This is a genomic window from [Zimmermannella] bifida NBRC 103089 (assembly GCF_001570925.1).
Lineage (GTDB): Bacteria > Actinomycetota > Actinomycetes > Actinomycetales > Microbacteriaceae > Gulosibacter > Gulosibacter bifidus.
Genome location: NZ_BCSP01000002.1, coordinates 57,672 through 173,014, shown reverse-complemented (window position 1 = coordinate 173,014; position 115,343 = coordinate 57,672). Strand labels below are relative to the sequence as shown.

101 protein-coding genes and 1 pseudogene (2 of these 102 cut by a window edge) are annotated in these 115,343 nt (G+C 62.5%); 37 read left to right on the top strand and 65 right to left on the bottom strand.

Annotated elements, in window-relative coordinates; translation table 11 throughout:
- On the bottom strand, window positions 1-219 hold the 5' portion of the coding sequence (locus tag ZBI01S_RS02890) for an antibiotic biosynthesis monooxygenase family protein (protein ID WP_083524448.1). Its footprint begins 123 nt before the window's first position; the window shows 219 of its 342 coding nt (coding positions 1-219); the start codon lies at window positions 217-219; its stop codon lies beyond the left edge, outside the window.
- A 257-nt stretch (window positions 220-476) separates the two neighbouring features.
- On the opposite strand from ZBI01S_RS02890, the gene trhO reads away from it, so the two are divergent.
- A complete protein-coding gene (gene trhO / locus ZBI01S_RS02885) occupies window positions 477-1,382 on the top strand; it encodes an oxygen-dependent tRNA uridine(34) hydroxylase TrhO (protein WP_066056081.1) in 906 nt (301 codons plus the stop codon).
- A 17-nt stretch (window positions 1,383-1,399) separates the two neighbouring features.
- Window positions 1,400-1,747 carry a metallopeptidase family protein gene (locus ZBI01S_RS02880; RefSeq protein WP_066056079.1) on the top strand — a complete coding sequence of 116 codons (348 nt, stop codon included), beginning with the start codon at window positions 1,400-1,402 and terminating at the stop codon, window positions 1,745-1,747.
- On the opposite strand, the gene ZBI01S_RS02875 is transcribed toward ZBI01S_RS02880, so the two are convergent.
- Window positions 1,744-2,301 (bottom strand): nucleoside/nucleotide kinase family protein, encoded by a 558-nt coding sequence (locus ZBI01S_RS02875; protein WP_159421360.1) that lies wholly within the window; start codon window positions 2,299-2,301, stop codon window positions 1,744-1,746. The two genes, ZBI01S_RS02880 and ZBI01S_RS02875, sit on opposite strands and share 4 nt — an antisense overlap.
- Window positions 2,302-2,328: 27 nt before the next feature.
- Complete coding sequence (locus ZBI01S_RS02870; RefSeq protein WP_110477031.1) at window positions 2,329-2,592, bottom strand: hypothetical protein; 264 nt, start codon at window positions 2,590-2,592, stop codon at window positions 2,329-2,331.
- A gap of 172 nt (window positions 2,593-2,764) precedes the next feature.
- Between ZBI01S_RS02870 and glgX (ZBI01S_RS02865) the strand changes: the two genes are divergently transcribed.
- From glgX (ZBI01S_RS02865) to treZ, 3 genes are all read left to right on the top strand, one after another.
- Window positions 2,765-4,966, top strand: a complete 2,202-nt coding sequence (gene glgX, locus ZBI01S_RS02865) for a glycogen debranching protein GlgX (protein WP_066056406.1) — start codon at window positions 2,765-2,767, stop codon at window positions 4,964-4,966.
- Between the two features lie 9 nt (window positions 4,967-4,975).
- A complete protein-coding gene (gene treY, locus ZBI01S_RS02860) occupies window positions 4,976-7,300 on the top strand; it encodes a malto-oligosyltrehalose synthase (RefSeq protein ID WP_066056403.1) in 2,325 nt (774 codons plus the stop codon).
- A 77-nt stretch (window positions 7,301-7,377) separates the two neighbouring features.
- Complete coding sequence (gene treZ, locus ZBI01S_RS02855; protein ID WP_066056069.1) at window positions 7,378-9,189, top strand: malto-oligosyltrehalose trehalohydrolase; 1,812 nt, start codon at window positions 7,378-7,380, stop codon at window positions 9,187-9,189.
- 8 nt (window positions 9,190-9,197) lie between these two features.
- Here the strand turns inward: treZ and dinB are convergent, their stop codons facing one another.
- Window positions 9,198-10,493, bottom strand: coding sequence for a DNA polymerase IV (gene dinB, locus ZBI01S_RS02850; protein WP_083524447.1), 1,296 nt, complete (start codon window positions 10,491-10,493; stop codon window positions 9,198-9,200).
- Between the two features lie 62 nt (window positions 10,494-10,555).
- On the opposite strand from dinB, the gene ZBI01S_RS02845 reads away from it, so the two are divergent.
- The 5 genes and pseudogenes from ZBI01S_RS02845 (at window position 10,556) to ZBI01S_RS02830 (ending at window position 15,622) form a co-directional block, all read left to right on the top strand.
- On the top strand, window positions 10,556-12,256 hold the full coding sequence (locus ZBI01S_RS02845) for an AMP-binding protein (protein ID WP_066056401.1): 1,701 nt from the start codon (window positions 10,556-10,558) through the stop codon (window positions 12,254-12,256).
- Between the two features lie 38 nt (window positions 12,257-12,294).
- A pseudogene (locus ZBI01S_RS10190) lies at window positions 12,295-12,435 on the top strand (LacI family DNA-binding transcriptional regulator); the annotation flags it as partial.
- A gap of 180 nt (window positions 12,436-12,615) precedes the next feature.
- The gene (locus ZBI01S_RS02840; protein WP_245610517.1) at window positions 12,616-13,323 is read left to right on the top strand and encodes a substrate-binding domain-containing protein; all 708 of its coding nucleotides are present in this window, start codon (window positions 12,616-12,618) and stop codon (window positions 13,321-13,323) included.
- A 158-nt stretch (window positions 13,324-13,481) separates the two neighbouring features.
- Complete coding sequence (locus tag ZBI01S_RS02835; RefSeq protein WP_066056062.1) at window positions 13,482-14,522, top strand: agmatine deiminase family protein; 1,041 nt, start codon at window positions 13,482-13,484, stop codon at window positions 14,520-14,522.
- 215 nt (window positions 14,523-14,737) lie between these two features.
- Complete coding sequence (locus ZBI01S_RS02830) at window positions 14,738-15,622, top strand: acyl-CoA thioesterase (protein ID WP_245610524.1); 885 nt, start codon at window positions 14,738-14,740, stop codon at window positions 15,620-15,622.
- Window positions 15,623-15,828: 206 nt separating this feature from the next.
- Here ZBI01S_RS02830 and gatB read toward each other — a convergent pair whose 3' ends face one another.
- The 7 genes from gatB to ZBI01S_RS02795 form a co-directional block, all read right to left on the bottom strand.
- The gene (gene gatB, locus ZBI01S_RS02825; RefSeq protein WP_066056059.1) at window positions 15,829-17,343 is read right to left on the bottom strand and encodes an Asp-tRNA(Asn)/Glu-tRNA(Gln) amidotransferase subunit GatB; all 1,515 of its coding nucleotides are present in this window, start codon (window positions 17,341-17,343) and stop codon (window positions 15,829-15,831) included.
- Window positions 17,343-18,860, bottom strand: a complete 1,518-nt coding sequence (gatA, locus tag ZBI01S_RS02820; protein WP_066056055.1) for an Asp-tRNA(Asn)/Glu-tRNA(Gln) amidotransferase subunit GatA — start codon at window positions 18,858-18,860, stop codon at window positions 17,343-17,345. Before gatA ends, gatB begins: the two co-directional genes overlap by 1 nt.
- A 10-nt stretch (window positions 18,861-18,870) precedes the next feature.
- Window positions 18,871-19,170 (bottom strand): Asp-tRNA(Asn)/Glu-tRNA(Gln) amidotransferase subunit GatC, encoded by a 300-nt coding sequence (gene gatC, locus ZBI01S_RS02815; protein ID WP_066056050.1) that lies wholly within the window; start codon window positions 19,168-19,170, stop codon window positions 18,871-18,873.
- Window positions 19,171-19,259: 89 nt separating this feature from the next.
- Entirely contained in the window at window positions 19,260-21,527 is a 2,268-nt protein-coding gene (ligA, locus tag ZBI01S_RS02810) for an NAD-dependent DNA ligase LigA (protein WP_066056048.1), read from the bottom strand.
- A gap of 78 nt (window positions 21,528-21,605) precedes the next feature.
- On the bottom strand, window positions 21,606-22,082 hold the full coding sequence (locus ZBI01S_RS02805) for a hypothetical protein (RefSeq protein WP_066056046.1): 477 nt from the start codon (window positions 22,080-22,082) through the stop codon (window positions 21,606-21,608).
- Window positions 22,083-22,154: 72 nt separating this feature from the next.
- Complete coding sequence (gene mnmA / locus ZBI01S_RS02800) at window positions 22,155-23,315, bottom strand: tRNA 2-thiouridine(34) synthase MnmA (RefSeq protein ID WP_083524446.1); 1,161 nt, start codon at window positions 23,313-23,315, stop codon at window positions 22,155-22,157.
- A gap of 10 nt (window positions 23,316-23,325) precedes the next feature.
- The gene (locus ZBI01S_RS02795) at window positions 23,326-25,185 is read right to left on the bottom strand and encodes an ABC transporter ATP-binding protein (protein WP_066056041.1); all 1,860 of its coding nucleotides are present in this window, start codon (window positions 25,183-25,185) and stop codon (window positions 23,326-23,328) included.
- Between the two features lie 270 nt (window positions 25,186-25,455).
- Between ZBI01S_RS02795 and ZBI01S_RS02790 the strand changes: the two genes are divergently transcribed.
- Window positions 25,456-27,159: an amidase gene (locus ZBI01S_RS02790; RefSeq protein WP_066056038.1), complete on the top strand. Its 1,704-nt coding sequence runs from the start codon at window positions 25,456-25,458 to the stop codon at window positions 27,157-27,159.
- A 98-nt stretch (window positions 27,160-27,257) separates the two neighbouring features.
- On the opposite strand, the gene ZBI01S_RS02785 is transcribed toward ZBI01S_RS02790, so the two are convergent.
- Window positions 27,258-28,553, bottom strand: a complete 1,296-nt coding sequence (locus ZBI01S_RS02785) for a uracil-xanthine permease family protein (RefSeq protein WP_066056034.1) — start codon at window positions 28,551-28,553, stop codon at window positions 27,258-27,260.
- 120 nt (window positions 28,554-28,673) lie between these two features.
- Window positions 28,674-29,867, bottom strand: a complete 1,194-nt coding sequence (locus ZBI01S_RS02780) for a cysteine desulfurase family protein (protein WP_066056031.1) — start codon at window positions 29,865-29,867, stop codon at window positions 28,674-28,676.
- A 26-nt stretch (window positions 29,868-29,893) separates the two neighbouring features.
- Here ZBI01S_RS02780 and glgX (ZBI01S_RS02775) point away from each other — a divergent pair, with 26 nt between their 5' ends.
- The 6 genes from glgX (ZBI01S_RS02775) to glgB all read left to right on the top strand — a co-directional run bounded on the left by glgX (ZBI01S_RS02775) (window position 29,894) and on the right by glgB (window position 39,103).
- Window positions 29,894-31,969, top strand: a complete 2,076-nt coding sequence (gene glgX / locus ZBI01S_RS02775) for a glycogen debranching protein GlgX (protein ID WP_083524445.1) — start codon at window positions 29,894-29,896, stop codon at window positions 31,967-31,969.
- Window positions 31,970-32,174: 205 nt separating this feature from the next.
- Entirely contained in the window at window positions 32,175-32,561 is a 387-nt protein-coding gene (locus ZBI01S_RS02770; RefSeq protein ID WP_159421359.1) for a hypothetical protein, read from the top strand.
- Window positions 32,512-34,173 (top strand): hypothetical protein, encoded by a 1,662-nt coding sequence (locus tag ZBI01S_RS02765; protein WP_159421358.1) that lies wholly within the window; start codon window positions 32,512-32,514, stop codon window positions 34,171-34,173. Before ZBI01S_RS02770 ends, ZBI01S_RS02765 begins: the two co-directional genes overlap by 50 nt.
- Window positions 34,154-34,735, top strand: a complete 582-nt coding sequence (locus tag ZBI01S_RS09800; RefSeq protein ID WP_159421357.1) for a hypothetical protein — start codon at window positions 34,154-34,156, stop codon at window positions 34,733-34,735. The genes ZBI01S_RS02765 and ZBI01S_RS09800 overlap by 20 nt, the downstream gene beginning before the upstream one ends.
- Before the next feature lie 76 nt (window positions 34,736-34,811).
- A complete protein-coding gene (locus ZBI01S_RS02755) occupies window positions 34,812-36,869 on the top strand; it encodes an alpha-1,4-glucan--maltose-1-phosphate maltosyltransferase (RefSeq protein ID WP_281173216.1) in 2,058 nt (685 codons plus the stop codon).
- Window positions 36,870-36,928: 59 nt separating this feature from the next.
- Window positions 36,929-39,103: a 1,4-alpha-glucan branching protein GlgB gene (gene glgB / locus ZBI01S_RS02750; RefSeq protein ID WP_066056020.1), complete on the top strand. Its 2,175-nt coding sequence runs from the start codon at window positions 36,929-36,931 to the stop codon at window positions 39,101-39,103.
- A gap of 123 nt (window positions 39,104-39,226) precedes the next feature.
- Here the strand turns inward: glgB and ZBI01S_RS02745 are convergent, their stop codons facing one another.
- Together ZBI01S_RS02745 and ZBI01S_RS02740 are read right to left on the bottom strand one after the other, a co-directional pair.
- On the bottom strand, window positions 39,227-40,222 hold the full coding sequence (locus ZBI01S_RS02745) for a co-chaperone YbbN (RefSeq protein ID WP_066056017.1): 996 nt from the start codon (window positions 40,220-40,222) through the stop codon (window positions 39,227-39,229).
- Between the two features lie 3 nt (window positions 40,223-40,225).
- Window positions 40,226-42,703 (bottom strand): hypothetical protein, encoded by a 2,478-nt coding sequence (locus ZBI01S_RS02740; protein ID WP_066056014.1) that lies wholly within the window; start codon window positions 42,701-42,703, stop codon window positions 40,226-40,228.
- Window positions 42,704-42,982: 279 nt separating this feature from the next.
- Between ZBI01S_RS02740 and ZBI01S_RS02735 the strand changes: the two genes are divergently transcribed.
- Both ZBI01S_RS02735 and ZBI01S_RS02730 read left to right on the top strand, forming a co-directional pair.
- Window positions 42,983-44,506: a DivIVA domain-containing protein gene (locus ZBI01S_RS02735; RefSeq protein ID WP_066056006.1), complete on the top strand. Its 1,524-nt coding sequence runs from the start codon at window positions 42,983-42,985 to the stop codon at window positions 44,504-44,506.
- Window positions 44,507-44,515: 9 nt separating this feature from the next.
- Window positions 44,516-45,595: an AI-2E family transporter gene (locus tag ZBI01S_RS02730; RefSeq protein ID WP_245610516.1), complete on the top strand. Its 1,080-nt coding sequence runs from the start codon at window positions 44,516-44,518 to the stop codon at window positions 45,593-45,595.
- Between the two features lie 151 nt (window positions 45,596-45,746).
- On the opposite strand, the gene ZBI01S_RS02725 is transcribed toward ZBI01S_RS02730, so the two are convergent.
- The 8 genes from ZBI01S_RS02725 to rpsB all read right to left on the bottom strand — a co-directional run bounded on the left by ZBI01S_RS02725 (window position 45,747) and on the right by rpsB (window position 51,895).
- Complete coding sequence (locus ZBI01S_RS02725; protein ID WP_066056387.1) at window positions 45,747-46,034, bottom strand: Rv1322 family protein; 288 nt, start codon at window positions 46,032-46,034, stop codon at window positions 45,747-45,749.
- A gap of 70 nt (window positions 46,035-46,104) precedes the next feature.
- Window positions 46,105-46,812: an aggregation-promoting factor C-terminal-like domain-containing protein gene (locus tag ZBI01S_RS02720; RefSeq protein WP_066056003.1), complete on the bottom strand. Its 708-nt coding sequence runs from the start codon at window positions 46,810-46,812 to the stop codon at window positions 46,105-46,107.
- A gap of 215 nt (window positions 46,813-47,027) precedes the next feature.
- The gene (locus ZBI01S_RS02715; protein WP_083524466.1) at window positions 47,028-47,591 is read right to left on the bottom strand and encodes a DivIVA domain-containing protein; all 564 of its coding nucleotides are present in this window, start codon (window positions 47,589-47,591) and stop codon (window positions 47,028-47,030) included.
- Between the two features lie 15 nt (window positions 47,592-47,606).
- Complete coding sequence (locus tag ZBI01S_RS02710; RefSeq protein ID WP_159421356.1) at window positions 47,607-48,467, bottom strand: phosphatidate cytidylyltransferase; 861 nt, start codon at window positions 48,465-48,467, stop codon at window positions 47,607-47,609.
- Window positions 48,468-48,596: 129 nt separating this feature from the next.
- Window positions 48,597-49,151 carry a ribosome recycling factor gene (frr, locus tag ZBI01S_RS02705; RefSeq protein WP_066055996.1) on the bottom strand — a complete coding sequence of 185 codons (555 nt, stop codon included), beginning with the start codon at window positions 49,149-49,151 and terminating at the stop codon, window positions 48,597-48,599.
- 160 nt (window positions 49,152-49,311) lie between these two features.
- Window positions 49,312-50,043 (bottom strand): UMP kinase, encoded by a 732-nt coding sequence (gene pyrH / locus ZBI01S_RS02700; protein ID WP_066055993.1) that lies wholly within the window; start codon window positions 50,041-50,043, stop codon window positions 49,312-49,314.
- A gap of 110 nt (window positions 50,044-50,153) precedes the next feature.
- Window positions 50,154-51,008 (bottom strand): translation elongation factor Ts, encoded by an 855-nt coding sequence (gene tsf / locus ZBI01S_RS02695; protein WP_066055990.1) that lies wholly within the window; start codon window positions 51,006-51,008, stop codon window positions 50,154-50,156.
- Window positions 51,009-51,028: 20 nt separating this feature from the next.
- Entirely contained in the window at window positions 51,029-51,895 is an 867-nt protein-coding gene (rpsB, locus tag ZBI01S_RS02690) for a 30S ribosomal protein S2 (RefSeq protein WP_066055988.1), read from the bottom strand.
- Window positions 51,896-52,200: 305 nt separating this feature from the next.
- Between rpsB and ZBI01S_RS02685 the strand changes: the two genes are divergently transcribed.
- Together ZBI01S_RS02685 and ZBI01S_RS09795 are read left to right on the top strand one after the other, a co-directional pair.
- A complete protein-coding gene (locus tag ZBI01S_RS02685) occupies window positions 52,201-52,785 on the top strand; it encodes a M23 family metallopeptidase (protein ID WP_066055985.1) in 585 nt (194 codons plus the stop codon).
- 90 nt (window positions 52,786-52,875) lie between these two features.
- A complete protein-coding gene (locus ZBI01S_RS09795) occupies window positions 52,876-54,270 on the top strand; it encodes a hypothetical protein (RefSeq protein ID WP_066055983.1) in 1,395 nt (464 codons plus the stop codon).
- A 114-nt stretch (window positions 54,271-54,384) separates the two neighbouring features.
- Here ZBI01S_RS09795 and ZBI01S_RS02675 read toward each other — a convergent pair whose 3' ends face one another.
- The 10 genes from ZBI01S_RS02675 to ZBI01S_RS02630 form a co-directional block, all read right to left on the bottom strand.
- Window positions 54,385-55,302 (bottom strand): tyrosine recombinase XerC, encoded by a 918-nt coding sequence (locus ZBI01S_RS02675; protein WP_066055980.1) that lies wholly within the window; start codon window positions 55,300-55,302, stop codon window positions 54,385-54,387.
- A gap of 9 nt (window positions 55,303-55,311) precedes the next feature.
- Window positions 55,312-56,685 (bottom strand): DNA-processing protein DprA, encoded by a 1,374-nt coding sequence (gene dprA, locus ZBI01S_RS02670; RefSeq protein ID WP_066055978.1) that lies wholly within the window; start codon window positions 56,683-56,685, stop codon window positions 55,312-55,314.
- A gap of 113 nt (window positions 56,686-56,798) precedes the next feature.
- Window positions 56,799-58,370, bottom strand: coding sequence for a YifB family Mg chelatase-like AAA ATPase (locus tag ZBI01S_RS02665; protein ID WP_066055976.1), 1,572 nt, complete (start codon window positions 58,368-58,370; stop codon window positions 56,799-56,801).
- Window positions 58,371-58,372: 2 nt separating this feature from the next.
- Complete coding sequence (locus tag ZBI01S_RS02660) at window positions 58,373-58,732, bottom strand: YraN family protein (protein ID WP_066055974.1); 360 nt, start codon at window positions 58,730-58,732, stop codon at window positions 58,373-58,375.
- 159 nt (window positions 58,733-58,891) lie between these two features.
- On the bottom strand, window positions 58,892-59,215 hold the full coding sequence (locus ZBI01S_RS02655; protein WP_066055972.1) for a DUF2469 family protein: 324 nt from the start codon (window positions 59,213-59,215) through the stop codon (window positions 58,892-58,894).
- 94 nt (window positions 59,216-59,309) lie between these two features.
- A complete protein-coding gene (rnhB, locus tag ZBI01S_RS02650; protein WP_066055970.1) occupies window positions 59,310-59,981 on the bottom strand; it encodes a ribonuclease HII in 672 nt (223 codons plus the stop codon).
- On the bottom strand, window positions 59,978-60,817 hold the full coding sequence (lepB, locus tag ZBI01S_RS02645) for a signal peptidase I (protein WP_174519832.1): 840 nt from the start codon (window positions 60,815-60,817) through the stop codon (window positions 59,978-59,980). Before lepB ends, rnhB begins: the two co-directional genes overlap by 4 nt.
- A 118-nt stretch (window positions 60,818-60,935) precedes the next feature.
- The gene (gene rplS / locus ZBI01S_RS02640; RefSeq protein ID WP_066055966.1) at window positions 60,936-61,283 is read right to left on the bottom strand and encodes a 50S ribosomal protein L19; all 348 of its coding nucleotides are present in this window, start codon (window positions 61,281-61,283) and stop codon (window positions 60,936-60,938) included.
- Window positions 61,284-61,455: 172 nt separating this feature from the next.
- The gene (locus tag ZBI01S_RS02635) at window positions 61,456-62,073 is read right to left on the bottom strand and encodes a hypothetical protein (RefSeq protein ID WP_159421355.1); all 618 of its coding nucleotides are present in this window, start codon (window positions 62,071-62,073) and stop codon (window positions 61,456-61,458) included.
- On the bottom strand, window positions 62,070-63,161 hold the full coding sequence (locus ZBI01S_RS02630; protein WP_159421354.1) for a YbdK family carboxylate-amine ligase: 1,092 nt from the start codon (window positions 63,159-63,161) through the stop codon (window positions 62,070-62,072). Before ZBI01S_RS02630 ends, ZBI01S_RS02635 begins: the two co-directional genes overlap by 4 nt.
- 230 nt (window positions 63,162-63,391) lie before the next feature.
- Here ZBI01S_RS02630 and rpsP point away from each other — a divergent pair, with 230 nt between their 5' ends.
- The 4 genes from rpsP to trmD are packed head-to-tail and all read left to right on the top strand — an operon-like array spanning window position 63,392 to window position 65,522.
- Complete coding sequence (gene rpsP / locus ZBI01S_RS02625) at window positions 63,392-63,826, top strand: 30S ribosomal protein S16 (protein WP_066055957.1); 435 nt, start codon at window positions 63,392-63,394, stop codon at window positions 63,824-63,826.
- Between the two features lie 3 nt (window positions 63,827-63,829).
- Window positions 63,830-64,060: an RNA-binding protein gene (locus tag ZBI01S_RS02620; protein ID WP_066055954.1), complete on the top strand. Its 231-nt coding sequence runs from the start codon at window positions 63,830-63,832 to the stop codon at window positions 64,058-64,060.
- Window positions 64,061-64,077: 17 nt separating this feature from the next.
- The gene (gene rimM / locus ZBI01S_RS02615; RefSeq protein WP_083524464.1) at window positions 64,078-64,812 is read left to right on the top strand and encodes a ribosome maturation factor RimM; all 735 of its coding nucleotides are present in this window, start codon (window positions 64,078-64,080) and stop codon (window positions 64,810-64,812) included.
- 2 nt (window positions 64,813-64,814) lie between these two features.
- Window positions 64,815-65,522 carry a tRNA (guanosine(37)-N1)-methyltransferase TrmD gene (gene trmD, locus ZBI01S_RS02610; RefSeq protein WP_066055951.1) on the top strand — a complete coding sequence of 236 codons (708 nt, stop codon included), beginning with the start codon at window positions 64,815-64,817 and terminating at the stop codon, window positions 65,520-65,522.
- A 137-nt stretch (window positions 65,523-65,659) separates the two neighbouring features.
- On the opposite strand, the gene ffh is transcribed toward trmD, so the two are convergent.
- From ffh to ftsY, 3 genes are all read right to left on the bottom strand, one after another.
- Window positions 65,660-67,264: a signal recognition particle protein gene (gene ffh, locus ZBI01S_RS02605; protein ID WP_066055949.1), complete on the bottom strand. Its 1,605-nt coding sequence runs from the start codon at window positions 67,262-67,264 to the stop codon at window positions 65,660-65,662.
- 93 nt (window positions 67,265-67,357) lie between these two features.
- On the bottom strand, window positions 67,358-68,269 hold the full coding sequence (locus tag ZBI01S_RS02600) for a LysR family transcriptional regulator (protein WP_159421353.1): 912 nt from the start codon (window positions 68,267-68,269) through the stop codon (window positions 67,358-67,360).
- A gap of 83 nt (window positions 68,270-68,352) precedes the next feature.
- Entirely contained in the window at window positions 68,353-69,234 is an 882-nt protein-coding gene (ftsY, locus tag ZBI01S_RS02595) for a signal recognition particle-docking protein FtsY (protein WP_066055944.1), read from the bottom strand.
- A gap of 97 nt (window positions 69,235-69,331) precedes the next feature.
- Between ftsY and ZBI01S_RS02590 the strand changes: the two genes are divergently transcribed.
- Window positions 69,332-69,895: a histidine phosphatase family protein gene (locus tag ZBI01S_RS02590; protein ID WP_066055941.1), complete on the top strand. Its 564-nt coding sequence runs from the start codon at window positions 69,332-69,334 to the stop codon at window positions 69,893-69,895.
- Between the two features lie 177 nt (window positions 69,896-70,072).
- Window positions 70,073-71,101 (top strand): TerC/Alx family metal homeostasis membrane protein, encoded by a 1,029-nt coding sequence (locus tag ZBI01S_RS02585; RefSeq protein ID WP_066055938.1) that lies wholly within the window; start codon window positions 70,073-70,075, stop codon window positions 71,099-71,101.
- 122 nt (window positions 71,102-71,223) lie between these two features.
- On the opposite strand, the gene ZBI01S_RS02580 is transcribed toward ZBI01S_RS02585, so the two are convergent.
- The 3 genes from ZBI01S_RS02580 to ZBI01S_RS02570 form a co-directional block, all read right to left on the bottom strand.
- Window positions 71,224-73,761: a DEAD/DEAH box helicase gene (locus ZBI01S_RS02580; RefSeq protein WP_066055935.1), complete on the bottom strand. Its 2,538-nt coding sequence runs from the start codon at window positions 73,759-73,761 to the stop codon at window positions 71,224-71,226.
- Between the two features lie 81 nt (window positions 73,762-73,842).
- Window positions 73,843-74,340 (bottom strand): GyrI-like domain-containing protein, encoded by a 498-nt coding sequence (locus ZBI01S_RS02575; RefSeq protein WP_159421352.1) that lies wholly within the window; start codon window positions 74,338-74,340, stop codon window positions 73,843-73,845.
- Window positions 74,341-74,554: 214 nt separating this feature from the next.
- A complete protein-coding gene (locus ZBI01S_RS02570; protein ID WP_066055929.1) occupies window positions 74,555-76,063 on the bottom strand; it encodes a gamma-aminobutyraldehyde dehydrogenase in 1,509 nt (502 codons plus the stop codon).
- Between the two features lie 241 nt (window positions 76,064-76,304).
- On the opposite strand from ZBI01S_RS02570, the gene ZBI01S_RS02565 reads away from it, so the two are divergent.
- Entirely contained in the window at window positions 76,305-77,816 is a 1,512-nt protein-coding gene (locus tag ZBI01S_RS02565) for a CoA-acylating methylmalonate-semialdehyde dehydrogenase (RefSeq protein ID WP_066055926.1), read from the top strand.
- 110 nt (window positions 77,817-77,926) lie between these two features.
- Here the strand turns inward: ZBI01S_RS02565 and ZBI01S_RS02560 are convergent, their stop codons facing one another.
- Window positions 77,927-79,492 carry a PucR family transcriptional regulator gene (locus ZBI01S_RS02560; RefSeq protein ID WP_159421351.1) on the bottom strand — a complete coding sequence of 522 codons (1,566 nt, stop codon included), beginning with the start codon at window positions 79,490-79,492 and terminating at the stop codon, window positions 77,927-77,929.
- A 169-nt stretch (window positions 79,493-79,661) separates the two neighbouring features.
- On the opposite strand from ZBI01S_RS02560, the gene ZBI01S_RS02555 reads away from it, so the two are divergent.
- Window positions 79,662-80,972, top strand: coding sequence for an aspartate aminotransferase family protein (locus tag ZBI01S_RS02555; RefSeq protein WP_066055920.1), 1,311 nt, complete (start codon window positions 79,662-79,664; stop codon window positions 80,970-80,972).
- Between the two features lie 131 nt (window positions 80,973-81,103).
- On the opposite strand, the gene ZBI01S_RS02550 is transcribed toward ZBI01S_RS02555, so the two are convergent.
- Window positions 81,104-82,057 carry a carbon-nitrogen hydrolase family protein gene (locus ZBI01S_RS02550; protein ID WP_066056381.1) on the bottom strand — a complete coding sequence of 318 codons (954 nt, stop codon included), beginning with the start codon at window positions 82,055-82,057 and terminating at the stop codon, window positions 81,104-81,106.
- 46 nt (window positions 82,058-82,103) lie between these two features.
- A complete protein-coding gene (gene smc / locus ZBI01S_RS02545; protein WP_066055919.1) occupies window positions 82,104-85,787 on the bottom strand; it encodes a chromosome segregation protein SMC in 3,684 nt (1,227 codons plus the stop codon).
- Between the two features lie 47 nt (window positions 85,788-85,834).
- On the opposite strand from smc, the gene ZBI01S_RS02540 reads away from it, so the two are divergent.
- The 3 genes from ZBI01S_RS02540 to ZBI01S_RS02530 all read left to right on the top strand — a co-directional run bounded on the left by ZBI01S_RS02540 (window position 85,835) and on the right by ZBI01S_RS02530 (window position 88,194).
- Entirely contained in the window at window positions 85,835-86,581 is a 747-nt protein-coding gene (locus tag ZBI01S_RS02540) for an ABC transporter permease (RefSeq protein WP_159421350.1), read from the top strand.
- 49 nt (window positions 86,582-86,630) lie between these two features.
- Window positions 86,631-87,212 carry a hypothetical protein gene (locus ZBI01S_RS02535; protein ID WP_066055913.1) on the top strand — a complete coding sequence of 194 codons (582 nt, stop codon included), beginning with the start codon at window positions 86,631-86,633 and terminating at the stop codon, window positions 87,210-87,212.
- A 466-nt stretch (window positions 87,213-87,678) separates the two neighbouring features.
- Entirely contained in the window at window positions 87,679-88,194 is a 516-nt protein-coding gene (locus ZBI01S_RS02530) for a hypothetical protein (protein WP_066055910.1), read from the top strand.
- Window positions 88,195-88,235: 41 nt separating this feature from the next.
- On the opposite strand, the gene ZBI01S_RS09665 is transcribed toward ZBI01S_RS02530, so the two are convergent.
- The 12 genes from ZBI01S_RS09665 to ZBI01S_RS02475 all read right to left on the bottom strand — a co-directional run bounded on the left by ZBI01S_RS09665 (window position 88,236) and on the right by ZBI01S_RS02475 (window position 99,950).
- Window positions 88,236-88,328, bottom strand: a complete 93-nt coding sequence (locus tag ZBI01S_RS09665) for a zinc finger domain-containing protein (RefSeq protein WP_110477029.1) — start codon at window positions 88,326-88,328, stop codon at window positions 88,236-88,238.
- 110 nt (window positions 88,329-88,438) lie between these two features.
- Window positions 88,439-88,921: a GNAT family N-acetyltransferase gene (locus ZBI01S_RS02525; RefSeq protein WP_066055907.1), complete on the bottom strand. Its 483-nt coding sequence runs from the start codon at window positions 88,919-88,921 to the stop codon at window positions 88,439-88,441.
- 22 nt (window positions 88,922-88,943) lie between these two features.
- On the bottom strand, window positions 88,944-89,837 hold the full coding sequence (gene mutM, locus ZBI01S_RS02520; RefSeq protein ID WP_066055905.1) for a bifunctional DNA-formamidopyrimidine glycosylase/DNA-(apurinic or apyrimidinic site) lyase: 894 nt from the start codon (window positions 89,835-89,837) through the stop codon (window positions 88,944-88,946).
- Window positions 89,838-89,867: 30 nt separating this feature from the next.
- Window positions 89,868-90,611, bottom strand: a complete 744-nt coding sequence (gene rnc, locus ZBI01S_RS02515; RefSeq protein ID WP_083524442.1) for a ribonuclease III — start codon at window positions 90,609-90,611, stop codon at window positions 89,868-89,870.
- Window positions 90,612-90,624: 13 nt separating this feature from the next.
- The gene (gene rpmF, locus ZBI01S_RS02510; RefSeq protein ID WP_066055902.1) at window positions 90,625-90,828 is read right to left on the bottom strand and encodes a 50S ribosomal protein L32; all 204 of its coding nucleotides are present in this window, start codon (window positions 90,826-90,828) and stop codon (window positions 90,625-90,627) included.
- A gap of 185 nt (window positions 90,829-91,013) precedes the next feature.
- Complete coding sequence (locus ZBI01S_RS02505) at window positions 91,014-91,562, bottom strand: YceD family protein (protein WP_066055899.1); 549 nt, start codon at window positions 91,560-91,562, stop codon at window positions 91,014-91,016.
- A gap of 68 nt (window positions 91,563-91,630) precedes the next feature.
- Window positions 91,631-92,134: a pantetheine-phosphate adenylyltransferase gene (gene coaD / locus ZBI01S_RS02500; protein WP_066055896.1), complete on the bottom strand. Its 504-nt coding sequence runs from the start codon at window positions 92,132-92,134 to the stop codon at window positions 91,631-91,633.
- 3 nt (window positions 92,135-92,137) lie between these two features.
- Window positions 92,138-92,842 carry a copper resistance CopC family protein gene (locus tag ZBI01S_RS02495; protein ID WP_066055893.1) on the bottom strand — a complete coding sequence of 235 codons (705 nt, stop codon included), beginning with the start codon at window positions 92,840-92,842 and terminating at the stop codon, window positions 92,138-92,140.
- 156 nt (window positions 92,843-92,998) lie between these two features.
- Window positions 92,999-95,134, bottom strand: coding sequence for an ATP-dependent DNA helicase RecG (locus ZBI01S_RS02490; protein ID WP_066056375.1), 2,136 nt, complete (start codon window positions 95,132-95,134; stop codon window positions 92,999-93,001).
- A 56-nt stretch (window positions 95,135-95,190) separates the two neighbouring features.
- Window positions 95,191-97,704 (bottom strand): transglutaminase TgpA family protein, encoded by a 2,514-nt coding sequence (locus ZBI01S_RS02485; RefSeq protein ID WP_066055890.1) that lies wholly within the window; start codon window positions 97,702-97,704, stop codon window positions 95,191-95,193.
- Window positions 97,701-98,978, bottom strand: a complete 1,278-nt coding sequence (locus ZBI01S_RS02480) for a DUF58 domain-containing protein (protein WP_066055887.1) — start codon at window positions 98,976-98,978, stop codon at window positions 97,701-97,703. Before ZBI01S_RS02480 ends, ZBI01S_RS02485 begins: the two co-directional genes overlap by 4 nt.
- Window positions 98,979-99,950 (bottom strand): AAA family ATPase, encoded by a 972-nt coding sequence (locus ZBI01S_RS02475; protein WP_066056372.1) that lies wholly within the window; start codon window positions 99,948-99,950, stop codon window positions 98,979-98,981. It abuts the gene before it with no gap.
- A gap of 96 nt (window positions 99,951-100,046) precedes the next feature.
- Between ZBI01S_RS02475 and rsmD the strand changes: the two genes are divergently transcribed.
- A complete protein-coding gene (rsmD, locus tag ZBI01S_RS02470) occupies window positions 100,047-100,628 on the top strand; it encodes a 16S rRNA (guanine(966)-N(2))-methyltransferase RsmD (protein WP_066055885.1) in 582 nt (193 codons plus the stop codon).
- On the opposite strand, the gene ZBI01S_RS02465 is transcribed toward rsmD, so the two are convergent.
- Window positions 100,592-101,617 (bottom strand): thiamine-phosphate kinase, encoded by a 1,026-nt coding sequence (locus ZBI01S_RS02465; RefSeq protein WP_245610514.1) that lies wholly within the window; start codon window positions 101,615-101,617, stop codon window positions 100,592-100,594. The two genes, rsmD and ZBI01S_RS02465, sit on opposite strands and share 37 nt — an antisense overlap.
- Before the next feature lie 103 nt (window positions 101,618-101,720).
- Between ZBI01S_RS02465 and ZBI01S_RS02460 the strand changes: the two genes are divergently transcribed.
- The 4 genes from ZBI01S_RS02460 to ZBI01S_RS02445 all read left to right on the top strand — a co-directional run bounded on the left by ZBI01S_RS02460 (window position 101,721) and on the right by ZBI01S_RS02445 (window position 105,039).
- On the top strand, window positions 101,721-102,176 hold the full coding sequence (locus tag ZBI01S_RS02460; RefSeq protein WP_066056370.1) for a DUF3515 domain-containing protein: 456 nt from the start codon (window positions 101,721-101,723) through the stop codon (window positions 102,174-102,176).
- An 87-nt stretch (window positions 102,177-102,263) separates the two neighbouring features.
- Window positions 102,264-102,584 carry a hypothetical protein gene (locus ZBI01S_RS02455; protein ID WP_066055879.1) on the top strand — a complete coding sequence of 107 codons (321 nt, stop codon included), beginning with the start codon at window positions 102,264-102,266 and terminating at the stop codon, window positions 102,582-102,584.
- An 11-nt stretch (window positions 102,585-102,595) separates the two neighbouring features.
- The gene (locus ZBI01S_RS02450) at window positions 102,596-104,554 is read left to right on the top strand and encodes an alpha/beta hydrolase (RefSeq protein WP_066055876.1); all 1,959 of its coding nucleotides are present in this window, start codon (window positions 102,596-102,598) and stop codon (window positions 104,552-104,554) included.
- A gap of 8 nt (window positions 104,555-104,562) precedes the next feature.
- Window positions 104,563-105,039, top strand: coding sequence for a hypothetical protein (locus ZBI01S_RS02445; protein WP_066055873.1), 477 nt, complete (start codon window positions 104,563-104,565; stop codon window positions 105,037-105,039).
- A gap of 128 nt (window positions 105,040-105,167) precedes the next feature.
- Here ZBI01S_RS02445 and ZBI01S_RS02440 read toward each other — a convergent pair whose 3' ends face one another.
- The 10 genes from ZBI01S_RS02440 to leuC form a co-directional block, all read right to left on the bottom strand.
- The gene (locus ZBI01S_RS02440; RefSeq protein WP_066055870.1) at window positions 105,168-105,941 is read right to left on the bottom strand and encodes an amino acid ABC transporter ATP-binding protein; all 774 of its coding nucleotides are present in this window, start codon (window positions 105,939-105,941) and stop codon (window positions 105,168-105,170) included.
- A gap of 2 nt (window positions 105,942-105,943) precedes the next feature.
- The gene (locus ZBI01S_RS02435) at window positions 105,944-106,891 is read right to left on the bottom strand and encodes an amino acid ABC transporter permease (protein WP_066055867.1); all 948 of its coding nucleotides are present in this window, start codon (window positions 106,889-106,891) and stop codon (window positions 105,944-105,946) included.
- Window positions 106,892-106,924: 33 nt separating this feature from the next.
- Complete coding sequence (locus tag ZBI01S_RS02430) at window positions 106,925-107,884, bottom strand: ABC transporter substrate-binding protein (protein ID WP_066055864.1); 960 nt, start codon at window positions 107,882-107,884, stop codon at window positions 106,925-106,927.
- Complete coding sequence (locus tag ZBI01S_RS02425) at window positions 107,884-109,482, bottom strand: amidohydrolase (RefSeq protein ID WP_066055861.1); 1,599 nt, start codon at window positions 109,480-109,482, stop codon at window positions 107,884-107,886. Before ZBI01S_RS02425 ends, ZBI01S_RS02430 begins: the two co-directional genes overlap by 1 nt.
- A 269-nt stretch (window positions 109,483-109,751) precedes the next feature.
- Complete coding sequence (locus ZBI01S_RS02420) at window positions 109,752-110,858, bottom strand: D-alanine--D-alanine ligase family protein (protein WP_066055859.1); 1,107 nt, start codon at window positions 110,856-110,858, stop codon at window positions 109,752-109,754.
- Window positions 110,855-111,865 (bottom strand): NAD(P)H-dependent glycerol-3-phosphate dehydrogenase, encoded by a 1,011-nt coding sequence (locus tag ZBI01S_RS02415; protein WP_066055856.1) that lies wholly within the window; start codon window positions 111,863-111,865, stop codon window positions 110,855-110,857. The genes ZBI01S_RS02420 and ZBI01S_RS02415 overlap by 4 nt, the downstream gene beginning before the upstream one ends.
- Window positions 111,862-112,701: a lysophospholipid acyltransferase family protein gene (locus ZBI01S_RS02410; protein WP_066055852.1), complete on the bottom strand. Its 840-nt coding sequence runs from the start codon at window positions 112,699-112,701 to the stop codon at window positions 111,862-111,864. Before ZBI01S_RS02410 ends, ZBI01S_RS02415 begins: the two co-directional genes overlap by 4 nt.
- A gap of 3 nt (window positions 112,702-112,704) precedes the next feature.
- Complete coding sequence (gene murA, locus ZBI01S_RS02405) at window positions 112,705-114,075, bottom strand: UDP-N-acetylglucosamine 1-carboxyvinyltransferase (protein ID WP_066055849.1); 1,371 nt, start codon at window positions 114,073-114,075, stop codon at window positions 112,705-112,707.
- Window positions 114,075-114,728, bottom strand: a complete 654-nt coding sequence (gene leuD / locus ZBI01S_RS02400; protein ID WP_066055845.1) for a 3-isopropylmalate dehydratase small subunit — start codon at window positions 114,726-114,728, stop codon at window positions 114,075-114,077. The genes murA and leuD overlap by 1 nt, the downstream gene beginning before the upstream one ends.
- Window positions 114,728-115,343, bottom strand: the 3' end of a protein-coding gene (gene leuC / locus ZBI01S_RS02395; RefSeq protein WP_066055842.1) for a 3-isopropylmalate dehydratase large subunit. Its footprint extends 839 nt past the window's final position; only the last 616 of its 1,455 coding nucleotides appear in the window; its start codon lies off the right edge, out of view; the stop codon is at window positions 114,728-114,730. The genes leuD and leuC overlap by 1 nt, the downstream gene beginning before the upstream one ends.

Sequence of the window (115,343 nt, the reverse complement as noted above, 5' to 3'; positions counted from 1 at the left end):
ATCCATCACCATCAACTCGCGCAACGCATCCATACTCGACCAGTAGTACACCTCGGAATACAGCCCGGTTTCTTCGTTGTGCCAGGCCTCTCCACCCAAGAATCCCGGAATGGCACGAGCGCGCTCGGCAATCTCGCTGTCGATCCGGTGGAACTCATCAGTCAAGTTTTTCGTTTCAAAGATGAAGGTAGAGCTCACCTTCGGCATTTCTTGAGTCATAACACGTCCCCTTCGACGATCAAGTTCAAACATCACACCAGCGCCGAGACTCATTCGACTCGATGCCGTAACAAACACGGCCTAAAGCGTATCGCCGGCACCTATCGGCCAACCCGAAAGCACCTGACCAAAGCACTTGTCGCCCGCGATCCGTTTCAGCTGTTCGCGGCTACACACGTAACACAACCACACAAGCGCAGCGGATGCGGTCAAATCGACAGTCGTGCATACGTCACCGGCGGCGTAGAATCACCCCTATGGCCACTCCGAAGATCCTCCTGTATTACGTCTTCACCCCGCTGGCCGACCCCGAAGCCATCCGCCTCTGGCAGCGTCAGCTGTGTGAGCGCCTCGGCCTTCGCGGTCGCATTCTCGTGTCGCCTCACGGCATCAACGGCACGGTCGGCGGCGACGTTGTCGACTGCAAAAAGTACGTGCGCGCGCTCAAGGAATACGCGCCGTTCAAGAACGTCGACATGAAGTGGTCCGAAGGCACCGGCATCGGTGAGGACGGCTTCACCCTCGACTTCCCGCGCCTGAGCATCAAGGTTCGCGACGAGATCGTCGCCTTCGGTGCACCCGACGAGGTCAAGGTCGATGACAACGGCATCGTCGGCGGCGGCGTCCACCTCAAGCCCGAAGAAGTCCACCAGCTCGTCGAGGCCAAGCCCGACACCGTCTTCTTCGACGGCCGCAATGCCTGCGAGGCCGAGGTCGGTCGGTTCCGCGGCGCCATTGTGCCCGACACCGTCACCACGCACGACTTCATCCGCGAACTCGAATCGGGCAAGTACGACCACCTCAAGTCGAAGCCCATCATCACGTACTGCACCGGTGGCGTGCGCTGCGAGATCCTCTCGGCGCTCATGATCAACCGTGGTTTCGAAGAGGTCTACCAAATCGATGGCGGCATCGTTCGCTACGGCGAAACGTTCGGCGACGACGGCCTCTGGGAAGGCCAGCTCACCGTCTTCGACGGCCGCGAATCGATTCCCCTGGGCCACAACCCCAAGACCATCGGCGCCTGCGTCGAATGCGGGAGTGCTTCATCCCGACTGCAGAACTGCGATGACACGCTCTGCCAGCAGCGCCTTGTCGTTTGCGACTCGTGCACCGACCGCCACAGCAAGTGTGCGCGTCACCCGCTCGAGGCTGCCGCTTAGCACCAACAGTAATGCCCATGGAGATGCCCGCTGACGAGTTCGAACAGCTCGTCAGCGAAGAACTCGATGCCCTGCCCGAGGACATGCTCAACGGGCTCGACAATGTCGTGTTCTTCGTCGAAGACCGCCCCGAAGACGGCTCGCTCGACATGCTCGGCGTCTACGAAGGGTTCGATCTCACCGAACGCGGCAACTACGATTTCGCGCCGCTGCCCGACCGCATCATCCTGTTCCGCGAACCGCTACTGGCGATCTGCGAAACCGAAGCCGAGTTGCGCGACGAAGTGCACATCACCCTCGTTCACGAGATCGCCCACTTCTACGGCATCGACGACGACCGGCTTCACGAACTCGGCTGGGGCTAGCTCACCGACCCCGGCCATCCCTGCTCACGCAGCCAGCCACACAGCCCCGCGACGTCAATCGCTTCAGGCACCGCCGCATCCACCCGCAACATCGCGAGCTGTCGCGAGCACTCCCGGGCATAAAACTCGGCTTCTTGCGCCGCCCAGCCCGGCCACCAGCGGTCGTCTCCGTCGCGCGCGGTGGCACGCGGCTCCCGCAGATCGGCGGGTGCATCTAGCCAAACGGATGCGGTCAGGTACGGCACGCTCGCGCGCGAGATTGCTCCGCATCCCTCAATAATGAGCACCTCACTAGGCAGCACGACACCGCCGTTGCGAAACTCGTTCGCGTGCCAATCCCAGGCCTGCAGCCGGGCTTCGTTTCCCTGGGACAGTGTCTCGAGCGTATCGGCCGCGGCGCGGGCACCGGCATCAAGGCCGTCCCATCCCGGATAGAACAGGTCCATGTGCAGGATGCGCACCGTCATGACAGGTTCGAGTGTTTGCGCGATCCGCTCCGCCAGCCGGGATTTACCGGCACCGGAGCGGCCATCAATCGCCAGCGCCCGCGGCATTCGCGCACGCTGGCTGTCAGGGCCCACTTATCGCTTGAGCGCGCGGATCACGCGTGGCAGTGCGCGTCCGGTCGTGCGCATGAAGCACGTGGCCACCACGGTCAGCGGCACGCAAACGGCGAGCAGCGCGACGACGTTCGGGCGGAAACGGGTTCCCTGCTGATCGGTAACCATGTAGCCCATCGGCAGGACGACATCGCCAGCCTTGAACTCCACGGGACGGATGGCGCCATCGCCGTCGATGTGCTGACGGTTGTGCTGGTCGTTGTTGTGCTGGTCGTTGTTCTGCATGGCACCCAACGCTAGGCATCGCACTTGCACACCACCTGAATATGCGGCGCAAACGGTAGCCGTTTTCTTGCGGCATTCAGCACCGACAGCCACACCAAACCGTCGCGCGCGTTTTCATCGAACTCAGACGTTCAGCAACTAGGCCGCGTATGGTAACCGCGTGACTGACACGATTCAGAGCTGGCCCGGAACCCCCTACCCCCTCGGTGCAACCTATGACGGATCGGGAACGAACTTCGCGATCTTCTCCGAGGGTGCGGAACTCGTCGAACTGTGCTTGTTCGACGATGACGACGTCGAAACCCGCGTGCGCCTATTTGAGCAGGATGCATTTGTTTGGCACTGCTATCTGCCGAAGGTTGGTCCCGGCCAGCGGTATGGCTACCGCATCCACGGCCCGTATGACCCGGCGAACGGTCAGCGGTTCAATCCTTCGAAGCTACTGCTCGACCCGTACGCGAAGTCAATCGAGGGTGGCATCGAATGGGGCCAGTCGGTGTTCAGCTACAACTTTGGCGACCCGGACTCGCACAACACGGACGACTCGGCCGCGGCGATGCCCAAGGGCGTTGTCATCAACCCGTTCTTTGACTGGACCGGTGACCGCCACCCGCGCGTGCCGTACAACGACTCGATCATTTACGAGGCACACGTCAAGGGCCTGACGGCCACGCATCCGGATGTTCCCGAAGAGCTGCGTGGCACGTACGCGGGCGTCGCGCATCCTGCCGTCATTAGCCACCTCAAGAACCTCGGGGTCACCGCCATCGAGCTCATGCCGGTGCACGAATTCGTGCACGACTCGACGCTCGAAGAAAAGGGCCTGCGCAACTACTGGGGCTACAACACGCTGAATTTCTTCTCGCCGCACGGCGACTACTCGGCCGCCGGTGACGCCGGCCAGCAGGTGCAGGAATTCAAGGCGATGGTGAAGACCCTGCACGCCAACGACATCGAAGTCATTCTCGATGTGGTTTACAACCACACGGCCGAAGGTAATCACCTGGGCCCAACGCTGAGTTTCCGCGGCATCGACAACCAGGCGTACTACCGCCTCGAGGACGACCAGCGTTACTACACCGACTACACCGGTACCGGTAACTCGCTCAATATGCGCCACCCGCACTCGCTGCAGCTGATCATGGATTCGCTGCGTTACTGGGTGACCGAAATGCACGTCGACGGTTTCCGTTTCGACCTCGCATCCACCCTCGCGCGCGAACTACACGACGTCGACCGACTCTCGACGTTCTTCGACCTCGTACAACAGGACCCGATCGTCTCGCAGGCAAAGCTCATCGCCGAGCCCTGGGACGTTGGACCCGGCGGCTACCAGGTCGGCAACTTCCCACCGCTGTGGACCGAATGGAACGGTATCTACCGCGACACGGTGCGCGACTTCTGGCGCGGTGAGCCTTCGACGCTCGGTGAGTTCGCCACCCGCATCACCGGTTCGAGCGACCTGTACGAGCGCAGCGGCCGCCGCCCGGTCGCCTCCATCAATTTCGTGACCGCCCACGACGGCTTCACGCTGCGCGACCTCGTCAGCTACAACGAGAAACACAACGAAGCCAACGGTGAAGACTCGCGCGATGGTGAGAGCCACAACCGCTCGTGGAACTGCGGCGCCGAAGGCCCGACCGATGACGCACAGATCAACGCGCTGCGCGCACGCCAACAGCGCAACTTCATCGCCACCATGATGCTCTCGCAGGGTGTGCCGATGCTGCTGCACGGCGACGAACTCGGCCGCACCCAGCAGGGCAACAACAACACCTACGCGCAGGACAGCGACCTCAGCTGGATCGATTGGGAAAACGCCGACGAAAACCTGCTCGAGTTCACGCGCGCGCTCTCGCACCTGCGCCGCGAACACCCGACGTTCCGTCGCCGCCACTTCTTTAGCGGCAAGATCGCCAAACGCGGTGAGGGTGAGGGCCTGCCCGATGTGGTGTGGCTCTCGACCGACGGCAGCCAGATGGCCAGCGAAGACTGGAACGAAGCGTTTGTGCGCGCGATGGGGTACTTCCTCAATGGCGACGCCATCGCCGGGCGCGACAAGTGGGGCGAGCACATCGTCGACAAGAGCTTCCTGATCTACTTCAATGCTTCGACGAACGATGTTGAAGTCACGCTGCCTTCGCAAGAAATTCAGATGCATTGGGATGCGGTGGTCAATACCGCGGGCATGGATGCAGCACAGCAGTATGGTCCAGGCACCACGTTCATGATGCAGCCGCATTCGATGATCGTGCTGCGCGAGGCCGAACCGGTTCAGACCACCGATGAGGTGGTTGCGGTCGATACGACCGTTATCGCGCCGACGGTCAATGTGGTCGGCGGCACGCCCTCCGAGCAGACCGCAATGTCCTAGGGACCGATGATGCGCACTCCAACTAGCACCTACCGCCTGCAGCTCACGCCGTCGTTCACGTTCGACGACGCCACGGCAATCCTGCCGTACCTGGTGAAGCTGCGCGTCGATTGGGTCTATCTCTCCCCCATCCTGCAAGCGACCGAAGGTTCGGAACACGGTTACGACGTCGTTGACCCAACCCGAGTGGATGCGGCCCGTGGCGGTCGCGAGGGATTCGTTCGGTTCGCGAACGCCGCACACGAACTCGGACTCGGCGTGCTCGTCGATATCGTGCCCAACCACATGGGTGTCGGCGATCCCAAGCAGAACCCCTGGTGGTGGGATGTGCTCACCCACGGCAAGAACTCGCAATTCGCGCACTACTTCGACATTGATTGGGATGCGGGAGGCGGCAAAGTACTCTTGCCGGTCATCGGTGACGACGATATGCCGAAGGAACCCGGTGCCCCGATCCACGGCATGTGGGCGGACCGCGACGTCAACGTGTTGCGCTACTACGACCACGAGTTCCCGCTGGCCCCAGAATCGGCCGCGAACCCCGAAGCCGGAACCCGCGAGATCCACGATGCCCAGAACTACGAACTCGTGCACTGGCGCCAGGGCGACTGGAACCTCAACTACCGCCGCTTCTTTACCGTGACCGAACTTGCCGGTCTGCGCGTTGAACTCGACGATGTTTGGGAGCACGCCCACCGCGAAATCCTCAGCTGGGTCGACGAAGGCCTGGTTGACGGCCTGCGCATCGACCACCCGGACGGGCTACGCGACCCCGCCGGATACCTCAAGAAGCTCAGCGAACGCACCGGAATCTACATCTCGGTCGAGAAGATCCTCGAACCGGGTGAAGCCCTCCCCGACTGGCCCGTTGCCGGTACCACGGGTTACGACGCCCTCGGCGAGATTGAGCGCCTGCTGGTCAGCCCCGATGGCGAACTCGAACTCAGCAGCTTTGCGGCCGGTCTCTCGCACCGCGATGTTGACGACTGGCCCACGCTCATCCACGCGATGAAGCGCTTCGTCACCGACGGCCCGCTGCACGCCGAGATGCGTCGCATCACCCGCGAGCTCGCCGCCGCTGGTGTTGACGGCGATCGGGTAACGGATGCGGTGAGCGAGTTGGCGGCGTCGTTCGCGGTGTACCGCACGTACCTACCCGACGGCGCGAGCGAACTCGATGATGCGTTTCAGCGTGCCGCCGACTGGCGCCCTGACCTCATCGACGAGCTGGAACGCATCCGCCAAGTCTTGTCGGACCCGGCACAGCCTGCTGCCGCCCGATTCCAGCAGACCACCGGCATGGTCATGGCAAAGGCCGTCGAAGACCGTGCGTTCTACCGCTACTCGCGGCTGACCTCGCTCAACGAGGTCGGCGGTGACCCGTCGGTATTCGCGCTGAGTGCCGCTGAGTTCGCGAAGCTGCAAGCCGCCCGGCTCGCCCACTGGCCGCACGCCCAAACAGCGCTCACCACGCATGACACCAAGCGCAGCGAAGACGTGCGCGCCCGCATCGATGTGCTCGCCGAAGTGCCCGAGCTGTGGGATGACACCCTCAGCGGGCTGCTCGACATTGCCCCGATCCGCAACCGTGGCTTCGCTAACCTCCTTTGGCAAGCCGTCGTTGGCGCTTGGCCGGCCGACCGCGAGCGGCTTCACGACTACGCAACCAAGGCCGCCCGCGAAGCCGGCGACATCACCACCTGGACCGAGGTCGACGACGACTACGAAGCCGAACTCCACCAGGCGATCGACGCCGCCTTCGATAACCCGGCCGCGCGCTCACTGATCTCGAACCTGCTCAACCGCATCCGCATCCCCGGATGGAGCAACTCGCTCACGATGAAAGCGTTGCAGCTCATGGGCCCCGGCGCCCCGGACATCTACCAGGGCACCGAGCTGTGGATGCGCGCCCTGGTCGACCCCGACAACCGCCGCCCGGTCAACTACCGCATCCGTGAACTCGCCCTCGACGCCATCCTGCACGGCGAACGGCCCTGCGTGGACGACTCGGGCGCCCGCAAGCTGCTGCTCACCGTGATGGCGCTGGATGTGCGCCGTCACTTTGGCAACCGGCTCGACCGTTTCGCACTCATTCCGGCCCGAGGTGTGGCGGCCGCCAACGCCGTCGCGATTGACCGTGGCGAAGCCGTCGTCATCGGCACGCGTCTGCCGATCGCCCTGAGCAACCTTGGTGGCTGGCAGAACACCGAGATCGACCTGCCCGTCGGCACCTGGCAGTGCCGCATGACCGGATACGAATACACCGGTACGGTGCGACTCGAAACAGTGCTCGACGACTATGCCGCAACCATCCTGGTCCGCACCGGGCTCTAGCAGCCGCAACCGAGTGCATCCATGCCCGCTGCGGCACACACCCGCCAGCACGACCACCGCTACCGACAGGAGTCACCATGCGCGACACCCGTTTCGACATCTGGGCGCCCTATGCGAAATCGCTGCGTCTCATTGCCAACGGCGAAACCTACGCAATGCGCCACTCCGACGAGCACTGGTGGCGACCGGTCGGGTTGCCCGACCTTACGGGCGTCGAGGTCGACTACGGTTACCTGATCGACGACGACCCGCACCCCTACCCCGACCCGCGCTCGCGACGTCAACCGGCTGGGGTGCACGGGCTTTCGCGCACCTTTGATGCGGATGCATATGAGTGGCAGGACGACAATTGGCGCGGCCGGCAGCTGGCCGGTTCGGTGATCTACGAACTGCATATCGGCACGTTCACGCCGGACGGCACCCTCGATGCCGCCATCGACAAGCTCGACCACCTCGTCGACCTCGGTGTTGACTTCGTTGAACCGCTGCCGGTTAACGCCTTCAACGGCGACGTCGGCTGGGGCTACGACGGCGTCTACTGGTATGCCGTGCACGAGCCCTACGGCGGCCCGGCCGCCTACCAACGATTTGTCGATGCCTGCCACCAACGCGGACTCGGCGTCATCCAAGACGTGGTCTACAACCACCTCGGCCCTGCCGGTAACTACCTCGGCAAGTACGGCCCCTACAACGCTTCGCGCCACCAAACCGATTGGGGCGACGGCATCAACCTTGACGGGTTCGATTCCGACCAGGTACGCCGCTACGTCATCGACAACGCCCTGATGTGGTGCACCGATTTTCACGTTGACGGGCTGCGTCTCGACGCCGTCCACGCGCTCATCGATACCCGCGCAAAGCACATCCTCGAAGACCTTGCCGACGAGATCCACGCCCGCAGCGCGTTTCTCGGTCGGCCACTGACGCTCATCGCCGAATCCGATATGAACGCGCCGCGATTGTTCACCAGCCAATCGGTTGGCGGCTACGGGCTCGATGGCCAGTGGTCCGATGACTTCCACCACGCCGCACACGTCTCGCTCACCCGCGAATCCGACGGCTATTACGAAGACTTTGCCGAAACCGCCGGACACGGGCTCGAAGCGCTCGCGAAGGTACTCACTCACGGGTTCTTCCACGACGGCGAACTCTCGACGTTCCGCCGCCGCCATCACGGGCGCCCCCTGCCGCCGGGCATCAACGCCTGGCGTCTGGTGGTCTCAACACAAAACCACGACCAGATCGGTAACCGTGCCCGCGGCGACCGGCTCGCCGAAACATGCCCGGTCGAACAGCTCGCGGTCGGCGCCACGCTCATGATGTGTTCGCCATTCACGCCGATGCTGTTCATGGGCGAAGAGTGGGGCGCAACCACCCCGTTCCAGTTCTTTTCGTCGCATCCAGAACCCGAATTGGCCGAGGCCACATCGAACGGCCGCATCGACGAGTTCGCGCGCATGGGTTGGGACGTATCGCAGGTACCTGACCCGCAAGACATCGAAACATTCCGCCGATCGCGACTCGATTGGATGGAACTCGATGCTCCCGAACGCCAGCATCTACTCAGCTGCTACCGCGACCTCATCAAGCTGCGCCGCACGCATCCCGAACTCACGACACCCTGGCTGCGCGATGTCTCGGTGAAATTCGATGCGGATGCGGGTTGGCTCACGTTCTGGCGCGGCGACCTGCAGATCGTCTGCAACTTCTCGAACGCGACCGTGACCGTGCCGCTCGACGTTGATGTTGCCTGGACCACCTACCGCGAGTCGGCTCAGTGCCTATTCGCGACGCAGGATGCGGTGACAATCGTTGGTGATGCGGCAACGATGCCCCCACACAGCGCGGCCGTGTTCGGCCCGCTCGGCGAGGGAACGCTTACGGCCTAGGGCGGTTGCTACCGGTGGTCGCTGGCCTGCCCTGGACGCTCAGCATTCGGACGTTCAGTGAGCCCGGTGCGGCCATCACGTCGCTCACCGCGCCCGAGGAGCGACGCCGGACGCAACACGCCGCGCCCAAATTTCGCGACCGCCGCATCCATCGCCTGCTCCGCCGCATCCCACTCATCGGAATGTTGCTCGTCCCAGAGCGTCACCGACGTCGCTTCATTCGCGGGCACGAGGCCGTCGGCGCGCAGCCCAATCAGACGCACCGGACGACCCGGCGCATGAAGTTCGTCAAAGAGTTCGGCCGCAGCGCGGTACAGAATGAGCCCGGTGCTGGATGCGCGCGTCAGCCGCACCTGCCGGGTCACCGTTTCAAAGCTGCTCCAGCGTACTTTGACCGCGACGGTACCCGCGGCAAGCTCGGCCCGGCGTAACCGCGCGGCCACCGCATCCGCCTGTGCCCGAAGCTCAAGCAAGAGTTGCTCGTGGTCGCCGAGATCCGTGTCAAAGGTCTGCTCGTGCGAGATGGACTTCTCGCGCCGCACCGGCTCAACCACGCGCGCATCCCTCCCCCAGGCGAGCGCGTGTAGGTGTGCCGCCATTGATTTGCCAACCATGCGCTCGAGCGCCGGCAGCGGCGTATGCGCCAAATCAAACACCGTGTGGATGCCGCGACCGTGCAGTTTCGATTCGGTGGTCGCACCCACTCCCCAGATCGCGCCAACCGGCAGCGCGTGCAGGAATGGCACGGTGTCGTCGTGCGGAATCACCAGCAGGCCGTTCGGCTTCGCTTTTCCCGATGCCAGCTTGGCCACAAACTTCGTGCTCGCCGCCCCGATCGAACACGGCAGTCCTGTTTCGGCGAGCACGCGCTCACGGATACTCGTCGCGATCTGCGCGGGATTACCAAACAAGCGCATGGCACCGCGAATATCAAGGAACGCCTCGTCAATCGATAGCGGCTCGACCAGTGGCGTGTAATCGCGAAAGATCTGCATGATGCGAGCGGATGCATCCCGATATTTGTGCATGTGGCCCGCGATCACCGTGGCTCGCGGCGCGAGCTGCAGCGCGCGGCTCATGGGCATGGCGGCGTGCACCCCGAGGGCTCGCGCTTCATAGCTCGCTGAGGACACCACGCCGCGCCCGCCGGTGCCGCCAACGATCACCGGGGTGCCAACGAGTTCCGGGCGCTCCAGCAACTCAACACTCACGAAGAATGCGTCCATATCGGCATGCAGAATCACCGCAGAGCGATCACCATGTCCATCGTCGACGCGACGGCTCCCCAGCGATGTTCGACTCACGACCCGTAATTCTCCCGATAAATCTCGCCGTGATCGGCAAGGCCACGCTTACCATTGCACGTATGGATGTGAAGCAATTTAACGCCGAACGTGTGTGGACTCGAAACTATGCCCCCGGAGTACCCCGGGATATTGAGCCGGTCACATCGTCAATCTACGACCTCTTGCGCGACCGCGCAGAACAGTTTGGCGACAGCCCAGCGCTCGAGTTCTTCGGCCGCGAATGGACCTTCGCACAGATGCACGACGAAGTTCTGCGCGTCGCCAATGGCCTGCGTCGCCTTGGCGTCAAGCCCGAGGACCGCGTAGCTCTGGTCATGCCAAACTGCCCGCAGCACGTCATCGCGTATCACGCGGTACTGCGTCTCGGCGCCATCGTTGCCGAACACAATCCGCTCTACACGCGTTCTGAGCTGCTCACCCAGTTCCGCGATCACGGCGCCACAGTCAGCATTGTTTGGGACAAGGTCGCCCCGCTGGTGCAATCACTTGCCGGTGAGGTCGAAGTGTCCCGCGTCATTTCGGTAAACATCACCAAAGCGATGCCGCTCAAGACCCAGCTGCTGCTCAAGCTCCCGGTTGCCAAGGCTCGCGAGTCGCGCGAAAAGCTCACGGCGAAGGCGCCGGGCACGGTGCCGTTCGAAAAGGTGGCCGCGCAGCAACCGCTCCCCGACACGTTCCCGATGCCGACCGCATCCAGCATCGCCAGCCTCGCCTACACCTCGGGAACCACCGGTGTTCCCAAGGGGGCGATCTTGACGCACAAGAACCTGCTCTCGAACGCCTACCAGGGCAAGGCGTGGATGCCCGAGTTCAAGACCGGTGCCGAAACGATCTACGGCATGCTGCCGATCTTCCACTCGTTTGGGCTGCTGCTCGGCTTCAGCTACGGCCTCGTGGCCGCGGCGCGCGTCGTGCTCTTCCCAAGCTTCGACGGTGACCTCATTGTCGAAGCCTCCAAGCGACACCCGGCCACGTTCATGCCTGGTGTACCGCCCATGTTCGACAAGATGGCTCGCCTGGCCAAGCAGGGCCAGCTCGACATCAGCAATGTCCACTACGCCATGAGCGGCGCGATGACGCTCTCACAGGGTGTTGTGGACCGTTGGGAAGCCCACGCCGGTGGCGGTCTGAACGAAGGCTACGGTTTGACCGAGGCATCGCCATTTGCGGTGGTGAACCCGTTCGGCGACAACCGAAAGGTTGGCACGATCGGACTCCCCTGCCCATCCACGACGGTTAAAGTCGTCGACCAAAACCACCCCGAAACTGAAGTCGAACTCGGCGAGCCCGGTGAACTCCTGATTCACGGCCCGCAGGTATTCCAGGGGTACTGGCGAAATGATGAAGAAACGCAAAAGACGCTGCTTCCTGGCGGCTGGCTGCGCACCGGCGACATTGTCGTGCAGGATGAAGATGGTTTCCTCACCATTGTTGATCGCAAGAAAGAGCTCATTATTACCGGCGGGTATAACGTTTCACCTTCCGAAGTTGAGCGCGTGATTTCTGCCGTACCGGGAATTGCTGAAACTGCCGTAGTGGGAATTACTCGCGGCACGTCAAATGTCGAGTCCGTTACTGCGGTTGTCGTTCTCGACGACGGCGCCGTCTTCGATGAGGCTGCGGTTCGTGCACACGCGCACCAGCACCTGGCTGACTACAAGGTGCCCCGCTCCTACGTAGTTTGGGACGAACTACCAAAAAATTTGCTCGGGAAGGTACAGCGTAAGCAAATTCGTGACAAACTATCGTCAAAGAACTAGTTGGTCAGCGCTGACCTCGTTTTGCGACAGGACGAAATATGGCCAAGGGCAATCAACCGAAGCTCATTGATGTTGCGAACGCAGCAGGAGTTTCAACAGCGGCGGCATCGCTTGCATTGCGTGGACTACCAGGAGTATCGGAAGCAACTCGGCAACGGGTGCAGAAAGTTGCCGAAGAACTCCATTACGAACTGAATATCACCGCGCGCAATCTCCGGATTCGAGCCACCCGCACAATTGGGGTGTACGCGCCAGAGAACACTTCATCCATCGCCTATTACATGTCATTTATTGCGAGTTTGGCGCAGCATGCAGCTCGGGCTGGATATGCCACGCTAATCATCCCCGTGGAAGCGGATATGCGAATGGTCACAGCCCAGGTGGATGGCCTCGTGATTATCGATGCGACAATTGGCGATGCCAACTTGGATCACCTGCTCGCATGTTCAAAACCGCTCGTTTCGGTTGAAGAAGTACCGAGTGTCTTCAAGAATCAACCGGATGCGGTCATCGCATTTCGTCACGAAACCGCGATGACGAAACTGCTCAACCACCTCTATGAGCAGGGCGCTCGAAACTTCGCGGCGATTTGCCCACCGGCAGAAACCGCTTGGGGTAGCCAGCTACAGGCTGCGACAAATGCCTTTGAGGCTAGGCAAGACGTTAGTTTCCAGCGACTGCCGGTGCCATTTGCCGTATCACCCGAGGACGTGCTCGCGCACGAGAACAAGCTCCACGAAGACCTCGACGCCATTGTCTGCACCTCCGATGGTTCGCTGCTCGAGGTACTGGGCTTGCTCCGAGACCAGGGGCGCAAGATTGGCGAAGACATCCTTCTCGCCTCATACATTGACAACGCGACACACTCGATCGTTCGCCCCGCAATTACCGCACTCGACCATGACGTTGAAGAGTCAGCCGAAGCTGCACTGCAGCTGCTGCTCAAGATGTTCCAAGGTGAAGATGACGGTATCCGTCCAAGGAGCACACCTCAGGTGTACGAAGAGCGCGAACCCCGGCTCATCATTCGCGCGAGTACCGCAGGAAAACTCAAGCCTCGACACTAACGCCGTCTAAGCTGGCGCGTGGCCGACCGCGCGCCAGTGTTCAACGTGGCCCCACCGCCGCGTTCATCGATTAAGCTACCCCACACGATTGGGGTGCGACTTCCCCCAATTCAGTGTGGAATACCCGGAAGTCATCCAACCACGAGGAAGGAATACCCATGGCCCTGCAGATGCCTGCCGAATGGGATGCACATGACCGCACGTGGATGGCTTGGCCGTCCCAGGGATACACGCTCGGCGACACCGAAGCCGAGGCCGAAGAAGCCCGCACAACCTGGGCTGCCGTCGCCAACGCCACCGTGGACTTTGAGCCAGTGACGATGCTGGTCCCCCGCCACGAACGTGAACACGCCCGCCGCTACCTCTCCGGTCGTGTCGAGATCCTCGAAGCAGAACTCAACGACGCCTGGATGCGCGACATCGGCCCGACGTTTGTGTTCGACACCGATGACGCCGGCACGACTACGCTCGGTGCCGTCAACTGGGTGTTCAACGGCTGGGGTGCGCAAGACTGGGCAAGCTGGGACAAGGACCAGCTTGTTGGCGGCATCGTTGCCGAAGCTGCCGCCGCCAAGCGCATCGACTCTGCCCTCGTCAATGAGGGTGGCGGCATCCACGTCGATGGCGAAGGCAATGTGCTCGCGACCCTCACTGTGCAGCTCGACCCGGGCCGCAACCCCGAATGGACCCGCACACAGATTGAAGCCGAGTTCGAGTCGAAAATCGGCACGCCAAACACGTTCTGGTTGCCGCGCGGCCTCGCCCGCGACTCCGAACAGTTCGGTACTCGCGGCCACGTCGACATCGTGGCGTCGTTCACGCCGGCAGGTCAGGTGCTGATTCACGACCAGCGTGACCCATCGCATCCCGACCACGAGATCATGAAGCAAATCGAGCAGTCGCTGCGCGAACAGTTCGACCGTGCCGGCACACCTCGCGAATTCTTGCGTGTGCCGGCCCCGGCCACCCTTCGCGACCTCGAGGGTTTCGTCGACTACAGCTACATCAACCACCTGGTTGCCAACGATTCGGTTATCGCCTGCGTATTCGGCGACAAGAACGATGCCGAAGCGCTCGAAGTACTCGCCCACGCCTACCCCGGTCGTGAAATCGTGCCGGTGGATGCGCGCCCCATTTTCGCGCGCGGTGGCGGTATCCACTGCATCACGCAACAGCAGCCTTCGCTACCGAACGCGTAGCCGAACCCCGTGCATCCACCGCAATACACGACGGATGCCCCAACGCCCGAACGCGGCGCCCCACCCCATGTGCGGCGCCGCGTTCGGGCGTTTAGGCCGCACCGCTTCACCCGCGCCGCCGCTCGGTCAACGTCGTTGCCTAGACTGATCTGGTGACTGACTCCGCAAAACCTTCGAACACCTTTGCACCGGCAGACCTCGAACTGCCAACCGACCTGGGCGAGCTTGAGAAGCTGCCACCACTCGAATCGTTCTTGGCGGCGCTGAATCTCGAAGACACGGGGGCTCGCACCGCGGCCGATATTTTCACCGGAAAGAACCAGTGGATGCCGAACGGCCGCGTGTTCGGCGGCCAGGTAGCAGCGCAGTCGATTATGGCGGCGGCGCGCACGCTGCCGGATGAGCGCGAATTGCACTCGATGCGCGGCAATTTCTTGCGCCCCGGCGACATTCACACGCCGATTACGTTCTCGGTTGAGCGCAGCCATGACGGCAACTCGTTTTCGACGCGACTGGTGCAGGCGTACCAGCACGGCCAGCCGATCTGGTCGATGATCGCCAGCTTCCAGGTGCCTGCCGACGGTATGGAGCACCAGATTGATGGACCGCTCGATGTGCCCCAGCCCGAAGACCTGCCTAGCGCGGCCGCGCAGGTTGCTGTGGCCGGCTCGAAGCTCGCGAACTACTGGCTGCACCGCCGACCGTTTGAAATGCGCTTCGTCGACACCCCGGTCTATCTGCAGACACCGTCAAATCGCGCTCCAGCCGAGATGGTGTGGATGCGCGCCACCGGTCCCCTGCCGGACGACCCGATGGTGCACCGCGCGGCACTGGCCTACGCCAGCGACTACGTGATGCTCGACCCAATTCTGCGCCGCCACGGCCTGACCTGGACGACCCCGACGCTGCGCATGGCTTCGCTCGACCACGGTGTGTGGTGGCACCGCTTTGCGCGGGTGGATGAGTGGCTGCTGTGCAGCGTGCACTCCCCCAGTTCGCAGGGTGGTCGCGGTCTGACCACCGGCGAATTTTACACCCGCGATGGCAAGCTCGTTGCGACCGTGGCGCAAGAGGCCATGGTGCGCCAGAAGCTCAGCTAAGCGGAACGCACCGCCCCGTTGGGTTGCCCAGCCGGCAGAAATTGTTGCCCCACGGCGCCTCTATCGCATATATGTCGACGAACCTGCTCTCAGGCAACAATTCCTGCCGCAGCTCCGATGCCATCAACGGCAACACCGCAACGGGCGGGTAACTCAACCGAGTTACCCGCCCGTTGCGGTGTTCTGGCACTGGGGCCAGGTGCGCGCTAGTTTGCGGCTGCGCGCTCCAGAATGAGTTCGCGCACGCGCTTGGCGTCGGCCTGGCCGCCCATTGCCTTCATGACCGCACCGATCACGGCACCGGCAGCTTGCACCTTGCCGTCCTTGATCTTGGCTAAGACGTCTGGCTGTGCGGCAAGTGCCTCGTCGATCGCGGCGATCAGCGCACCATCATCGGACACCACGGCAAGGCCACGCTGTTCAACAACTTCGCGCGGGCTACCTTCACCGGCGAGCACGCCTTCAAGCACCTTGCGAGCGAGCTTGTCGTTCACGGTACCTTCGGCAATCAGCGCCTCGATCTCAGCAACCTGCTGCGGCGTGGCGAGTTCGGTCGGGTGTACCTGGCGCTCGTTCGCCACGCGGCTGAGCTCACCCAGCCACCACTTGCGAGCACCGGCAGCGGTCGCACCGGCGGCAACCGTCTCGGCCACGGCATCCAGCAGACCACCGTTAACGATGTCCTGGAACTCCTGCTGACCAAATCCCCACTCGGCCTTCAGACGGCGACGGCGCAGTACCGGCTGCTCGGGAAGCGCCGCACGCAGCTCCTCCACCAGCTCGGCGCTCGGCTTCACCGGCATCAGGTCGGGCTCTGGGAAGTAGCGGTAGTCATCGGCGTCCGACTTCGGACGGCCCGGCGAGGTGCGGCCGGTGTCTTCGTGCCAGTGACGCGTTTCCTGCGTGACGGTACCGCCCGCATCCAGAATTGCTGCCTGGCGCTGAATCTCGTAACGTACCGCACGCTCGATCGAACGGAACGAGTTCACGTTCTTCGTCTCGGTGCGGATACCGAGCTTCTCGGTACCGCGAGGACGCAGCGATACGTTGGCGTCACAGCGCAGGTTACCGCGCTCCATGCGTGCCTCTGAGATGCCGAGCGCACGCACGATGTCGCGAATCGTCGAGACATAGGCGGCAGCAACCTCTGGGGTGCGTTCTTCGCCACCGAAGATTGGACGGGTCACAATCTCAATGAGCGGCACACCCGCACGGTTGTAGTCAACCAGCGAGTATTCGGCGCCCTGGATGCGGCCGGTTGCGCCACCGACGTGGGTGAGCTTTCCGGCGTCTTCTTCCATGTGTGCGCGTTCAATTGGAATGTGGAACACGGTGCCGTCTTCGAGTTCGATTTCAACCTCGCCGTCGTGGGCGATGGGGTCGTCGTACTGCGAGATCTGGTAGTTCTTCGGGTTGTCCGGGTAGAAGTAGTTCTTGCGCGCGAAGCCCGAGGTTTCGGCAATGTCGCAGCCGAGCGCGAGCCCGAGTGAGATGGCGTAGCGCACGGCTTCTTGGTTGACGACCGGCAGCGTGCCGGGAAGTCCCAGGTCGACCGGGCCGATGAACGTGTTTGGGTCGGCGTCGTGCGCACCGGCCGAAGGGTTCGGCGTGGGCGAGAACATCTTGGTCTTGGTCGAGAGTTCAACGTGAACTTCCAGACCGATTACCGGCTCGTACTTTTCGAGCGCTTCTTCGTACTTCATGAGATCTGGCTTGGCCATTAGCGCTGCGCCTCCTTGATTTCCGGAGCCTGCGCCAACAGTGTGCCGCCCCATTCGGTAACGAGATCGTGTTCGAGTGCTGCTGCCGCCTTGTAAAGGCGAGCGTCTTCACCGCTTGGCCCCATGAACTGCACACCAACCGGCAGGCCCTTCACCAGACCGCTCGGCAGCGAGATTGCGGGCAGACCGGCAAGGTTTGCCGGAATCGTGGTGAGGTCGGCGAGGTACATCGCCATCGGGTCGTTGATGTTCTCGCCAACCTTGAACGCCGGTTCGGTCGTGGTCGGTGCGGCGAGTACGTCAACCTTGGTGAACGCGTCGTCGAATTCGCGCTGCAGCAGCGTGCGCACCTTCTGGGCCGAACCGTAGTAGGCGTCGTAGTAACCGCTCGAAAGTGCGTAGGTGCCGAGCAAGATGCGGCGCTTGACTTCGTCACCGAAACCGGCGGCGCGCGTGGCGCTCATAACGCGCTCGGTGGTCGCCTTACCCTCAGGCACAACGCGCAGACCGAAGCGCACCGAGTCGTAGCGAGCGAGGTTGCTCGAAACTTCGGCAGGCATCAGCAGGTAGTACGCAGCAACCGCGTATTCGGTGGTCTTGAGGTCGAGGTTGACGATCTCGGCACCGAGTTCGCGGCAGCGCTCCAGCGAGGCTGTGAAGTTTGCAAGCACCTCGGGGTCGATGCCTTCGCCGTCGAGGTACTGCTTGGCGACACCAATGCGCAGGCCCTGCATCGAACCGGCTTCGGCACCGGCGCGAGCGGCGTCGGCGAAGGATGGCCAGTCGCGGTTGATCGAGGTTTGGTCACGTTCGTCGTGGCCACCGATCACGTCCTGCAGCATCGCAGCGTCAAGCACGGTGCGAGCGGCGGGCCCGATCTGGTCGAGCGACGAACCCATGGCGAGCGCACCGTAACGGCTGACTGCACCGTAGGTCGGCTTCATACCAACGGTTCCGGTGAACGCGGCAGGCTGACGAATCGAGCCACCGGTGTCGGTACCGAGTGCGAGCGGGGCTTCGAACGCGGCAACGGCCGCAGCCGAGCCACCACCCGAACCACCGGGAACGCGCTCGAGGTCCCACGGGTTGTACGTGGTGCCGTAGGCCGAGTGCTCGCTCGAAGATCCCATGGCGAACTCGTCGAGGTTGGTCTTGCCGAGAATCGGCATACCGGCAGCCTTCAGGCGCTCAACAACGTGTGCGTCATACGGCGGCTTCCAGCCTTCAAGGATGCGGCTGGCTGCGGTGGTTTCCAGTCCGAGCGTCGCGATGTTGTCCTTGACGGCGACCGGCACACCTGCGAGCGGCGAGGTGGCTTCGCCAGCATTGCGGGCCGCATCCGCTGCCGCTGCCTGCTCGAGTGCACCTTCGCCATCGACCTTGAGGAAGGCGTGAAGGGCGCCATCGACGCTCTCGATGCGGTCGAGGTGTGCCTGGGTGAGTTCAACCGAGGTGGTTTCGCCCGCGGCCAGTGCGGCGGCGAGTTCGCTCGCCGAACGGGTAATCATGTCGTTCATGTGCCCTGCCCTACTGTTCTTCGCCAAGAATTGCGGTGACTCGGAAGCGCGTTTCGTCGCGGTCCGGTGCGCCTTCGAGCGCGGCGTCGCGTTCGAGCACGGCACCCGGTTCGTCGGGGCGGAACGTGTTCGGCATCACCAGCGGGTGGGATGCGGGTGGCACATCGGGAGAGGCGACTTCGCGCACCTTCTCGATCATGTGCTGGATAGTGACCAATTGTTCGGCCATGCGCGACACCTCGTCTTCGGTGAGGTCAATGCGCGCGAGGCTGGCGAGGTGTTCCACGTCAGCTGCGGTGATGTCAGACATGCTGCTCCGTCTTCGAATGCGAATACGACCCGGCCATTCTAGTTCGCGCGAGTGCTGCCCACCCGCATGCCGACAATTTGGCGTGCAGGTTACTGCGGCAGTAGGTGCGCGACCGCCTCGGGACCGCCTTCGAGCAGCAAGCGGAAACCGTCCGCATCCAGCACCGGCACACCGAGTTCTTCGGCTTTTGCGAGCTTGGACCCGGCACCGGGGCCGGCCGCGACGAAGTCCGTTTTCTTCGACACCGAACCCGCGGCCTTACCGCCCGCGGCCACGATCGCTTCTTTGGCGCCCTCGCGGGTGAAGCCCTCGAGCGTGCCGGTGGCGACGACGGTGCAACCGGTCAATGGGCCGTCAACTTCAACCTGCTGCCCGGGGCCGGGGTGTCCCGGCGTCGCCCACTGCACGCCGGCCGCGGTCCACTGCTCGATGATGTCGAGATGCCAGTCTTCCTGCAGCCATTCGTGAATCGACTCGGCAATGATCTGGCCGACGCCCTCGACGTTCGAGAGCTCCGCAACGCTTGCCGCGCGGATCGCATCGAGCGAACCAAACCAGTCCGCGAGCGCGCGGGCGGCCACGGGGCCGACGTGGCGAATGTTGAGCGCTACCAGCAGTCGCCAGAGTTCTTTGGTCTTGGCGCGTTCGAGTTCGTCGAGCAGCTTGGTGGCTTGCGAGCTCGGACCATAGACGGGATAGTCCTTGCGAATGCCAGCCTTGCGACGTTCGGCAACGCTGAGGTCTTCGGTTCCCGGCGGGTACGTCTTGGCTTTCACCGATCGAAACGGAGCACGCACTCGTGGTTCGCCGTTATCGTCCAGTTTCGGTTCGCCGGTTTCGGTATCGCGCACCGTCACCACGATCGGCACCAGCTCATCAAGGGTGAGTGCAAAGAGTCGGGCTTCGGTGACCAGTGGCGCGGATGCGGGTTCGTCGGGTTGGGTGAGCGCGGCGGCGGTGACTTCGCCGAGCGCTTCGATATCGAGCCCCTGGCGTGAGCCGAGGTGTTCAACACGACCGCGCACCTGTGCCGGGCAACTGCGCGCGTTTGGGCAGCGCAGGTCGACGTCGCCTGCTTTCATGGCCCGCAGCGGGGTGTCGCATTCGGGGCAGGTTTCGGGCATGACGAACGGATGCGCGTCATCGGGTCGTGCGTCGAGCACCGGCCCGAGGACCTCAGGAATAACGTCGCCCGCTTTGCGCAGCACGACCGTGTCGCCGATCAGCACGCCCTTGGCTTTCACCACGTCTTGGTTGTGGAGCGTGGCGAAAGTGACGGTGGAGCCGGCAACGCGCACGGGTTCCATTACGGCATATGGTGTGACTCGACCCGTTCGGCCGACACCGACGCGCACATCGATGAGCTTGGTGTGGACTTCTTCGGGCGGGTATTTGTAGGCGATAGCCCAACGCGGGGCGCGCGACGTGGCACCGAGCTGGTCGTGTTGGGCGAGATCGTCGACCTTGATGACGATGCCGTCGAGTTCGTGTTCGATCTCGGGACGGCGACGCGCGTATTCCTCGACGTACGCGACGACCGCATCCGCATCCGTCACCACGCGCGAATGCGGGCTCGTGGGCATCCCCCAACTCGCAAGCAGGTCGTAGATCTCGGATTGCGCGCGCACGGGCGGGTTCTGCCAGGCGCCAATGCCGTGCACGTACATGTGCAGGCGGCCCAGGCGGGCGCGCATCAACTCGAGCTTGTCGCTGCGCTTGCCCTCGGCTTTTTGGCGCAGTGAGCCGGATGCGGCGTTGCGCGGGTTCGCAAATGGCGGTTCCCCCGCGGCCGTTTGTGCGGCGTTGAGCTCGAGAAACTGTTCGACCGGGAAGAACACTTCACCGCGAATCTCCACCACATCTGGCAGGTCTTCGCCCTGCAACTCCTGTGGAATCGCGGGAATGTGCGCGACGTTTTCGGTGACGTCTTCACCGGTGCGGCCGTCGCCACGTGTAGCGGCTCGGGTGAGTTTGCCGTGCTCGTAGGTGAGCGAGATCGCCAGACCGTCAATCTTGACTTCGCACAGCCACGGCGCATTGCTGCCGATCGCGGTCGCGGTGCGGCTGAGCCAGGTGCGCAATTCGTCGATCGAGAAGACGTTGTCGAGCGACAGCATGCGCTCGCGGTGTTCGACGGGCGCAAAGAGCGAGGAGGCTTGACCTGCGACCGCCTGCGTTGGTGAGTCTTGGGATTGGAGCTCAGGGAACGCAGCTTCGAGCTCACGCAAGCGGGCCATGGCACGGTCGTATTCGGCGTCGGTGACCAGCTGCGTGTCGCGCTCGTAGTACGCGGCCGACCATTCAATGAGCTGGTTGGCAAGTGCGTCGGCTTCGGCACGGGCCTGCTCGAATTCCATGTGGGGATCCCGTCGTCAGTTTGCGGCGTCAGTGTGAGTCGTCGGTGCTAGCCGTGAGCGACGGCCAGCACGCAGCGGCTAGCGCCTGGATGCGATGCGTTCAGCGGCGCGCTGCGCCGTTTGCAGCAGCCAGGTGCGCTGGTCCTTGCGGCGCTTTTCGGCACGCTTGGGGTTGGTGGTGTCCCAGTACACGGTGCCGAGGCCGATCGCAAAGATGGCGACGGCCACGCCAACGAACACCCAGAACCAGGTCTGGTTCGGCTGCATCAGCAGGATCGACAGCGTCAATGTACCACCGGCGATGATGCACCACAGCAGCACGGCGAGCAGCCAGTCTTTCTTGCCGAATTCGCGCGTACCGAGCGTCGAGCGTTCGGCAAGACGTTCGGCTTCGTCCGAGAACTTCGCCACAAAGTCGCGTTCAAACTTGGCCGGCTCATAGCCGCGGTAGCCGTTTGCCCAGCGCTCGGCCTTCTCGATCATGGTGTCGAGGGCTTGGCCGCGACTCATCTGCACGCCTCCGGGCCGCGAAACGTTTGCCTGCCGGTTTGCCATGTCTGCCTTCCTTGGCCGCATCCACAGGTGCGGGCCTTGCTAACGGAGTTGTTGAGTCGAGAGTGGTGGCGATTACGCCGCGGTGTCCACCAGGTCGATTACCGAAGTTGCGGCGTCAATCGTGAATTGTCCGAGGACGCGGGTACCGACGTAGATCACGGCCGATTGGCCGGTCGCGACACCGACGAGGGGTTCGTCGACGCGCACCGCGATTTCGGTGACGCTACCTGCGGTTTCGGATGCGTGTGCATCCGGCCGCAAGCGGGTTTCGGTTTCGCGAATGGTGCAGGTGCCGGGCACGGGTTCGGCGTGCGCGCGGATCTGCACTTCGCAACGGAACTCACGTTCGGTGGGTGCGGGACCGGCCCAGCTGAAGCGCTGCCCGGCGATTTCGCCGATGGCGAGGGCTTCTTTGGGACCAACCGTGACCGTGTTGGTTTTGGGATCGGTGCCGAGCACGAATCTGGGCTTGCCGTCTTCGGCAGGACGCGAGAGCCCGAGGCCCTTTCGCTGGCCGACGGTGTAGCCGGTCGCACCCTGGTGCTCGCCCACAACCTCGCCGTCGCGGTCAACGATGGCACCGGGGCGCATCGGGATGTGGTCACCGAGCCAGGCGCGGGTGTTGCCGTCGGGAATGAAGCAGATGTCGTAGCTGTCAGGCTTGTTCGCGGTCACGAAGCCACGTTCAGCGGCCTCAGCTCGAACGAGATCCTTTGAAGGGGTGTCACCCAGTGGGAACCAGCAGTGTTCGAGCTGCTCGGCGGTGAGCACACCCAGCACATAGGACTGGTCTTTCGCCTGTTCGCTGGCGCGGTGAAGTTCACACCCCGCCGTCGTCTCGACAATATTGGCGTAGTGGCCGGTCACCACCGCATCAAAGCCGAGGTCGATCGCCTTGTCGAGGAGGGCTGCGAACTTGATCTTTTCGTTGCAGCGCAGGCAGGGATTCGGTGTACGCCCCTGGGCATATTCGGCGATGAAGTCGTCAACGACGTCAGCTTTGAAGCGTTCGGAGAAGTCCCACACGTAGAACGGAATGCCGAGCGCGTCCGAGACTCGGCGCGCATCCATCGCATCTTCGATCGTGCAGCAACCGCGCGACCCCTGCCGCAGGGTGCCACCGGCGCGCGAAAGCGCCAGGTGTACGCCGACGACTTCGTGCCCGGCGTCAACCGCCCGGGCAGCAGCAACCGAACTATCGACGCCGCCACTCATCGCCGCAAGAATTCTCATGCACCCAATTCTACGAACCAGCTTCGGATTCGGATACCGATTCCGCGTAGAGCGCAGCATAGGCACCGCCCCGCTGCAGCAGCGACTCATGCGTGCCACGCTCGACAATGGCGCCACGGTCGAGCACGTGAATCGTGTCGGCATGCCGCACGGTCGAGAGCCGGTGAGCGATCGCGATCACGGTACGCCCGCGACTTGCCTCGTCAATCGCCGCCTGCACGTGCCGCTCACTCACCGCATCCAACGCACTCGTGGCCTCATCGAGCACCAGCACCGCGGGGTCTTTCAACAGCACGCGCGCAATGGCGATGCGCTGCTTCTCGCCGCCGCTGAGTCGGTAGCCGCGCTCCCCCACGATCGTTTCGTAGCCCTCAGGAAAGCTCATGATTTGTTCGTGGATGCTCGCCTTTCGGCAGGCTTCGATGAGCTCGTCGTCACTGGCACCAGGCTTCGCAAGGCGCAGGTTTGCGGCGATCGTGTCGTGCACCAGGTACGACTCCTGCGAGACCATGCCAATATTGGCCACGATCTGTTCGCGCTTGCACTGGCGCACATCCACCCCGGCGAACAACACCGCGCCGCCAGTGGCGTCGTAGAGGCGTGCGGCGAGGTACGCGATCGTGGATTTTCCAGCGCCGGAGGGTCCGACGAATGCGACAAATTCGCCGGGATGCGCGGCAAACGAGATTCCGCGCAGGGTCGGCGGGTCTTCCGGTCGAGTATCTGGGTAGCGGAATGCGACGTCGCGGAACTCGACCCCACCGACACGCGCCGGGTCGATTTCAACAGCGTCAGCCGCATCCACGACCGCGGGCTGCAGCATGAGGTACTCGAAGATGCGCGCAAACAGCGACTTTGAGGTCTGGATATCGAGCCCCGTGCGCATTAACCCGATGAGGGGGCGCCGGAGTTGGCCGTTCACGGTGGTAAACGCAACGATCGTGCCCGCGGTCAGGTCAGCACCGCCGCTAATGAGATAGCCGGTAACCACGTAGATCAGCACTGGCACCAGGGCCATGACTACGCTGACGAACGCGAAGAACGACTGCCCGGCCATCGCCTGCTCGAGCTGCAACCGAACCTGGTGCTGATTGGCTTCACGATAGGCCGCCGAAGCAGCTTGCTCGCGGCCAAGGGTCTTGGTCAGCAGCACGCCCGAGACCGAAAGCTGTTCTTGCGTCATCGCCGTCATGGCCGAAAGCGATTCTTGGGTGCGCGTGGCAATTCGAGCGCGACGCTGACCGACGCGACGCTGCAAGATAATTAGCGGCGGCATCACGATGATCGCCAAGATCGCGAGCTGCCAGCTGAGCACAAACATGGCGACGAGCGAGGCGATGGTCGACACGATATTGCCGACGATCGAGGTGAACGTGCTCTGTAGCGTGTTCGCCACCCCACCCACGTCGTTCTGCAGGCGTGACTGAATCTCACCGGTCTTTGTGCGCGCGAAGAACGCAAGCTCCATCGTTTGCAACCGCTCGAACAGCTGCACCCGCAAGTCGGCAGTAACCGAGTTGCCGACCTTTGAAGTGAGCCAGGTCTGCCACACCGCGATGGCAGCGTTGCCGATCAGCACCAGCACCATGGCACCAACGATCCACCAGAGCGCTTCGAGGTTGGGGCCGCTGTTCGCGGCCGGGAATAGGCCAACGTCGAAGGCCTGTTTGGTCAGTAGTGCCGGTGCCACGCCGAGCGCTGCGGTAATCAAGACCAGCACGATGGCAAGGATGAGCGTGCCGCGATACGGCGCGAACAGTGCCGCAACCCGACGCCAGAGATCGGGAATTTCCGGCGCTTGCCGGTTGCGATCGCGCAGCACCGACTCGTCTCTCATGCCGCCGCCGCGGGCCGGATGCATCATGCTCATGTTTCGAGGTTAGGCGCTTGTACCTGCAAACAACTGCGCCGTGATTGCACCTACGGCCATCCTATGCAGATTCTGGTAAGCTTTTAAACCAACGCGACTTAATCGTTTTAGTAAATGCATTGTTTTCGCGCTGAGGTGGCTGAACGTCCACTTCTACCACCAACATGACCACACATTGACGTCCCGGGAAGTTGCACCGAAGCGGCCTCCCGAATCGAAATCCGTTCATCCCCAACCACCCCGCTATCAGCCGGGCCACGAGGAGTCCCCATGCCACCGTTTGACGTTGTCGAAACCTCAATCGCCGACCTTCGCGCCGCACTCGAAAGCGGCACCGTCACCGCTGTCGAACTCGTCACTCGCTACCAAGAACGCATCGCGCACTACGATCGCGGCGAACTGCAACTCAACGCCGTGATCGTCGACAACCCCGACGCACTCGCCGAAGCGGCCGCATCCGACGCCCGCCGTGCATCCGGCAACACGCTCGGCCCGCTCGATGGCATCCCGTACACCGCCAAAGACAGCTACATGGTCGAAGGCCTCACCGTCGCCGCCGGCTCCCCCGCGTTCGCCGACCTCATCGCGCAGCGCGACGCCTTCACCATCGAACGCCTGCGTGCTGCCGGGGCAATCTGCCTCGGGCTCACGAATATGCCACCAATGGCAAACGGCGGCATGCAGCGCGGCGAGTACGGTCGGGCAGAAAGCCCCTACAACGGTGCATGGCTAACCTCGGCGTTTGGTTCAGGCTCGTCCAACGGTTCCGGCACCGCAACCGGTGCTTCGTTCGCCGCGTTCGGTCTGGGCGAAGAAACCTGGTCGAGCGGCCGTGCACCCGCATCCAATAACGGCCTGTGCGCCTACACCCCCTCGCGCGGTGTGATCTCAATGCGCGGCAACTGGCCGCTGGTACCGACGATGGATGTGGTGGTACCGCACGCACGTTCGATGGCCGACCTGTTCGAGATTCTCGACGTGATCGTGGCCGATGACGACGAAACGCGCGGCGACTTCTGGCGCGTACAGCCGTGGATCGAACTCCCCAAGGCCAGCGAGGTTCGCCCCACCAGCTACCGCGAGCTCGCGGCGACACCCGGCGCGCTCGCCGGCAAGCGATTCGGTGTACCAAAGATGTTCATTAACGCCGACCCCGAACAGGGCACCGGCGATCAGGAACGGTTCGGCGGCCCCGCCGGCCACACCATCGAAACCCGTGAATCCATCATGCAGCTTTGGGAGCAGGCACGCGCCGACCTCGAAGCCGCAGGCGCCGAAGTGGTCGAGGTGTACTTCCCCGTCGTCTCGAACTACGACGGCGACCGCCCAGGCGCTCCCACGATTGGCACGCGCGGACTGCTCCCAGACGGCTACCTCGACCGCGAGATCCTGGAGCTCTCGCTCTGGTCGTGGCACGACTTCTTGCAGGCCAACGCCGACCCGAAGCTCCACTCGCTCGAGCAGGTCAACGAAGACCAGATCTTCCCGCACCCCGAAGGTGCTCTGCCCGACCGCTATGGCAGCCTCGATTTCGACATCCGCAAGTACGTGTGGTTTGCCCGTGAGCACGGCGTACCGGAACTCACCGACATCCCGACGATTGCCGAAGGGCTCGAGGGACTCGAAGCATCCCGCCGCATCGACCTCGAAGAGTGGATGACCACCAACGCGCTCGACGCGGTGGTCTTCCCCGCCGTGGCCGACATCGGGCCCGCCGATATGGACGTGAACGAAGCCTCAGCCGACCTCGGTTGGCGCAACGGTGTTTGGGTCGCCAACGGCAACCTGGTGTGGCGTCACTTCGGCATTCCGACGGTGACGGTGCCGATGGGCACCATGGCCGACACCGGCATGCCCGTTGGCCTGACGATCGCCGGTCGGGCCTATGACGACAACGAGCTGCTGCGCTACGGCGCTGCGTTTGAAGCGATCCGCCCGCGACGCACCCCGCCACCCCGCACCCCGGAGCTGTAGCCCAACCCGTTCGGTAACCCTGCTCCTAGCGAACAATCAAAACGGCCCCTACTGCGTTGCGGGCCGTTTTGTGTGCGGTTGTTACCGGATGCGCGCGGTTACGCGTCCTCGCCGGTCACGGCAACTGCCGGTTCGGTTTCGAGCTCCGTCTTGCTGAACCGGTTGATCTGCGTCATGAGGTGATAGATGACCAGCGCCGCGACCGTGCCGAGTGCGATGCCGTTGAAGATGATGCCGTCGAACTCCCAGGTCACGTTCGCGATGCCAACGACGAGCGCCACACCGGCGGTCATTTGGTTGGTGGGTCGCGCGAAATCTACCTGCGAATCAACCCACATCCGCACGCCCACGATGCCGATCAGGCCGTAGAGCACGAACGTGACGCCGCCGAGCACGCCCGGCGGAATCGAGAAGATGACCGCGCCCACCTTGGGGCTCATGGCCAGGCCGATCGCTGCGAAACCGGCGACCCAGTAGGCAGCCGTCGAGTACACGCGAGTCGCCGCCATCACGCCGATGTTTTCGCCGTAAGTGGTGGTCGGCGAACCGCCGAACGTGGCCGAAAGCGCCGTCGCGACACCGTCGGACATGAGCGTGCGTCCGACCATCTTGTCGAGGTTCTGCCCGGTCATCTGCCCAACCGAAGTGACGTGGCCGACGTTTTCGGCGAGCAGTACAAAGATCACGGGCAAGAACATGGGCAGCACCGAGAGATCAAATTCGGGCGTGTGGAATTCCGGCAGCCCGAACCAGGCGGCTTCGTTCACGGCCGTGAAATCAACCTCGCCGCGAAGCACCGCCACGATGTAACCCACGACAACTCCGAGCAGTACCGACACGCGACCGAGAATCCCGCGGAACAGGGCGGTGCACAGCACCACCGACATGAGTGTCACGACCGCCGTGATCGTGGACTTCTGGAAGTTGGCGTAGGCGGTCGGCGCCAGGTTGAAGCCGATCAGCGCCACGATCGCACCCATGACGACCGGTGGCATGAGCTTGCCGATCCAGGCGGTACCGACAACCTGCACCAGCAGACCGAGCAGGGCCAACAGCACACCGGTTAGCAGTACCGCGCCCAGGGCAACGCCCATTCCCCCGCTCGCGGTGGCGGCCACGATCGGTGCGATGAACGCGAAGCTCGAGCCGAGGTAGCTCGGCACCCGGTTTTGGGTGACGACCAAGAAAAGCAGCGTGCCGATACCCGAGAACAGCAGTGTGGTGGATGGTGGGAAACCGGTGAGCAGCGGCACCAAGAACGTGGCACCGAACATCGCGATAACGTGCTGCGCGCCGATGCCGATCGTGATTGGCCAAGCCAGTCGTTCACCGGGGGCCACCACCTCGCCGGGGTTAACGGTGCGACCGTTGCCGTGCAGTTTCCAGTTAAACATGCTGCTCCTCGTGCCGTGTTGCAATCGCTGTCAAGCGTAATTGCCAGGCAGCATGCGCGTGACCGGCGCCCGAGCACGTTACGGTCACCGCAGTCGTGCAGCGTCGTGGGCGGTGGCGTCTTAGCGGTTCGAGAAGCCCGCCTTGCATGCCTTGGCGTAGGCATCTGGTAAAGCTGCAGCGAGGGCTCGCACGTCGGCCTCGGTGGTGTCCCATCCGAGCGTGATGCGCAGCACGCTTTTCGCCGCCTGTTCGCTGCCGCCCATGGCGAGCACGACGTGGCTCGGCTCGGGAATCCCTGCTTGGCAGGCAGATCCGGTCGATACCGAGATCTGCGACATATCGAGCAGGTAGAGCATCGAGTCACCCTGAGCCCCGGGGAACTCGAAATGCGCGTTGCCGGGTAGCCGTGCGGGCTGCAGCAGCCCGTTGTCGTCGAGCGTCGCATCGGGATCGGCGCCCAACAATCGTGCTTCGGGTACGGATGCGCGAACTTCGGCAATCAGCAGATCGCGCAGGGATCGCAGGTGCTCGCGCGCAGCGTCGGTGCATGCGACTTCGAGGGCTGCCGCGAAGGCCGCGTTACCGGCGAGATCGAGCGTGCCCGAACGCATCCCGCGCTGTTGCCCGCCACCGTGCAGCAACGCATCCGCAGTGACCGTTCGCGAGACCGCTAGCGCGCCGACACCGACCGGGCCACCAACCTTGTGCGCCGATACGCTCACCGCGGCTGCCCCGAATTCGTGGAGCGAGACAGGCAAGGACCCGAGCGACGAGACTGCGTCGATGTGGGCGGGAACACCGTGCCGTTCGGCGAGTTCGCAGATCGCGCGTACCGGCTGCACGGTGCCGACTTCGTTGTTTGCGTGCAGCGAGGTGACGAGTGCGACGTTGCCCGCGCTGAGTTCACGGTCGAGCTGTTCGAGGCGGATGCATCCGGTCTCGTCGACGTCAATGAACGTGACTTCGGCGCCCTGGTTCTCGACCAGCCACTTGATGGCGTCGAGCGTCGCGTGGTGTTCGGCCGCGGTGGTGAGGATGCGGTTGCCGGCCCCTTCACGTTGACGCGACCAGTACAGTCCCTTGATCGCGAGGTTGATTGACTCGGTGCCGCCCGAGGTGCACACCACTTCAATGGGTTGCGCACCGAGATGGCGGGCGATGCCTTCGCGTGCGGTTTCGAGGTGCATGCGAGCGCGCTGGCCGCTGGCGTGAATGGACGACGGGTTGCCATTCGTTTCGTGTGCCGCCAGCCAAGCGTCGCGGGCTTCGGGGCGCAGCGGTGAGGTTGCGGCATGATCCAAGTAGATCGACATACTTGCGATTGTAGAATTGCGCAGTGATGCAAGCACACGATTTCCCTGAGTTCGGTGTCACCACGCAGCCCGAAACCGGTACCCCGGTTTTGCGGGTCTGGTCTGCGCATGCAACGAGCATGCAGTGCGTGTGTTTCGACGATGCGGGTAACGAAACGGTGCGATTGCCGATGTCGCTCAGCGCCGAGCAGGTCTGGGAAGTTGCCGATGCACGGCTTGTTCCGGGTACTTGGTACGCGCTCTCGGTTGATGGGCCGAGTGAGCTGCCGCACCGGTTTGATCCGGATGCGCTCGTGGTCGACCCATATGCCCGTCACGTTCAGGATTTTGGTACTCCGCAGACCCCTCGCTGGCTCGGCCGAATCGTCGCCAATGAACCGTTTGATTGGGGCGCGACGGAACCACCACGTACTTCGCTTCGAGACAGCGTCGTCTACGAGCTGCACGTCAAGGGCATGACCAAGCTCGCACACTTTGTACCGGAGCCACTGCGCGGCACGTACGCGGGATTGGCCGATCCGAACGTCATTACGCACCTCAAGCGTCTGGGTGTGACCGCCGTTGAGCTGTTGCCGGTGCAGGCGTTCGCGAGTGAGCGTCATCTGCGCGAAGACGACCGCACCAACTATTGGGGCTACAACACGGTGAGTTTCTTTGCACCGCACGCAGCGTATGCGTCGGATGCGGCTCGTGCTGCTGGCCCCGAGGCGATCGCCCGCGAATTCAAGGGCATGGTGCGGTTGCTGCACGAGGCGGGCATCGAGGTGTATCTCGATGTGGTCTACAACCACACGGCCGATCAGGGCGATGACTGCCCGCCGGTGTCGTTCGCGGGTCTCGACCGTGCCTCGTACTATCGCTGCCTCACCGACGGCGGTCTGCTCGATGTCACCGGCTGCGGTAACTCGGTCGACACAAATACGCCGGCTGTGCAGCGTCTGATTCTTGATTCACTGCGCTATTGGGTGACCGAATTCGGCATTGACGGTTTCCGATTCGATTTGGCGGTGACGCTGGGCCGCGACCACCTGCACACGTACACCGCTTCGCATCCACTCTTTGCCGCCATGGCGCAAGATGACGTGCTGCAAACGGTCAAGCTCATTGCTGAGCCGTGGGATGTCGGTATCGGCGGTTGGCAGACCGGTAAATTCCCGGTGGGCTGGTCGGAGTGGAACGACGAGTACCGCGACCGCTTGCGCAAGTTCTGGGTGGATTCGTTCGCCCAGGCGCGCATTAGCGGGCACCACTCGGAGGGCTTGGCGGGGCTTTCGACGGCAATGGCTGGGTCGTCTGACCAGATTTCGGATGCGCGTGGTCCGCTCGCGTCGGTGAATCTGGTGACCGCGCACGACGGGTTTACGCTGCGCGACCTGGTGAGCTACAACGTCAAGCACAACCTGATGAACGGTGAGCTCGGCCGCGATGGTTCGAGCAATAACCATTCGTTCAACTTTGGGTACGAGGGCGAGACCTCGGATTTGAAGATTCGCCGCAGCCGCCGTCTTGCCGTGCGTAACCTGCTCGGCACGCTGCTGATTTCTTCGGGCGTGCCAATGCTGGTTGCCGGCGACGAGATGGGTCGCACGCAGCACGGCAATAACAATCCGTATAACCAAGACAACGCCGAGTTCGGTTGGCTTTCGTGGAATCTTGCACCCGAAGACGAACAGCTGCTTGACCACGTTCGCCGACTCACGAGCATCCGCCGCGAATATTTGGCGCTGCGCCCGGCGCAGTACAACCACACTTCGCGCACCCGGGATGATTCGGCACGCCTGGAGTGGTTCGACGCGCTCGGCCAGCCAATGCCTGATTCGCTGTGGCATACGCCGGTTGCGCGTTCGCTGCAATACATTGCGTCGACGCGTTTGCACGGCGACGGACGCAACCGCGTGCTGGTGATTATTCACGGTGTTGAAGATCCAGCGCCGTTCTATTTGCCGCGCGTGAACAAGGTTGCCGGTTACCGCTTGCTGTGGGATTCGAGTGCCGAGGACGTTGCCGAAATCGATACGGATGCGATGAGTCTGATGATGCCCGGTACCCGCATCCGACTCTCTGGCCCGTCGATGCGGCTCTACGCCGCCGTGGACGAATAGCCGAACCCGACATCGTTTGCGTGGGTTCTCGCCCACGGCCGCCACTGATTTGGTTGGCATGGGCTGCGGTTAACTGATGTATCCACGCGCGTTTTCACAAGCAGCACCCTATGATGCGGCAGACAGAAATCAACCAGTATTCACCTTAGGTTCACGCTGAGGAGGGACAATGTGCCGCCTGTCCGCCGTTCAGTGAGGAGCCAAGGTGGAAACAAACACAGTCGAAGGAGACTTTTACGAAATTGCTCGGGCATGCGATGACGCAAATGAGGGGATTCAAGAATGTTGTTCTCTTCTCAACGTCGAGCATGCCATGGCGAATAGCATGCCCGATTCAAACGCCGCCGATGCGTTTGAACGCGCAATCCAACATCTCGGGAAAGCGCAACGTGCTCTCCTAAACGCTACTTCTGACATATCTGATGCTGCGTTTGCGGCAGAGCAGGAATTCCAGGAATCCGACTCAGCCTCCGCACAGCATTTGAACGCGATCAAGACATCACTCGATCTCGTCGACTACGTCTCATACGAAAAGGTCACCCGTGATCTCGTGGCAAACAGTTTCCCGTTGGAATCTAGATCCTGCCCTTGAAGCGCAGTACCTCATTGAACGCGCTGAGGGAGCAATGCAAGCGAACGGCGATGTCCTGTTTCGAGCGAGTGCAAACTTTGCGAGCACAGGTCTTGCAGCGACCGCGGCTCGAGATTCCCTGTCCGAGGTCTTGCGAGATATCGATTTCGTGGAAGCACAGCTTACTGATCTTCTGATAGCAGCACGCGAGGCCACCATCACCCTCGATGAAATTGTGCAACGCGTTCAAGGCTCTCATGACTACGCCCTAGATGAACATCTTGTAATCAACATTGATGGAACTGTTGAACTCGGTGCTCAGGTGTGGATAGACGCACGCGCCGAGGCTGCAACCATGCCCCAACCATTACCTGACCCTCAAAGCAAGGACCATTCACCTGACTTCGAAACAACTGAGGCCTATACCAGAGCCAAAGCCGCCAAACTAAATCTCGAACGAGAGATAGGCAAGATCCTGACGATGGCTCAGAGTCTTGACGATTCCTTGACCAGCGCATGCGAGAACATCACAAGCTCGACCACATCGGGTCAATCCATAGAACTCTCAAGTATCGAATTTTCCGCAGATTCATTTACTGATGCCCTCACATCCGACAAATCTCCATCCGAAATTCGAGCCCTTTGGGATTCCCTTTCTCCCGAGCAGCAAAGCTCACTCGAGTCAGACTACCCTCATATCATCGGCTCAACGAATGGGATCCCATTCGAAACACGCAGTCGTGTTAATGAGAAGCTCGCCGAAGCGCGGTCGCTGGACTTAACCGAGCAAATAGATGCGATTCAAGACAAGATGAATAATCTCACCTTGGACAATGAACTCGATATACATGAATATAGCGAGCTTTCCAAAGAGAAAAATTCACTGGCCCTGGAACGAGACTACCTGAACCAAGTCACGAAATCACCAGAACGAACCTTTATTCTTTTCGATCCAGATTCGAACCGTATTATCGAACAAAATGGCAGCTTGACGGCTTCTACGACTGAAGTTTACACTCACGTTCCAGGCACGGGAACGTCGTACAAGTCCTTTCAAGACGGCTCAGCAACAGCATTCCCCAGCAACATGGTAGAAACTGCACCAGACATTACTCCCAATACAGAGGTAGCCTCTTTCACATTCATGGACGGAGATTTTGAAGGTGACGGCGCATGGATTGAATGGGGGGCTGGCGAGCGAGGCAACATAAACGCCAACCACCTACAGGTGAAGGGCGAGTCACTTAAAGACTTTCAAGATGCCCTGGCAATAGAAGCGTCCGGAATTGGCGCAGACATTAACATTGGCGGCCACAGCGCGAGCCAAAGCGTTGTGTTCAGCTCAGAGAACTTTGGCGCGTGGTACAACCAAGTAAATTCCCTTTCAGGGTCTTACGCGCCAGGAGATTGGAATGCTAATGCTTCAACAGGTTACGACCATTACTACTACAAACCGGAATTTCTCAATATGTTCATGGTTGGCCCCGCACCGTCCCCGCTAGGCGCCGAAGCATTCGAGAATCATTCATACGATGGAACCGACCCGTTTTCAAATCACGCCAGAACGAATGGTGACACGACCGAAAATGACTTACTCACTAGAGAACTGATCCATGAAATTCAAGCTGACTAGCGTATCTGCAAGACGCTCCCGGGCAATCAATCGCTATGTTCTCACGATTGCGTGCGTAGTGGCACTCACGGGCTGCGCTCCTAGTAACGGAAACACTGACTCGAACACCTCCCAATCAATCGACACGATTGAAGAAGCCAAAGCAGAAAGCCTCCGACTCCAACGAGAGCTGGTCGACTTGTCTGAGGACCTACGAAAGGCACCACAAGTAAGTCAGCCTGAACCAATTGGCGAACGCGAGCGTACACTCCTGAACTGCGACAGCAACAACAAGTATTACCAATATCCCGGCATCACCTCGGTTGTATTTATGGACGCCGACAGCGTTGTTGAGTTGCACAATCGCATTCACGAGCACTTGGCCAGCTCTTCGGAATGGACTGAAGATATGCCTAACTCTGGGAGCGATGGGCCATACCTCAGGTTCAAACACCGAAACGGATTCCATGTCCTGTTTGAAGCGCATACCGAACCGAGTAATTTGCGGGAAGTGATTATGGTGTACAGCCCGTGCGTCAAGCTGCCTCACGATTTTCCTCGTGCGGGCGGCCCAAAGTACTGAGACTTGAACCTGCTAGTTCCTGGGATTCCGGTTAGACGAGCTTGCTAGCGTCGAACGCGTGGCTACTGCACCAGGAATGAGCACCCCGTCCGCTGCGAACAACACCGGAACTGCGCCGGAACCACAAGCGTTCCCCGGCTCCGGCTACGCGCCCGTTTATGGCCGCATCCCGGTCATGAAACTGCGGCCGCAAATCGAAGACAACCACTTCCCCACCCGAGCCTACGTCGGTGAGGTCGTACCGTTCTCGTGCGTCGCGTTCCGCGAAGGCCACGACCGCATCGCCGTCGACCTGCTGCTTACCTGCCCCAAGGGCAACACCACCCGAATCAAGATGGAGCCGGGTCGCATCGGCCACGATGAATGGACCGCAGCCGCCCGCATCACCACCACCGGCAACTGGACCTGGCAGATCGAAGCCTACGGTGACGACTACGCCACCTGGCGTCACAATGCTGAAATCAAGATCGGTGCCGGCATCGATGTCGAGCTCATGCTCGAAGAAGGTGCCCGCGTGCTCGACCGCGCGGCCGCGCACCCCGAGCTCGACGAAACACAGCGCGATCTCTTGACCCGCGCATCCACCGCCGCTCGCGACACGAGCCGCGACACGTTCTTGCGCCTGGGCGCACTGACCTCGGATGCAGTCACCACGGTGATCGACATGCAGCCGGTTCGCTCACTGGTCACGCCGTCAGAAACCCGCACCATCCGCGCCGAACGCACTCGCGTTGGCTTCGGTGCCTGGTACGAATTCTTCCCACGCTCGGAAGGCGCACACCGCGACGACAACGGCATGTGGGTCAGCGGCACGTTCCGCACCGCCGCTGACCGGCTCGAAGGCGTCGCCGGTATGGGATTCGACGTGGTCTACCTGCCGCCGATTCACCCGATCGGTCTCACCAACCGCAAGGGCCCGAACAACACCCTCGTCGCTGGCCCGCACGACCCGGGTTCGCCCTGGGCAATCGGCGCCGAAACCGGTGGTCACCGTGATGTGCACCCCGACCTCGGCACCATCGACGACTTCGACGCGTTCCGCGAGCGCGCCGAAGCCCTCGGCCTCGAAGTCGCCCTCGACCTCGCACTGCAGGCAACTCCCGACCACCCGTGGGTTGCCAAGCACCCCGAATGGTTCACCACCCTCGCCGACGGCACCATCGCCTACGCCGAAAACCCGCCGAAGAAGTACCAGGACATCTACCCGATTAACTTCGACAACGACCGCAACGGGTTCTACGCCGAAGTACTCGAAACGGTGCAGTTCTGGATTTCGCACGGCGTGAAGATCTTCCGCGTCGACAACCCGCACACCAAGCCGCTGCAGTTCTGGGAATGGCTGATTCACGAGATCAACGCTGAACACCCCGAGGTCATTTTCTTGGCCGAGGCATTCACCCGCCCGGCAGTCATGCAATCGCTTGCCAAGGCGGGCTTCCAGCAGTCGTACTCGTACTTCACCTGGCGAAATACGCGCGAAGAACTTGAGGAGTTCCTCAGTGAGGTCTCGCACGAAACCTCGCACTTCATGCACCCGAACATGTTCGTGAACACGCCCGATATCCTCACCGAGTACCTGCAGCGCGGCGGCCGCCCTGCCTACGAGGCGCGCACCGTCATCGCATCCATGGCAAGCCCGAACTGGGGCATGTACGCCGGATTCGAGCTCATCGAAAACGTTGCGCGCCCGGGCTCCGAAGAGAACATCGACAACGAAAAGTACGAGTACAAGCAGCGCGACTGGGCTGGCGAAGAAGCCGCTGGCACCTCGATCGCTCCGCTCATCCGCCGCTGCAACGCGATTCGCAAGGCCCACCCGGCCCTGCACCAGCTGCGCAACTTCGTTGTGCACACCAGCGACAACGGGCAGCTGCTCGCGTTCTCGAAGCACCTGGATGCACAGCACAGCGAAACCGGGGCAAGTGACACGATCATTGTGGTCACGAACCTTGACTACACCAACGCGCAAGAAGCAACCCTGTGGCTCGACCTGCCCGCGCTCGGTTTTGACCACGGCGCCGAGCTCGAAGTCGAAGACCTGCTCAGCGGTTCGCTCTGGCACTGGGGTGGCGCCAACTATGTGCGCCTCGAGCCCGGCCAGTCGCACATCCTGCACGTGCGCCGCGCCAGCTAGCGCGCATCGAGCACACGCTGCCAAACCAAACTTTTTCCGTTCTGACCGAAAGCGCCACCATGACCACTGCTGAACTCCCCCGCGATCTCATCGACGAAGCCGAACTTTCGGCGATTGCCGACGGACGCCACGGCGCCCCACACGCCGTACTCGGGCAACACGCGGTCGACGCAACCGAACAAACCATCCGCATCCGTGCCCGCCGCCCGCTGGCCCACCGCGTATTTGCCGTCCTTACCGACGGCACCCGCGTTGAACTCGAACACTTGGCGCACGGCATTTGGAGCGGTACCCACAAGCACGGCTTCAGCGCCTACCACTTGGAGACGCAGTACAACTCGGGCATCGTTGATGTCGCCGACGACCCCTACCGGTTCTTGCCATCAATTGGCGAAACCGACCTCTACCTCTTTGGCGAAGGCCGTCACGAACAGCTTTGGCAAGCGTTTGGCGCAAATGTGCGCGAGCACCAGGGCGTGCGCGGCACCTCGTTTGTGGTTTGGGCGCCCCACGCGCAGGCCGTGCGCGTAACCGGTTCGTTCAACCAGTGGGATGGTGCCCGTCACGCCATGCGCCGCCTCAATGCCCAGGGTGTTTGGGAGCTGTTCATTCCCGACGTCGCCGAACACCAGACGTACAAGTTCCAGATCCAGACCGCATCCGGCGAGTGGATCGACAAGGCCGACCCGATGGCAAAGCACGCCGAACGTCCGCCGCACACCGCGTCGGTCGTTCCAGCGAACTCCACGCACGTTTGGGGCGATGGCGAATGGATGCGCGCACGTGCAGCGCGCGACCCGCACAACTCCCCCATGAGCGTGTACGAACTGCACGCCATGTCGTGGCGTCCGGGCCTGAGCTACCGACAGCTCGCGGATGAGCTCATTCCGTACCTGAAGCAAATGAACTTCACCCACGTTGAGTTCATGCCGCTGGCCGAACACCCCTTCGGCGGTTCGTGGGGCTACCAGGTGAGCGGATACTTCGCCCCAACCTCGCGCATGGGTTCGCCCGACGACCTGCGCTACCTTATCGACCAGCTGCACCAGGCCGGAATCGGTGTGCTCATGGACTGGGTACCGGGGCACTTTCCCAAGGATGCGTTCGCGCTCGGCCGCTTCGACGGCCAGCCGCTCTACGAGCACCCGGACCCTCGCCTGGGCGAACAGCAGGACTGGGGCACGTACATTTTCGATTACGGCAACTCGCAGGTGCGCAACTTCTTGGTGGCCAATGCCCTGTACTGGCTCGAAGAGTTCCACGTTGACGGCCTGCGGGTCGATGCGGTCGCATCCATGATCTACCGCGACTACTCGCGCGAGGAATGGCTGCCCAATGTTGACGGTGGCCGCGAATACTACGAGGCCATCGACTTTTTGAAAGAGGTCAACGCCACCGCGTACAAGCGCAACCCCGGCATTGTCATGATTGCCGAAGAGTCCACCAGCTTTGATGGTGTTACCCGACCCACCGATCACGGCGGTCTCGGGTTCGGCCTCAAGTGGAACATGGGGTGGATGAACGACAACCTGCGGTACTTCGAAAAGGACCCGATCTACCGCCAGTACCACCACGGCGAGCTCACGTTCTCGTTCGTCTACGCGTGGAGCGAGCAGTTCATTCTGCCGATCTCGCACGATGAGGTCGTGCACGGCAAGGGCTCGATGTTCACGAAGATGCCGGGCGACGACTGGCAGAAGGCCGCGAATATGCGCCTGTTCTACTCGTACCAGTGGAGCCACCCGGGTAAGCCATTGCTGTTCATGGGCCAAGAAATCGGCCAGCCACAGGAATGGAACGAAGCGCACGGTATCGACTGGTGGCTGCTCGAAAACCCGACGTTCTCGGGCATCCAGAAGTACGTGGCCGCGCTCAACGAGCTCTACGTGGCGCATCCAGCAATGTGGAAGCTCGACAACGATCCGAGCGGTCTGCAGTGGGTTACCGGTGAGGATGCGGGCAACTCGATCCTCGCGTACATCCGTCACGACGGTGCCGGCGACCAGATCCTCTGCGTCCACAACTTCGCCAACTCGGTGCACGAGAGCTACCGCATTGGACTCCCCGAAGGCGAGTGGGAAGAGATCCTCAACTCGGATGACCTGGCCTTTGGCGGCTCGGGCGTAACGAACCCAGAGCTTCGCGTGCAGGCCGAGGGCGCGCACGGCTTCCCGCAGTCAGTTGATCTGCGGATGCCGCCGCTTGGCGCGACGTTCCTGCGCCGCAAGCGCTAGCCACCAGCGCATCCAGCGTCCCGAAACAGTAATGGCCCCGCAATGTGCGGGGCCATTACTGTTTCGCAGCTTTTTTCGTTACTGGGTTTGTTTCGGTACTGGGCTTGTGCTTCGTCGCTCGCGTTAGGCGAACAGCAGGTTCGTGAGCTGCTGACGGGCACGCACGACGCGCGCATCTGCAGCGCCGACGATGTCGAACATGTCGAGCAGGCGTTCGCGGATGCGCGACTTTCCGTCGGCGTCTACCTTTGGGAACATCCCCAGCAGACGCTCGAACGCATCCACAACATGACCACCCGAAAGGTCGAGGTCGGCCACATCGAGCTGTGCGTCGAGATCGTCCGGGGCGCTCGCAGCACGGTCGCGGATCTCGGCAAGGGTCTTGCCGCGAAGACGCTCGAGCAGACCAACACGGGCGAGCCCGATGCGGGCTTCGTCGTCTGCCGGTGAGGCTTCGAGCGCGCGAGTGTACGCCAACTTGGCGCCGTCAAGGTCGCCCTGCGCGAGTGCATCCTGTGCTTCTTGGTGCAGCGGTGGCAGCGGCTTCGCTGCCGGCTCGGCAGCCGCAGTACCGCCCGCATCCGCGCCACCTTCAACCGCAACAACACCGGTCATGCCCTGCTGCTGCGCTGCCGCCAGCAGCTCATTAATCACTTGAATAACCTGCTCACGCGGCGGGGTCTGCTCGAAGAGCGGGGCAGGGCGCCCACCAAGCAGCATGATCGTCTGCTGTTGGGTGCCGAGCGCGGGGTCGGCATCGAGGTTGATGCGCAGCAACACGAGTCGTCCCTGTGCCGAGCGAACAACCTCGGCGAGTGCCGACTGGCCGTGCTGTTCGTCGGCTGCGGCCGAGTACATTTCCACCAGCACCGGCAGCTGCGCCGACAGCGGTGCGAGCTGCTCGAGCTCGGCCTGGCCGCCGTCAATGACGACATCGGGCAGCGTCGCGATCGCGTCGCCTTGCTGACCTGGCTGCGCGGCTGCACCAGCCTGTGGGGCTGCTTGCGCTGCGGGGCCTGGCTGGCCCGGTTGCGGGGCGCCGGCAGCACCGGCACCGTTCGACTGACCCAGGCCGCTCAAATCAACGGCACCGCGCATGGAGTTCGGAATCGAGTTCATGTATTAGCCAACCTCTTCTGCCTTGAGTTCCCGAGCCGAGGTCATCGCCTGCGAGACTCCGAGGAACTGCACCTTGCCGCCCTCGCTCTTGGCGGGGACATAGAACAACAGCTGATCAGTGTAAGTGCGTTCGAAGCCGGTTCCGGTTTCGCCAACACCCGAAAAGTCGGCGGTCATACCGCTGAGCTTGATGCGGGCACGGTCGTTCGCGGCCTTGAGCGATTCGACTTCCCTGATCGATACCGACACGATGGCGCCACCGTTCAGTCCGACCATGCCGATTGGTTTGGTGTCGGTAGCGCTGTAGTTGAACGTCATTTTGGCGACGGCCGGGTCGATCGCGTCCGATTCCTTCTTGCGATAGGCCTCGTTGACCGATTCGCGCAGGGAGTCACCTGCAGCTTCAAACGTTGCCGCATGTGCCGACTTGTCACCGTTGGCGATGACATCGGCGTAGGCCGCAGCAATGGCATCGGGTTCGATGACGAGTGGTTCTGCCAGTTCAGTGATGCTCGGGCTACCGATCGATGCCGGGGCGGCATCGGGCAGCTTCGCGTCGGCGACCATCTGCGTAAGCGACGCCACCTTGTAGTTCGCGCGTGGATCCTGCTGCGTCAGCATGATGGCGTACGGTGCCGATTCGGTACCGTCCTTCGCTTCGGGAGTCACCACAGCGAATACCGTGCGCGGCCAGCTCTCCCCCGACTCGGGCAGCGCGTACACGACCTGACCCACGGGGAACTCGATCGGCATCGGGTGGTCCTTGTTCGCTTTGTGCGCCTTGTACTGTGCTTCGCGAAGGGTGAGCGCGTCGCCGGTAAACCGAGGCTTGAGCTTGCTCGCATCGACAGCCTTGTCAGCATCGGCAGCAATTGCGGCGGCCTCATCAAGAACGTGCTGAATCTGGTCTTCGTTCAGTGCCGGCGGATGCGCACCCTCTTCGAGGATGGCCGCATCAACCGACGAAGTTGGCGTACCAGCCGGATCGATATCAGTGTTCGTCCAGTTCGCGGGCCAGTATTGCGGCGCACATCCGGCAAGTCCGAGCGACGAAATCACGACGGCCGACGCAAAAAAGACCCGCTTCGGTGCCCGCGAACGGTTGCGGCCGCGCGGACGGCGCCACTTGTCTTCGTCATCGGCAGCGTCATCTGGTGTCGGCTCGGATGAGGCCGGCGCAGATGCGGCTGGCTCGGATGCGGCCGGTTCCGCGTCGGCAGCGACTGGCTCAGGCTGCGCTTCAACAGGCGCAGCAACCGGTGTGTCCGATTCTGGTTCTACTACGGCAGGGTCATCCTCAACTGCGGCGTCGCCCGCTGGTTCCGTAGCCGATGCTTCATCGGCTATGGGCTGCTCGACTTCGAACGCTGGCGCATCCGTGTCGGCAGGCTCGACATCAGTCGTCGCCGCGCCTGGTGCAAACGGCGAGGCAACGTCGTGGTCGTGTTCGTTCAAGATCGACTCGATTTCCTCATCCGCGTTGGCCACCGCATCCTCAGGCGTTGCCCCGTCGTCAGCCGCAATTGCTTCGGGAGCAAATTCAGGAGCAACTTCAGCATCAGCCTTCTCCGAGGCATCCGGTTCGGCCACAGTTTCGACTTCTGCTTCGTCAGCCTCAGTTACGTCGTCCGAGTCCTGTGCGAAATCGGCGTCGGATGCACCGGCACCAGCCGCATCCATCGCACCGGTTTCCGACACGGTTTCGCCTGTGGCCGCATCCTCACGAACGACTGCATCATCGGTGGCCGTCACGCTGTCATCCCACGGAACTGCCGACCAAGTCGATTCCGCGTTCGATGCCTGCGCCACCGCGCTGCGCGAGCGCAGCTTGCGAGGCGAGTCATCACGCGCGCCCGAAGCGGTTGCAGCGAGGCGACGGCGGTGAGCGATCGCCCAAATCCACAAGCCGATGGCCAAGAGCAGCACCACACCGCCCGCAACCAGCAGCGGACCAGACATTGGCGCGTAACCGGCCGCGGGCCAGGTCACCGAAATCGTTGCCGGAGCGGCAGCTTTGCCGTCAGCGGCAATAAGCATGGAGTATCCGGGCGCCACCACGGTATCGAGGCGGAATTTTCCTTCGCCCTCGTGACGCTCAAACCACAGGTCACTCGTAACCGGGTTGGGCACCTCAGCTTCAGTCCCTGACTCGGTAAACTTGAGCGGCAAGGTGCCGTCTTCGACCTTGGCCGATTCGTCGAGTGCAACCTCGGTATGCTTGGCGTCACCAACCCACGCATCCACATCTGCCGTACGACCGATTACGAGGGTGATTTTGCCGTCGCCTTCAATCTCCACCAGCTGTGATCCCGCGCGGGACGAAAGCACCGTGTCATCGACAACCACAAGTGGTGCGTCTGATTGACTGGTGCCCTTGGCGGTTACCGTGGTTTCTTGCGACGCATGCACAAGCTGAATGCCACCAATGGTGAGCATCGCCAGGCTGGCAATTGTTGCGATAGCGGCCAGGATAAAGCGCACTAGAGCTCCCTGCGGTATGTGAATTGGCAACGATAGACAAAGCCACCCGTCGCCGGAAATAACACTTGATCCTAGCGCAGCAACCTTTTCGTAACCTGATCGTTACATAAATTTTGGACAATACCTGGCGACTGCGCACACCGACCCCGCTGCAGCGGTAACGCATCCGAACATCAACACACTCTGCGACTGGTCAGGTGCACGACCGCCTGCGACTTAGACTCTTCTTCAGTATTGGCATCGATTTGCGATGCAGCGCGGCATTTTGGAGGCTCATCCGTGGAAGCAACAAACTTCACGATCACCATGCGCGGCTACAACCGCGAAGAAGTTGACCAGGCACTTGGTCAGATGCAGGCGCAGATCGACTCGCAGACGCAATCCGCCAACGAAGCCGCCAAGCGCCTCAAGCAGGCGACCGAACGCATCCGTGATCTCGAGAAGCAGCTTGCCGAAGTCGAATCCCCCAGCTACGCGGGCCTCGGCAGCAAGCTTGCCGGCACGCTTGCCACGGCCGAAGAACAAGCCGCGCGCATCGTCTCAGACGCCAACCGCGAAGCCGAACGCATCCTCGGCGAAGCCCGCCAGAACGCCGCACGCATCCACGAAGATGCCAATGACTACGCCGAGCGAGTCACTAGCGAAGCCGACCACTCGGCACAGCGAGTCGCTGCCGAAGCCCAGTCCAACGCCGAGCAGCTCGTCGAGAACGCTAAGCAAGAGGCCGAACTCACGCTCACTAACCAGGAACGCGAGATCGAATCGGTCAAGGATCAGGTCACCGCACAGCTGCGCGAACAGCGCCACTCCACCGACCGCGAGATTGCCGCGAAGCGCGCCGAAGTTGCCGAAGAACTCGCCCGCACCCGTCAGCAGCAGGAGCAGGAACTCGCCGAAGCCCTCGCCACGTTCACCGAGCAGCAGCGCACCTTTGAGGCCCAGCGCAGCCAGACCGAGCACGATCTCGAGGCCCGCAAGGAAGCGTTCGAACGCGAAATCGTTGAGCGCTCAGCAAAGGAAGCAGAGCGCCTGAGCGAGCTGCGCACCCAGCAAGAAACTGAGCTGGCCGAGGCGCGCGCGAAGTTCACCCGTGAATCCACCGCCGCTCGCGAAGAGCTCAACGCTGAAGTTGCCCGTCGTCGTGCCGAGCTCGAAGACGATGTGCGCACCCAGCGCGAGGCGCTCGAACGCGAACTCACCGCATCCCGCGAAACGCAGACCCGCGAGCTTGAAGACCAGCGCGCCACGGCCTCGCTTGAACTCACCGAAGCCGCCGGTCAGCAGCGACGCGAACTCGACGCCGAACGCCAGCGCATCACCACCGAGCTTGCCGAACTGCGCGAAACGACCATGCGCGAGTTGGCGAATGCCCGCAGCGAGCAAGAGGTCGAGCTGACCTCGAAGCGCAACGAGTTTGAGAAGCAGCTCGTCGCCGCTGGCCGCAACGCCGAAGCCGCCGCCAAGAAGATGATTGACGAGGCCACCGAGCAGCTCGCCGACCTCAACCAGCGCAGCGAACAGGTGCGCCGCGAAGCCGGCAAGATCACCGCTGACGCTCGTCGCCGTGCGCAAGAGACGATCCAGTCCGCCGAGAACCAGGCCGCGAACCTGCTCGAAAAGGCGAACCGCCAGGCCCGCGAACGCGTTCGCGAAATCGAGGCCCGCACCCGAGCCGAACAAGAAACCGCCGAGGCACATCTGCAGAAGGTTCGCGACGAGCGCGACCAAATCGAGGGCTACCTCGAGCAGATGCGCCAGCTCGTCGGTGGCCTGCCCGCTCCCTCGCCGAAGAACCAAGACTAGGAGCCATAGTTGGCCGTCCGCGCCCAAATGCCCAACGCATCGTTCCGGATCGAGAACCCGTTCAAGATCGGATTCCTTGGTGCGCTCGGCGCGATTCTCGCGATCACGCTCGCGGGCATGTTTGGCTCGCTCTCGACGGTACTCACGTACATCGGTGCCGCGCTCTTCCTCGCGCTCGGTATTGATCCGTTCATTGCCTGGCTCGAGAAAAAGGGATGGCCGCGACCGGCTGCCCTGCTCGCAACCGTTTTCGGCATGCTCGTCGTGGTGACACTGATTATCTGGGCGATTGTGCCGTCGGTGATTACGCAGGTCAATGAGATCTCGATCCGATACGGCGCGATCATTGGTGACTTGCTGACGTCGGACATCGTGGGCTGGCTCTCAAACACGTTCCCAGCGCTTGACGTGCAGGCCATGGTGGCGCAGGCGGCCTCTTGGCTGCAGGGCAATGCCGCGTCGATTACCGGCGGCGTGCTGCAGGTGGGTGTGGGCATCGTTAACGGTGTCTTTGGCGGCCTGATCGTGTTCATTCTGACGATCTACTTCGTCGCCAGCATGCACACCATCAAACGTGTGTTCTACCAACTGACGCCCGCGTCCAAGCGCGAACGCATCATGCACCTGGGCGATCAGATCACCGACTCGGTCGGTAAGTACGTTGTCGGTCAGATCGCACTCGGTGTCATCAACGGTCTGTTGACGTTTATCTTCTTGTCGATCATTGGCGCGTCAATGCCGATGGTGTTTGCGGTCATCGCGTTCAGCGGCTCACTCATCCCCATGGTCGGCACGATCACCGCGTCGGCCATCATCGTGCTCTCGCAGTTGATTCTCATGGACCCGGGTACGCCCACTTGGTGGATTGCCGGTATCTACTACCTCGTCTACATGCAGATCGAGGCGTACGTCATTAGCCCGCGCATCATGTCGCAGGCGGTTGCAGTGCCCGGCTCGGTGGTCGTTATCGCCGCACTCACCGGCGGTACCCTGCTCGGTCTGCTGGGCGCACTCATCGCGATTCCGGTGGCAGCGAGCATCATGATTATCTTCCGCCAGGTGGTTATCCCGGCGCAGAACAGACGCTAGTTTCCGGATGCGGCCAGCAGGCCGGTCCACGCTCGTCTCGTCGGCCTGTGGCCGGTGGTTTTGCGTGCTCCCGTGGCTCAGGCAGCCCAGGTGGCCAGAACCGCCCCAGACCGATCGATACTGAGGGCGCTGTTGTGGCTTGCATCCAGCCCTAGGCAACCTTCCAGCAGTGATTGTGCCAGTGTCGCCGATCAGCGATGGCGGCGTCATCACCCCAGATACTATCGGCCCGCCACACGACGACGTGGGCGACGCCCTCGGGGATTTCCCCGTGGCACCCCGGGCAGGTGTAGACCTTGAGCGCGCGTTCCGCACGGATCGGCGCGACCGTGTACTCGTGCCCGCGGCGGACTTCGACGCGACGCATCCCCTGTTGGAGACGCGCGACGTCGAGCGGAATGTACTCACGATTGCTGCGACTGTTTCGACGGCGGGCCATATGCGTAAGGGTACGCGTAACGCACATGAGCGCCACCTTTCGGTGACGCTCATTGACGAAGTGTGTTGGTTTAGTACCAGCCGTTGCCCTGCGTGAACTTGAAATCGTAAGCACCACACGGCGAGCCGTAGCGACCGTTCATGTAGCCGAGTGCCCACTTGACCTGGGTCGCCGGGTTAGTCTGCCAGTCAGCACCAGCCGAGGCCATCTTCTCGCCCGGAAGCGCCTGCGGAATACCGTATGCACCCGAGCTTGAGTTCATTGCGTAAGGGTCCCAGCCGGACTCCTGACCGATGATGGCTTCAAAGCAGCCCCACTGGTCTGCCTGGCCGTTTGCGGCAAGCACTTCCTGCGCCATCGCCTGCACGGTACCTACATCGTAGCTACCACCCTGCGGGTACGACGGTGCTCCAGCCGAGGCATCTTCAACCGACTGTGGTGCTGGCTTTGGCTCAGGCTTGAGGTCTGCCTCAACATCGCCACCACGAGCCAGCGTTACGGTTGCGGGCTTCTTGTTGTCCTTCTTCGTCACCGGTGCGGCATCTGCCTGGTAGCTCTGCGTCTGTGCGGCAGAGATCTGCGCGAGCGACGGCGTGTGCGGCGCGATAGCAGCGGTGCCATTTGCCGCGGCCAGGAATGGCTGTGCCAGACCTACGGCAGCAAATGCGACGATTACCGTGCCGGCGATTGCGGCAGTGACGTTGCGGTTACGACGACCATTCCGGATCGATGCTGGCACTACCGCACGGGTGCTGCCAGTTCGCTTCAGTTCAGTCATTACGTATGCCTCCAATTGCAACCGAATACCCGTCAACGATAACGGAACGGTTACGAACAGGCAACGAAATCGCCACATCCGACCGAGATTCCCAGGTTGGAACTGTGGCATGCGCTAGCCCCATGGCCAGTTACCGAACATCGCATTTCCGCATGTGTCCACAGAGAACTGCGCCCGGTAATCGTCTTCGACAGCCCTCGATGGGCCGGTAGCAGCTAGCGAATAGCGAGCATGACGTCGACTACGGCGTCAATGAGCAGGTCGACCTGTCCCTCGTCGTAGCCGCGACGCTTCGATGTGAACGCCACACCGCGCGCTTCACGCAACGTCATGGGCACGCGCCCACGCAAGAAGTCATCGATGCGGTTGCAGAATGCATCCACTTCGTCGATCGAATACCCGCGCTGCAGAATCGAGACGCGGCGGAACCGCTCGCCCGACGGCCGTTCCAGACGCTTGAGTACGGCACGGGCCGCATCCTTTGTCTCGGCCATGCACTCTTCACGACCACGGTTCTGGATGCGCTCTTCGTGCTCCCGAACGGCAACCGCATCTTCGAGTCGCTCGAGCGCAGCATCAACGTGCGGTGCCGAATAACCGCGCTTGCGCATCGTGAACGCCGTGTGGCGGATGCTCTTCGCAGTCAGTCGCGGACCACCCGAGCCGTTGTCGAAGTTCTCGTATCGTTCGCGTGCCACTCGGAGCGCGCGGTCGACCTCTTTCTGGTCGTAACCGAATTCGCCGCGAGGGGCACGAGGGAAGGGCGACTGAGTATTCATCGTGTTCATTCTGCCTTAGCCGAGGCGTTGGGCAAACTCCATTAGTGGTGCGGACCAGAAATACAGGGCAAACGCAATTGCGCCTGCGGGAAGCAGCGAGTCAAAGCGATCAAAGAAGCCGCCGTGGCCGGGAAGCCAGTTCGACATGTCCTTGACACCTAGATCGCGCTTGATCATCGACTCGGTCAAGTCGCCGACAACCGCGGTAATCGTAATGCTGACACCCATGAAAATACCGAACCACCATGGCAATTGGAGCAGCCATTCACAGGCAGCGACGGCCACGAGGATGCCGAGCAGCGCGCCACCAATCAGTCCTTCCCAAGTCTTGCTCGGGCTGATTGACGGCGCCAGTTTGGTTCGCCCGAATCGCAAGCCGGTGGCGTAGGCCCCAGTGTCAACGCTGATGACGATGGCGGCAAAGGTGAGGACCCAGTACTCGCCGAGCGGCTGGGAAAGCAGCATGATCGTGAACGATCCCAGGAACGTCACGTAGAAGTGCGCGAAACCGGTGGCAGATGCATCCGCCGCCAATTGCGCCTTGCTGGGCCGTACTTTGGCGAACATCGCTTCGACGTAGCGCCAACCGACAATCGCGAGAATGCCGCAAAGAATGATGAGCCAGTGCGCCGCGGCCGGTACGTAGTAGGCCATCGGCACGGCCACGAGTGCGAGTAGCACCGATGGGATGCGCGGGATACGGCGGCGGGCCTGGCGCATAGCAGTCGCGAGTTCGGTCACGACCGCGACGATCAGCAGCGTGCCGAACGGAATGAACCAGCGCTTCTCGAATAGCAGGCTCGCAGCGAGGAGCCCGCCTAGCAGGAGCCCAACACCGATGGCGCCGAGCAGGTTGCGACCAGAGCGCTCATTCATGCGTTCGTTGACCAGTTGCATTCGTGCGCGCACGTGTTTGCTGGACCACTCGCGGGAACGCGACGCGGGCGGGGCGACGATTAGTTCGTCATCCCGCCCGGTCGAGCGCCTGGGTGATCCGGTCAAGGTTTAAACCTCGAGCAGGTCGGCTTCCTTGGCCTTTGCCGACTCATCGATGCGGTCGATGAAGCCCTTGGTGATCTTGTCGAGTTCCTTCTCGGCGCGGTTGATCTCGTCTTCGCCAACCTCACCGTCGAGGGCGCCGAGGTCGGTCATACCCTTGCGACGAATGTTGCGGATGGCCACGCGGGCTTCTTCAGCCTTCGAGTGGGCGAGCTTGACGTACTCCATGCGGCGCTCCTTGGTGAGCTCTGGCATGACGACGCGGATCAGGTGACCTTCGTTCGACGGCGTGACGCCGAGGTGCTGAGCCGAAACGATGGCCTTCTCGATGTCCTTGAGTGCACCCTTGTCGTACGGGGTGATGACGAGCATGCGTGCCTCTGGCTGCTGCATCGATGCGAGCTGGCCCAGCGGGGTTGCGGTGCCGTAGTAGTCCACGAGGAGCTTGTCGAACAGGGCTGGGTTGGCGCGGCCAGTGCGGATGTTGCCGAACTCTTCGTGCGCGTGTTCCAGCGCCTTTTCCATCTTGTCTTTGGTGTCGGCAAGTACTTCGGGGATCACGTTGGGTCCTTTCGATCGTGTCTGGTTAATCCTACGTCGCAGCGCGTGACTGTGGTTTCCAGTCGAGTGTTGCGTTCGCGCGCGGTGTGGTCAGGGGTATCAGGATGCGTGCAGCCGGGTTGGGTGCGCGGCCTGCGGGTCGGTCGCGCGCCGGCAGTTGCTAGGCGCTGGCCGTGTTCGAAACCAGTGTGCCGATGTTCTCGCCACGAATTGCGCGGGCAATGTTGCCATCTGGCGACATACCGAAGACGCGCATGTCCATGCTGTTGTCCATGCACAGGCTGAATGCGGTCGAGTCGACGACGCGCAGACCGCGACGGAGTGCATCCTGATACGAAATTTGGTTGATGAGCTCGGCCGAGTCGTCCTGGTTCGGGTCGGCGGTGTAAACGCCGTCGACGCCGTTCTTTGCTACGAGCAGCACATCGGCCCGGATTTCCAGCGCACGCTGAGCGGCAACCGTGTCGGTCGAGAAGTATGGGAGTCCGGCGCCAGCACCGAATACGACGACGCGGCCCTTTTCCATGTGGCGTTCGGCGCGAAGCGGGATGTACGGCTCGGCGACCTGACGCATTTCGATGGCCGACTGCACACGAGCGTTCACGCCCGCCTGCTCAAGGAAGTCCTGCAGCGCGAGGGCGTTCATGACGGTTCCGAGCATACCCATGTAGTCGGCGCGGCCGCGGTCCATGCCAGCGTTTGCGAGCTGCGCACCGCGGAAGAAGTTTCCACCGCCAACAACGACAGCAACTTCGACTTCTTGTGCAGCCTGCGCGATTTCACGGGCGATGTTGGTCAGCACGATCGGGTCGACACCGAGCTTGCCGCCACCGAACGCCTCCCCCGAAAGCTTGAGCAGTACGCGACGTGGGGTGGTTGCGGTGGTAGTCATTGCGCTCCTATGTGTGCGAACCCGATTTGATCATCCCTAAGACTAGTTTGCCGCGGTCGGATTAGTGCTGTGCACCATTCCGACCGCGGCAAACATTTACGCGTGAGTGACTACTCTTCGCCCTCTGCTTCGACGCCAGCGCCGACCTTGAGGCGAGCGAAGTCAACAACCTGCAGGCCAGCCTGTTCGGCGATCTGCTTAACGGTGTGCTTCGGGTCGCGAGCGTATTCCTGCTCGTTCAGCACGATCTGCTTGAAGAATGCGCCAAGGCGACCTTCAACGATCTTCGGGAGTGCTGCTTCTGGCTTGCCCTCAGCGCGGGTGATCTCTTCAACGACCTTGCGCTCGCTGTCGATGGTCTCCTGCGGAACGTCCTCGCGGTTGAGGAACGATGGGTTCGCGAACGCAATGTGCTGTGCGATGCCGTGAGCGGTGTCGGCGTCGGTTCCGGTGAAGCCGACAACAACGCCAACCTGCGGGGGGAGGTCCTTCGAGGTGTAGTGCATGTACACGTCGAAGTTCTCGCCCTTAACCTGGCGAACGTTGCGCAGCTCGAACTTTTCACCGATAACGGCGGCAAGTGCAGCAATTTCCTCGGCAACGGTCGAGCCGTTCATCGGTGCAGCAAGTGCTTCTTCAGGGTTGGTTGCGCCAGCGGCTGCCGCAGCTTCGAGTACGTCATCAGCGAGCTTGATGAACTTTTCGCCCTTGGCAACGAAGTCGGTCTCGCAGTTGAGCTCGAGGATGGTTGCGGTGCCGTTGTCGCCAACCTTGGCCACGATGAGGCCTTCGGCTGCGGAACGGTCGGCACGCTTCGCGTTACCCTTTGCACCCTTGAGACGCAGGATCTCAACGGCCTTTTCCATGTCGCCGTCGGCCTCTTCGAGCGCCTTCTTGGTGTCGGTCATACCGGTACCGAGCTGCTCGCGCAGAGCCTTGATGTCGGCAATGGTGAAGTTAGCCATGTGGTTGCTTCTCCCTTTGGTTACTTGGTCTCGTCGGCCGGAGCGGCCTCGATCTCAGTCTGCGCGGTCTCGGTTGCCGACTCCTGAGTGGTTGCCTCAGCAGCTGCAGCTTCCTTTGCTTCGCCCTGCTTGAGCAGTTCGAGCTCCCACTCAGCAAGTGGCTCAGCCTCAGCGGTTGCGCCGCCTTCTGCTGGCTTCTGGTGGCGGGTCATGAGACCTTCAGCAGCAGCGTCAGCAACGATGCGGGTGAGCAGTGCAACCGAGCGAATGGCGTCGTCGTTGCCCGGAATTGGGTAGTCAACGTCGTCTGGGTCGCAGTTGGTGTCGAGGATCGCAACAACAGGAATGCCAAGCTTCTTGGCTTCGTCGATTGCGAGGTGTTCCTTGTTGGTGTCAACAACCCAGATCGCCGAAGGCGTGCGGGTCATGTTGCGGATACCACCAAGGGTCTTCTCCAGCTTGTCGCGCTCGCGACGCTGGATGAGCAGTTCCTTCTTGGTGAAGCCCGTTGAAGTGTCTTCGAAGTCGACGAGGTCGAGTTCCTTAAGACGGTTGAGGCGCTTCTGAACGGTCTGGAAGTTGGTCAGCAGACCACCGAGCCAGCGCTGGTTAACGTACGGCTGGTTAACGCGAGTTGCCTGCTCGGCAATCGCTTCCTGAGCCTGCTTCTTGGTACCAACGAAGAGGATGGTGCCGCCGTGAGCGACGGTTTCCTTAACAAAGTCGTAGGCCTTGTCAATGAAGGCAAGCGACTGCTGGAGGTCGAGGATGTAGATACCCGAGCGCTCGGTGAAAATAAAGCGCTTCATCTTTGGGTTCCAGCGACGGGTCTGGTGACCGAAGTGGACACCTGCGTCAAGCAGCTGACGCATCGATACGACTGCCATGGTCGAATCTCCTTGTTTTGGGCACACCGGCGGTGTGCGTTTCGGTTATTTGTACCGCGGATGCGGTGGCCTGGTGCCCTGCGGAATGATCGCTCGTGCGTGGTTACGCACAAGACCGGAGATCATTCGCACGTTCCGGACACGCGAAGTCAGCCACAGGGGCTGCGCAAAGCATTCTATACGCGTTCGCGGCGTACGACCACAACAAGTTCCCGCTGTTGATTCCCGCCTGTGGAAAGTGCATCCATCCACAGGCATCCTGGCTCGTTCCCCACGCCGCTAGATTCCTTTGCACACTTGGCGGCATGAACACGCTGAATCTGTCATTTGGTCGGCTGCGCGCCGTTGCAGCAGTGGTGCTTTCCGTTGCGTTGGCGACCACGCCAGCGGTGGCGGCCTCGGCCGCAATGCCACCGCTGGGCTCGGATGCACCGTTCGTTGTGTCTGCGACGGAAGCCGCGGCAAACCAAACTGGGCGGGCGCTTTGGCAGTGGCCGGTGCATCCACCGCCCGTCGTCACCCGCGCCTTTGACCTGGCGCACCGATACGCCCGCGGTCACCGCGGCATTGATCTGGCAGTTGCTCCAGGCACGCAAATCCGTGCCCCGGCCGATGGCACCGTGTATTTCGTTGGCCGCGTCGTTGACCGCAATGTCGTCTCGATTCAGCACGCCAACGGCATCCGGTCCACATTTGAGCCGGTGGATGCGGTGGTCTCGGTCGGCGACGCCGTGACCGCTGGCACCGTGATCGGCACCCTCGCAACCGACACCATCCATGTCCCGAACGGCGGGCTGCATCTTGGCGCCCGAATCGGGGACGACTACTGCGACCCGCTACTGCTATTGCAGCGTATGCCGCCGGCGATTCTGCTGCCGCTCAGTTCGTGATGCACCGCGGTCTCTCCCCACGTTTTCTGTGTCCCACTTGTTCGCTACCTCCATGCAACGTCAATTGCTGCGTCATTGAAAGGACCCCCAATGCTCCGGCCACCCCGACTTACCGACAGTGCACTCGATCGTTCATTCACAAATCACATCGCCGCGCTACGCCTCCGAAAGCTCGCGCTGCTCGCCGGCGTGATTGCGATCTTGCTCTTGATCTCGCCCTGGAAACCACAAGACGCGACGGCGGCCGATGTTGGTCCCGGTTACTCGCAAGACGGCTCGGCCGCAATGTTTGTTGGGGCGATGCGGTTCAACGGCATGAATGTGTACTGCTTGGAACTCGACCAGCCATCGCCGATCGGTCACCAAACCCGCGTTGCCGGCGCGCAAGACCACATCCCTGCCGATATCGCGCAGCTACCGGCCGAAACGCGCGCGAAGCTGCACTGGGCGATTGCCAATCTCGGCGCATCAACGAACCCGGATGCGACCGCTGCGGTGGCGATGTACGTCTGGTCGGTTGCCGACGCCGAGCACTACCGCGGCGACCCGCACTACCTGTCGCTGCTGCCGGCAGACCGCCGCTCGACGGTTGCTGGTCATGTCGAAACACTTCGGCAGCAGGCCAACGATGTTCGCGTGGTCGCTGCGCCAAAGTCGTTTGGTCTGACAATGCGCACCGAGCCAGGCGCAATCACGGTTGAACTAACAGATATTCCAGGCGGCACCGAAGTCGTATTGCAGGTGACCGGTGGCGAAATCGATGGCAAGAAGGAAATCACGGTGCCAGCAACATCAGCGACGACGATGCGCGTGCATGCGACGCCGAACGTCGGTCGGGTCGCCATCACCGCGCAAATGCGACCGGCACCAGGCTTTGCCACCGCGACACCGCAATACCTCATTACTGAGGGACACCAATTGCTCCTGCAGCCTTCGAACGAAGCCTGGCCGACTGCAGGTGCCGAGGTCAAACTTAACTACGGCATCCGTCACACGCCAGGTACGGTCACGCCGATGCCTTCGATGACTCCCCCATCGACTCCAGTACCGGCTCCGACACCAAGCCCGTCCCCCGAGCCAGAACCGGAACCAGAGCCCGAGCCAGAACCAGAGCCGGAGCCAGAACCTGAGCCGGAGCCAGAACCGGAACCTGCGCCGGAACCAGAACCATCCGCTACCCCGGCCGCAACGCCAACTCCAGCGCCAGCGCCAACCGCAACATACTCATTTGCGTCGGATGAGCCCGAAGCCCCGAAGTCCACGACGACGGCTACTCACCCTGTTGGGCATCTTCCGTCCGAGAGCAAGGCTCCTGAAGCATCAACCGATCTCGCTGAGACGGGGTTGCAGGTGGGTCCGATGATGCTGATTGGCGGCAGCGCCATGACGTTGCTTGGCGCTGGCGGCTGGCTGATTTCTCGCCAACGCCACCGGCCAATTTCGGGTACCTGTTCGGACATTCGCGGTGCCGACAACGGTTGGTAGCGGTTCACACTTCGCCGTCACGCTGAACGCATCCGGTCGAGTCACGCCTTATCAGGTGGTGTGGCTCGGCCGGTTTCGGCGTGCACCGGCTGGGCTAGGCCCGTTTCGACATGGTTAGGCCCGTGGATGCGCCTGCCGGTAGGTTTCGCGCAGGCGCTCGGCCGAGACGTGCGTGTAGATCTGCGTGGTGCCGAGGTCGGCGTGCCCGAGGAACTCTTGCACGCCGCGGAGATCGGCGCCGCCGTCAAGCAGATGCGTTGCCGCGGTGTGACGGAAGGTGTGTGGCCCGGCTGGTCCAGCACCGGGCGCATACGTGAGGAGCGAACGTGAGAGTTCATACACCGCACGCTGGTTCAAGGCCCCGCCTCGGGCCCCTAAGAATAATGCGGATGCCGCAGCAGGACTCGGTTTCGCCGTGGCAACTGCGGGGCGTCCATTCTGGAGCCATCGTTGGATCGCATTCGCGGCGGACGCCCCAAACGGAATGACCCGCTCTGCGTTGCCCTTGCCGATGACACGCACGGTACGCGCATCCATGTCGATCGACTCGGTGGTGAGCGTGCACAGTTCCGAGACGCGCATGCCTGTGGCATACAGCAGCTCGATGATGGCATGATCGCGCAACGCCATCGCGTCGCCGGTTTCGGCGCGCTCCTGCAGGTGTTTCAGGATGGTTTGCATCGCGTCCTGCGACACCATGCGCGGCAGCGTGCGCCCCGTCTTTGGAGACTTCAACCGCCGCGCAACATCCTCGCCGCGCTCAGCAGCCTTGCACCACGCAGTAAAGCCACGTGCCGTTGATGCCCGCCGTGCAAGCGTCGCGGCCGCGTGACCCTGCTCTGATTCTTGCCAGAGCCATTCGCGGAAGTCTTCAAGCGTGAGTTCATCTGGGCGGACTTCGCCGCCGCGTTCCACAAAGTCCGCGAACCGAGTCAAATCGCTCGCCGCGGCTTTGCAGGTGTGAGCCGAACGGCCGCGCTCCAAATCCAGCGCGCGCACATAGTCAGCGATGGCACGGCGAAGTGGGGACATACGCTCATGTTAGGCGCAGCGCCGCCACTTCCCCGCCTGCTGTGTAGCGTGCCCGAGCAACTCAAGTTCGGCCAATCCGGCGCGAAGATCCGCGGCAGAAAGCCCACTGCGGGTAACGAGGTCGTTCAACGTGCGCCCACTACGCAACGTCAACGCATCCAGTGTGCGCACAAGGCGCGTATCCAGTGCGCCGGAGTCAATCAGTGCGCCAGTGCCGTTCCGTGCACCGCGGCCAGTCGCGCCAGCCGAATGCCGACCGGATACGGAACCCCGCTCATTCGTTACCGCAGCCGGTTGCGTCGACGCTGCCGCAACCACATCGGCGAGTGGGTTGGTGCCGAACAGCGTCGGAGCGGCCGCATCGGCGCAAAGTGCAAGCAAGTCGCTGGGTCCGCTGATGAGCTCGGCCTGGTGTTCGCGCAGCAGCCGGTGGCAGCCCACCGAGGTGCTGCTGGTGATTGGTCCGGGCACTGCGCCAACGGCTCGTCCCAGCGTCAACGCATGATTCGCGGTGTTCATGGCGCCCGAGCGCGCACCCGCTTCGACAAGCACGGTCGCCTGCGTGAGCGCGGCAATGAGCCGATTGCGCTGCAAGAATCGCCACCGGGTCGGCGCAGTGCCACAGGGCAGTTCGCTAATGACGGCGCCCGAGGCGATGATCCGCTCGAGCAGGTCACGATTACCCGCCGGATACAGCCGATCGACACCGCCGGCGAGTACCGCAATCGTGACGCCGTTGCTCGCTAACGTAACTCGGTGGGCCTGCGCGTCAATGCCATAAGCACCACCCGAAACCACGGCAATGCCGGCGTCGCTTGCCGCCGCGGCGAGCTCGCCGGCCACGCTGTCGCCATAGGCCGAACTCGCGCGTGAACCCACGAGCGCGACGTTGATCGGAGCTGTTCCCACTACCCCAAGGTCGCCGCGCACCCACAGCCCCAGCGGCGCATGAATGCCGAGGTCATCAATGGCTGCGGGCCACCCGAGGTCGTCGCGAAAGGTGAACCGCGCACCGACCGAATACGCTCCGTGCAACAACGCCCGAATACGCACTGCGTCCAGCCGTGGTCGCCACCGCGACAGCGCAGCCTGCCAGTCTCGTGGCTCGTGTGGGAGCGAAGATTGTTTGCTCGCGGATGCGGCGCGTTCAGTGAGTTCTTCGTGGGCAGTCTGCGGGTTGGCCGACTCGGCAAACTGCAACGCGGCTTCGGCGCCGAGCGCAGCAATCAGCGCACCGGCGTCACCGTCGCCAGGTTCGACCAGTGTCGTCCAGCAGGCCCAGATCAGTGCCTGCCGAAGTTGTTCGGGTGTGCTCGCGGGACGCAACCGCTGCATCATGCGGTGAGACTCTGGCGCGTCAAGGAATTGGGTGATTGCCGACATGGATTCCTCGCTTCAGGTGTGATGGTCGGTGCGGATGATGTGGGGCAAGTGCAAATTGGTGGATTGCGCGGCGAACGCGTGTGGTGAGCAAACGCCGACAATCGCTGGCCGGATCAGCACTCGCGAGCGCGGTAGAACAGGGCTTCGGTGATGTGGTTCCGTTCGGGACGATCCGCTGCATCAAGGTCGGCAAGCGTCCACGCCACGCGGGCGGCGCGCACGTATCCGCGCATGGAAATCTGACCGCGTTGTAGTGCCGCGTCGAGTGGCGCACTCGCATCCGCCGCTGGCCGGAGCTCGGGTCGCCGCAGGAGGTGCCCCGGAACATCCGAATTGCGGTGCATCCCGAAACTGCGCAGACGTTCCAACGCGCGAGCACGTGCATCCTGAACTTGCTCACGAGCGGCCGCTGTCGTGGTTTCACCGCGTGCACCGGCTGCGGCCATCCGCGCCTGCGCGACCGTGGCCCGTTCGACTCGTAATTGCAGGTCGATGCGGTCCATGAGCGGGCCCGAGAGCCGACTCAGATAGCCGCGCTGTTGATGCGGGGTGCACCGGCATTCCAAGCCCGCCGCGCCCGCGTTACCGCACGGGCAGGGGTTCGCGGCGATAACAAGCTGCGCGTTCGCCGGATAGGTCACGCTTCCGCGAGCGCGGTGGATGGTGACGGTTCCGGATTCGAGGGGCTGACGCAGACTGTCGAGCACTCGCCTCGAGAACTCTGGCGCTTCATCGAGAAAAAGCACACCGTGTGCTGCCAACGAGAGCGCACCCGGTTGAATCATCCCGCTGCCGCCGCCGATCAAAGCGACTGCTGACGCGGAGTGGTGCGGTGCCTGTAATGGTGGGCGCCGCGACAATGTGGTGCCCACCGACATCGACTTCAACGATCGCAACGCGGCAACTTCGATGGCAGCGTCCGCGGTCAGATCGGGCAGGATGCCCGGCAACCGTTCCGCGAGCATCGTCTTCCCGCTCCCGGGTGGCCCAATCATCGAGAGGTGGTGACCACCGGCGGCAGCTACGACGAGCGCGCGCACGGCCGCTTCGTTGCCGACCACATCGGCGAGGTCCTGCGCGCGGTCTGAACCAACCGCATCCGGCTGAGCACCCGCATCCGCATCGATCACAAACGATGTCGAAACATCGTCGGGCGTCGTGAGCTTGCCTGGAGCTGCGCCATAGTGTTCGGCCAGGTCAGCAAGCGACGCGATGGGCACCACGTTGATACCGTCCACGAGGCTTGCTTCGTGCTCGGCCGCAGCGGGCACCAAAATCTGCGAGAACCCGAGGGTCTTGGCGGCGTGGACCGCCGGCAGCACACCGCTCACGCTGCGCACGGCCCCCGTTAGCGCGAGCTCACCTAGGTGGGCGTTTCGGGCGGGCCCTGCCGGATCGATGATGCCCGCCGCAGCGAGCACCGCTGCCGCAATTGCCAGATCGAACCCGGCGCCGTGTTTACGCAATTCTGCCGGCGACAGACTCACGGTCAATCGCTTGGCCGGTAACGGATGTCCAGACGAGTGCATTGCTGCGCGCAAGCGATGTTCGGATTCGCCGAGTGCCGCATCTGGCAAGCCAATGATCAACAACTTTGGCAGCCCGGCCGCCAACTGCACATCGACCTGCACCGCATCGCCGCGCAATCCCGAGAGGGCGATCCCCCAGCTTCGTGCGTTGGCCACGGTTAGATCAGCAGGTTGTCGACGTGCTGGATGCGGGGCTCACGACCGATCGGCGCGTAAATGCCGATGGCGTCGATTCGTGTTGTGCCGGCCACTTGCGGGTGTGCCTGGCGCCATTCAAACGCGACCTGCCGCATCCGCCGCAGCTTGTGTGGGTTGAGTGCCTCGAGCGGGTGACCGGTATCGAGCATGCGCCGTGTTTTCACTTCGACAAACACGATGTCGCTACCGTGTTGCGCCACGATATCGACTTCGCCGTAGCGACAGTGCCAATTGGTATCGAGGATGCGGAATCCTCGATGTCGCAGGTACTCGCACGCAGTTGCCTCGCCGGCTTGCCCGACCGAAATGTTGTTCGCCATTAGTACTCCCGGATTCCCTTCACCCGACCGTGCGGGATCAAACGACCCGCAATTGGTCCCTTACTTTGACCAATTTGTGGACCGAATTGGGAAACGAAAAGGCGCCTGTGGATAGCTGCACTATCCACAGGCGCCAATCGACAGTTGGGCGGTTACGGCCTAGTCGTCGAGCGAAAGTTCTTTGGGAAGTTCGAAGTCGTGCGCGTTGAGTTCTTCAACGTTGACGTCCTTGAACGTGAGCACGCGCACCTGCTTAACGAAGCGGTCCGAACGGTAGATGTCCCACACCCACACGTCACGCATGGTGAGTTCAAAGTAGAAGTCGTTGGCCGCGTCGCGACGCTCAAGCGTTACTTCGTTCGCCAGGTAGAACCGGCGTTCGGTTTCAACGACGTACTTGAACTGCTTTGCTACGTCCCGGTATTCCCGGAACAGCGCCAGTTCTACGCCACGCTCGTATTCGTCGAAAGCCTCGTCGTTCATGACCGTCCAGTCTAGCCCGGCTCAGCGAACCGAGCCACTATCGAGTTTCGCGACGCCCGCGCATCCCGTTCGGCGCCTCGGTTCCGAGGGTGAGCTAGCGTGACGCACCCGCCAGGATCTTGTGGAGCCAGCTCGCGCGGTGTTCCGGGCAGGCACCGAGTTCGGCAATGGCTTCGCGGTGCTGTGCTGAGCCGTACCCCTTATTGCGTTCCCAGCCGTAGGGCGCCCATTTCGGATGCGTCTCCACCAGTTCGACCATGTGCCGGTCTCGCGCAACTTTGGCAATCACGCTCGCGGCCGCAACCGAAGCACAATCACGGTCGGCCTTGGGCTGCGTTACGACATGCAGCGGCGCGGAGCAACCCGGGGTGAGCCAATCGTGCGTGCCGTCGAGCACGATCGTGGCCGCATCCACCGGTACGCCCTGTTCCCACAGCGAAGCCAATGCGCGCACGCCCGCCGCAGCAAGACTCGGGCCAATCCCGAACTGGTCGATCTCGTCTGCCGAGGCCCAGCCCGTGGCTGACGCCCACACCCAGGCATCGGCAAGCGGCGCGAGTGCTTCGCGACGGCGCTCGGTCAGCAGTTTGGAGTCGCGCAATCCTTCGGGGAACCCGATTTCGATCTCCTCGGCGCGAACGGCACTAACACCAACGACGACGGGACCGGCGAGCGCACCGCGGCCCACTTCATCCATACCAATTACTACTGGCGCAGCGCGCAACTGTGCCCGCTCGATATCGAGCGTGGGGTCAACCGGCGTCATGGGCGACGGTTGGGTACCGCTGCGAACACTTCGGGGTAATTACCCAAGAACCCGAACCGGTCGAGTGGCCAGTTGATCATGAACGCGCGGCCGACGATGTTGTCGTACGGCACAAATCCCTTGGTGGGCAGGTCTTGGTGCGCTCGCGAGTCTTGCGAGTTGAAGCGGTTGTCGCCCATCACCCAGACGGCATTGTCGGGCACCGTTACGTCAAAGGCTTGTCCGGATGCACGGTTCTGGTCGTCAGAAATGATGTACGGCTCGCGAATGGCAACGTCGTTGATCTCCATCTGGCCATACGCGTTGCAGCAGGTGACGTGGTCGCCGGGAAGCCCGATGACGCGCTTCACGAGGTGGTTGTGGGCGTCTTCCGGAACCAAGCCGATGCCCTTGAAGAAACCGTCGACCAGCGCCGGTACCGGTTCTTTCTCTGGTGGCTTCACTGCGGGCAGCCATCCACCCGGGTCCTCGAAGACAATGACGTCGCCGCGGTTGAGCGGCACGATGTTGGGCACGAGCTGATTAACGAGCACCCGGTCTTCTTCGACGAGCGTGGCGTTCATTGATGCCGAAGGGATGAAGAACGGACGCAGCAGGAACGTCTTGATAAGGAAAGACGCGAGCAGCGCGATCGCAATGATGATGACCGCATCGCGCAGAAACATGCCGAAACCGCCACGACGAACGATGTTGCCCTCGCGATCGATCGCAATGTCCTCGCGAAGATGGTGGCGCGGGCCGTGCGCGTGCCGGAACACCTCGTGGATGAGTATGTCGCCGTCTTCGGCGCTGTCCGACGGTGCCAGTGTTGGCAGTTCGTAGTCGGCGTCTGGCACTCGGTCTCCTTGGGGGTTCAGCAACTTCTCGAAATTCTAAGCGGAAACACATTCAGCCCCCACCAGGTGGCAGGGGCTGAACGTGCAACGTTACCGAGTTGGTACGTTGTCTAGCGATTTAGCTTTCGCGACGCTCACGAATCTTGGCAGCCTTGCCGCGACGGTCACGCAGGTAGTACAGCTTGGCGCGACGCACGACACCGCGCGAGACGACCTCGATCTTGTCGATGATTGGCGAGTGAACCGGGAAGGTACGCTCAACGCCAACCTGGAAGCTGATCTTGCGAACCGTGAAGGTTTCACGAACGCCGTCGCCCTGGCGACCAAGGACGATGCCCTGGAATACCTGGATACGCGAACGGTTACCTTCAACGATGTTTACGTGGACCTTAACGGTGTCACCGGCACGGAATTCGGGAACGTCCTTGAACGACTGTGCGTCGATCTGGTCAATGAGATTTGCCATGAAATGCATCACCCTCTGCACCGCCACAGGTCGATTGCATAGAAAATGAAGTGGTGTAATCCGGCGGCAGAGTGTCCCCTGTGGCAGAGTCATGCCGCGGCACAAGCGTCCAGTTTACTCGAATTACGGATGCGCGAGCAAGTGCCGAATTCCGTCGCGGTTTCGGGGTGGTTTAGCGCTCTCCGCGCGGGGTTGCGACCCATTCCGGACCATCATCGTTATCGTCGTCGCGCTCTTCGATGATTTCCGCGTCGATGGCTTCTTGCTGCCGATCACTCGCACCTTCACGCGCGACCCACTGCTCTTCGATCGTGATGACTTCGACCTTGGGCGCGGCACCCGGAGGTGTGCCCAGGTGCTCCCGCATCCGTTCGGCACGGGCCGCCATATTGTCAATGTTCTCTTGGTGCGATCGCCGACCGGTCCACCAAATGCCCGCGCCGGAGACGACGATCGCGAGCAGCTGCAGCATGCCGCCGACAAACCCTGGCACGGTGACGCCGGCAAGCCAGCAAGCGACGGCACCGAGGTACCAACCGCCCTCAGCGAGCGGCAATTTGCGCGAAGTGCGAATGCTCGGACGCAGCCAGAGCATGAATCCAAAGAGCGCCAACTGAATAAACAGCAGCGGTACGACGACAAAGAGTGAGAGGAAGCCGGTGATGCTCTGTCGCCAAATCATCCAGGCGATTCCGGCCCAGATACTCACCGCAAACGGCACGAATCCGAATGCCATGACTACGGCATTCGCGATTCCGGTTGGGAAGTACGCACGCGTTTGGGACATCATCGCAATAGCTCCGATCGCAGTGACTCGATGACACCGTTTCGGTTTCCGCCGCGAAGCATCGCACGCTGACGCTCTGCCGGGGTGCTGTCGAGCAGAATCAGGCAGCTCACGAGCTCGCCCTCGCAGCCGAGGTCTCGAGCAATGTGCTGCAGTTCGTCGATACGCCGCGCGAAACCCTCACGCGCCGGCGTCTGATTACCCGCCGCATCCGTCACGACCTGCGTATCGAAACCGAAGCGTGCGGCACGGAACTTGTTCTCGCGAACTGCCCAAATCGGCAGGTTGTCGGTCGATTCACCACGTTCATGCGCACGGAGGGCCTCTTCGACCACGCACTGTACGAGCGCGGCATGGGCGCCAACGTTGAAGAGGGAGGGTTGGCTATCGGCGATGTTCAGACCGATACCACCACGAGCCGGCTCGGGGCGAATGGTCCAATCGAGATCACGCCAGTTCGCAATCACACCCGCCCGGCACATGCCCTCAACGGCTTGCACGGTTTCGGCCCAGGTATCGAACACCGTTGGTAGGCCCGCCCCAGGCACCTGGCGCATCAGCATCGAACGATGGGACACGAACCCGGTGTTCTGCCCCATCCAATATGGGCTGGATGCGGTGGGCGCGAGCAGCCAGTGGTAGCTGTTGAGTACGCCGCGGGTGGCTGCGGGAATTGCTTGCTGGTCCCCCACGGCAATGTGCACGCGCAGTCCCCAGACGGCTAATTGACGTGACCATTCCTTGGCTCGCTCCACGAGCTGAATCCCGTGGCCATCTGGCGTGATGGTCTGCACATGCCAGTCGGAAAACGGATGCGTGCCGAGCCCCACAACACCGATTCCGGCTTCCTCGGCGGCACTAACGACCTTGGTGCACAGCGAACGAAGGTCGGCAATGGCACCGGGCACATTTCGGTGCGTTTCGGTGACCATGCAGATGGTGTTGGTCATGAAGCCGGGGCGACATCGCGGCTCATCCAGCGCATCCAAGATTTCGCCCGCTCTGCCCGTTAACTCACCAGTATTGGGGTCAATGAGTGCCACATCCCATTCAAGGGACAGTGAAACTCGCTCGGCGGCGTGGAATTCCATGCGGGCAATGGTACCGATACGTTCTTGAACGACAGCCATTTTTGCGATTCGTCCGTTTTCCGCATCCCACTCCCGCTGCGTACGAAAATCTGTAAGAATAGATAGCTGAGTCTGTGCCGCGACCCTCTCTTCGCAGCGCGCAGCGCATCCTGAGCTCCGGTCGAGCGCGCCCCACGCAATTGGCTGAGCCAAGAGTGTTCACCATTTTTTAGCAAACAAGCAGGAGACCTGTGTCTGTAAAGATCCGCCTCAAGCGCCTGGGCAAGACCCGCGCACCCTTCTACCGTGTTGTCGTTGCTGACGAGCGTTCAAAGCGCAACGGCCGCGTCATCGAAGAGATCGGCACCTACGACCCAACTCGCGAACCTTCGATCATCGAGATCGAGTCGGAGCGCGCCCAGTACTGGCTCTCGGTAGGCGCACAGCCAACCGAAGCGGTTACCGCGCTGCTCAAGCTCACCGGTGACTGGGGCAAGTTCAAGGGCGAAGGCCCAACCGAGTCGCAGGTTAAGCCACAGCCAGAAAAGGAAGTTTTCCAGGCTGACTCGAACAAGAAGCCAGTTCTCAAGCCAAAGGCTGAGAAGAAGGCTGAAGAAACCGAAGCACCTGCTGAAGAAGCTGCAACCGAAGAAGCAGCGCCAGCAGCTGAAGAAACTCAGGAGTAGGTCATGCTCGCGTCTGCGCTTGAACACCTCGTCTGCGGGATTGTTGATCATCCCGACGACGTTCGCGTCGACGCGGAAACCACTCCTCGCGGCGACGTCCTCCGGGTGCGCGTGCACCCGGAGGACCGAGGCCGTGTCATCGGCCGTAGCGGTCGCACTGCTGAAGCACTGCGCACTGTAATTTCGGCTCTCGCACAAGGTCGCCGCGTCCGCGTGGACGTGGCTACCGACTAGATTTTCGGGTGGGCAGCTTGGCCAGCAAGAAGCGCAGCGGCATCACCCAATTGCGCGTCGGTCGCCTCGTTAAGGCGCACGGACTCAAGGGCGCGATCAAACTCGAGCTCTACACCGATGAGCCCGATCGCCGGTTCATCCCCGGTGCGTCATTCTCATTGCAGGTCCCGGCAACGTCGCCGTGGCGCAACCAGAAGCTTGTCCTGCGCGAACTGCGCTGGTTCAACGACGCTCCCGTCGGCTTTTTCGAGGGTGTGACCGATCGCACCACCGCCGAAACGCTTATCAAGGCGATCCTCTGGGTCGACCAAGACGACGCCGAAGAACTCGATCCAGACACCTGGTACGACCACCAACTCGTTGAATTGGATGCGGTCGTCGACGGCAAGGTCGTCGGCAAGATCGCGCGGGTCGAGCACTTTCCTGCCCAAGACCTGCTGGTCATTGCCACCGGCAATGGCGACGTCATGGTGCCGTTTGTGAAGGAGATCGTGCCCGCGGTCGACCTCGAAGCTGGCATCGTCACGATTACCCCGCCCGGTGGCTTGTTTGATGACCAGGCCATCGAAGCGCGCCCAGCGGGACAGCAGACGCCTGCGGAACGCGCCGCTGCTGCATCCACCGATGCAACTGCAAGCGAGCCTGCCGACAGCGAGCCTGCGGCAGCGTCAGCCAGCCCCGAGACTTCAGCAGCAACTGCTGAGCCCGAATCGAACGCGGACGCTAACGGCGACTCCGAGACCGCGAGCTAGTCGTGCGCATCGACATCGTCACGATCTTCCCGCAGTTCTTCGACATCCTCGACCTCTCACTGCTCGGCAAGGCTCGCGCCCAGGGAATCATTGACCTGCACGTTCACGATCTGCGTGATGCCACGCACGATCGACACCGCGCCGTTGATGACACACCGTACGGCGGCGGCGCCGGCATGGTCATGAAACCCGAGCCCTGGGGCGAAACCCTCGACGCGATCTTTGAGGCATCGCCGGTGGACTCACCGCTCGTGGTTTTTCCCTCCCCTGCCGGCACCACATTTACCCAGCCATACGCGCACGAACTTTCGCGTGAATCGCACATTATTTTCGGATGCGGCCGGTACGAGGGCATCGACCAGCGCGTATTCGAATACGCCGCATCCCGCGCCCGCGTCCAGCTCGTTTCGCTCGGCGATTACGTCCTAAACGGCGGTGAAGTCGCCGTCATGGCGATGATCGAAGCCTTCGGGCGACTCATCCCGGGGGTCGTCGGCAACCCTGAATCACTCGTCGAGGAATCGCACGAACAGGGACTGCTCGAGTACCCGAGCTACACGAAGCCTGCCGTTTGGCGCGATCGTGAAGTGCCAAGCATCTTGCTCAGCGGTCACCACGCCAACATTGCTGCGTGGCGACACGAGCAGCAGGTCGAGCGCACCCAGCGAGTGCGCCCCGACCTCTACGCAGCATGGGCGAACGAGCAGTAGCAACCGCATCCGTTCGTAGTCACCGAACACAATCTGCCAAGCGTGCCAAGGCACCACAACCTGCCACCGTGCAGCGCGGCAAGCCAGATAACAACGGGGCCGCGACTCACTGAGCCGGGCCCCGTTTCGGGTTGCGCCTACTTGCGCAGGAACTTCTGCAGCTTCTCGAGCTCTTCGGCCGATGGTGCACCGTCGCCACCGCCACCGAAGGCACCGAGACCGCCGGTTCCGGCACCGAATGCGCCGCCGCCAAAGGCTGCGCCACCTCGCGCCGCCTGCTGCTGTGGCTGGGCCTGGTCGAGACGCTTCGCGGGGTTACCCGAGAACTTCTTGCCCTTCTTCTTGCCGGCAGCCTTCTTCGCGGCACCGCGTCCGCGACCTGGGCCGGCTAGACCGCCCATGCCCGGCATACCGGGCATACCCGGGTTTTCACCGCGGGCAGCCGAGCGCATCATCTTCGCCATCATTTCGAAACGCTTGACGAGGTCGTTCACGTCGCGTACTTCGGTACCCGAACCGCGAGCAATACGTGAACGACGCGAACCGTTCAGAATCTTCGGGTTGTTGCGCTCTTGCGGCGTCATCGACTGAATGATCGCTTCGATGCGGATAAGCGCCGAGTCGTCAAAGTTGTCGATCTCGCTCTTGAGTTCCTTCGGCACGTTCGGCAACAGGCTGAGCATCTTCTTGAAGTTGCCTGCCTTGCGGATCTGCTGCATCTGCTTGAGGAAGTCTTCAAGCGTGTACTCGTTACGAGCCAGTTTCTCGGCCGACTTGCGCGCTTCTTCTTCGTCAAAGGCACGCTGGGCTTCTTCGATGAGCGACAGGACGTCACCCATGTTCAGGATGCGGCCTGCCATACGGTCTGGGTGGAACGGTTCGAAGTCTTCGAGTCGCTCACCAACCGACGCAAACATGATCGGGCGCTCGGTGGTCTGCGCCACCGAAAGGGCGGCACCACCGCGAGCGTCACCGTCGAGCTTGGTCAGTACGACACCGGTGAAGTCGACACCCTCTTGGAAGGCGCGCGCGGTCGCAACCGCATCCTGACCGATCATTGCGTCGATAACGAAGAGCACTTCATCCGGGTTCGTCGCCTCTTTAATGCGACGGGCCTGACCCATGAGTTCTTCGTCAACACCGAGTCGACCAGCCGTGTCAATAATGACAACGTCGTGGTGCTTGGCTTCGGCGATGCGCATCGATTCGCGGGCGACGCGAACCGGGTCGCCGACACCGTTTCCGGGCTCGGGCGCAAATACCGGCACGCCTGCCTGGTCACCAACAATCTGCAGCTGGGTTACCGCGTTCGGGCGCTGCAAGTCGGCAGCCACAAGCATCGGCGTGTGTTGCTCGTTCGCCAGCCACTTTGCGAGCTTTCCAGCGAGCGTGGTCTTACCGGCACCCTGCAAACCAACGAGCATGATGACCGTCGGCGGACGCTTGGCAAACTGCAGCTTGCGGTCCTGGTCACCACCGAGGATGCGGATGAGCTCGTCGTTCACGATCTGAACGACCTGCTGCGCCGGGTTGAGGGCGCGATTGACTTCGTCACCGAGTGCGCGTTCGCGCACGTGCGCAACGAATGCCTTTACGACGGGCAGCGCAACGTCGGCTTCGAGGAGCGCGCGACGGATCTCGCGGACAGTGCTGTCAATGTCTGCCGCAGTGAGCTTTCCCTTGGAACGAAGGTTGCCGAGGGCGTCGACGAGGCGATCTGAGAGGTTACCGAACAAGGCCATAGTCCGGCCATTCTACCGGGCATTACGCGTACGCGCAGGCGCGAGCGAAATGCATCCGGCTTCAAGCCGCCGTGCGCGACGCGCGCTGCGGTGTTAGGCCTTGGCGCCAGCCTCTGCCGCGAACGCCACGAGTGCGGCCGCGCCTGCTGGCAGCGGCTGATCTTCGCGCCAGATCGCCGTAAACGGACGACGGAACTGCATCCCGGCCACCGGCACCTGCCGCAACCGGCCCGCCGCCAAGTCGTCACCAACTGTGACCAGGCTCATCACCGACGGCCCCATCCCTGCCGCTACCGCGTTACGAACCGACATGACTGCCGAGAACTCGGCTGCGGGTGGGGCAAGTTCGAGTTCAGGATGCGTCTGGGCAAGCAGCGATTCCAGTACCTGTCGGGTGCCGGATCCTTCTTCGCGCACCACGAGCGGGGTGGCTGCAAGCTCGGCGATGTCGATGTGCTCGCGCTTGGCCCAAGGGTGGTCGGGTGACACGACGACAACGAGTTCGTCATGTCCGATGACTTGGTGCCCGAGCCCGGCGGTGGTGTCGAACGACTCAATGAATCCGAGCGCGACCTCGCCCTGCCGAACTTCCTCGATCACGTCGTGTGAGTTCACCGCGTGCACAAACGGATGCGTTTGGGCACCTCGGGTGCGCCGCAACTCCCCCAGCCAGGCCGGCAGCAGATATCCGGCGATCGTCTGCGAGGCGGCAACGCGCAGGTCGTGCTCTCGCTCCGAGCGAAGCGTGGCGAGCCGGTCGGCAAATAGCTCCTGCGACTGCAACAGTTCTGCGGCCCATTCGGCCACGAGCAGCCCGGCTTCGGTCGGCTGCGAACCGCGCGAACCGCGCGAGAGCAAGCCGACGCCGAGATCATCCTCGAGTTTCCGCATCCGCACCGATACGGACTGCTGCGAACGCTCGACCGCGGCCGCAGCGGCATTGATGCTGCCCGAGTCGACTACCTGCACGAATAGCGCGAGCGATTCCAGGTCGAATTTTGGCATGCATCCGAACATAGCGGGCGTGCGTTACGCAACGCCTCGCGCCGTGTCGATGCGGCCGACGCGACCCGTCGAGCCCGCAGCTGCTAGGCGTCGGCGAGCAACTGCTCGGCAAACACGTGCGGCGTGAAACCGGTGAGGTCATTGATGCCCTCCCCAGTACCGATGAGCTTGATCGGCAAGCCCGTGCGCTCCTGCACCGCGAGCACAAATCCGCCCTTAGCCGAGCCGTCGAGCTTGGTAATAACCAGTCCAGTAACGCCGGCGTGTTCGATGAACGCTTCAGCCTGCATCACACCGTTCTGGCCGGTGGTGGCGTCGAGCACGAGCAGTACCTCAGCAACCGGCGTGAGCTTTTCGATAACGCGGTGAATCTTCGTGAGCTCATCCATGAGCCCGGCCTTGGTCTGCAAGCGGCCAGCGGTGTCGATCACGACCATCTCGATGCCGTCGCGCATCGCGGTTTCTACCGTTTGGTACGCAACGGATGCGGGATCTTGCCCGAAGTGCTGCGGGCGCACGATCCGTACGTCGGCGCGCATCGCCCAAGTATCGAGCTGTTCGACCGCGGCGGCGCGGAAGGTGTCGGCCGCGCCAACGACGACGGTGCGATTGAAGTTGCGCAGGAATCGCGCGAACTTGCCGATCGTGGTGGTTTTACCAACACCGTTAACGCCCACGACGAGCGTGACGGCAGGACGCGCCGAGAGCTTCAGCGTGGGGTCGAACTTCGCGAGGCGATCTTCGATCGTTTCACGCAGCATGCGCTTGAGGTCGCGCGGGTCGTCGGTACCCAGGCGTGCGACTTCCGAGCGCAGGTGGTCGAGGATCTCATCGGTGATGTCGGGACCAAAGTCGGCCGTAATCAGCGCGTCCTCGAGGTCTTCCCAGGTCTGCTCGTCAATGCGTTCCCGAGTGAACATGCCACGGAGGGCGCTACCGAGTGACCAAGAGCGTCGTTCTGCCATGCCTCCAGGGTAAGCGATACCGCCGCGGTGAAGGCTGGCCGCAGGACGGGCATCGGGCCCGCCGAGGCGGTCAACCGTTGCGCATATGGTGGAATCTATGCGAATTGGTCTGATCCGTCATGACGAAACCGACTGGAACGCCGCAGGACGTCTGCAGGGAACCACCGATATTCCGCTCAACGCCCGGGGCGTAAGCCAGGCTCAAGATGCCGCGTCGTTTGTGCGCGCCGATGAGTGGGCTGCCGTGTACTGCTCGCCGCTGCAGCGCACCCGTGACACGGCGGCGTTCTTTGCCAAGGCAATCGGTGCGGATGCACCGCGGATCCTTCCCGAGGTCATCGAGCGCAGCTTCGGCGAGCTCGAGGGCGAGCCGGTCTACCGCGACGACGGAACCCGGACCGATCTGGATCATCCGACGGTCGAGCCAGAAAGCGCGGTCGTGGATCGTGTGCTCGCGGCGCTTCGCGAACTTGCCCGCGTGCATCCCGACGAACATGTGCTGGTGATTACGCACGGCAGCGTCGTGCGATTGGTGTTGCAACACATTCTCGGCCGAAAGGCGCCTCGCATTAGCAATCTTGGGTATTCCGAGCTTGAGACGGCGGATGCACCGAGCGGCTTTGTCGTGCGCGTCGCGAACGGCTACCCACTTTCGCGCTAACTCCCGACACGCATGGACAACCAGCGTGTACTCTTGGAACTTCAGTGAAGGGGAGTATTCCTCACGCGGTGTTTTCGTCATCACGGATTAGCGCTCGCTATCCCGGGGACATCGGCTGCAACTCGCAGTGGAAGAGACCTTCAGTGCCGTTCAAGCGAACCATCTGGAGGAACCTGTATGGGTCATGTTGACCTGTGGATTTGGGGCATCAGCGTCGCGGTTGTCGTTGGCTTCTTTTTCTTTGATTTCTACTCACACGTCAAGCACGCGCATGTGCCGTCGATGAAGGAAGCCAGCTTCTGGTCACTCTTCTACATCGTCATGGCCTTCGCCTTTATGGGCCTTGTCGCCTGGCAATGGGACTGGGGCCATGCCGGTGACTTCATCACCGGTTATGCCACCGAGAAAGCCCTGTCGGTCGACAACCTATTCGTCTTCCTGCTCATCATGACGAGCTTCAAGGTGCCGAAGATCGCGCAGCAAAAGGTACTGCTGCTCGGCATCGCGATCGCGCTCATCATGCGCACGATCTTCATCATCGCGGGCGTGTGGGTGCTCGAACAGCTCTCGTGGGTGTTCTACATCTTCGGGGCGTGGCTGCTGCTCATGGCAATCCGCCAGTTCGTTGATTCGTTCAAGGACGAGGACCCCGAGATGCCCGGCTGGGTGTCGCACATCAAGAAGTTCATTCCGTCGTCCGAAAACTACAACGACGACAAGTGGACCATCGTTGAGAACGGCCAGAAGATGTTCACGCCGCTCGTGCTCGTGACCGTCGCGCTCGGGTTTACCGATCTGCTCTTCGCACTCGACTCCATCCCCGCCATCTTCGGTGTCACGCAGGAGCCGTACCTGATGTTCATGGCCAACGCGCTCGCACTGCTGGGCCTGCGCCAGCTGTACTTCCTGCTCGACGGCCTGCTCTCGCGCCTGGTGTTCCTCGACCTCGGACTCGCATTCGTGCTCGGGTTCATCGGCGTCAAGCTCGTCTTCCACGCCCTACACGTCAACGAGCTGCCGTTTATCAACGGCGGTGAGCCGGTGATGTGGGTTCCCGAGATCCCAACCTGGTTCTCATTGCTGTTCATCTTCGGCGTGCTCACGATCGCGGCCGTCGCCTCGATCGTGTACTCATCCGGAAACAGCGACGACGCAGCCGTCGAAAACGGCGAGTCGGACTCGACCGACGCCGAGGTTACGGCCTAACAACCGGCGTATTGGCAAAGTGGTGCAGTAGCACGGGGCTCGAGGTGGCACACACCTCTAGCTGCCGAAATCTGCACCACTTTGGCGTTTCCGTTGCCGACGGGGTGAAATCGAAACCGAAGCTAGAGCTGCACGACTTCGGTCACGTCCACCACGGCTTCGCCAGCTTCGGCGGATGCGGCAAGGTCGACGGTCGCGCGGATGCGCCAATCATGTACGCCCTCGGGGTCAACAATCGTCTGCTCAACATCCCAGTACCCGCTCGCGGCGCGCGCCTGATCAATCGCGCAGTACTTGGGTGCACGAGCCGCACCATCGATGCCGATGTCGTCGTACTCCTCGTAGTAGCGGTCGAGCACGTCGGGCCAGTCGATTTTCGGGTCGAGCGCGAGCAAGTCATCGTCGCGCTCGAGCGCCGCGAGATACACACGGCGCCAGAGCTCGTTGCGCACGAGTACGCGGAAGGCACGCTCGTTGGTGACGACACTGCTCGGTGCCGGCGGCACGACTTCGGCTTCGGCATCGGCCGGCGGGGCCACCAGGGATTCCCACTCGTCCACCAGGCTCGAGTCGACCTGCCGCAGCAGCTCGCCGAGCCAGGCGATGAGGTCATCGAGTTCTTCGCCACGCTGCCCATCGGGAACGGTGTGCGAAAGTGCCCGATACGCATCCGAAAGATACCGCAGCACCACGCCTTCGGAGCGGGCAAGGTCGTAGAACGCAACGTATTCGCTAAAGCTCAGCCCGCGTTCGTACATGTCGCGCACGACAGCTTTAGGGGCGAGCTCGAAGTCTCGCACCCACGGGCTCGACTGGGCGTAATCCTCGAAGCACTGTTCGAGCAGCTCGGCAAGCGGCTTTGGATAAGTGATGGTTTCGAGCCGTTCCATCCGGTCTTCGTAGTCAACCCCATCGAGCTTCATCGCGTTTGCGGCTTCGCCCTTGGCCTTGAATTCTTGACCGCGTAGCACCGGACGCGGGTCATCCAGCGTCGCTTCAATTGCGCTCACCACATCAAGCGCGTTTTCGCGGTCGATCACGTCAAGCATTGCCACCGCAAACGGTGACAGCGGCTGGTTGAGCGCAAAATTCGGTTGCAAGTCAACGGTAAGTCGCAGCGTCGGTCGTCCCGGCAACGCGGGGTTAGTCGGGTGCGGATGCGTGTGCTCGCGGTCAACTTCGACGATACCGGCTTCGATCAGCGTGCGCCCGATCTCGAGTGCGCGCAGGGCGAGTGCTCGCTGCGTCGAACGCGATTCGTGGTTGTCGAAGCACAGCTGACGGACGTTTTCGAACACGTCTCCCCCGCGCGCGACCACGTTCAGCAGCATCGCCGAGGTGATTTGCATGTGACTCGTAAGCGTTTCGGGTTCGGCCGAGTTCAGCCGCTCAAAGGTTTGCTCGGTCCAGTTCACGAAGCCCTTCGGTGGCTGCTTTCGCGTCACTTTGCGCTGCTTCTTCGGATCACCGGCAGCCTTGTTCATCGCATGCTCGTATTCGATCACGTGCTCGGGTGCTTCGACGACAACCGTGCCGTGCACGTCGTACCCGGCACGACCTGCACGCCCCGCGATCTGGTGGTACTCACGCGCCGTAAGGTGCCGCATCCGCTGCCCATCAAACTTCGACAGTGCGGTGATGAGCACGCTGCGAATCGGCACGTTGATACCCACGCCAAGAGTGTCGGTACCGCAGATGACGCGCAGCAGACCGCGCTGCGCCAGCACCTCGACGAGGCGTCGGTAGCGCGGCAGCATACCGGCGTGGTGCACGCCGATCCCTTGGCGCAGCAAGCGCGAAAGTGACTTACCGAAGGTCGTAGTGAATCGGAACTCACCGATCGTGCGGGCGATCTCGTCGCGCTGTTCGCGCGTAGCCACTTTGATGCTCGAGAGCGCCTGGGCGCGCTCGACCGCGGCAGCCTGCGAAAAGTGCACGATGTAGATCGGCGCTTCGCCCTCATCCAGCAGCGTCTCAACCGTTTCATGAACGGGAGTCAGCACATAGCGGAAGCTCAACGGCACCGGACGTTCGGCACCGGCGACGAGTTCGGTGGCACGGCCCGTGCGACGCGTGAGATCTTCTTGCAGCTTGGTGGTGTCGCCGAGCGTCGCGCTCATCAGCAAGAACTGCGCGCGCGGTAGGAGCAGCAGCGGCACCTGCCAAGCCCAGCCGCGCTGCGGGTCACCGTAGTAGTGGAACTCGTCCATGACAACCTGATCGACCGCCGCATCCGGCCCCTCACGCAGCGCGAGATTCGCCAGGATTTCGGCGGTGCAGCACACGATCGGCGCATCGGGATTGACCGAGCTATCGCCGGTGACCATGCCCACGCGTTCGGCACCAAACACCTCGACTAGCGCGAAGAACTTCTCACTCACCAACGCCTTGATCGGCGCCGTGTAGTACGTGCGCTTGCCAGCGGCCACCGCGAGCGCGTGCGCAGCAATCGCCACCAGCGATTTACCGCTACCGGTCGGGGTCGCCAAAATGACATTGGCCCCGTCGACCAGGTGCATCACGGCTTCTTCTTGCGCCGGGTACAGCTCGATTCCCCGCCCCATCGTCCATTCGAGAAACGCTTCGAAGACTTGATTTTCGTCGTACGGCGCGTCGGGGTCGGCGAGGGTCGGGATGCAGTCAGGCAGGAACGCAGTCATCGTGCCTATCCTCCCATGCGCACGCTTGATACCCCGGGGTCGCGAGGCACCGCACCGATGTGGCTGCGGCTCCGTGGATGACTACTCCCCCTGCGGCTGCAGCAGGATGACGAGCTGCGTTTGCATGGTGTCGGGATCGATACCGGGCATGGGCTTGGTCTGGTAGATCTCCCAGAACGGCATCGCCGGGGTGCGGCCGGCTTCATTCACGCCGGCCATGAGCTGTTCCCAAGCGGGTGCCAATTGGTCGTAGCCACCGGTGAGCGTTGTGGTTGCGGTTTCGCCCGCGGGCAGCGCTGAGGGCACGATCTCGATGTCGTTGATGACGACCGACTCAGTGAGGGGCTCGGCGATCGGGAACCCCGCTTCGAGGTCAACGGTCGCCCCGAACTCGCTGTCGTAGCGCGATACGGCGGCACCGATTGGGTGGATGCGACCACTCGCGATGGCTTCGCCGAGCGCCCGGTAAGCGGCGTCCATGAACGGACCAAGTTCGCTTACCGGTAGCTGCGTGGCGCGCACTACGGCGGTATGCGTCGCTGGCGCGTGGTCGATCAGGATTGGGGTGCATTGGGGCATGACTGCCACCTTTCTGGCGTAAGCGGTGTCGCAAACGCTAACAGCCAGAACTCCGCCCTAGCCGAGTTCCCCACCCAAAATTTCCTGAGCCAAATTTCCTGGGCCGAATCACCTGCGCGGACAGAACTACTGCCGCATCCTGACGGAAACGACTGCTGGCGCGCATCCGGTCGCCAATACGAAACCGGATGCACGCCGGCATTAACTCAGGTGGCTACTCGCCCTTGAAGATGATGCGGTGCCAGTGCTTGCGGGCGTTGCCAGTGATGTCCACCGACACGTGCTTGATGTTGGTGTACTCCTCAAGCGAGTAGGTCGACATGTCGTTGCCGTGGCCCGATGCCTTGTAGCCGCCGTGTGGCATCTCAGAGATGATCGGGATGTGGTCGTTGATCCAGACGCATCCGGCAGCAATTTCGCGGGATGCGCGCCCGGCACGGTAGACGTCGCGGGTCCAGGCGGATGCGGCCAGACCGTAGGGCGTATCGTTGGCGAGTTCGATGGCTTCGTCGTCGGTCTCGAACGGCAGTACGACGAGCACCGGACCGAAGACCTCGTCCTGCACGATTTCGGAATCCTGCGCTGCGCCGGTGATCAGCGTTGGCGCGTAGAAGTACCCGTCGCGGTCAGGGCGGCTGCCACCACGCACGATGGTGGCGCCGGCCTCGCGGGCGCGGTCAACCATTTCGCCAACCTTTTCTTGGTGTCGCTGCGACGAAAGCGGTCCGAGGTCGGTGGCCGGGTCTTCTGGGTCGCCGAGCACGACGGTGTCGAGCAGTTCGGCTGTGCGGTTGACGAACTCGTCGAACTTGCTGGCGTGCACATAGGCACGCGTCGCTGCGGTGCAGTCCTGACCGGTATTGATGCAGGATGCGGCTACCGCGCCCTGTGCGGCGGCTTCGATGTCGGCATCGTCGAATACGACGAACGGTGCCTTGCCGCCGAGTTCGAGGTGGGTGCGCTTGCCGGGAACGCTCGCGGCAATGGATTCGCCAACGGCGGTGGAGCCGGTGAACGAGACCATGTCGACTTCGTCGTGGCCGGTCAGTGCGGTTCCGACGCTGCGGCCGCCACCGGTGACGATGTTGATGACACCGGCCGGAATCCCCGCGCGGTGCGCGGATTCGGCGAAGAGCAGCGAGGTGATCGGGGTGATTTCGGCAGGCTTGAGCACGATGGTGTTCCCCGCAGCGATGGCAGGCAGGATCTTCCAGGCCGCCATTTGCAGCGGATAGTTCCACGGTGCGATAGAGCCGACGACGCCAATCGGTTCGCGGCGAATCGACGACGTGTGGTCGGGCGAGTATTCACCCTGCGACTTGCCCTCGAAGTTGCGGGCGGCGCCAGCGTAGAAGACGACGTTGTCGATCGAACCGGCCACGTCGAACTGGGTGGTGAGCTTGAGCGGCTTACCGCACTGGCGGGATTCCCAGCGGGCGAGTTCGTCGGCGTGCTCGGTGAGGTCACGGGCCCAAGCGTGCATGAGGTCGCTGCGTTCGCCGGGAGTCATGCGCGACCAGGTCGCATAGGCGCGACGGGCGGCACGAACCGCGGCGTCGACCTGTTCGGCCGATGCCTCCGGCTGGTCGACCACCACCGTGTCCTGTGCCGGGTCGCGTACTTCAACGCGACGGGTGCCTTCACCAGCAACGAACTCGCCGTCAATGAAGTTGAGCGGGCGGTTCCATGCCAAATCGGCGACAGGTGTTGGTGATGATGTCATTTGCGATGCTCCTTCGATATGCCCTTTGAGCGTAGCGCCCGGGCACACGTGCGCGTCTTGTCAGTAATTGTCAGTGTTCACCAGCCTGACGGGGCACCCGCGCGAGCGCGAATGCCGTTCTGTCGACCGCATCCGCCGCAACTCGACATTCTGCCGATCGTTGACCCGGCGATTCGGTTCGTAGGGTGATCGTCATCCGGCATGTTTACCAATGTGCCCGCCCGCACGAAAGGACCGCTCGATGACGAACGATCAGATGCCCGCCGCAGTCATTCCCCACTGGATTTCGGGACAGGCAGATCTGCCCGCGGACACCCGCACCGGGCCCGTATTTGACCCGGCCCTCGGCCGCGAGATCCGCCGCGTGGCGCTGGCAAGCCGCGAAGATGCCGACCGTGCGATCGAGTCGGCACATGCCGCGCACCTGGCCTGGCGCGACATGTCGCTCGCAAAACGCACCGCGATCCTGTTCAAATTCCGCGAACTGCTGAACGCGCGCAAGGGCGAGCTTGCGGCCATCATCACCGAAGAGCAGGGCAAGGTGCTCGACGACGCGCTCGGTGAGATTGCCCGCGGTCAGGAAGTCGTCGAATACGCGTGCGGCATCACCTCGCACCTGCGCGGCCACTTCTCCGAGCAGGTCTCGACCGGATTCGACATCCACTCGGTGCGCCAGCCAATCGGTGTTGCGGCGATCATCTCGCCGTTCAACTTCCCGGCCATGGTCCCCATGTGGTTCTTCCCAATCGCGATTGCGGCCGGCAATGCAGTGGTCGTCAAGCCGAGCGAGAAGAACCCCTCCGCGCAGCTGTGGATGGCCGAGCTCTGGCGCGAAGCGGGCCTGCCCGATGGCGTGTTCACGGTGCTGAATGGTGACAAGACGGCAGTGGATGCGCTGCTCGAGCACCCGAAGGTCGCTTCGGTTTCGTTCGTGGGCTCGACCCCGATCGCCCAGTACGTCTACGAAACCGGTACCCGCAACGGTAAGCGCGTACAGGCGCTCGGTGGCGCAAAGAACCACATGCTCGTGCTCCCCGACGCCGATATCGACCTGGTTGCTGACTCGGCAATCAACGCTGGGTTCGGTGCCGCAGGTGAGCGTTGCATGGCGATTTCGGTGGTCGTTGCCGTAGGTGATGTTGCCGACCGGCTGGTGCCAAAGCTCACCGAACGCATGGCGAACCTCCGCGTGGGTGATGGCCGCCGCGCCTGCGACATGGGTCCGCTGGTGACCGAAGCACACCGCGACAAGGTCGCTTCGTACATCGACATTGCCCGCGAAGACGGTGCCGACGTTGTGGTGGATGGCCGTGGTATCGACGTCGATGGCGAACCCGACGGCTTCTGGCTCGGCCCGACGCTGCTCGACCGGGTACCGACCTCGTCGCGCGTCTACACCGACGAAATCTTCGGACCGGTGCTCTCGATCGTGCGCGTTGACTCGTTCGACGAAGGCATCGACCTGATTAACAACGGTGCCTTCGGTAACGGCACCGCCGTGTTCACCAATGACGGTGGCGCCGCTCGCCGCTTCGCCCGGGAGATTGAGGTCGGTATGGTCGGCGTCAACGTGCCGATTCCGGTACCGATCGCGGCCTATTCATTCGGCGGCTGGAAGGCCTCGATCTTTGGCGACACGAAGGCACACGGCGCCGAGGGCGTGAAGTTCTTCACTGCCGAAAAGGCGGTGACCACCCGCTGGCTCGACCCGTCGCACGGCGGCATCAACCTCGGTTTCCCGCAGAACGACTAGCCCACCCTGCAAATCTCCAAGTTGGTGCAAATATTCGGCGTCGGAGGTGCTCAGCACCTCCGACCCGCCTGTCGAGCACCATATTGGAGATTGCCCCACCGGCCGGGTGGTTAGTTCTGCCTTGGCCGTACCTCAAGCAACTGCAGCGCCGCCCACAATTGCGCTCGGTCGCTGAACTGCTCGAGGTTGAGCTCCACGACCTCTGCCACCGTGTCGATGCGGGCCCGCAATGTGTGCCGGTGAATATCAAGGTCGCGTGCGGCCGGATCCCAAGCGCAATTGTGCGTAAACCAGGCACGCGCCGCGGCCAAGAGCGTGTCCGCATCCTCGCGAGCGCGCAGGGGCGCGAGCAGATGCGCTGCCTGTGACTGCGCATCCGATTCAGCGAGCCATCCCACCAATCCACTGCTGCAAAGGCTCGCGAAGTCGACGCGCTCCCCCGCCAGATTCGCACGTTGCAGTGCCCGGCGAGCTTCATCCAGTGCCGTGCGCAACCGGCCAACCGCAACCGGTTCCGAAACACCGATACGGCAACCAAGGTGTTGTAAGTATTCGAGCGTCGCTGTGGGTTCTTCGTCGCCCCACACCAGCAGTACTTCGTCGTCGAGCGGCGCGAAGGTGAACGGTTCGCCTTCGGCCCGTAGTTCGAGTTCGCTGAGCATCGTTGAACGCACCGACTGCCCGCCGCCATCCGTGACGATGGCGGCGCACACATCACCATCGGGCAGCCACGAACCGAGCGACTTCATGGCTTCGAGCGCGGGCTTGGTGGCACCGGCGAGTACGAGTTCGAGCACGCCGCGGCGCAGCATCGAGCGCGATTGGTCGAGCGCACGTTCCTGTTCCACGGCGATGGATGCGATACCAATGACGCTCGCCAGCAGATCGTTTCCGGCATGGTCCAGCGGTGCGGATGTTCCCACTGCGAGCACCCCACGCAGATTGCCTCGCTGCCCGATCGTTTGCAACGTCACCTCGTGGGTACCGGCAACAAACCGGGTTGCGGCCGGTCGTCCACGCGAAATCGGGTCTTGCACCGCCGCATCCAACTCGGCCACGATGTCATCGGGCACCGAGAACCGCGTGCGCACGCGAATGCGACGGCCCAGGCGATCGTAGAGCGCCACCCAGCAACCGAGCTGCACCTCGAGTTCGCGCAGCGTCGCCCCCAGGCCGTCGGGTTTGAGCGTGGCATTCGCAATGGCCCGATGCGCATCGATCAGCCAGGTGAGCCGCGCCGTGCGGTCGGCATTGGCGACGTCGGCAACGTGCCGCGAAATACGCAGGAATGGCATCGCGGTCGGCACGATAAATATCGGCAGCTCGGCCTCGACACAGGCGGCCACGAGCGCTTCCGGAATGCGATCAAGCACGACACCGACTGCGAATCCCAACCCCACCACGCCGGTGTTCGCGAGCCGGTCCACATACGCACGCGCGAAATCCACATCGCGCGAGGTTTCCGCATCCGCGAATTGTGAGCCATCGGTCAACAGCACCTGCCCCGCGCGCAGCCACGGCGTCGGGTCGACAAGGTCAGATGAATGCACCCAGGTCAGCTCGCTATCAAGCGCCTGCGCGATGCCGCCCGCGCGCGAGGCAAGTTCAACCAGTGAAGGGTGCAGGCGCAGGCCAAGTTCAGCGTGATCAAGAAGCGTTCGCAGCGTGACGGGCATGCCGGTGAGCCTACCTGCCGCATCGTCGAGCAAGTTGGGGATTCTTCGCCAGATTGGCACTCGTGTCGGGATGACACCTGCGACACGATCAATGGAGTCGATGCACGGATGCAGCCGCACCAACACGCATCAGGCCCAGCCACGAAACTACAAGCAAAGGAGCTTGCCCATGTCGGCGCTGTCAAACGCACAGGTCGTGCACGACGACACTGCAACCGTTTTCCATTCTTGGTCGGCACAGGGCAAGCTCAATCCCCTGGCGTTGCAGACCGGCCACGGTGCCACCGTCGTCGACTACGACGGTAAGGAATACCTCGACCTCACGAGCCAGCTCGTGTACGCCAACATCGGCTACCAGCACCCGCGCGTGCTCGCCGCCATCGAGCAGCAGCTTGCGCAGCTGCCGACCGTCGCCCCCGCGGTCTCGAACGACATGCGCGCCCGCGCGGCCCAGTGCATCCTCGATGTTGCGCCCGACGGGTACGAAAAGGTGTTCTTTACCAATGGCGGTGCGGATGCGAACGAAAACGCGATTCGCATGGCTCGGTTGCACACCGGTCGCGACAAGGTGATCTCGCGCTACCGCTCGTATCACGGCAACACGGGTGCCGCGATTGTCGCGACGGGCGATTGGCGACGGATGCCGAATGAATACGCCCGCGGGCACGTGCACGTCTTCGGACCTTACCTGTACCGCAGCGAGTTCTGGGCCGAAACCGAGGCCGAAGAATGTGCACGCGCACTCCACCACCTGCGCCGCATCATCGAGGCCGAGGGCGCCGATACGATCGCGGCAATCCTTCTCGAGGCGATCCCCGGCACTGCCGGCATCATGGTGCCGCCGCCGGGATACCTGCGCGGCGTTCGTGAGCTATGTGACGAGTTCGGCATCGTGCTCATCATCGATGAGGTCATGAGTGGTTTTGGCCGTGCCGGCGAATGGTTCGCGCACACGGCCCACAGTGTTCGCGCCGACCTCATCACCTTCGCGAAGGGCGTCAATAGCGGTTACGTACCGCTGGGTGGCGTGATCATCTCGCCCGAAATTGCGGCGAGCTTCGAGGACCGCGTATTCCCGGGTGGACTCACCTATTCGGGCCACCCGCTCGCCTGTGCGGCAGCCGTCGGCGCTATTGAAGCCATGCGCAACGAAGGGGTGATTGATCACGCCCGTGCACTTGGCTGCGAGGTCATTGGCCCAGCATTGGCCGAACTCGAAGCCGAACTCGACGTCGTCGGCGAAACCCGCGGCGTGGGCGTCTTCTGGGCGATCGAGCTGGTCTCCGATGCCACCGCGCGTACGCCGGTGTCGGACGCCTACATGAATTCGGTCAAGACTGCCCTGCTCGAACGCGGCGTTGTGCCGTTCATTGCCAACAACCGACTTCACCTCGTACCCCCGTGCGTGATCACCGCCGACGAAATGCGGCGCGCGCTGGATGCGGTAGCTGAGGTGCTCCGGACGGTTCCGGTTTCGTAGGCCTCCACCTCGAAGACCGCGAACCCACGGCCGCGGACGGATTGCGCACAGACATACTGGGGTCTGTCTGTCGCACGCCGTTCGCGGCCGTCTTCTTCAAACGACGCTGTCTTACTGCTTCCGCCCGCGGGCTAACGGTAGCGGCGCCCGCCCGGCGCCCAATTCCGCGGGGCCAACTCGCCGCCGTACAGCGGCATCGAAATCGGTGCATCCGCATCCTGAAATTGTTGCCACGGCACCACGCTGCCGCAGGTACCGTGCTGCCGCACCTGGGCCACGCGATCGAGATCGAGTTCAGCGACCAGGATGCATTCGCTCGCGTTGGTCGATTCGGCGAGCACTTCGCCTTCTGGCCCCACGATGAGGCTCTTGCCCCCGCCGAGTGGGCCTGCGACATTGACGCTGCACGTGAAGTTTTGGTTCACGATCGAGTTTGCTCGTGCCAGGATCACCTCTTGATCGCGATCGGGCGTGGTGGTTTTCACGACATTGCAGACGACCTCGGCGCCGAGCCAGGCGAGGTGGCGGGTGACTTCGGGCCACCAGGCGTCGTAGCAGATCGACATGCCGAGCACGGGGGTGCTGCCTGGCGCTGCGTTTGCTGGGTCGTCGGTCATGGTGCAGACTGCGAAGGCATCGCCGGGCGCATACGGTTCGGTCGGTCGCCACGGGAATACTTTTCGGTACCGGCAGCGCTCACGCCCCTGCGGGTCGATCACCACTTGGGTATTGAACACCTCACCGTCGGTGCCGCGTTCCACGATTGAGCCGGGTACGCACCAAACACCGTGCTGACGCACGATCGGGCCCACCGCATCCACGAATTCGTCGATAGTGACCGCGCCCGCACGCAGGCGCGCGTTCTGACGCTGTAGGTCGGAATCGTCGGCGCCAAAGCAGTGCAGTTCGGGGAAGATCACCAGGTCGGGCCGATGTTCGGCCACAATGCGCGCCAGCTGCTCGGCGAACGGCGCGATTGCGGCGCCGATCGGGAGCGGTGCGAGCTGCGCGGCGGCAACGCGAAGTGTTCCCTTCGCTGCCGTCGCAGTCGCGGTCATGGACTCAGTCACGGTTTCGTCAGTCATCATCAAACTCCGTTGTTCAACGTGATTCGGTCAGGTCATTGCCGCGCTAGGCGGATGCATCGCCCTCGGTTTCGGAGGCACCGTCGGCGGCACGCTCCTCACGCTTGGTCAGTTCACGCACCCGCTGCCCCACGACCGTCGAGACACCATCGCGGTGCATCGAGACGCCGTAGAGCGCATCCGCAATTTCCATCGTGCGCTTCTGGTGGGTGATCACGATGAGCTGGCTCGAGTCTCGCAGGTTCTCGAACACCTCAAGCAAGCGGCCGAGGTTGGCGTCATCGAGGGCGGCTTCGACCTCGTCCATGATGTAGAACGGGCTCGGTCGGGCCTTGAAGATCGCGACGAGCAGCGCGACGGCGACCAGCGAGCGCTCACCACCAGACAGCAGCGAGAGCTTGTCGATCTTCTTACCTGCGGGTTTCACGGCAACTTCGATGCCAGTCGTGAGCATGTCGTCGGGATTGGTCAACGAGATATCGCCCGATCCGCCCGGGAAAAGCACCGGGAATACTTCGTGGAATGCTTCGCGCGTATCCGCAAACGCCGCCGCAAACACTTCGCGCATACGCGTGTCGATGTCGCTAACGATCTGCATCAGGTCGGCGCGAGTTTGTGTCAGGTCGTCGAGCTGTTCTTGCAGGTACGTGTGGCGCTGTTCAAGCGCGGCGAACTCTTCGAGCGCGAGCGGGTTGATGCGCCCGAGTCGCTGCAGGTCGCGCTCGGCGGTTGCAAGGCGCGTTTCTTGTTCCTTGCGATCGAACACGATTCGCACCGGCCGTTCGCTTGCGTCCGCGGCATCGTCGATGTCGTGCAGATCGGCGGCAGCGCCCTCGGTCTCGGCGCCCTCGGTGTCAACATCGGATGCCGCACCATCTTCGCCCGCGACCGCACCCGCCTGCGGTGGTGCCGCATCCGGCGCGTATTCGGCAAGCAGCACCGCTTCGCTGAGCGATAGTTCGCTGGCCGCACGCTCGAGGATGTTCGAGAGCTGCAGCTTTCGCTCGTAGATCTGCAATTCGAGCTGGTGCACGTCTTCGGTGATCTGCGTCAGTCGCGTGCGCAATTGTTGTTCGTCGCGGCGCAATTCGCCGAGCTGCTGGTCTTGTTCTGAGCGCTCGCGCTGGCGGTCATGCAATTCGGCCTGTGCCAGTTTCAGGCTCGCGTCGATGTGTTCGGCAAGCTGCGGGATGCGCGCCAGCACCGCGCGGGTACGTTCCAGGTCGCGTCGGCGCAATACCGTTTCGCGCGCGGCTTTCTCGGCAGCTTCGCGCTCGGCCTCGCGCTGGGTTTCGAGGTCGCGCACGCGCAATTGCTCGGAACGCAGGCGTTCACGCAGCGTCTCGACCTGCAAGCGTGCCTCGACTTCGGCTTCGCGGGCACGCTCGAGCTCGGCGACAAACGATTCGCGACGCGACGCATCCAGCATCGGGCGCGGCTGCGATTGGTGCACTTCGAGCTCGTGCTTGGCGGCATCGGCGCGGGCTACGGCTTCGTCGACGTTGGCACCGGCCACGCTGTGGGATTTCTCGGCGCGGGCGAGCTCGGCTGTGGCCGATTCGACGTTGGCTTTGGCTCGGTTGAGTTGTTCGCGGCGGCTGGCGAGTTCGGCATCGAACCCGCGCAGTTTCGCGAGCGCCGCATCCGACTGTCCTGTTGCCCGCTGCAATTCGGCGCGACGATCGGCAAGCTGACCGCCAATATCTTCGAGCTGGGTGTCGACGGTTTCCAGCTCGGCAAGTGCCCGTTCGCGTTCGGCGACAAGTTCGATTCGACTCGCGCCGCTTTCGGTATCGTCGCTTCCCGAAACGAGCGTGCCCGCATCCAGCACGTCACCGCGCATCGAAACCAGGCGCGCACCATTCGGGAGCGCCCGCAAAAGCGCCGCGGCACCGGCTGCATCCGGAAGCTCCGGCACCACGACCGTGCGCTGCAAGAGCGCGGTCAGTGCGTCGGCGCCCTGCACGAGGTCGGCAGCAATGCGAGCGTCGGCACCGGCGATCTCGGCGGTCATCGCGGGGTCGGCCGCGGCTTCGACAAATGCTGCCACCAGGTGCAGGCGGCCTGCGGATGCATCACCCGAGATCAATTCCAGCGCCCGCTCGGCCGTTTCGGTCACGATCGCGTCCGCCGTCGCTCCCAACGCCGCGGCGATGGCGCGCTCGTATCCCGGTTCCACTCGGATGACATCGCTGAGGCGGCCACGTACCCCCGCCGGGTTGCTGGCAAGCAGCGCCTGCGCACCGTCGTTCACCTGGGCGGCGAGGGCGAGTGCGCTCGCGCGTGCGTCCAGGGCGTCGCGTTCACGGCGGAGCTCGTGTTCGCGATCGCGCAGCTCATCAACGACCTGCTGCGCCGCCGAAACCGCCTGCTGTGCCTGCTCGTACGCTTCGTCGAGGCCGTGCGAGTCGGCTTCGCCGTCGCTAGCCTGCGATTCGGCTTCGGCGAGTTTTTGCCGCGCGGTTTCGAGTCGATCGTTCGCGGCACGGTGGGCATGCTCACTTCGCAGCACTTCGCCGCGAACCGCAGCCAAGCGGCTCGCCGCAGCATCGGCTTTACCCTGCAGCTCAGTGGTGCGCAGTTCGTGTTGCGAAAGCAGCGCCGATTGCGCGGCGATTTCACGGTCAAGATCATCAAGCGTTGCGCGTGCAGTGACCGTTGCTTGTTTCGCCGCTTCCCACTGCTGTTGGGATGCGTGCGAACGGGTCTCGAGTTCGCGCACCTGCTCGGCGGCGTCGTCAATTGCCTGCGAGCTCACCGATACCGAGAGTGCCGGTTCGGCCAGACGAGCTTCGAGTAGGGATTCGCGCTGGGCGACGAGCATATGGAAGTTCTGGACGCGTTCGCGCACGCTCTCGAGATCAAAGGCGACGCGACGGGCCGCATCCACCGCATCCGACCGCTGCGATTGCTGGATCTGCTGAATTCGCAGCACGGCACGGTCGAGTTTTTCTTTCAGCACCATGCGCTCGGTGCTACGGGCCTGTTCGGTCGAGTTCGCATCGCGAAGTTGCTGCCGCAACCGCTGCACATCGTCCGCCATCAAGCGGGCCTTGGCATCGCGAGCAACCGCGGCGATTTCCTGCGCTCGGCGGGCAACTTCGGCTTGTCGGCCAAGAGGTTTGAGCTGGCGGCGCACTTCGGTGACGAGGTCGCGCAGACGCTGCAGGTTCTGCTCCATGCCCTCGAGTTTTCGCACGGTTTTCTCTTTGCGGCGGCGGTGCTTGAGCACACCGGCAGCTTCTTCGACAAACCCGCGACGTTCTTCGGGCGTCGCGCGCAGCACGGTATCGAGTCGTCCCTGGCCTACGATGACGTGCATTTCGCGCCCGAGGCCCGAGTCGCTGAGCAGTTCTTGCACGTCGAGCAATCGCACGTGTTCGCCGTTGATGGCGTATTCGCTGCCGCCGGTGCGGAACAGCGTGCGCTGAATCGTGACTTCGGAATAGTCGATCGGTAGCGCGCCGTCGCTATTGTCGATCGTCAGCGTGACTTCTGCGCGGCCGAGGGGGCCGCGGGTTGCGGTACCGGCAAAGATGACGTCTTCCATCTTGCCGCCGCGAAGCGATTTCGCGCCCTGCTCGCCCATGACCCAGGCGAGTGCATCCACGACGTTTGATTTGCCCGAACCGTTCGGGCCGACCACACAGGTCACCCCCGGCTCAAACTCAAGGGTGGTCGGTTTTGCGAACGACTTGAAGCCCTTGAGTGTTAGGCGCTTCAAATGCATAGGTCAAGCCTAGTTGTTGCGTTGTTGTTCGCCGGTACGCTTGCGGCGTGGATCATCCGATGAATTTGCCGCTGGTGCTCGCCGTTTGTGTGGGTATGTCACTGTCGGCGGTGGCAGTACTCGCGTCGATGCGTGTCTCCCTTCGATGGGAACCCATCATCGCGATTCTGCGGGCAGGGATGCAGCTGGCGCTATTGGCACTCGTGTTGCAGTTCATCGTCACCGATGTGTTGTGGGTGCTGGCGTTCTTGGTGCTGATGGTTGTCGTGGCTTCAATCACGGCAGCTCGTCGCATTGACCCGCAGGCGCTGCGGCACGATCGGAGCCTGTGGCTGGCGATCCTGTTCTCAATTTCGCTCGGGCTGAGCGCGGCGGTGTTGTGCGCGTTCGCCACTGGCGCGGTGACGTTCGGCACCCAGTATTTGCTGGCGCTCGGCGGCATTGTGACCGGCAACGTGATGTCGATCTGCACGCTGACAGGCAAGCACCTGCGCGAGCAATTGCAGGTGCATCGAGGTGAGGTCGAGGGGTGGTTAGCGCTTGGTGCAACCGCGCCGGTCGCGACGGTTCGCTTTCGCCGCGCGTCGGTGAAACTCGCGTTGATTCCGGGCATGGATTCGGCAAAGACAACCGGCCTGGTGACGCTGCCCGGCGCGTTTGTCGGCGCGGTATTTGCCGGTGCGTCTCCGGTGGATGCGGGCCTGTTTCAGTTGATCGTGTTGGCCGGCTTGCAATTGGGCGGCGCCATCACCGCCACAACGCTGGCCCGCTGTTTGGCGTCGCGCACGTCGTAACGCGCGTTTGCACTAGCCAGTACCGCACCGCACGAATAAGCTAGAACGTATGGATGTTCGGCGCGTCACCCTCGCAGCGGCGATGTCGTTCATTTCGGCATGCTGCCTTGCCGGATGCGTGCTGGCACCGGCAGTGTCCTCGGCGTTTCACCGCGATGGGCCGACCACGACGCCGGAACCTCGAAACTTTACGTCGAAGCCGCAGCCTTCGCGCACGCCGCTTATGCCAGACCAGTCGGTTTCGCCGAGTTCGGTGCCGTCCGAGGACGGCTCGATGCTGCCCGATGATTCGCAGTATGCGAACGGCTCGGGCGGTGCAGATTCAGCGCCCGACGGCGGCGATGCGGATGCGGGTGCTCCGTCAGGTTCCGCGCCAGACTCTGGTAGCGGCTCGGGCGGTAGTGCCGACGGCGTCAAGAAGTCGACACCAAAGCAGCAGCCACCGAACCCGGCACCAGCGCCGGAGCCGTCTGAGGAGGAGTCGCCTTCGCAGCCGATGGACGCACCGACTGACGACATCTCAACGCCTTCAAACGTCAGCCCCGGTGGCTCGGGCGGTTTCGAGTATTGGCCGGAGGACTCCACCGAGTTCGATAACTCCCGGTACTTCGATCCAAGCGCCACCGACTAGCACCGCTGCGGCGACACAGCTCATCAAGTTGCCGCACGCCGAGCGTAGTTTCTCATTCACCTGTTTTGACGGCGAACTTGTTGCACGCACCCCGCTCTGGGGTCATTCGCAGTGCGTGCACATCCGCAAGCATCGAGTTTCGGCTCATGAAATCTCGACGCATCACCGGCGTCCCGCACCGCTTGCGCGGCAGGCTTTCCGACCCAGAGGTGTCGAGATGCACGTGGTGGAGACCCGACAACATGACTCTCTGGCAATCGCCTGCTCCGGCGAACACCGGATTAGCCCGAACCCCTGATCACACGAAGTTCGTGAATGTTGGCCGCACGTGGACAACATGCACCTTTGCCGCAGCTTCGTGCATCGCTGGACGATTCCAACATCAGATCCGTGGCGCCTTCCTCGCAACGCCGCCGCTCGACGATGCGACAGCCCCCTTGATCCCGCGCCATGGTGTAATGGGCATATGGCATCACTCGATCTCCAAATCGGCAACGTGGCCGAGATCATTGCCGCGGTGGCGGCTCTCGCAAGCACGGTCCTCACCATCGTCGCGCTCAAAATCGCACGCGCGGCCAACGACACGGCCGAGTTTGCGGCCGCGCAAGCCGAGAAACGCGAACACTCTCGAGATCGGCGCCATCTAGCGTCAGCACTCCAAGCATGGTGGGTTGCCGCTGATGAGCGATGGGGCGTTTTCGTGTCCAATCGGGGAACGACACCGACGGTGTTCCACCAAGTCGAGGTGTCCGTGAGAGGCAACTCCTACAACACTGAGCCCATCCGGATCGAGTGCCTACCGCCTGGGGACTTCTTTGTGGAGAGCACGACGCCGTGGCCTTTCCCCGTACTCATCGATGACGCCAAGAACTTGAGCCCCATCATGCAGACGAAGAAATATGCGGTCGAGTCGATCCGCTTCACCGATCCACTCGGGGTACGCTGGAGCTGGGATCCCAAGGCCGGGCTGCAGGAGACGTAACCCGCACCAAATCGGAACGACCATGATGAGGTACCCCTCTGTTACCGCAGCCGCTGGCACCACGGGCAGAACGTCGAACTCCGATTCATGAACTGGATGCGCTTCATCTGCGTCCCACACCACTTGCACGGCAGGCCTCACGCCCATGTGCATCCAAATTTTCTGTCGAAGTAGCCCGACTCCACGACGTTGTTGCGCTCACATGGCCGATGCGTGCCGGAATGTGCCGATCTTTGTTCACGAGCTACACAAGCAGCAACATCACGCCGTCGCCCTCACGGCCAGCAACGGGCTCGAATCCGAGAGAGCCGTAGAGCTGCTTGGCGAAATTGTCAGGCTCCACGGACAGGCTGATCCGGCCAAGTCCCCGAGCCTTTGCCTCGGAGACAAGCGCTTGAAGCAGGCGGCGCCCCAGACCTTGGCCTCTGGCATCGCGTGACACCCACAGGCTTGCCTCAGGCGTCTGCTCATCGACGAAGCCGTACCCGGAGTCATCCGCCGGCAGGAACTGGGCCCAGCAGACCCCGATCGGGTTTCCCTCGACCTCCGCGACGACTCCGAAGTCGCCACGCTCAGGGCGAATGGTCACGTAGTGCGAGAATTCTGGACGGGTCACAACGTCATCCATCGTGAAACGCTCGCCGCACCAGTTCATATTGCCCAAGGTCGCACGCTGCAGCAATGACGTCTCTTCGGATCGAAGCGGTCGCAATTCAAGGGCCATCATGGCGCGATCCTATCGACTGCGATCACCTCTGCCGCTGGCAGCGCGGGCAGCGATACGACGAGCGATTCACAAACGGCTCGCGCACGATCACGGTGCCGCAGCGATTGCACGGCTCCCCCGCACGCCCGTACACCTGCAGACTGCGAGCAAAGTAGCCCGACTCGCCATTCACGTTCACGTACAGGGCGTCAAACGACGTGCCGCCCTCGGCCAGCGCCTGCTCCATCACCGCGCGTGCGTGCACGAGCAGCTCGTCGACCTTGCGCGCCGAAACGGAACTCGCCGGCCGAGCCCAGTGCATCCGCGCCCGCCACAGCGCCTCATCGGCATAGATATTGCCGACGCCCGAAACCACCTGCTGATCGAGCAGCACCGCTTTAATCGCGCGCGAACTCGACCGGATGCGGTTGCGCACGGCGACCGCGTCAAATGCTGCATCGAGCGGGTCGCGCGCAATATGCATCACCTGCGACGGCACAACCGACGCACCCACCGAAACGAGTGCATCCACCGCCAGCGAACCAAAGCAACGCTGGTCGGCAAACCGCAGTTCATACACATCACCCCGCGGGTTTTCGATGCGGATGCGGATGCGTGTGTGTCGGTCGTCGAGCGCGCCGGGTTCGCGCACCAGCAGCTGGCCGCTCATCCCCAGGTGCGCAATCAGTGCACGCGGCACCTCATCACGGGCCGGTTCGATCGGAATCCACAGAAACTTGCCCCGCCGCTGCGGTGCACAAAGCTCGGCGCCTTCGAGCGCTGCCACAAAGTCAGCGGCGTTCTTCACGACACCTGCCGCATCGCGGTGTCGCTTGAGCGACCTCGCATCAAGCACGTCGACGCCCCTGACCCGCGCGCCGGTCACCGCCGGGCGCAGCCCCAGGCGCACCACTTCGACTTCGGGAAGTTCAGGCATGTAGCGTCACCAAAAAGAGGTTGCAGCGCGCTAGTGGTCGCCGGGTTTGGCGGTGCCGGTCAGCTCGTGCCAGGCATCGAGCGCTGCCGCTAGTTCCGCCTGCTTCTTGCTGGTTCCGGTGGCGCTGCACTTGTAGACGCGTACGCCGTCACGAATCAGATACACCGTAGCCGTGAAAACCTGCGCATGCGCCGGCCCGCTCCCGGTAACGGTGTATTCAGGCGCCTGCGCGCCGCGAGCCGAAGCCACCTCTTGCAGCGCCGTCTTTGGGTCCATCGCGGCACCCAGGCGGTCCACCTGGTCGACATATGGTTCAAGCAGGCGCAAGACCATCGCTTCGGCCGTAAGATAGTCGGTCGACAGGTATGCCGCGCCGATCAGCGCCTCGACCGCATCGGCCAGGATCGAATCTTTGTCATTCCCGCCAGTGATTTGCTCACTGCGTCCAAGACGCAGATATCCGCCAACTTCGATCGTTCGGCCAATTTCGGCGAGCGTCACCGTCGAAACCAGGCCGTGCTTACGCGGCGAGAGCTCGCCTTCGCTTAGATCGGGATGCTCGCGGTATAGCAGCTGCGCCGCTGCGAGCCCCAGCACCGAGTCGCCCAAGAATTCGAGCCGTTCGTTGTCGGCAACTTTGCCGTGCTCGTACGCCCACGACGAGTGCGTGAGCGCCAAGTCGAGCAGTTCGGGAACGAACTCGACCCCGAGACGTGATGCCAGCGGAGCTGGATCAACAATCTCGGGGTCGTGTTGTTTACGTCGTGTTGCCACCGACTAAATCGTCTTACGCGTCAGCGACCTTGCGGCCCTTGTACTCGTAGTGCGTAGGCGTGCCAGCTTCGTCTTCAACGAGCTTGGCGCGGTGCGGCAGGCTGTAAACAACCTTGCCGTTTTCAATGGTCTTTACGAGAGCGGGGGCCTGAGCCTTCCACTGCGAGCGACGTGCACGAGTGTTTGCACGGCTCATCTTGCGCTTTGGGAGTGCCATGAGCGGTATTCCTTCTAGTTAAATTTTGTTCGTTTCTTCGCACGCGGCGCAAGCAATCTCTGCGCGCCGGGCGGTGAAGTCAGGCGGCTGCTATTTGTTCGAGTAGGTATCGATCTTCGGGCAGCCTCAGAACCAACAGCCAAGTTTACGCGAGTTTTACCGCTCGCGCCATCTAGAGTTTGGTTCTACTTCGTTTCGGGAGCGGCGTCGGTCAACGCGTCCCCGTCGTTGTTGCTGAGCAGCCCTTCGAGGGCTGCCCATCGTGGGTCAAGCTCCGGTGTTGGCTCGGCCGCGGGTGCGGTGCGCTTTTCACCGGTTTCTGGATCAAGGCCGTAGCAGTCTTCTGCGCACAGCGGCTGGAACGGCAGCTCCAGCACGACCGCATCCCGAATCGGCCCTTCGAGGTCGATTCGGTCGTCCGTAATCGCGTATTCGATCGATTCGTCGAGTTCATAGCCATACAGCTCGGCGATGTGCCCGTCCCATTCTTGGGCAATGTCGTCGAGGCATCGGCTGCACTGACCGGTCAGGGTTCCGTGCACATCGGCAGTTGCCAGGATGCCGTCAACGAGCGTTTCGAGGCGCAGGTCGATTTCGAGTTCTGCTCCGCGATCGAAGTAGAGCATGCCCTCGCCGATTCGTTCGGGAACCACCACGTCGAGCTCAAGCTCCCGCATCGTGCCGGGCTTGTGCATGATCGTGGCAACGTTCACTGAAAAGGCAGAATCAACCATGCCTTCGAGTCTATGCCGCCTAACGCATCCGTGCGAGAAGTTTCACACCCGGGCGGTTCGATGCGTCGCTAAATCGACAGGTCGGGGCGCATATCACCCTGCAGGAATTCTCGTACGACATCGGGAACGTACGGGCTTACGTCTCCCCCAAGCGAGGCGACCTGGCGCACCAGCGAGCTCGACACGTGAGCGTGTTGTGGGCTCGGCATCATGAACATCGTCTCGATCTTGCCGAGGTGTCGGTTCACGATGGCCATTGGCTGCTCGTACTCAAAGTCGGCAGTGTTTCGCACGCCCTTCACGATGACGCGAGCACCCACATCCGTGCAGTAGTCGACCAGTAGGCCGACGTTCCAAGAACGAACCACCACATTCCGCTGGCCCGTTGCCTGCACCAGTGCCGACTCAATGAGTTCAACGCGGCGCGAGATCGGAATCATGGCCTGCTTGTCGGGATTGTGCACCACCAACACGTGCACCTCGTCGAACACGCTCGCGGCACGACGAATGACGTCGAGGTGGCCGTGCGTTACGGGATCAAACGAGCCGGGAATTACGGCGATCTGGGTCATGTACTAGTTGTCCTTTTGCGCGGCGTCGCCGGTGTCATCAGTGTCTGCGTGGTCTGCGTGGGCTGCATCAGCAGTTTCTGCCGTGGAACCCGAGGCCGAGAACACGTCGGGACGCATCGGCGAATTGCCGTTCTTGAAACGCTTAACCATCAGTACGGCTGCCGCACCGATCACAGCTACACCAACCACACCCATGGCAATCATCGCCAACGAATTTCCTCCGCTATTCGAGTCGCCCTCGGCATCGAAATTCTCGGGGTCATTCGGCTGGTTGTTCACACCACCGACGGCGTCGCTACCGCCGCCCGCCGCAGGGTTTCCGATAGTAAACGGCACCGTGCCAGAAATCGGGTGACCGTCCGAAGAGACGACACGCCAGTTCAGTTCATATGCGCCGTCTTCAAGCGCGGGCAGCGCGACCTTAACCTCAGCCCCGTCAACCTTGAGCTCATCGCTGAGTTCCACCGGAGCACCGCCGCGCAGCAACGCAACCTCTGAACCGAGCTCTGAAATAGTGCCCGAGAACACGAGCGAGGCTTCGGTCGGTGCCGCGTCAAGCACGGCGCCGCTTTCGGGCGTCGACCGAATGAGCTGGTCGTGAGCCTCAGCAGCACTCCCACCGAGCGGTAGGCCAACACCGATAGCAAGAGCAAGGATGAACGCGGCAAGCGTCGAGGTAATGCGAGCAGTACGAGAAATCGCGGTCACGGTTGTCTTTCTACGGAACGAATTCGGGCGCTCAAACACAGAGCGCAGATAGCCGTAACTGTACCTGCCGCATCCGAGCCTGTGGTGGGTGTGTTGCACCGCTGCCGCGGCTGGTTCGCGCGCACTGGTTGCCTACACATCCAGCAGCGCAGTCCCCTAGCCCATGCCCAGGTGTTCGAGTTGCTCGCCACCAAGCGCGTTGAGCGCATCACGCAAGGCGGGTGCCTGTTGCAGGTGCGGGTCACGTGCTAAGAGTGCGGATGCGTGTGCTCGCGCTTGCGCAATTACGTCACCATCGCGGGCCACGCGCAAGACCTTCAGCGACGACCTACCACCCGACTGCACCGACCCGAGCACATCACCTTCGCGGCGCAGCTCCAGGTCGCGCTCCGCGAGCGCGAAACCGTCAAGGGTCTCGGCGACGGCTTCGATCCGCGCAAACGACATCGATTCGGGCGCCATCCGGGTCACGAGCAGGCACAGCCCCGGCCACTGGCCACGACCCACGCGACCGCGCAACTGGTGCAATTGCGCAATACCGAAGCGGTCCGCATCCAGCACCGCCATCACCGACGCATTCGGCACGTTCACGCCCACTTCAATCACGGTCGTGGCCACGAGCACATCGATCTCGTGGCGTTCGAAGGCGCGCATGATTTCGGTTTTCTCGGCCCCCGGCAACTTGCCGTGCAGCATCGCAATGCGTACTCCGGCCAGCACCGGCAAACGCTCGAGCACGTCAACAATCTCCGCCACATTTGCGGTGTCACGATCGTCTTCGGCGTCCTCGTTCGCTTCGATTGCGGGGCACACCACAAACGCTTGTCGGCCTGCATCAATTTCTTCGCGAATCCGCTGCCATACGCGGTGAATATGGGTGGGATGCCGTTCCAAATTCACCGCGAACGTTTCGATCCCCTGGCGTCCAGCAGGCATGGTGCGCAGCGTCGAGATTTCGAGATCTCCGAATGCGGTCATCGCCACCGTTCGCGGAATTGGTGTTGCGGTCAACACCAGCAGGTGCGGGGTTGCCGCGCCGCGTCGCCGCAGCGTTTCGCGCTGTTCCACACCAAACCGGTGCTGTTCATCCACGATCAATAAGCCCAGATCGGCAAATTCCACGCCGTCACTGAGCAGTGCGTGCGTGCCGACCACGATCGAGGTCTCGCCGGTGACGATGTCAAGCATCACGCGTTGGCGTTCTGACTTGGTCATTGACCCGGTCAGCAGCCGCGGGCGCAACTGCTCTGCGAGTTCGGGGCCGAGCGCATCCGTAATCGAGGCCAGGTGCTGGCTTGCGAGCACTTCGGTCGGGGCCAGCAGCGCCGATTGGCCGCCGTGCTCGGCGACCTGCAGCATGGCGCGCACCGCAACGAGCGTCTTACCCGAACCGACCTCACCCTGCAGCAATCGCTGCATCGGCGTTGACTGCGCCAGGTCGGCCGCGATTTCATCGCCCGCGGTTTGCTGGTCGTCGGTGAGCGAGAACGGTAGGGATGCGTCCAGTCGCGCTCGTAGGCTGCCCTCGGTAACTTCGGTGCTCGGCAGCGGCCGCGGCACCGCTCGGCGTTGCGCAGCGACGGCCCGCTGATGCGCCAGGGCCGCCTGCAGCACGAATGCCTCGGTAAATTTCAACGCTTCGCGCGCCCGTTCAATGTCTTCGGGCGAGCGCGGCAGGTGGAATCGACGCACCGCTTCGTCGTAGTGCATGCCGCCGATTTCGTCACGAACGGCGGCCGGTACCGGGTCGGCGAGCGGCGTGATGCGGTCGATGACGCGCGCGAGGATCGTCGCGAACTGCCACGACCGCACGGCCGAGGTGCCGGGGTAGATCGCGATCGGCTCGCGTGCCCAGCGTTCGGCCGCGTCGGTTTGCTGCGACTGCTCGTCAAAAAGTTGAAAGTCGGGGTGCGTCAGTTGCAGCGTGCCACCGTAGTAGCTGACCTTGCCCGAGAACATGCCTCGTCGCCCCGGCGTCAGGTGCTGACCGAGCACCTTGCCGCCGCTAAACCAGGTGAGCTGCACCTGGCCGTGGCCATCGGTGATCGTGGCGGTAAATAGCTCACCTCGCCGGTTGTGCATGCGTCGCGAACCGGTGCTGACGACCTCGGCAACGAGCGTGACTTCTTCGCCCGCTTCAAGCTGCGACATGCGGGTGAGCTCGCCGCGCTGCGCGTGCCGCCGCGGCAGGTGTGCCAGCAAGTCGGAAGCGGTGTGCATATCAAACGCTTTGGCGAGTTTCTTCGCTTCGGCGGCGGTCACCAGCTTCGCGAGCGGTGTTTCCGGCGGCACGAGCGTGGCGGATGCGGCGGGTACCGCTCCCGCCGCGTGTGCCGGCGATGCTTCAGTCACTGTCCGGCTCCAGGGCGGAATGCGTCGTCCGCTCCCCCAGTTCCGGCGCCCGACATCAAGGCTGAGTCCGCGGCCGGTCCGCTAGCCTGTGCCCCGTCAACGCCTGCGGCCTGCTTCCCCGCGCGCTTGGTGGCATGGTTGGCGCGTAGGCGTTCGACGAGCGACCTCGGAAGCCAGCGTGCACGTCGGCGAACCGCCGCCGGTGTCGCCTCCCGCATCGAGTCACGCAAACCGGCAACCGCATCCCACCGCACCGAAACGGTTTCGGGTGCATCCGGGTTACCGAACCAGGCGGCGTCGTAGGCGGTGCCGAGTTGGCTGGCAGCCTCGTAGTTCTCGGTTCCGGGCGCCCATTCGAAGTGCACCGCCAGCGCTCGCAGCTGCTTTTTGGTGGTGCCGCCGGTGGGTACGCTCGCCCCGTAGTCCTTTGCGGTGTCCAAGACCTCGTGCCACGCAGCCGATGTCGCGGCCATCGCGTCACCAGAAGAGACATGCTGGCGACGTGAACGTCGCGTATTCGCGCGCAGCATGGCCGGTGCCCCGGCGATCAGCATCAAGAGCGCGACCACGGCCGCCACGGCAAACATGATGCCGAGGATGCGCATGGTTTCGGGCGAAAGGCCACCGGCTTCGCGTTCGAGTTGCGGTTCGGCGGTCGGCGTTGGGGTGCCGCCACGGTCGCCACCTTCTGGCGTTGGGGTGGGCGTGGTCGGTGGCGTTGGGGTCGGCGTCGGCTGCTCTTCGGGCAGCGATTGCGTTGGCTGCGTGTCTGGAGCCGGTGCGACTTCCTGCTGGTTCAGCGCCGAACTCGGCGTCGTTTCCATCGGCACCCAGCCGTAGCCGGGCACCCAGTACTCAGCCCAGGCATGCAGGTCATCGGTGGTGACGACGTAGATGGTCTGACCGATTTCGTTGACGCCTTCGGGCGTTCCGGGAGTGAACCCGACCTGCACCCGCGTGGGGATGTTGAGCATGCGTCCCATCACGGCCATGGCACTCGCAAAGTGCACGCAGTAGCCGCTGCGGTACTGCAAGAACTGCGCCACAACATCGAGGCTCGTGCCGTCGTAGCCGCCCGAAACGGGAGCGTGCTCCGAGTACGTAAACGCGCCCCCGGCCATCCACTGCTGCAATTGCTGTGCCTGTTGGAACGGCGTTGCGTTCGGGTCGACGACTTCGTTCATTGCCGCGCGGATCGACTCGAGCGCCTGGTCGTCAGGCAGCTCAAGATACGGCCGCATCGACTCGGGAACCTCAGCCGTTGCCGCCGCAATTTCTTCGGGCGATGGCTGTGCCAGCAACGACTCCGATTGGAAACTCTGCGCGAGGGCTTCGTTGCGCGTCTCGCGAATATCGCCGGTGCGTTCGTCGCGCTGGTAATTGCCGGTAACGCCCTGCACACCGCTCGGTACGCCGATCTTCGGCAGGTAGGGGCTGACGCCCGCATCCATCACGAAGTGATAGTTCACCTGCTGCAGGTTGGTCGCGTGCTCGAGCGATTGCGGTTTGGGCAGGGTGCCATTGCCGTCGATGGGCATGCCGCGAAACTCGTCGGGTTGCCATTCGGTGCCGGATTCCAGCTTGGTGAGCGAAGTCAGCGAAATGTAGGGCAGCTTGCCTTCGGGAATTGAAGTCGCGTAGCGCAGCACGTCGGTGGGTGCACCGCGGCGAAGGTCATCCCCGAGGTCGATGATCGGGTTGACGCGGGTGGTCGACAAGATTTGTCCGCCGCCAATGGCGTTCCACAGCGCGCCGGAGCTTGGCGGCAGCAGGCTGCCAACAAGCCCGACCGCAGCAATCGCCGCGATACCGCCGGTAATCGCGCCCGAGATACCGCCCAGACGGCGCCCATCGGCAGTGAATCCCGCTGAGGTGCGGGCTTCGTCATCGCCGCGCAGAATCAACCGGTTGCCCAAGTAGATCAGCAGCACGAGCGCCGCGACTGCCGCGACCCACAGCCACCAATCCACCGGAGGCAGGCCCATCAGCACCGGCAAGATCACCAGCGGCACGGTGGTGAGTGGCACCAGCAGGATGCGGCGCCACGCCAGCGCGCAGATATCGGCAAGTACCGCGAGGGCACCGCTCAACGCCGCCATCACGGTTGAGACCGCGACGGTACCGCGCAGTGGCGGTTGGTCGCTCGCGAACTGCTGCCCGAATTCTGCCGCCCGCACGCCAATCGCGGTCAGCGCATCCGGCATCGAAGCGGGTGCAGCAACGACGGTCACGGCGATCACCAACGCGAGCACACCGCCGAGCGCAGCGAGTCCGTGATTTCCGGTGAGCTGGCGAACGGCCTGTGCGCCCAGCGTCACGGCCGCAACCGTACCGAGCGAGGCCAGATACCAGCTTTCGTCGCTGACCAGCGGCATGGCCAACGCGATGGCTGCCGCAAAAAAGACGATGATGCCGATGCTCAGCGGCCACGAACCGGTGCGAACCGAGTCTGCGGCCACGCGTTTGAGCACGGTGTCGCGCCGAGGATTCAGCATGGATTGCACGCTCATGCGCTTGCCTCCATTCGGCGCAGTTTCGCCCACGGGTCGCGCGCGGCGGCATTCATCACGATGACGTCCCAGCCCGCCTGTTGGAAGGCGTAGGCAGCTTCGTTTGCTTCGTCGAAGTTTGGCGAGTCGGCGCAGATCACGGCGATCGCGGGGTTGCCGTAGCCAGCAAGCTCGATGGCTTCGTCGTCGAAGCCGCGCCCAACGTAGACCAGTGGCCCGTTACCGGTGCGAGCGACTCGCGCTTCGATCGCGTCGACTTGCGAGGATGCATCCGGTTTCGCCCAGTGCAACAGCATCAGTTTGCGCATGAGCAAGTCGAGCGGTGCGGTTGCGGTTACCCGCAGATCCTCGAGGCTGTCGCCCTCAATGTCTTCGGTTTCTTGGGTTCCGCAGAGTTCGGTGTCGAAACCGAGCGCGTGCAATCGAGTGATCACCGACGCGGCAACCGACACGCTCAGCTCGAACGCGTCGTCATGCAAGACATCACCGCAGTCGCTCGTGTCGAGAATCAGCATGCCGACGGCTTCGGAGTGGTGTTCTTCCTGGCGGATCCGCAGCTCTCCAGAACGCGCGGTCGCTTTCCAGTGCACGCGTCGCAGCGGGTCACCGTGGCGATATTCGCGGGTGATGACGTCGTCGGCCTCGCCGCCGCGGCCGAGCGAAACTTCAATCTCGCGGCCCGATCGCAATGCCGGAATTTCAAACGCATCCACATCGTGCACCTGCGGCCACACCTCGATCGGGGTGATCTCGCCGAGTCGGTGCACGCGACGGGTCAAACCCAAACCGTCGATGTTTTCGTACAGCAATGGGCCAACCTGCCGAACACCGCGACGCATCCGGTTCAAGCTATAGGCAATGCGGCGGCGTCGACGGCCTTCACGGGGATGCATGCGGGTCGCGATTGCGGGCAGCACACCGCCCACGTGGCTCCGGTCGGCACCGGTGACAATGTCGGCGTACGAGCTCGGTTCAACGCCAAAGACTGACGTGTTTCGCAGCTCGGTGACCACGCGCAGGCGATCGCCTGCGGCGACCGTCGTCGGGTACACAGTGCGCGTAACTTCGAGCCGCGGCGGCACGATGCATTTCAGCAGCACCATCACCAGCGGCAGCGCGAGCATGGCGAGACCGAAAAACCGCAGCTCGGTGCTGCCGAGCACTTCACCGGCAACCGCCACGACGCATCCGGCAATGAGCAGCGCCACACCGCGGCGGGTGAGGCGAATTGGGCGTCCGTTGAGGTCAGACGAATCGAGCGTCTGGGAGTGCACTTACGCTCCCGTCGGTGCGGGCACCTGTGCGGTGATCTCTTCGACAACCCGCTCAGCTTCGGTGTAGCCATGCTGCTGTCGGCCACCGCGGTTGCCGAGTACGAGTCGGTGCGCAAACACTGGCTTGAGCAGCTGCTGGACATCGTCGGGTACGACGTAGCCACGGCCGGCAATTGCTGCCGCGGCCTTGGCAGCGCGCAAGAGCTGCAGCGAAGCACGTGGGCTCACACCAACGCGAACGGCTGGATGCTCGCGGGTCGCGCGGGCGAGGTCGACAACGTACCGCTTAATGCTCGGGGCTACGAACACCTGCTGCACCTGCAGAATCATCGCGCGAACGTCATCCGCCGAGAGCACCGGACGCAGCGCATTCAGCGGGTCGGCACCGTCACGCGATTCGAGCATCGACAGCTCGGCCTCGCGGTCGGGGTAGCCCATCGAGATGCGCGCCATGAATCGGTCGCGCTGCGCCTCGGGAAGCGGGTAGGTGCCTTCCATCTCGGCAGGGTTCTGCGTGGCAAATACGGTGAATGGGTCGGGCAGGCGGTGGGTTTCACCGTCGACCGAAACTTGGCGTTCTTCCATGCACTCAAGCAGCGCCGACTGCGTCTTTGGCGACGCACGGTTAATCTCGTCGCCGATGACCACATTCGCGAAGATCGGGCCGGGCTGGAAGTCGAACTTGCCGTTGCCCTGGTCGTAGATGGCCACGCCGGTTACGTCGCTCGGCAGCATGTCGGGGGTGAACTGGATGCGGTTCACGCGCGTGTCCATCGCGCGGGCGAGCGTCTTCGCCAGCACGGTCTTACCGACACCGGGTACGTCCTCCATCAGCAGGTGTCCGCCGGCAAGGAGCACCGTGACGGCGATCTTCACCTGCTCGGACTTTCCAACAACGACGCTGCCCACGGCCTGACGCAGGTGTGCGGCGTTCTGGAAGAGCTGGTTCGACGAGTCTGTGCGGTCAGTCATACCTGCCATCTTTCCATGCATGTGGCGGGATTGTCCGAATGCGGTTCACGGGACGATCACTGCCACCACGCCGCTTGCACGATTAGCATCGACACTATGACGCGAATCATTGCCGGAGCCGCCGCATCCACCTACCTCGAGGTGCCCGCTCGTGGTACGCGTCCAACGAGCGACAAAGTGCGCGAAGCACTGTTTTCGTCGCTCGAGTCGACGTTTGATTTCTCGGATGCGCGCGTACTCGACTGCTATGCCGGTTCTGGGGCGCTGGGGCTTGAGGCGGTTTCGCGTGGTGCGGAGTCGCTCGTCATGGTTGAGCAGTCGGCGCAGGCAGCGCGGCTTGCACGCGCGAATGCGTCCAAAGTTGTGGTGCGCTGCAGTGATCCACTGCCGCAGACTTCGGTGGTGAACACGTCGGTTCGCACCTGGCTCGCGAACGCGATCGGCACGTTCGACCTCGTGTTTCTTGACCCGCCGTACGACCTCGCGACCGAGATCCTTGAGGGGGATCTTGCCCTACTGCATCCACGATTGCACGAAGATTCGGTCGTTGTCGTGGAGCGGTCAACGCGCACGACGCCAATGACGCTGCCGCAGGGGTACGCGCTGTGGCGCGAGCGTGACTACGGCGAAACGCGACTCAGCTACCTCGAAGTCGTCCCGGTCGACGCGGCCGCGTAGGGGTCCCAGCCAGTTGCTGGTGCTGCTGCCCCGTCGACGGTGACCGGTGCGTCTGCGGACTGTTGCACAACACCGATCTGCCGAAACGGTACGGGTAGGCTCGTTGGCGCGTCGTCGACAGTGGCGGGGAATGTCGCCAAGAGCGCGTGGTCTTCTCCCCCGTTGAGTTCGAATGCGAGCGCTTCTTCGTTGCTGCAGCCGCGTTTGGCAGCCAGGGCGAGTGTTTCGTCGCGCCAGCGCGCCGGTCGCAAGTCGAGTGTGACGCCGCTTGCCTGCGCGAGCCGGTGTGCATCCAGCAGCAGACCGTCAGAAACGTCGAGCATGGCGGTGGCACCGTGGATGCGTGCCGTCACGCCCGCGTCAATGGGCGGGTTGGGTGCCAATTGGTGTTCGATCAATTGCCGCTGGGCGGCAGGCAATGCTGGTGCGCCCGCCTGCAGTGCCCCACCAAAACAGAGGTCGAGCCCCGCGGCAGCGTGTCCCATGGCGCCCGCGATGGCGACGATGTCGCCCGGGTTCGCACCGCTGCGGGTCACTGGTGCGGCGCCATCGAGGGTGCCGAAAACGGTGACCGCGATGACGAGTTGCGGGGCGGTTGCGAGGTCGCCGCCGACGATCCCGATGTCGGGTGCCTGCCGTTGCAGCGCATCGGCCATGCCGGATGCGAGTGATTCGAGAAATGCGACTTCGGTGTCGGCGGGTGCCGCAAGGGCGACGACGAGACCAGTTGGGCGGGCGCCCATGGCGGCGATATCGGCGAGGTTGACGACGATGGCTTTGTGCCCGAGCTGCTGCGGTGTCGACCAGTCGAGGCGGAAATCCGGGCCTTCGATGAGGGTGTCGGTGCTGATGACGGTGCGATTGTCGGGGGCGGCAAGGATCGCGGCGTCATCGCCGGGGCCGAGCAGGGTGTGTTCGCGCCCGGTTGGCATTCGTTCGAGAATGCGAGAAAGCAGCGCGCGCTCGCCGATGTCGCCAATAGAAACCACGCGGTCACGATACCCTGAGTAGACCATGTCTCGTTCTGTGCGTTTGTTGTCTGTTGCGGCCGCAGCGTTGCTGTTGTGCGCGTGTTCTGGTCCTGTGGTGCCGATGCAGCCGGCAAAGGATGCGCCCGCTCCGGAATGCGCCGAGGTATCGGTGCGGTTGCCCGAGACAGTTGCGGGCCTGGGCACTCGGCACACGAACGCGCAGGCCACGGGTGCGTGGGGCAATCCCTCGGCCGTGTTGCTTCGTTGCGGAGTGCCGTCTCCCCCGCCGACCACCGACCGCTGCATTTCGATCAACGATGTTGACTGGATCGAAGACCCTTCTGAGGCACCGCGCTACCGCTACACAACCTACGGCCGCACTCCTGCAGTTGAGGTGGTTATTGATGCGGAGTCTGGCGTTTCTGGCATGACGGCGCTCACCGACCTGGGCGAGGCCGTGAACTACCTGCCGAAGACCGGTGCCTGCGTCGGCGCCGATGACCTGCTTGAGCTCGAAGGTGCAACGCCTGCGCCAACCGACTCGGCGGCACCGACTGCTTCGGGGTCGGCAAACTAGGGTGCCAGCCCAGTAATTCGCTCTCAGGTAGACGTTTCCTGCCCTACCTACGCTCTCGAGGAATCGATTCTCAGCGGAGGTATTGCGGTGGATGAAACGCTCATTGTCGATGGCGATCTCGAGGGCCTCGCAGGTGCGCTTGATGCGATCGCCGGGCTTGTGAGCGATGCTCAGAAGAATGCGTCTGCGCTGGCTGCTGTTGCGTCAGGTATGCCCGGTGCACAATCTGGGGCTGCCGCAAGTGCCGCAGGCGAAGTGCTGGACGCGACCCTGATCAAATCTGCAGATGCCATCGAGGGCGACGCTGGCAACGTCCGCGTGACCGATGCCGAGTTCCAAGACACTGACGTCACGAGCGCTGGTACGTACAAGGACGCGCCGGTTGACTCGAACTACCGAGGCTATTAAGGAGTATCGCGATGGTTACTTGGAGCAACATCCTCATGTGGCGGGCCTCGGAACTCGATCGAGCCGGCATGGAGCTGAAGACAAACCGCGCCAACGTTTTGAATGCCAGCATTCAGCTGAATGGCGCAAGCGGTGCCATCGCTTCAGACGGCGACACTGTTCGAAAGATGAAGTCTTGGTTCAGCCACCGCGTTGGCGAACTCGCCAAGGTTGAAGCATCGCTCACGTACGCGATCGAGGCGACCAGTACGGCACAAGAAGGCGTTGAATGTTGCAAGCAGGATGCAGAAGCTTGCGAACAAACCGCATCGGTGCAAGAACTTGTCATTGAAGGTGGCGCTGGAAACGTTTCGGTATCTCCAGGACGGCTTGCACGTATTGAGGCGTATCTACCGAATTTTCCAGAGTTGTATATGGCGGAATCGATGGAAGCCGAGAGACAACGCAGCGCACTGGAACAACGCACGCACGCGGTACTCGATGACGCTCGGCGCGTCGATACCGGCTACTCTGCGTCGCTGAGTTCAGTTGAAGCGGGCGATATCGAACCTTCCATGTCAGCAAGTGGTCCTATCAACGCGTCGATGACCCCAAAGGAAGCTGCAGCCGCGTGGAGCGCGCTGTCACAGGACGAAAAAGACCGACTGATCGCCGAGGATCCGGACCTCATTATGGGACTTGATGGTATCGATGGGGCGTCCAGAGATAAAGCGGCGCGATTGAGCCTGGATAATCAGATTCGCATGGCCAGGGAACGGCTTGATAACTCGGCTGCCCACGATGCGCTCTTGACGGCTCAAGAGCATGAACGTAACGGAAACCCTTACCAAGCCGGGCTCGCATATCAACGATTCGAAGAGCTAGCTGCGGAAGAGTTCGGATCAATCGAGAAATATAACGATGCTGTTAGGCATCGGGACAGCGTGACGAAGTTCAAGGATGAACTTAACAGTCGGTCCGATACTTCACTACTGTACTACGCACTCGATAAAGACGGTATTGAAATAGATCGTGCAATTGTCGCGACCGGCGACATCGACAATGCGGCGTATATCAATACGTTCGTCCCCGGAATGAACACCGATATTGATGAGAACTTCTTTGGATACGTAGATGCAAACGAGAATCTACGAAATGTAGCCGCCGCAAACCACGGCATTGACAAGTCGGATATTGCAACCATCACATATCTCGATTACGAGCCACCAACAACTCTCGAACTCGCAGGCGACGTCGCTGATCCAACGGCACGTGCTCGCGAAGGCGCTGGGAATCTCACCAACTTCCTCGAAGGTGTCAGCGCGTCGCGAGCCTACAACGCTACAAACCCCGAGCCCCACATGACGCTCATGGGACATTCCTATGGCTCAACGACCGCTGGAATGGCCGCAACACAGGTTGACAATGATGTCGTTGACGACCTCGCCATGTTTGGTTCGCCTGGAGCTGGCGCCAGCGATATCAGAGAATACAATCTCGACAGTGGCACCGCCCACGTATCGGCGGTCCCGTCTAAAGATGCGATCCAAGGCATCGGCGGCAACATCGCTCTTGGCGCTGACATCCTCAATGCCACGAAGGACGACATTAAGATCGAGACCGATACGACCGGGCGACACCCCAAATACAATGTGGACATCTCAGGCGCTTCGGACTACGCAGATGAGTTTGGTATCAACCCTTCCGACATGGACGGCATCAACGAGCTTTCCGATGATGCATCCCTTACGGTAACCGGCGGCACAGAAAACAAGCCCGGCCTGCTAAAACAAGCCTTCGACTTCGTCAATCCTATTAGCAGGGTCAATCCTATTAGCGAGCATGGCGCTTACCTGCCAAACCCAAATAATCCTGACCAATTCACCTGGGATGGCGAGCAACAAGGAAAGCAAAACGATTTGCGCGGCACCGTTCGCTCTCCAATTATTGACGACCTTGCCGGCGTCGTCGTAGATAAAGACAGAAAGTAAGTGGATCGTTGAACGAAATTGCCGTCGCGCTGCTATTAGAACGCGAATACACCAGCCCTTTTGCAGAACGGGAGACGACTGCGCACTATAGCAAGACGGTCATTCCGATCATCGACACATTCATCTCAGACCTTGAGGACCAAGGTGGCACCACTTGGGCGCCGCTCAGCACAGCACCCCGGCACCAATTGCAGCTCATGCCAGCTTCCGAAACCGGTGAGTACCGGACTTCACCGATGAGGACAGCAGCGCTCCCCCACGCCATGGTGGAGCGCATGGGGGAAGCGCTGTTTCCCAAAATTGGTTATGACCACTGCGAGATCGTCAACGAGTCCCCAGGGCTCACGCATTTCATCTGGATCGATAGCGCCAACGGCGGCTACGTCTGGGCAACCGTCAAGGACGGCAGTCACACCGGATTCACCGCAACCTCGGGCAAACGCCCGCTGCTCACGCCCGAACAGCTCGCAGAACTCGAAGACTAGACCCAGCCGCCGCATCCACGCCCGAAAAATATTGTTGCCTGAGCGCACCTCCGACACACATATGTCGTTGGAGGCCCGCTCAGGCAACAATTCTTGCCGGTTCGGCCCGCTGCGAGGTCGAACCGCGCCTACTTCACCGCATCCAAGAAGTTCTTGATGCGGATCGACGAGGTCTCGGTCAACAGCTCACGCGGCGCGCGCTTCTCAACCACAACGCCCTGGTCAAAGAACGCCAGCGAGTCCCCCACCTCACGCGCGAACCCGATCTCGTGCGTGACCACAACCATCGTCATGCCCTCGGCCGCGAGCTGCTTCATGATCTGCAGCACCTCTCCCACCAGCTCCGGGTCAAGCGCCGAGGTCGGCTCATCAAAGAGCATCAACTCGGGCTTCAATGCCAGCGCCCGCGCAATCGCCACGCGCTGTTGTTGACCGCCCGAAAGCTGATGCGGCCGCTTCGTCGCGTGATCGGCAAGACCAACCCGCGCCAGCTCTTCGCGCGCGATTTCGTGCGCATCCTTCGCCTTCATCCCCTTGACGTGGATCAGGCTCAGCGCCACGTTTTCCATCGCGTCCATGTGCGAGTACAGGTTGAACCGCTGAAACACCATGCCGATCTTCGAACGGAACTGCGCAAAACGCTTGTCAGTCCACTCGTGCGCTCGGCCATCCGCAAACGTGTAACCGACCTCGTCGCCGCACACCTTCAGGCTGCCGGCATCGATCGTCTCGAGACCGTTCATGGCACGCAAGAACGTCGATTTGCCCGAGCCCGACGGCCCGATGATCACGCTGACTTCGCCGCGTGCCACTTCAAAGTCGATGCCTTTGAGCACCTCGACGTCGCCAAACGACTTGCGAACGCCTCGCGCCCGCACCAGTGGCGTATTCGTCTCGTTCATGTTTACTTCCCCTGACGGTTCGGCAACCGGATGCTGCCAGTTGCGAGATTCAGAATGCGACTTTGGGTGCTTCCCGGCTTCATTTGTCGCACGCGATCCTTACCGAATCGCTTCTCGAGCAACGATTGGAAGTACGTCGCGATCGCGGTCATCACCATGTACCAGATGCTCGCCACGATCAGCAGCTCGATGATCATGTTGTTCTGCTTGTAGATCTTGCTGGCTTCGGTCATGAGGTCGTTGCCGGCCACAACCACGATGAGCGATGTGGTCTTGAGCATCGAGATGAACTCGTTGGCGGTGGGCGGAATGATGATGCGCAGGGCCTGTGGCAGCACCACCAGGCGCATTGCTTGGCTGCGGGTCATTCCACCCGCGAGCGCGGCTTCGGTCTGACCGGTGTCGATGGCCAGGATGCCTGCACGCACGGTTTCGGCAAAGTAGGCGGCGAGGTTGAGGCCCAGTCCGAGCACGGCCGCGGTGTTGCCGGCGATGAGGACGTTTGTGTCCCAGCGATAGCCGATGAGAGTCCACGGAATTTGGATGGTGATGTACGGCAGCAGGAATGCCAGGTTGAACCAGAAGATCAGTTGCACGAGCACGGGTGTGCCGCGGAAGAACCAGATGTACCCTTCGGCAAGCCATTTGAGCACGGGGTTGTGCGAGAGCTTCATCACGGCGATGACCACACCGAGCACGAGGCCGAGCACCGTCGCCACGATACTGATGATGATGGTGACCCAAATACCCGCGAGAATGCGTTCGTCGAAGAGGTACTTGCCGACTTCGTTCCAGTGGATCTTCGGGTTGAAGAGCACGATGCTCAGGATCCAGATGGCGATGCCGAGGGCGATGGCGCCAATCACCCACCGCATCGGGTGGTGACGGCGGGCGATACCGATCTCGGCTCCGTCTTCAGCTACGAACGGCGTTGTCCGTCGTTGCGACATGAGTGGTTTCCAATCGTTGGGTGTCGGGACGGGCTATTCGCCGCCGTTGATGGTGGCGCTGTCGATCGCCATGTTTTCGACGTCCCAGGCCTTGAGGATCTCGGCGTAGGTTCCGTCGTCGATGAGTGACTGCAGCGACGCCTGCATGGCCTTCGCGAACTCTGGGTCGTCATTACCGAGACCGATGCCCCAGATGCTCTCGCCGCCTTCGATCGGCACCGAGGTCATGTTGTTTTCGGGCTTGGATGCGTGCCATTGCGCGACTGGATAGTCGGTGACGGTGGCGTCGGCGCGGCCGCTCTTGAGCGCCAGGTTGACGTTCTGGTCACCCTCAAACGGCAGGATCTTGTATTCCGGCTTTCCCGCTTCGGTGCAGCCCTTCGAGAACTCTTCGACGACGGCGGCGCTCGAACCGGCGTCAACAACTGCGATGGTCTTACCGCACAGATCCATCGGTTCGTTCACACCGTCGGGGTTGCCCTTCGGCACCAAGAAGGCGTTACCCGCCTGCACGTAGTCAACGAAGGTGGTTGTTTGACGACGCTCTTCGTTGTCGGTCATCGAGCTGATCACCACGTCGTAGCGGCCCGACATGATGCCCGGGATCTGTGAGTTGAATTCCTGGTTCTCGATCGACATCTCGAGCCCCATCCGGCGCATGACCGCCTGGCTGATCGCCGCATCCACACCGATGATGTCTTTGCCGTTTGAGGCGTACATCTCCATCGGCGGATACCCGACCGAGGTGGTCCATTTGACCGCGCGACCGCGGTATTCGTCGGGCACCATGGCGTTGATATCGGCATCTGGCTCAATCGCTTCAATCACGTCCTTGGCGCGCTCTTCTCCGGGCACTGGCCAGTATTGGACATCGGCAAGATCGACGTGCTTTTGTTCTTCAACTTCCCACAGCCATTGGCCGCCGCATCCGGTGAGTGACACGGTCAGTGCGGCGGTGGTGGCAAGCACGCCCGCGCGTCGAATCCAGCTCATTACGCTGCTCCTTCGGTTCGGTACACGGGTTCACCCGCGACGATCGTTTCGGTGACGCCGAGCTTCCATAGGTCGGCGGGATGGGTGTCGTACGGGTCGGCGTTGAGGGCCACGAAGTCGGCATAGGCGCCCGGTTCGATGCGTCCTCGCACAGCTTCGCGCTCATCCATCGATGCGGGCGCTTCGGTGTAGGCCAGCAGCGCTTGGTCGAGTGGCAGCCGCTCGCTCGGTTCGCGCCCGCCGGCAGGTTCGTTGTCGCGACGTTGCCGGGTCACGGCAGCGTGGATGCCGTACATCGGTTCCACAGGCTCGATCGGCCCATCTGAGCCGAATGCAACCCGTACGCCCGCCTTGCGTAGCGTGCACCACGGGTAGTGGAGGGTGTCGCGTTCGCCGAGCAGGTTGACGCTGAGCGGAAAATCACCCGTGCAGTGAATTGGTTGCATGGATGCGGTCACCTGCAGCTCGTAGAACCGTTCGATGTCGCGCGGTGCGAGGTGCTGGGCATGTTCGATGCTGTTGTGGAGGTCGTTAGCGCGGGTGCAATCCTTCGTGGCTTCGTACGCATCGAGCACGTTGGTATTCGCGCGGTCACCAATCGCATGGGTGGCAACGGCAATTCCGTTCGAGTTCGCGCGCTCCACCGTCTCGGTGAGGTTTGGCACGCTGATCACTTCGACACCGCAATTGCAACGGTCGCCTTCGTAACCCTCGTGCATCAGCGCGGTGTGCGAGCCGAGCGCGCCGTCGCTGAACAGCTTGACCGGGCCGGTGATCAGCCAATCGTCGCCGTCACCCGATGTTCGCCCCTCGGCAATGGCGCGATCCAGCTCGCCCATGGGAATCCCCTTGCGCACGCGCAGACGCAGCTTTCCGGCTGCGGCCAGCGCGGTGAACCCCTGACGCACCTCTTCACCATCGAAGTCGGTGATCGCGGTGATTCCTCGCGCGTGCAGGTGGCGCTGCACTCCCGCAAGCAGGTCGGCGGCGTCGGCGAGCAGCTGGCGGTTGGCGATGGCGCGGATGCTGTCACTCGCATTTTCACGCAGGATGCCGTTGAGCTGTCCGTCGGCATCCCGTTCGATGACCGAGCCGGGTGCTGCTTCAGTATCCGCGGTGATGCCGGCAATCTCGAGAGCCCGCGAACTCGCGCAAACCGAGTGCGCATCCACCGTATTGAGCACGACCGGACGGTCGCCGAAAATCTCATCGAGCAGTTCACGGTGCAGCGTTTCGCCCTCGCCCCATTCGTTTGCGTCCCAACGCCCGCCGACAACCCACCCGTCGCCCGGGTGTGCGTCGGCCCAGCGCGCGAGCAGTGCCAGAGCCTCCGTCAACGAAGTCGCTTCGCTTACATCCGGCGCATCAAATTGCAGCGCCAGTGCGCCCGTGTGGATGTGGGCATCATGGAACCCGGGGAATACCGCGGCACCCGAGAGCGCGACCGTCGCCGCATCCGCACCGGCTGCCGCACGACAGTGGTCAAGGTCACCGACGGCGATGACCTTGCCGTCTTGGACCGCGATGCCGCCAGAAGTTGGCGGCTGATTAACGCGCGCGTAGATGCGAGCGTGGGTGAACACCGTTGCTGATGTCATGTTGCTCCCGAAAGCGTCGTTGCTTGTCTCCGCACGTTCTTGTACGGCGGTGCCGTTAGTGTATCCCGTTCATAAATGGCAACTGCGGGAAATTCCCAGCCTAAATCGTGTCCAGGCTGTTGTCGCTCGCCCGTGCATTCCGCTCGCGGGCCACCGCGGGAAAGAATTGTTGCCTGAGAACGCCTCTGAAACATATATGTCGATAGCAGCCTTCTCAGGCAACAAATTTTGCAGTATTCCAGTCACATCTTCGCGACCGGATGCATCCGCTAGCGCTTGGCGTGTGCCAGCGCGACCTCGATCAATTCGGTAATGAGTTCGGGGTATTCCAGGCCAGTTTCGGCCCAGCAGCGCGGGAACATCGAGATTGGTGTGAACCCGGGCATCGTGTTGATCTCGTTGACCAAGAAGCCGTCGGCGTCCAAGAAGAAGTCCACGCGCGAGAGGCTCGAGCAGCCGAGCGCTTCGAATGAGCGGATCGCGAGTTCCTGCATTTCGGCAAGTTCAGCGTCGGTGAGATCAGCCGGGCAAGTCAGTCGCGCAGCCGAGGCATCGAGGTACTTCGACTCGAAGTCGTAGAACTCGCCGCGTTCCATCACAATTTCACCGGCCACGGATGCGCGGGCTCGCTCCCCCGGGCGCGATTCGAGTACCGCGACCTCAAGTTCGCGACCGTCGATCCCGGTTTCGATCAGCACGTGATCGTCTTCGGCAAACGCAACGCGCATCGCTTCATCAAGCTCGGCCGCTGCCTTGACCTTGGACACCCCAACTGAAGAACCGGCACGGGCGGGCTTCACAAACATTGGGAAGTCGCAGGTGTCGAAGATCTTCGCGGTGACGTCATCGTGTGCGGTCTCCCAGTCGTGTTGCTGCACGGTGAGGCCTGGCGCCACGCGCACGCCAGCCGAGGCGAGCACCAGCTTCGTGTAGTGCTTGTCCATACCGGCGGCGCTGGCGAGCACGCCGGAACCGACGAACGGCAGACCAACGAGTTCGAGCATCCCCTGCACGGTGCCGTCTTCGCCGTAGGGGCCGTGCAGCAGCGGGAACACAATGTCGATCTCACCGAGCGACGAAATTTCGCCGTCACGAATGACGCGTACTTCGCGGTGGGTTACCGCATCGGGCAGCAGGATGCGCGTGCCATTGTCGACGACCTCGGGCATGTTTTCGGGGTCGAGACGGAACTTTTCGGGGCGGTCTTCTTCGAGTACCCACTGTCCCTGACGCGTGATACCAACCGGAATCACCTCAAACTTGTCGCGGTTGATCGCGTTGAGCACGCCCGCCGCCGTCGCGCACGAGATCTGGTGCTCGCTCGAGCGACCACCAAAGCACACCATTACGCGCGTCCGGTTCGTTGTTTCGGTCATGCAGTTTCACCCTTCGGGTTTTCGTCGTCGTCTGTGGCAAGGTGTGGCGCAAGCTCGGTCGGATGCATCCGGCCGTCGAGCACCGCGGCGATCTGTTGCACGATGGGCATGGGTACGCCCTCTTCGCTGGCAATTTCAAGAATCGAATCGACCGACCGCAAACCTTCCGCGGTCTGCTGCATTCGACTGTTCACGTCAACATAGCTGTATCCCTGGCCAAGCAGGCGTCCGGCCGTAAAGTTTCGTGACAGTGGCGACATACACGTGGCAATCAGGTCGCCCATACCGGCGAGCCCCATCATCGTGTCGCGGTGCGCGCCAAGCGCTTCGGCGAACTCGGTGATCTCCGCCAGGCCACGGGTCATGATCGAAGCTTTGGTGTTCTCACCGAAGCCAACACCGTCCGCGATACCAATGGCGATGGCGATGAGGTTCTTCAGTACACCACCGAACTCGGTACCGATGACATCGTTACTGACGAACGATCGCAGGTACGAACAGCGCGCGATTCGGGCAACGCGCATCGCGAGGTCATCGGATTCGCTCGCAACCAGGATCGCGGTCGGCTGGCCCTGCGCGATTTCGAGTGCGATATTCGGGCCACTGGCAACTGCCACCCGGTCGCTACCGATCGCAGCAACTTCAGCAATAACTTCGCTCATGCGCTTACCGGTCGAGCGTTCAACGCCCTTCATCAGGCTAATGACGGCGGCCGAATCCGAGAGCAGCGGGCGAATCTCCTCGAGGTTTTCACGGCACGACTGCGCCGGCACCGAAAGAAACACGTAATCCGTGTCCGTAATCGCTTCGCGCAGGTCGGTTGTGGCGCGGATGCGGTCGGGCAGGTTAATCCCCGGAAGGTACGCGGTGTTGCGGTGCGCGTCGTTGATCTCTTCGGCCATCTCGGCCCGGCGCACCGCGAGCGTCACGTCATGCCCGCCGTCAGCAAGCACCTTGGCGAATGTGGTTCCCCAGTTACCGCCGCCGACTACGGCAATCCCGCTCATTTACTGTCCTTGGTCCGTTTCCCGAAGCGCTTGCGTCGTGAGGCCGACGGTTTCGCGGCCCCGGTTGGCATGCCGAATTCTGTTTCACCGTGCGCTACCGGATCATACAGTTCGGCTGGCGCCGTACCACCACGAATAGTTTCCAAGAGCGCGGTGATCTCGCGCATGACAGCTTCGGTCGCTTCCTGGTTTGCGGTACGGGACGCGTGCTTGCCCTGCCACGCCGATAGGTCGACCGGATCCCCAACCCGAATGTGCAGGGGCGTACGGAATCGGAACCGGAACTTCTTCTCGAAGCGCGGCATGACTTCCTGAGCACCCCACGACGCCATCGGAATGATGGGAATGTTGTGCTCCAGGGCCAGGCGCACCGCACCCGACTTACCGCGCATTGGCCAGTAGTCGGGTTCGCGCGTGAGCGTGCCCTCGGGGTAAATGATGACGAGCCCGTCGGCAGCGATGAGTTGCTGGGCGGCGCTCATGGCACCGCTACGGTTCGCGCCGCGCTCGCGTTCCACGGGAATCTGCCCGCTGGCACGCATCACCCAGCCGAGGACCGGCACCTTGAACAGCGAGGCCTTCGCCATAAACCGCGGCATGCGGCCAAGCTTCCAAACACCAACGCCGTTAGCCACGGGGTCGAGGTCGGAGTAGTGGTTTCCGCACAGGATGACCGGACCGGTTGGCGGCAACGAACCCTTAATGTCGTACTTGAATAACAGGCCCATCGCCGGCAGCGCTATTGGTGCCAGCAGCCAAAAGAACGAGGGCTTGCGGCGCTCCGGATACACCGTTCGCTTACGAGAGGCGCCTTCCGATGTGCTCGGTGCGGCCATGTGCTAGTTCTCGACTTCGAATTCGGCGCCCAGCGTGCGCAGCTTGGCGAGGAAGTTCTCGTATCCGCGAGCAATGATGCCCACGTTCGACACGCGCGAGTGTCCCTTCGCCATCAACGCGGCGATGAGGTGGCTGAATCCGCCTCGCAGGTCGGGTACTTCGATATCGGCACCGGTGAGTTTTGACGGACCCGAGATGACGGCCGAGTGCACGAAGTTTTGCTGCCCGAAACGGCACTTCTGACCACCGAGGCATTCGCGGTGGAGCTCGATAGTGGCACCCATCTTCACGAGGGCTTCGGTGAAGCCGAAGCGCTGTTCGTACACGGTCTCGTGCACGATCGAGACACCGGTTGCTTGAGTCAACGCGACCACGAGCGGCTGCTGCCAGTCGGTCATGAAGCCAGGGTGCACATCCGTTTCAATCACCACCGGGCTGAGACTCTCGCCCGGGTGGAAGAAGCGAATACCGTCGTCGTGAATCTCGAACTTGCCGCCGGCCTTGCGGAAGACGTTCAAGAAGGTCAGCATCTCTGGCTGGCGGGCACCTTCAACAAAGATGTCGCCCTGCGTCGCGAGCGCGGCAGCAGCCCAGCTGGCGGCTTCGTTGCGGTCGAAGATTGACTTGTGGTCGTAGCCGTGCAGGTTGGGAACACCCTCAATGCGAATGACGCGGTCGGCGTCGACCGAGATGATGGCGCCCATCTTCTGCAGCACGTTGATGAGGTCCATGATCTCGGGCTCGATCGCGGCGTTCGAGAGCTCGGTGAGTCCCTGCGCGCGAACCGCGGTCAGCAGCACCTGTTCGGTGGCGCCGACGGATGGGTAGTCGAGCGTGATCTTGGCGCCAAGCAGACCGTTTGGTGCGGTCAGGTGGATACCCTCAGGCAGCTTGTCAACGACGGCACCGAACGAGCGCAGCGCCGAAAGGTGGAAGTCGATCGGACGATCACCGATGCGGCAACCACCGAGGTCTGGGATGAACGCTTCGCCAAGCTGGTGCAGCAGCGGGCCGCAGAACAGAATCGGGATGCGGCTGGAGCCGGCGTGCGCGTTGATTTCGGCCATGTGCGCGCTCTTGACCTTGGTCGGGTCAAGGTGTACTTCACCGGTTTCAACATTGTGCGAGATGGTTACGCCGTGAACGCCGAGCAGACCTGCAACGATGCGGACATCCGAGATGTCCGGCACGTTGCGCAGCACACTCGGCGAATCGCCCAGGAGGGCTGCCACCATCGCCTTGGTTACGAAGTTCTTGGCCCCGCGCACCAATACGCGACCGTTCAACGGTTGCCCGCCGTTAAAGGTGATGGTGTCGGCTTCAAGGCCTGAGAACTTCGCGAAGCGTGCGGCGTCCTCCGTCAGCGTGCTCACTAGCGGGTCCCTCCAGAGGTGGTTGTGACCGGGATGATTGTCCCAGGCTCAGAGTCTCCCAAAGCTGGCAGCGTTTTCGGCATCCAACCCGGGCGAGTTGCTTCAAAGTCATCGATTGCAGTTTCATCACGAAGCGTCAGCGCAATATCGTCGAGGCCTTCCATGAGCCGCCAACGAGTGTAATCGTCGATTTCGAACGCATATGAAGCATCGCCAACGGTTACCGTGCGCGATTCGAGGTCAACCGTGACCTGCATCCCCGGGTTTGCTTCAAGCGTCGCCCAGATTTCTTGGACCTCGGCTTCGGTGATGACGCCAACCAGCAGGCCCTGCTTGCCCGCGTTACCGCGGAAGATCTCGCCGAAGCGGGAACCGATAACGGCGCGGAAGCCGTAGTCGCGCAGCGCCCACACGGCGTGTTCGCGGCTCGAACCGGTACCGAAGTCTGGTCCAGGAAACAGCACCGTGGCACCCTCGTACGCGGGCTGGTTCAGCACGAACGAGTCATCCTGTCGCCAGCTGGCGAAGAGCGCGTCTTCAAAGCCGGTCTTGGTGACACGCTTGAGGTAGACGGCCGGGATGATCTGGTCGGTGTCGATGTTCGAACGCTGCAGCGGTACTGCAACGCCAGTGACGGTGGTGATGGCTTCCATTACGCTGCGACCTCCGCGGTGTTGTCGTTCAGATCGCTCGGGCTCGACAGCGTGCCGCGAACGGCAGTTGCTGCAGCAACGACGGGCGAGACGAGGTGCGTACGGCCACCTTTGCCCTGGCGACCTTCAAAGTTTCGGTTCGAAGTGGATGCGCACCGTTCGCCCGGTGCGAGCTGGTCGGGGTTCATCCCCAGGCACATGGAGCAGCCAGCAAATCGCCATTCGCCACCAAAGTCGGTGACGATCTTGTCGATGCCTTCGGCTTCGGCCTGCAGACGCACGCGGGCAGAGCCAGGAACGACCAGGACACGCATCCCGTCAGCCTTCTTACGGCCTTCGATGATGCTCGCGAACGCGCGCAGGTCTTCGATGCGCGAGTTGGTGCACGAACCCATGAACACGGTGTCGACCTTGACGTCTTTGAGCGGGGTACCCGGCGTCAGGTCCATGTACTCGAGCGCGCGCTCGGCGGCGGCGCGGTCGTTAGGGTCGGCAAAGTCTTCAGGCGACGGCACGTTGTGCGACAGCGGCAGCCCCTGACCGGGGTTCGTGCCCCAGGTCACGAACGGCTCAAGCGCATCCGCGTCAATGTGAATTTCGGCGTCGAAGGATGCA

Coding starts and splice junctions, on each gene's coding strand:
- ZBI01S_RS02475 (WP_066056372.1), bottom strand. CDS start 99,950: ATGACTGACCGCACAGACTCGTCGAACCAGCTCTTCCAGAACGCCGCA.
- ZBI01S_RS09795 (WP_066055983.1), top strand. CDS start 52,876: ATGCTCCGGCCACCCCGACTTACCGACAGTGCACTCGATCGTTCATTC.
- rplS (WP_066055966.1), bottom strand. CDS start 61,283: ATGGCAAATCTCATTGACCAGATCGACGCACAGTCGTTCAAGGACGTT.
- ZBI01S_RS02795 (WP_066056041.1), bottom strand. CDS start 25,185: ATGAGCATGATGCATCCGGCCCGCGGCGGCGGCATGAGAGACGAGTCG.
- leuD (WP_066055845.1), bottom strand. CDS start 114,728: ATGGAAGCCATCACCACCGTCACTGGCGTTGCAGTACCGCTGCAGCGT.
- trhO (WP_066056081.1), top strand. CDS start 477: ATGGCCACTCCGAAGATCCTCCTGTATTACGTCTTCACCCCGCTGGCC.
- ZBI01S_RS02435 (WP_066055867.1), bottom strand. CDS start 106,891: ATGTCGCAACGACGGACAACGCCGTTCGTAGCTGAAGACGGAGCCGAG.
- ZBI01S_RS02560 (WP_159421351.1), bottom strand. CDS start 79,492: ATGCCCGTCACGCTGCGAACGCTTCTTGATCACGCTGAACTTGGCCTG.
- ffh (WP_066055949.1), bottom strand. CDS start 67,264: ATGGCCTTGTTCGGTAACCTCTCAGATCGCCTCGTCGACGCCCTCGGC.
- ZBI01S_RS02845 (WP_066056401.1), top strand. CDS start 10,556: ATGGATGTGAAGCAATTTAACGCCGAACGTGTGTGGACTCGAAACTAT.
- ZBI01S_RS02840 (WP_245610517.1), top strand. CDS start 12,616: ATGCGAATGGTCACAGCCCAGGTGGATGGCCTCGTGATTATCGATGCG.
- ZBI01S_RS02745 (WP_066056017.1), bottom strand. CDS start 40,222: ATGAACTCGATTCCGAACTCCATGCGCGGTGCCGTTGATTTGAGCGGC.
- treZ (WP_066056069.1), top strand. CDS start 7,378: ATGCGCGACACCCGTTTCGACATCTGGGCGCCCTATGCGAAATCGCTG.
- ZBI01S_RS02420 (WP_066055859.1), bottom strand. CDS start 110,858: ATGACCGAAACAACGAACCGGACGCGCGTAATGGTGTGCTTTGGTGGT.
- ZBI01S_RS02835 (WP_066056062.1), top strand. CDS start 13,482: ATGGCCCTGCAGATGCCTGCCGAATGGGATGCACATGACCGCACGTGG.
- ZBI01S_RS02880 (WP_066056079.1), top strand. CDS start 1,400: ATGGAGATGCCCGCTGACGAGTTCGAACAGCTCGTCAGCGAAGAACTC.
- ZBI01S_RS02440 (WP_066055870.1), bottom strand. CDS start 105,941: ATGAACGAGACGAATACGCCACTGGTGCGGGCGCGAGGCGTTCGCAAG.
- ZBI01S_RS02805 (WP_066056046.1), bottom strand. CDS start 22,082: ATGGCAAACCGGCAGGCAAACGTTTCGCGGCCCGGAGGCGTGCAGATG.
- ZBI01S_RS02720 (WP_066056003.1), bottom strand. CDS start 46,812: ATGACTGAACTGAAGCGAACTGGCAGCACCCGTGCGGTAGTGCCAGCA.
- mutM (WP_066055905.1), bottom strand. CDS start 89,837: ATGCCTGAACTTCCCGAAGTCGAAGTGGTGCGCCTGGGGCTGCGCCCG.
- gatA (WP_066056055.1), bottom strand. CDS start 18,860: ATGAACGACATGATTACCCGTTCGGCGAGCGAACTCGCCGCCGCACTG.
- ZBI01S_RS02655 (WP_066055972.1), bottom strand. CDS start 59,215: ATGAACGACGAGGCTTTCGACGAATACGAGCGTGGCGTAGAACTGGCG.
- rpsB (WP_066055988.1), bottom strand. CDS start 51,895: ATGGCAGTCGTATCGATGCGTCAGCTGCTTGACGCAGGTGTCCACTTC.
- glgB (WP_066056020.1), top strand. CDS start 36,929: ATGACCACTGCTGAACTCCCCCGCGATCTCATCGACGAAGCCGAACTT.
- ZBI01S_RS02415 (WP_066055856.1), bottom strand. CDS start 111,865: ATGAGCGGGATTGCCGTAGTCGGCGGCGGTAACTGGGGAACCACATTC.
- coaD (WP_066055896.1), bottom strand. CDS start 92,134: ATGACCCAGATCGCCGTAATTCCCGGCTCGTTTGATCCCGTAACGCAC.
- ZBI01S_RS02790 (WP_066056038.1), top strand. CDS start 25,456: ATGCCACCGTTTGACGTTGTCGAAACCTCAATCGCCGACCTTCGCGCC.
- ZBI01S_RS02600 (WP_159421353.1), bottom strand. CDS start 68,269: ATGCCAAAATTCGACCTGGAATCGCTCGCGCTATTCGTGCAGGTAGTC.
- ZBI01S_RS02710 (WP_159421356.1), bottom strand. CDS start 48,467: ATGAATGAGCGCTCTGGTCGCAACCTGCTCGGCGCCATCGGTGTTGGG.
- glgX (WP_083524445.1), top strand. CDS start 29,894: ATGCAAGCACACGATTTCCCTGAGTTCGGTGTCACCACGCAGCCCGAA.
- ZBI01S_RS02555 (WP_066055920.1), top strand. CDS start 79,662: ATGTCGGCGCTGTCAAACGCACAGGTCGTGCACGACGACACTGCAACC.
- ZBI01S_RS02535 (WP_066055913.1), top strand. CDS start 86,631: ATGGATGTTCGGCGCGTCACCCTCGCAGCGGCGATGTCGTTCATTTCG.
- ZBI01S_RS02785 (WP_066056034.1), bottom strand. CDS start 28,553: ATGTTTAACTGGAAACTGCACGGCAACGGTCGCACCGTTAACCCCGGC.
- ZBI01S_RS02450 (WP_066055876.1), top strand. CDS start 102,596: ATGGTTACTTGGAGCAACATCCTCATGTGGCGGGCCTCGGAACTCGAT.
- ZBI01S_RS02590 (WP_066055941.1), top strand. CDS start 69,332: ATGCGAATTGGTCTGATCCGTCATGACGAAACCGACTGGAACGCCGCA.
- ZBI01S_RS02525 (WP_066055907.1), bottom strand. CDS start 88,921: ATGATGGCCCTTGAATTGCGACCGCTTCGATCCGAAGAGACGTCATTG.
- ZBI01S_RS02505 (WP_066055899.1), bottom strand. CDS start 91,562: ATGGTTGATTCTGCCTTTTCAGTGAACGTTGCCACGATCATGCACAAG.
- ZBI01S_RS02585 (WP_066055938.1), top strand. CDS start 70,073: ATGGGTCATGTTGACCTGTGGATTTGGGGCATCAGCGTCGCGGTTGTC.
- pyrH (WP_066055993.1), bottom strand. CDS start 50,043: ATGACTACCACCGCAACCACCCCACGTCGCGTACTGCTCAAGCTTTCG.
- tsf (WP_066055990.1), bottom strand. CDS start 51,008: ATGGCTAACTTCACCATTGCCGACATCAAGGCTCTGCGCGAGCAGCTC.
- ZBI01S_RS02530 (WP_066055910.1), top strand. CDS start 87,679: ATGGCATCACTCGATCTCCAAATCGGCAACGTGGCCGAGATCATTGCC.
- dprA (WP_066055978.1), bottom strand. CDS start 56,685: ATGTCGGCAATCACCCAATTCCTTGACGCGCCAGAGTCTCACCGCATG.
- ZBI01S_RS02685 (WP_066055985.1), top strand. CDS start 52,201: ATGAACACGCTGAATCTGTCATTTGGTCGGCTGCGCGCCGTTGCAGCA.
- ZBI01S_RS02580 (WP_066055935.1), bottom strand. CDS start 73,761: ATGACTGCGTTCCTGCCTGACTGCATCCCGACCCTCGCCGACCCCGAC.
- ZBI01S_RS02715 (WP_083524466.1), bottom strand. CDS start 47,591: ATGAATACTCAGTCGCCCTTCCCTCGTGCCCCTCGCGGCGAATTCGGT.
- ZBI01S_RS02460 (WP_066056370.1), top strand. CDS start 101,721: ATGCAGCCGGCAAAGGATGCGCCCGCTCCGGAATGCGCCGAGGTATCG.
- ZBI01S_RS02565 (WP_066055926.1), top strand. CDS start 76,305: ATGACGAACGATCAGATGCCCGCCGCAGTCATTCCCCACTGGATTTCG.
- mnmA (WP_083524446.1), bottom strand. CDS start 23,315: ATGAGAATTCTTGCGGCGATGAGTGGCGGCGTCGATAGTTCGGTTGCT.
- ZBI01S_RS02755 (WP_281173216.1), top strand. CDS start 34,812: ATGAGCACCCCGTCCGCTGCGAACAACACCGGAACTGCGCCGGAACCA.
- ZBI01S_RS02725 (WP_066056387.1), bottom strand. CDS start 46,034: ATGGCCCGCCGTCGAAACAGTCGCAGCAATCGTGAGTACATTCCGCTC.
- ZBI01S_RS02430 (WP_066055864.1), bottom strand. CDS start 107,884: ATGAGCTGGATTCGACGCGCGGGCGTGCTTGCCACCACCGCCGCACTG.
- ZBI01S_RS02410 (WP_066055852.1), bottom strand. CDS start 112,701: ATGGCCGCACCGAGCACATCGGAAGGCGCCTCTCGTAAGCGAACGGTG.
- ZBI01S_RS02875 (WP_159421360.1), bottom strand. CDS start 2,301: ATGCCGCGGGCGCTGGCGATTGATGGCCGCTCCGGTGCCGGTAAATCC.
- ZBI01S_RS02550 (WP_066056381.1), bottom strand. CDS start 82,057: ATGACTGACGAAACCGTGACTGAGTCCATGACCGCGACTGCGACGGCA.
- rsmD (WP_066055885.1), top strand. CDS start 100,047: ATGACGCGAATCATTGCCGGAGCCGCCGCATCCACCTACCTCGAGGTG.
- ZBI01S_RS02630 (WP_159421354.1), bottom strand. CDS start 63,161: ATGGAATTCCACGCCGCCGAGCGAGTTTCACTGTCCCTTGAATGGGAT.
- smc (WP_066055919.1), bottom strand. CDS start 85,787: ATGCATTTGAAGCGCCTAACACTCAAGGGCTTCAAGTCGTTCGCAAAA.
- ZBI01S_RS02870 (WP_110477031.1), bottom strand. CDS start 2,592: ATGCAGAACAACGACCAGCACAACAACGACCAGCACAACCGTCAGCAC.
- rpmF (WP_066055902.1), bottom strand. CDS start 90,828: ATGGCACTCCCAAAGCGCAAGATGAGCCGTGCAAACACTCGTGCACGT.
- ZBI01S_RS02570 (WP_066055929.1), bottom strand. CDS start 76,063: ATGACATCATCACCAACACCTGTCGCCGATTTGGCATGGAACCGCCCG.
- ligA (WP_066056048.1), bottom strand. CDS start 21,527: ATGGAATTCGAGCAGGCCCGTGCCGAAGCCGACGCACTTGCCAACCAG.
- ZBI01S_RS02485 (WP_066055890.1), bottom strand. CDS start 97,704: ATGAGCGTGCAATCCATGCTGAATCCTCGGCGCGACACCGTGCTCAAA.
- rnhB (WP_066055970.1), bottom strand. CDS start 59,981: ATGACGCCGGTTGACCCCACGCTCGATATCGAGCGGGCACAGTTGCGC.
- ZBI01S_RS02575 (WP_159421352.1), bottom strand. CDS start 74,340: ATGCCCCAATGCACCCCAATCCTGATCGACCACGCGCCAGCGACGCAT.
- ZBI01S_RS02660 (WP_066055974.1), bottom strand. CDS start 58,732: ATGGCGAACAACATTTCGGTCGGGCAAGCCGGCGAGGCAACTGCGTGC.
- ZBI01S_RS09800 (WP_159421357.1), top strand. CDS start 34,154: ATGAAATTCAAGCTGACTAGCGTATCTGCAAGACGCTCCCGGGCAATC.
- ZBI01S_RS02635 (WP_159421355.1), bottom strand. CDS start 62,073: ATGATGTCCCAAACGCGTGCGTACTTCCCAACCGGAATCGCGAATGCC.
- gatB (WP_066056059.1), bottom strand. CDS start 17,343: ATGGCCAAGCCAGATCTCATGAAGTACGAAGAAGCGCTCGAAAAGTAC.
- gatC (WP_066056050.1), bottom strand. CDS start 19,170: ATGTCTGACATCACCGCAGCTGACGTGGAACACCTCGCCAGCCTCGCG.
- ZBI01S_RS02620 (WP_066055954.1), top strand. CDS start 63,830: ATGCTCGCGTCTGCGCTTGAACACCTCGTCTGCGGGATTGTTGATCAT.
- ZBI01S_RS02675 (WP_066055980.1), bottom strand. CDS start 55,302: ATGTCCCCACTTCGCCGTGCCATCGCTGACTATGTGCGCGCGCTGGAT.
- ZBI01S_RS02780 (WP_066056031.1), bottom strand. CDS start 29,867: ATGTCGATCTACTTGGATCATGCCGCAACCTCACCGCTGCGCCCCGAA.
- ftsY (WP_066055944.1), bottom strand. CDS start 69,234: ATGGCAGAACGACGCTCTTGGTCACTCGGTAGCGCCCTCCGTGGCATG.
- ZBI01S_RS02425 (WP_066055861.1), bottom strand. CDS start 109,482: ATGACATCAGCAACGGTGTTCACCCACGCTCGCATCTACGCGCGCGTT.
- treY (WP_066056403.1), top strand. CDS start 4,976: ATGCGCACTCCAACTAGCACCTACCGCCTGCAGCTCACGCCGTCGTTC.